This is a genomic window from Jannaschia pagri, assembly GCF_019655435.1.
Lineage (GTDB): Bacteria > Pseudomonadota > Alphaproteobacteria > Rhodobacterales > Rhodobacteraceae > Jannaschia > Jannaschia pagri.
On the sequence record NZ_BPFH01000006.1, the window covers coordinates 1 to 111,775 of the forward strand.

At 63.8% G+C, this 111,775-nt stretch carries 112 protein-coding genes and 1 tRNA gene (1 of these 113 cut by a window edge); 56 read left to right on the forward strand and 57 right to left on the reverse strand.

Features of this window, described 5'->3' with window-relative positions:
- Positions 1–352 precede the first annotated feature (352 nt).
- Positions 353–428 (reverse strand) — tRNA-Lys (locus tag K5R33_RS14945).
- Positions 429–512: 84 nt separating this feature from the next.
- Between K5R33_RS14945 and dapF the strand changes: the two genes are divergently transcribed.
- A complete protein-coding gene (gene dapF / locus K5R33_RS14950; protein WP_255576488.1) occupies positions 513–1,325 on the forward strand; it encodes a diaminopimelate epimerase in 813 nt (270 codons plus the stop codon).
- A gap of 26 nt (positions 1,326–1,351) precedes the next feature.
- Positions 1,352–2,596 carry a tRNA (N(6)-L-threonylcarbamoyladenosine(37)-C(2))-methylthiotransferase MtaB gene (gene mtaB, locus K5R33_RS14955; protein WP_220750092.1) on the forward strand — a complete coding sequence of 415 codons (1,245 nt, stop codon included), beginning with the start codon at positions 1,352–1,354 and terminating at the stop codon, positions 2,594–2,596.
- A 3-nt stretch (positions 2,597–2,599) separates the two neighbouring features.
- Here mtaB and K5R33_RS14960 read toward each other — a convergent pair whose 3' ends face one another.
- Positions 2,600–3,520, reverse strand: a complete 921-nt coding sequence (locus K5R33_RS14960) for a DMT family transporter (RefSeq protein WP_220749878.1) — start codon at positions 3,518–3,520, stop codon at positions 2,600–2,602.
- A gap of 138 nt (positions 3,521–3,658) precedes the next feature.
- Between K5R33_RS14960 and K5R33_RS14965 the strand changes: the two genes are divergently transcribed.
- From K5R33_RS14965 to K5R33_RS14995, 7 genes are all read left to right on the forward strand, one after another.
- Positions 3,659–4,264, forward strand: coding sequence for an FMN-binding negative transcriptional regulator (locus tag K5R33_RS14965; protein ID WP_220750093.1), 606 nt, complete (start codon positions 3,659–3,661; stop codon positions 4,262–4,264).
- A 124-nt stretch (positions 4,265–4,388) separates the two neighbouring features.
- The gene (locus tag K5R33_RS14970) at positions 4,389–4,988 is read left to right on the forward strand and encodes a glutathione S-transferase family protein (RefSeq protein ID WP_220749879.1); all 600 of its coding nucleotides are present in this window, start codon (positions 4,389–4,391) and stop codon (positions 4,986–4,988) included.
- Positions 4,989–4,991: 3 nt separating this feature from the next.
- On the forward strand, positions 4,992–5,438 hold the full coding sequence (locus K5R33_RS14975) for a GNAT family N-acetyltransferase (protein WP_220749880.1): 447 nt from the start codon (positions 4,992–4,994) through the stop codon (positions 5,436–5,438).
- A gap of 299 nt (positions 5,439–5,737) precedes the next feature.
- Positions 5,738–6,298, forward strand: a complete 561-nt coding sequence (gene petA / locus K5R33_RS14980) for a ubiquinol-cytochrome c reductase iron-sulfur subunit (protein ID WP_220749881.1) — start codon at positions 5,738–5,740, stop codon at positions 6,296–6,298.
- Positions 6,299–6,311: 13 nt separating this feature from the next.
- Positions 6,312–7,670, forward strand: coding sequence for a cytochrome b (locus tag K5R33_RS14985; protein WP_220749882.1), 1,359 nt, complete (start codon positions 6,312–6,314; stop codon positions 7,668–7,670).
- A gap of 14 nt (positions 7,671–7,684) precedes the next feature.
- Positions 7,685–8,491, forward strand: coding sequence for a cytochrome c1 (locus K5R33_RS14990; RefSeq protein WP_220749883.1), 807 nt, complete (start codon positions 7,685–7,687; stop codon positions 8,489–8,491).
- 111 nt (positions 8,492–8,602) lie between these two features.
- Complete coding sequence (locus K5R33_RS14995; RefSeq protein WP_220749884.1) at positions 8,603–9,133, forward strand: hypothetical protein; 531 nt, start codon at positions 8,603–8,605, stop codon at positions 9,131–9,133.
- Between the two features lie 78 nt (positions 9,134–9,211).
- On the opposite strand, the gene infB is transcribed toward K5R33_RS14995, so the two are convergent.
- From infB to K5R33_RS15020, 5 genes are all read right to left on the reverse strand, one after another.
- The gene (infB, locus tag K5R33_RS15000) at positions 9,212–11,674 is read right to left on the reverse strand and encodes a translation initiation factor IF-2 (RefSeq protein WP_220749885.1); all 2,463 of its coding nucleotides are present in this window, start codon (positions 11,672–11,674) and stop codon (positions 9,212–9,214) included.
- Positions 11,671–12,300, reverse strand: a complete 630-nt coding sequence (locus K5R33_RS15005; protein ID WP_220750094.1) for an RNA-binding protein — start codon at positions 12,298–12,300, stop codon at positions 11,671–11,673. Before K5R33_RS15005 ends, infB begins: the two co-directional genes overlap by 4 nt.
- Before the next feature lie 18 nt (positions 12,301–12,318).
- Positions 12,319–13,944 carry a transcription termination factor NusA gene (gene nusA, locus K5R33_RS15010; protein ID WP_220749886.1) on the reverse strand — a complete coding sequence of 542 codons (1,626 nt, stop codon included), beginning with the start codon at positions 13,942–13,944 and terminating at the stop codon, positions 12,319–12,321.
- Entirely contained in the window at positions 13,944–14,528 is a 585-nt protein-coding gene (rimP, locus tag K5R33_RS15015) for a ribosome maturation factor RimP (protein WP_220749887.1), read from the reverse strand. Before rimP ends, nusA begins: the two co-directional genes overlap by 1 nt.
- Positions 14,529–14,813: 285 nt before the next feature.
- Positions 14,814–15,071: an I78 family peptidase inhibitor gene (locus K5R33_RS15020; protein ID WP_220749888.1), complete on the reverse strand. Its 258-nt coding sequence runs from the start codon at positions 15,069–15,071 to the stop codon at positions 14,814–14,816.
- 78 nt (positions 15,072–15,149) lie between these two features.
- On the opposite strand from K5R33_RS15020, the gene K5R33_RS15025 reads away from it, so the two are divergent.
- The 4 genes from K5R33_RS15025 (at position 15,150) to K5R33_RS15040 (ending at position 21,335) form a co-directional block, all read left to right on the forward strand.
- On the forward strand, positions 15,150–16,262 hold the full coding sequence (locus tag K5R33_RS15025; RefSeq protein WP_220749889.1) for an S-(hydroxymethyl)glutathione dehydrogenase/class III alcohol dehydrogenase: 1,113 nt from the start codon (positions 15,150–15,152) through the stop codon (positions 16,260–16,262).
- Positions 16,263–16,334: 72 nt separating this feature from the next.
- Entirely contained in the window at positions 16,335–18,323 is a 1,989-nt protein-coding gene (locus K5R33_RS19175) for a calcium-binding protein (protein WP_220749890.1), read from the forward strand.
- 662 nt (positions 18,324–18,985) lie between these two features.
- Positions 18,986–20,593, forward strand: a complete 1,608-nt coding sequence (locus K5R33_RS15035) for a calcium-binding protein (RefSeq protein ID WP_305067755.1) — start codon at positions 18,986–18,988, stop codon at positions 20,591–20,593.
- A gap of 37 nt (positions 20,594–20,630) precedes the next feature.
- On the forward strand, positions 20,631–21,335 hold the full coding sequence (locus K5R33_RS15040; protein WP_220749892.1) for an NYN domain-containing protein: 705 nt from the start codon (positions 20,631–20,633) through the stop codon (positions 21,333–21,335).
- 55 nt (positions 21,336–21,390) lie between these two features.
- Here K5R33_RS15040 and K5R33_RS15045 read toward each other — a convergent pair whose 3' ends face one another.
- The 4 genes from K5R33_RS15045 to K5R33_RS15060 are packed head-to-tail and all read right to left on the reverse strand — an operon-like array spanning position 21,391 to position 23,725.
- Positions 21,391–21,858 (reverse strand): MarR family winged helix-turn-helix transcriptional regulator, encoded by a 468-nt coding sequence (locus K5R33_RS15045; RefSeq protein WP_220749893.1) that lies wholly within the window; start codon positions 21,856–21,858, stop codon positions 21,391–21,393.
- Complete coding sequence (locus K5R33_RS15050; RefSeq protein WP_220749894.1) at positions 21,855–22,685, reverse strand: carbon-nitrogen hydrolase family protein; 831 nt, start codon at positions 22,683–22,685, stop codon at positions 21,855–21,857. Before K5R33_RS15050 ends, K5R33_RS15045 begins: the two co-directional genes overlap by 4 nt.
- Positions 22,685–22,942 (reverse strand): glutaredoxin 3, encoded by a 258-nt coding sequence (gene grxC / locus K5R33_RS15055; RefSeq protein WP_220749895.1) that lies wholly within the window; start codon positions 22,940–22,942, stop codon positions 22,685–22,687. The genes K5R33_RS15050 and grxC overlap by 1 nt, the downstream gene beginning before the upstream one ends.
- 39 nt (positions 22,943–22,981) lie before the next feature.
- The gene (locus tag K5R33_RS15060; RefSeq protein ID WP_220749896.1) at positions 22,982–23,725 is read right to left on the reverse strand and encodes a ComF family protein; all 744 of its coding nucleotides are present in this window, start codon (positions 23,723–23,725) and stop codon (positions 22,982–22,984) included.
- Positions 23,726–23,904: 179 nt separating this feature from the next.
- Here K5R33_RS15060 and K5R33_RS15065 point away from each other — a divergent pair, with 179 nt between their 5' ends.
- Together K5R33_RS15065 and hemH are read left to right on the forward strand one after the other, a co-directional pair.
- Positions 23,905–24,561: a methyltransferase domain-containing protein gene (locus K5R33_RS15065; protein WP_308443246.1), complete on the forward strand. Its 657-nt coding sequence runs from the start codon at positions 23,905–23,907 to the stop codon at positions 24,559–24,561.
- A 4-nt stretch (positions 24,562–24,565) separates the two neighbouring features.
- Positions 24,566–25,657, forward strand: a complete 1,092-nt coding sequence (hemH, locus tag K5R33_RS15070) for a ferrochelatase (RefSeq protein ID WP_220749898.1) — start codon at positions 24,566–24,568, stop codon at positions 25,655–25,657.
- Between the two features lie 415 nt (positions 25,658–26,072).
- Here hemH and K5R33_RS19120 read toward each other — a convergent pair whose 3' ends face one another.
- From K5R33_RS19120 to K5R33_RS15085, 4 genes are all read right to left on the reverse strand, one after another.
- Positions 26,073–26,198: a hypothetical protein gene (locus K5R33_RS19120; protein WP_255576487.1), complete on the reverse strand. Its 126-nt coding sequence runs from the start codon at positions 26,196–26,198 to the stop codon at positions 26,073–26,075.
- A gap of 109 nt (positions 26,199–26,307) precedes the next feature.
- Positions 26,308–26,712, reverse strand: a complete 405-nt coding sequence (mutT, locus tag K5R33_RS15075) for an 8-oxo-dGTP diphosphatase MutT (RefSeq protein WP_255588501.1) — start codon at positions 26,710–26,712, stop codon at positions 26,308–26,310.
- Positions 26,713–26,728: 16 nt separating this feature from the next.
- On the reverse strand, positions 26,729–28,069 hold the full coding sequence (gene argJ / locus K5R33_RS15080) for a bifunctional glutamate N-acetyltransferase/amino-acid acetyltransferase ArgJ (protein ID WP_220750095.1): 1,341 nt from the start codon (positions 28,067–28,069) through the stop codon (positions 26,729–26,731).
- Positions 28,070–28,162: 93 nt separating this feature from the next.
- The gene (locus K5R33_RS15085; RefSeq protein WP_220749900.1) at positions 28,163–28,993 is read right to left on the reverse strand and encodes a peptidylprolyl isomerase; all 831 of its coding nucleotides are present in this window, start codon (positions 28,991–28,993) and stop codon (positions 28,163–28,165) included.
- A gap of 195 nt (positions 28,994–29,188) precedes the next feature.
- Here K5R33_RS15085 and secA point away from each other — a divergent pair, with 195 nt between their 5' ends.
- The 3 genes from secA (at position 29,189) to K5R33_RS15100 (ending at position 33,809) form a co-directional block, all read left to right on the forward strand.
- Positions 29,189–31,906, forward strand: coding sequence for a preprotein translocase subunit SecA (gene secA, locus K5R33_RS15090; protein ID WP_220749901.1), 2,718 nt, complete (start codon positions 29,189–29,191; stop codon positions 31,904–31,906).
- A gap of 144 nt (positions 31,907–32,050) precedes the next feature.
- On the forward strand, positions 32,051–33,187 hold the full coding sequence (locus K5R33_RS15095; RefSeq protein WP_220749902.1) for a hypothetical protein: 1,137 nt from the start codon (positions 32,051–32,053) through the stop codon (positions 33,185–33,187).
- An 85-nt stretch (positions 33,188–33,272) separates the two neighbouring features.
- The gene (locus K5R33_RS15100) at positions 33,273–33,809 is read left to right on the forward strand and encodes an NUDIX domain-containing protein (RefSeq protein WP_220749903.1); all 537 of its coding nucleotides are present in this window, start codon (positions 33,273–33,275) and stop codon (positions 33,807–33,809) included.
- 98 nt (positions 33,810–33,907) lie between these two features.
- Here the strand turns inward: K5R33_RS15100 and leuC are convergent, their stop codons facing one another.
- Positions 33,908–35,314 carry a 3-isopropylmalate dehydratase large subunit gene (gene leuC, locus K5R33_RS15105; protein WP_220749904.1) on the reverse strand — a complete coding sequence of 469 codons (1,407 nt, stop codon included), beginning with the start codon at positions 35,312–35,314 and terminating at the stop codon, positions 33,908–33,910.
- Between the two features lie 264 nt (positions 35,315–35,578).
- Between leuC and K5R33_RS15110 the strand changes: the two genes are divergently transcribed.
- Complete coding sequence (locus K5R33_RS15110; protein ID WP_220749905.1) at positions 35,579–36,331, forward strand: methyl-accepting chemotaxis protein; 753 nt, start codon at positions 35,579–35,581, stop codon at positions 36,329–36,331.
- A 22-nt stretch (positions 36,332–36,353) separates the two neighbouring features.
- On the opposite strand, the gene K5R33_RS15115 is transcribed toward K5R33_RS15110, so the two are convergent.
- Together K5R33_RS15115 and K5R33_RS15120 are read right to left on the reverse strand one after the other, a co-directional pair.
- A complete protein-coding gene (locus K5R33_RS15115; protein ID WP_220749906.1) occupies positions 36,354–36,587 on the reverse strand; it encodes a helix-turn-helix domain-containing protein in 234 nt (77 codons plus the stop codon).
- Positions 36,587–37,120, reverse strand: a complete 534-nt coding sequence (locus K5R33_RS15120; RefSeq protein ID WP_220749907.1) for a DUF2975 domain-containing protein — start codon at positions 37,118–37,120, stop codon at positions 36,587–36,589. The genes K5R33_RS15115 and K5R33_RS15120 overlap by 1 nt, the downstream gene beginning before the upstream one ends.
- Before the next feature lie 54 nt (positions 37,121–37,174).
- Between K5R33_RS15120 and K5R33_RS15125 the strand changes: the two genes are divergently transcribed.
- The 8 genes from K5R33_RS15125 to K5R33_RS15160 all read left to right on the forward strand — a co-directional run bounded on the left by K5R33_RS15125 (position 37,175) and on the right by K5R33_RS15160 (position 43,704).
- On the forward strand, positions 37,175–37,690 hold the full coding sequence (locus K5R33_RS15125; RefSeq protein WP_220749908.1) for a hypothetical protein: 516 nt from the start codon (positions 37,175–37,177) through the stop codon (positions 37,688–37,690).
- A 69-nt stretch (positions 37,691–37,759) separates the two neighbouring features.
- Complete coding sequence (gene rsfS / locus K5R33_RS15130) at positions 37,760–38,206, forward strand: ribosome silencing factor (RefSeq protein WP_373314182.1); 447 nt, start codon at positions 37,760–37,762, stop codon at positions 38,204–38,206.
- Between the two features lies 1 nt (position 38,207).
- Complete coding sequence (gene rlmH, locus K5R33_RS15135) at positions 38,208–38,666, forward strand: 23S rRNA (pseudouridine(1915)-N(3))-methyltransferase RlmH (protein ID WP_220749909.1); 459 nt, start codon at positions 38,208–38,210, stop codon at positions 38,664–38,666.
- Between the two features lie 40 nt (positions 38,667–38,706).
- Positions 38,707–40,215, forward strand: a complete 1,509-nt coding sequence (gene gpmI, locus K5R33_RS15140; protein WP_220749910.1) for a 2,3-bisphosphoglycerate-independent phosphoglycerate mutase — start codon at positions 38,707–38,709, stop codon at positions 40,213–40,215.
- On the forward strand, positions 40,212–41,312 hold the full coding sequence (locus K5R33_RS15145) for a murein hydrolase activator EnvC family protein (protein WP_220749911.1): 1,101 nt from the start codon (positions 40,212–40,214) through the stop codon (positions 41,310–41,312). Before gpmI ends, K5R33_RS15145 begins: the two co-directional genes overlap by 4 nt.
- An 8-nt stretch (positions 41,313–41,320) precedes the next feature.
- A complete protein-coding gene (locus tag K5R33_RS15150; protein WP_220749912.1) occupies positions 41,321–42,652 on the forward strand; it encodes a S41 family peptidase in 1,332 nt (443 codons plus the stop codon).
- Positions 42,649–43,116 carry an RNA pyrophosphohydrolase gene (locus K5R33_RS15155; protein ID WP_220749913.1) on the forward strand — a complete coding sequence of 156 codons (468 nt, stop codon included), beginning with the start codon at positions 42,649–42,651 and terminating at the stop codon, positions 43,114–43,116. The genes K5R33_RS15150 and K5R33_RS15155 overlap by 4 nt, the downstream gene beginning before the upstream one ends.
- Positions 43,117–43,230: 114 nt before the next feature.
- Positions 43,231–43,704 (forward strand): hypothetical protein, encoded by a 474-nt coding sequence (locus tag K5R33_RS15160; protein ID WP_220749914.1) that lies wholly within the window; start codon positions 43,231–43,233, stop codon positions 43,702–43,704.
- A gap of 89 nt (positions 43,705–43,793) precedes the next feature.
- Here the strand turns inward: K5R33_RS15160 and ggt are convergent, their stop codons facing one another.
- Positions 43,794–45,527 (reverse strand): gamma-glutamyltransferase, encoded by a 1,734-nt coding sequence (ggt, locus tag K5R33_RS15165; protein WP_220749915.1) that lies wholly within the window; start codon positions 45,525–45,527, stop codon positions 43,794–43,796.
- A gap of 41 nt (positions 45,528–45,568) precedes the next feature.
- On the reverse strand, positions 45,569–46,822 hold the full coding sequence (locus K5R33_RS15170) for an MFS transporter (protein ID WP_220749916.1): 1,254 nt from the start codon (positions 46,820–46,822) through the stop codon (positions 45,569–45,571).
- A gap of 128 nt (positions 46,823–46,950) precedes the next feature.
- Here K5R33_RS15170 and zapE point away from each other — a divergent pair, with 128 nt between their 5' ends.
- A complete protein-coding gene (zapE, locus tag K5R33_RS15175; protein WP_220749917.1) occupies positions 46,951–47,991 on the forward strand; it encodes a cell division protein ZapE in 1,041 nt (346 codons plus the stop codon).
- A 24-nt stretch (positions 47,992–48,015) separates the two neighbouring features.
- On the opposite strand, the gene K5R33_RS15180 is transcribed toward zapE, so the two are convergent.
- From K5R33_RS15180 to K5R33_RS15195, 4 genes are all read right to left on the reverse strand, one after another.
- Entirely contained in the window at positions 48,016–48,534 is a 519-nt protein-coding gene (locus K5R33_RS15180) for a hypothetical protein (RefSeq protein WP_220749918.1), read from the reverse strand.
- A gap of 960 nt (positions 48,535–49,494) precedes the next feature.
- Positions 49,495–50,724, reverse strand: a complete 1,230-nt coding sequence (locus K5R33_RS15185) for a bifunctional folylpolyglutamate synthase/dihydrofolate synthase (protein WP_255576486.1) — start codon at positions 50,722–50,724, stop codon at positions 49,495–49,497.
- Positions 50,725–50,844: 120 nt separating this feature from the next.
- Complete coding sequence (gene accD, locus K5R33_RS15190) at positions 50,845–51,807, reverse strand: acetyl-CoA carboxylase, carboxyltransferase subunit beta (RefSeq protein ID WP_220749920.1); 963 nt, start codon at positions 51,805–51,807, stop codon at positions 50,845–50,847.
- Between the two features lie 90 nt (positions 51,808–51,897).
- Complete coding sequence (locus K5R33_RS15195) at positions 51,898–52,797, reverse strand: CPBP family intramembrane glutamic endopeptidase (RefSeq protein ID WP_220749921.1); 900 nt, start codon at positions 52,795–52,797, stop codon at positions 51,898–51,900.
- Positions 52,798–52,930: 133 nt separating this feature from the next.
- Here K5R33_RS15195 and ilvD point away from each other — a divergent pair, with 133 nt between their 5' ends.
- The 7 genes from ilvD to K5R33_RS15230 all read left to right on the forward strand — a co-directional run bounded on the left by ilvD (position 52,931) and on the right by K5R33_RS15230 (position 60,193).
- Positions 52,931–54,694 (forward strand): dihydroxy-acid dehydratase, encoded by a 1,764-nt coding sequence (gene ilvD, locus K5R33_RS15200; RefSeq protein WP_220749922.1) that lies wholly within the window; start codon positions 52,931–52,933, stop codon positions 54,692–54,694.
- Positions 54,695–54,703: 9 nt separating this feature from the next.
- Entirely contained in the window at positions 54,704–55,480 is a 777-nt protein-coding gene (locus K5R33_RS15205; protein WP_220749923.1) for a DUF6478 family protein, read from the forward strand.
- 10 nt (positions 55,481–55,490) lie between these two features.
- Positions 55,491–55,853, forward strand: coding sequence for a hypothetical protein (locus K5R33_RS15210; RefSeq protein ID WP_220749924.1), 363 nt, complete (start codon positions 55,491–55,493; stop codon positions 55,851–55,853).
- Positions 55,854–55,869: 16 nt separating this feature from the next.
- Positions 55,870–56,457 (forward strand): histidine phosphatase family protein, encoded by a 588-nt coding sequence (locus tag K5R33_RS15215; protein ID WP_220749925.1) that lies wholly within the window; start codon positions 55,870–55,872, stop codon positions 56,455–56,457.
- Positions 56,458–56,548: 91 nt separating this feature from the next.
- The gene (locus K5R33_RS15220) at positions 56,549–58,579 is read left to right on the forward strand and encodes an oxidoreductase (RefSeq protein WP_220749926.1); all 2,031 of its coding nucleotides are present in this window, start codon (positions 56,549–56,551) and stop codon (positions 58,577–58,579) included.
- Between the two features lie 168 nt (positions 58,580–58,747).
- Positions 58,748–59,653, forward strand: coding sequence for a LysR family transcriptional regulator (locus tag K5R33_RS15225; RefSeq protein WP_220749927.1), 906 nt, complete (start codon positions 58,748–58,750; stop codon positions 59,651–59,653).
- Between the two features lie 150 nt (positions 59,654–59,803).
- Positions 59,804–60,193: a DUF4149 domain-containing protein gene (locus K5R33_RS15230; RefSeq protein ID WP_220749928.1), complete on the forward strand. Its 390-nt coding sequence runs from the start codon at positions 59,804–59,806 to the stop codon at positions 60,191–60,193.
- Positions 60,194–60,203: 10 nt separating this feature from the next.
- Here the strand turns inward: K5R33_RS15230 and K5R33_RS15235 are convergent, their stop codons facing one another.
- Genes K5R33_RS15235 through K5R33_RS15250 form a run of 4 tightly spaced genes read right to left on the reverse strand, consistent with a single transcriptional unit; the run spans position 60,204 to position 63,116 of the window.
- Positions 60,204–61,121, reverse strand: coding sequence for an OmpA family protein (locus K5R33_RS15235; RefSeq protein WP_220749929.1), 918 nt, complete (start codon positions 61,119–61,121; stop codon positions 60,204–60,206).
- Complete coding sequence (locus K5R33_RS15240; RefSeq protein WP_220749930.1) at positions 61,118–61,684, reverse strand: peroxidase-related enzyme; 567 nt, start codon at positions 61,682–61,684, stop codon at positions 61,118–61,120. The genes K5R33_RS15235 and K5R33_RS15240 overlap by 4 nt, the downstream gene beginning before the upstream one ends.
- Positions 61,681–62,400: a GNAT family N-acetyltransferase gene (locus K5R33_RS15245; protein WP_220749931.1), complete on the reverse strand. Its 720-nt coding sequence runs from the start codon at positions 62,398–62,400 to the stop codon at positions 61,681–61,683. The genes K5R33_RS15240 and K5R33_RS15245 overlap by 4 nt, the downstream gene beginning before the upstream one ends.
- A complete protein-coding gene (locus tag K5R33_RS15250) occupies positions 62,397–63,116 on the reverse strand; it encodes a competence/damage-inducible protein A (protein ID WP_220749932.1) in 720 nt (239 codons plus the stop codon). The genes K5R33_RS15245 and K5R33_RS15250 overlap by 4 nt, the downstream gene beginning before the upstream one ends.
- 36 nt (positions 63,117–63,152) lie before the next feature.
- On the opposite strand from K5R33_RS15250, the gene sfsA reads away from it, so the two are divergent.
- From sfsA to radC, 3 genes are all read left to right on the forward strand, one after another.
- A complete protein-coding gene (sfsA, locus tag K5R33_RS15255; RefSeq protein ID WP_220749933.1) occupies positions 63,153–63,860 on the forward strand; it encodes a DNA/RNA nuclease SfsA in 708 nt (235 codons plus the stop codon).
- 49 nt (positions 63,861–63,909) lie between these two features.
- Positions 63,910–64,719 (forward strand): type I methionyl aminopeptidase, encoded by an 810-nt coding sequence (map, locus tag K5R33_RS15260; RefSeq protein WP_255576485.1) that lies wholly within the window; start codon positions 63,910–63,912, stop codon positions 64,717–64,719.
- 67 nt (positions 64,720–64,786) lie between these two features.
- Positions 64,787–65,596 (forward strand): RadC family protein, encoded by an 810-nt coding sequence (gene radC / locus K5R33_RS15265; protein WP_255576484.1) that lies wholly within the window; start codon positions 64,787–64,789, stop codon positions 65,594–65,596.
- 65 nt (positions 65,597–65,661) lie between these two features.
- Here the strand turns inward: radC and K5R33_RS15270 are convergent, their stop codons facing one another.
- From K5R33_RS15270 to K5R33_RS15285, 4 genes are read right to left on the reverse strand one after another with little or no spacing between them, the layout of a single operon-like run.
- Positions 65,662–66,567, reverse strand: a complete 906-nt coding sequence (locus tag K5R33_RS15270; protein WP_220749935.1) for an ornithine cyclodeaminase family protein — start codon at positions 66,565–66,567, stop codon at positions 65,662–65,664.
- Positions 66,564–67,184 (reverse strand): HAD-IA family hydrolase, encoded by a 621-nt coding sequence (locus tag K5R33_RS15275; protein ID WP_220749936.1) that lies wholly within the window; start codon positions 67,182–67,184, stop codon positions 66,564–66,566. Before K5R33_RS15275 ends, K5R33_RS15270 begins: the two co-directional genes overlap by 4 nt.
- Positions 67,181–67,990: an S-formylglutathione hydrolase gene (gene fghA, locus K5R33_RS15280; protein WP_220749937.1), complete on the reverse strand. Its 810-nt coding sequence runs from the start codon at positions 67,988–67,990 to the stop codon at positions 67,181–67,183. The genes K5R33_RS15275 and fghA overlap by 4 nt, the downstream gene beginning before the upstream one ends.
- Positions 67,991–68,926 (reverse strand): AEC family transporter, encoded by a 936-nt coding sequence (locus K5R33_RS15285; protein WP_220749938.1) that lies wholly within the window; start codon positions 68,924–68,926, stop codon positions 67,991–67,993.
- Between the two features lie 193 nt (positions 68,927–69,119).
- Between K5R33_RS15285 and K5R33_RS15290 the strand changes: the two genes are divergently transcribed.
- Both K5R33_RS15290 and K5R33_RS15295 read left to right on the forward strand, forming a co-directional pair.
- Positions 69,120–69,422 carry a hypothetical protein gene (locus tag K5R33_RS15290; RefSeq protein ID WP_220749939.1) on the forward strand — a complete coding sequence of 101 codons (303 nt, stop codon included), beginning with the start codon at positions 69,120–69,122 and terminating at the stop codon, positions 69,420–69,422.
- A 142-nt stretch (positions 69,423–69,564) separates the two neighbouring features.
- The gene (locus K5R33_RS15295) at positions 69,565–70,191 is read left to right on the forward strand and encodes a TetR/AcrR family transcriptional regulator (RefSeq protein WP_220749940.1); all 627 of its coding nucleotides are present in this window, start codon (positions 69,565–69,567) and stop codon (positions 70,189–70,191) included.
- 3 nt (positions 70,192–70,194) lie between these two features.
- Here the strand turns inward: K5R33_RS15295 and ubiG are convergent, their stop codons facing one another.
- Entirely contained in the window at positions 70,195–70,935 is a 741-nt protein-coding gene (gene ubiG, locus K5R33_RS15300; protein ID WP_220749941.1) for a bifunctional 2-polyprenyl-6-hydroxyphenol methylase/3-demethylubiquinol 3-O-methyltransferase UbiG, read from the reverse strand.
- Positions 70,936–71,001: 66 nt separating this feature from the next.
- On the opposite strand from ubiG, the gene pip reads away from it, so the two are divergent.
- On the forward strand, positions 71,002–71,994 hold the full coding sequence (gene pip / locus K5R33_RS15305; protein WP_220749942.1) for a prolyl aminopeptidase: 993 nt from the start codon (positions 71,002–71,004) through the stop codon (positions 71,992–71,994).
- A gap of 24 nt (positions 71,995–72,018) precedes the next feature.
- Here pip and K5R33_RS15310 read toward each other — a convergent pair whose 3' ends face one another.
- Positions 72,019–73,125, reverse strand: a complete 1,107-nt coding sequence (locus tag K5R33_RS15310; RefSeq protein WP_220749943.1) for a polysaccharide biosynthesis/export family protein — start codon at positions 73,123–73,125, stop codon at positions 72,019–72,021.
- A gap of 379 nt (positions 73,126–73,504) precedes the next feature.
- Between K5R33_RS15310 and K5R33_RS15315 the strand changes: the two genes are divergently transcribed.
- The 7 genes from K5R33_RS15315 to K5R33_RS15345 all read left to right on the forward strand — a co-directional run bounded on the left by K5R33_RS15315 (position 73,505) and on the right by K5R33_RS15345 (position 80,877).
- A complete protein-coding gene (locus K5R33_RS15315) occupies positions 73,505–75,454 on the forward strand; it encodes a nucleoside-diphosphate sugar epimerase/dehydratase (protein WP_220749944.1) in 1,950 nt (649 codons plus the stop codon).
- Positions 75,455–75,527: 73 nt separating this feature from the next.
- Positions 75,528–76,226: a fumarylacetoacetate hydrolase family protein gene (locus K5R33_RS15320; RefSeq protein WP_220749945.1), complete on the forward strand. Its 699-nt coding sequence runs from the start codon at positions 75,528–75,530 to the stop codon at positions 76,224–76,226.
- 112 nt (positions 76,227–76,338) lie between these two features.
- The gene (locus K5R33_RS15325) at positions 76,339–77,580 is read left to right on the forward strand and encodes a glycosyltransferase family 4 protein (RefSeq protein WP_220749946.1); all 1,242 of its coding nucleotides are present in this window, start codon (positions 76,339–76,341) and stop codon (positions 77,578–77,580) included.
- 52 nt (positions 77,581–77,632) lie between these two features.
- Complete coding sequence (locus K5R33_RS15330; protein WP_220749947.1) at positions 77,633–78,574, forward strand: KpsF/GutQ family sugar-phosphate isomerase; 942 nt, start codon at positions 77,633–77,635, stop codon at positions 78,572–78,574.
- Positions 78,571–79,353, forward strand: a complete 783-nt coding sequence (locus K5R33_RS15335) for a 3-deoxy-manno-octulosonate cytidylyltransferase (protein WP_220749948.1) — start codon at positions 78,571–78,573, stop codon at positions 79,351–79,353. Before K5R33_RS15330 ends, K5R33_RS15335 begins: the two co-directional genes overlap by 4 nt.
- Before the next feature lie 8 nt (positions 79,354–79,361).
- A complete protein-coding gene (gene kdsA / locus K5R33_RS15340; protein WP_220750098.1) occupies positions 79,362–80,195 on the forward strand; it encodes a 3-deoxy-8-phosphooctulonate synthase in 834 nt (277 codons plus the stop codon).
- Between the two features lie 82 nt (positions 80,196–80,277).
- Entirely contained in the window at positions 80,278–80,877 is a 600-nt protein-coding gene (locus K5R33_RS15345; RefSeq protein WP_220749949.1) for a DedA family protein, read from the forward strand.
- On the opposite strand, the gene K5R33_RS15350 is transcribed toward K5R33_RS15345, so the two are convergent.
- Both K5R33_RS15350 and mutY read right to left on the reverse strand, forming a co-directional pair.
- The gene (locus K5R33_RS15350) at positions 80,866–82,011 is read right to left on the reverse strand and encodes an alkane 1-monooxygenase (protein ID WP_220749950.1); all 1,146 of its coding nucleotides are present in this window, start codon (positions 82,009–82,011) and stop codon (positions 80,866–80,868) included. The genes K5R33_RS15345 and K5R33_RS15350 overlap by 12 nt on opposite strands.
- Before the next feature lie 57 nt (positions 82,012–82,068).
- Positions 82,069–83,106, reverse strand: a complete 1,038-nt coding sequence (gene mutY / locus K5R33_RS15355; protein ID WP_220749951.1) for an A/G-specific adenine glycosylase — start codon at positions 83,104–83,106, stop codon at positions 82,069–82,071.
- Positions 83,107–83,179: 73 nt separating this feature from the next.
- On the opposite strand from mutY, the gene K5R33_RS15360 reads away from it, so the two are divergent.
- Positions 83,180–83,677: a DUF721 domain-containing protein gene (locus K5R33_RS15360; RefSeq protein WP_255576483.1), complete on the forward strand. Its 498-nt coding sequence runs from the start codon at positions 83,180–83,182 to the stop codon at positions 83,675–83,677.
- A 17-nt stretch (positions 83,678–83,694) separates the two neighbouring features.
- The gene (locus tag K5R33_RS15365; protein WP_255588503.1) at positions 83,695–84,315 is read left to right on the forward strand and encodes a DsbA family protein; all 621 of its coding nucleotides are present in this window, start codon (positions 83,695–83,697) and stop codon (positions 84,313–84,315) included.
- Positions 84,316–84,382: 67 nt separating this feature from the next.
- Here K5R33_RS15365 and lpxK read toward each other — a convergent pair whose 3' ends face one another.
- The 6 genes from lpxK to K5R33_RS15395 form a co-directional block, all read right to left on the reverse strand.
- Complete coding sequence (gene lpxK / locus K5R33_RS15370) at positions 84,383–85,351, reverse strand: tetraacyldisaccharide 4'-kinase (RefSeq protein WP_220749953.1); 969 nt, start codon at positions 85,349–85,351, stop codon at positions 84,383–84,385.
- Positions 85,351–86,637, reverse strand: coding sequence for a 3-deoxy-D-manno-octulosonic acid transferase (locus K5R33_RS15375; RefSeq protein WP_220749954.1), 1,287 nt, complete (start codon positions 86,635–86,637; stop codon positions 85,351–85,353). Before K5R33_RS15375 ends, lpxK begins: the two co-directional genes overlap by 1 nt.
- Positions 86,638–86,642: 5 nt before the next feature.
- Positions 86,643–86,885: a DUF4170 domain-containing protein gene (locus K5R33_RS15380; protein ID WP_220749955.1), complete on the reverse strand. Its 243-nt coding sequence runs from the start codon at positions 86,883–86,885 to the stop codon at positions 86,643–86,645.
- Between the two features lie 67 nt (positions 86,886–86,952).
- Positions 86,953–87,747, reverse strand: coding sequence for an inositol monophosphatase family protein (locus tag K5R33_RS15385; protein ID WP_220749956.1), 795 nt, complete (start codon positions 87,745–87,747; stop codon positions 86,953–86,955).
- Positions 87,734–89,089: a TldD/PmbA family protein gene (locus K5R33_RS15390; RefSeq protein WP_220749957.1), complete on the reverse strand. Its 1,356-nt coding sequence runs from the start codon at positions 89,087–89,089 to the stop codon at positions 87,734–87,736. The genes K5R33_RS15385 and K5R33_RS15390 overlap by 14 nt, the downstream gene beginning before the upstream one ends.
- A gap of 138 nt (positions 89,090–89,227) precedes the next feature.
- A complete protein-coding gene (locus K5R33_RS15395; RefSeq protein WP_220749958.1) occupies positions 89,228–90,697 on the reverse strand; it encodes a DUF2125 domain-containing protein in 1,470 nt (489 codons plus the stop codon).
- A 74-nt stretch (positions 90,698–90,771) separates the two neighbouring features.
- Here K5R33_RS15395 and K5R33_RS15400 point away from each other — a divergent pair, with 74 nt between their 5' ends.
- Together K5R33_RS15400 and K5R33_RS15405 are read left to right on the forward strand one after the other, a co-directional pair.
- The gene (locus K5R33_RS15400) at positions 90,772–91,524 is read left to right on the forward strand and encodes an SDR family oxidoreductase (RefSeq protein WP_220749959.1); all 753 of its coding nucleotides are present in this window, start codon (positions 90,772–90,774) and stop codon (positions 91,522–91,524) included.
- Complete coding sequence (locus K5R33_RS15405) at positions 91,521–92,117, forward strand: enoyl-CoA hydratase/isomerase family protein (RefSeq protein WP_220749960.1); 597 nt, start codon at positions 91,521–91,523, stop codon at positions 92,115–92,117. Before K5R33_RS15400 ends, K5R33_RS15405 begins: the two co-directional genes overlap by 4 nt.
- A 3-nt stretch (positions 92,118–92,120) precedes the next feature.
- Here K5R33_RS15405 and K5R33_RS15410 read toward each other — a convergent pair whose 3' ends face one another.
- The 5 genes from K5R33_RS15410 to K5R33_RS15430 form a co-directional block, all read right to left on the reverse strand.
- Positions 92,121–92,717 carry a LolA family protein gene (locus K5R33_RS15410; protein ID WP_220749961.1) on the reverse strand — a complete coding sequence of 199 codons (597 nt, stop codon included), beginning with the start codon at positions 92,715–92,717 and terminating at the stop codon, positions 92,121–92,123.
- 129 nt (positions 92,718–92,846) lie between these two features.
- On the reverse strand, positions 92,847–93,725 hold the full coding sequence (gene ppk2, locus K5R33_RS15415; RefSeq protein WP_220749962.1) for a polyphosphate kinase 2: 879 nt from the start codon (positions 93,723–93,725) through the stop codon (positions 92,847–92,849).
- Positions 93,726–93,870: 145 nt separating this feature from the next.
- Positions 93,871–96,789, reverse strand: a complete 2,919-nt coding sequence (locus K5R33_RS15420) for a DNA translocase FtsK (protein WP_220749963.1) — start codon at positions 96,787–96,789, stop codon at positions 93,871–93,873.
- A 15-nt stretch (positions 96,790–96,804) separates the two neighbouring features.
- Positions 96,805–97,989 (reverse strand): aminotransferase class I/II-fold pyridoxal phosphate-dependent enzyme, encoded by a 1,185-nt coding sequence (locus tag K5R33_RS15425; protein ID WP_220749964.1) that lies wholly within the window; start codon positions 97,987–97,989, stop codon positions 96,805–96,807.
- Positions 97,990–98,163: 174 nt separating this feature from the next.
- Positions 98,164–99,489, reverse strand: coding sequence for an amidase (locus K5R33_RS15430; RefSeq protein WP_220749965.1), 1,326 nt, complete (start codon positions 99,487–99,489; stop codon positions 98,164–98,166).
- Between the two features lie 80 nt (positions 99,490–99,569).
- Between K5R33_RS15430 and K5R33_RS15435 the strand changes: the two genes are divergently transcribed.
- Complete coding sequence (locus K5R33_RS15435; protein WP_220749966.1) at positions 99,570–100,790, forward strand: FAD-dependent monooxygenase; 1,221 nt, start codon at positions 99,570–99,572, stop codon at positions 100,788–100,790.
- A 49-nt stretch (positions 100,791–100,839) separates the two neighbouring features.
- Here the strand turns inward: K5R33_RS15435 and K5R33_RS15440 are convergent, their stop codons facing one another.
- From K5R33_RS15440 to K5R33_RS15465, 6 genes are all read right to left on the reverse strand, one after another.
- Complete coding sequence (locus tag K5R33_RS15440) at positions 100,840–101,016, reverse strand: Trm112 family protein (RefSeq protein WP_220749967.1); 177 nt, start codon at positions 101,014–101,016, stop codon at positions 100,840–100,842.
- The gene (locus K5R33_RS15445; protein ID WP_220749968.1) at positions 101,013–101,657 is read right to left on the reverse strand and encodes an LON peptidase substrate-binding domain-containing protein; all 645 of its coding nucleotides are present in this window, start codon (positions 101,655–101,657) and stop codon (positions 101,013–101,015) included. Before K5R33_RS15445 ends, K5R33_RS15440 begins: the two co-directional genes overlap by 4 nt.
- A gap of 27 nt (positions 101,658–101,684) precedes the next feature.
- Complete coding sequence (gene trxA / locus K5R33_RS15450; protein WP_220749969.1) at positions 101,685–102,599, reverse strand: thioredoxin; 915 nt, start codon at positions 102,597–102,599, stop codon at positions 101,685–101,687.
- Between the two features lie 141 nt (positions 102,600–102,740).
- Entirely contained in the window at positions 102,741–103,529 is a 789-nt protein-coding gene (locus K5R33_RS15455; RefSeq protein ID WP_220749970.1) for an exodeoxyribonuclease III, read from the reverse strand.
- 107 nt (positions 103,530–103,636) lie between these two features.
- Positions 103,637–104,827, reverse strand: a complete 1,191-nt coding sequence (locus K5R33_RS15460) for an MFS transporter (protein ID WP_220749971.1) — start codon at positions 104,825–104,827, stop codon at positions 103,637–103,639.
- Positions 104,824–105,483: a DUF2461 domain-containing protein gene (locus tag K5R33_RS15465; RefSeq protein ID WP_220749972.1), complete on the reverse strand. Its 660-nt coding sequence runs from the start codon at positions 105,481–105,483 to the stop codon at positions 104,824–104,826. Before K5R33_RS15465 ends, K5R33_RS15460 begins: the two co-directional genes overlap by 4 nt.
- Before the next feature lie 122 nt (positions 105,484–105,605).
- Between K5R33_RS15465 and K5R33_RS15470 the strand changes: the two genes are divergently transcribed.
- Positions 105,606–106,856, forward strand: coding sequence for an MFS transporter (locus tag K5R33_RS15470; protein WP_220749973.1), 1,251 nt, complete (start codon positions 105,606–105,608; stop codon positions 106,854–106,856).
- A gap of 230 nt (positions 106,857–107,086) precedes the next feature.
- Here the strand turns inward: K5R33_RS15470 and K5R33_RS15475 are convergent, their stop codons facing one another.
- Together K5R33_RS15475 and K5R33_RS15480 are read right to left on the reverse strand one after the other, a co-directional pair.
- Positions 107,087–108,226: an ATP-grasp fold amidoligase family protein gene (locus K5R33_RS15475; protein WP_220749974.1), complete on the reverse strand. Its 1,140-nt coding sequence runs from the start codon at positions 108,224–108,226 to the stop codon at positions 107,087–107,089.
- A gap of 141 nt (positions 108,227–108,367) precedes the next feature.
- The gene (locus tag K5R33_RS15480; RefSeq protein ID WP_220749975.1) at positions 108,368–109,054 is read right to left on the reverse strand and encodes a response regulator transcription factor; all 687 of its coding nucleotides are present in this window, start codon (positions 109,052–109,054) and stop codon (positions 108,368–108,370) included.
- A gap of 171 nt (positions 109,055–109,225) precedes the next feature.
- Between K5R33_RS15480 and ribA the strand changes: the two genes are divergently transcribed.
- On the forward strand, positions 109,226–110,272 hold the full coding sequence (gene ribA / locus K5R33_RS15485; RefSeq protein ID WP_220749976.1) for a GTP cyclohydrolase II: 1,047 nt from the start codon (positions 109,226–109,228) through the stop codon (positions 110,270–110,272).
- Positions 110,269–110,772 (forward strand): L,D-transpeptidase family protein, encoded by a 504-nt coding sequence (locus K5R33_RS15490; RefSeq protein WP_220749977.1) that lies wholly within the window; start codon positions 110,269–110,271, stop codon positions 110,770–110,772. Before ribA ends, K5R33_RS15490 begins: the two co-directional genes overlap by 4 nt.
- Before the next feature lie 7 nt (positions 110,773–110,779).
- Here the strand turns inward: K5R33_RS15490 and K5R33_RS15495 are convergent, their stop codons facing one another.
- Positions 110,780–111,433 (reverse strand): YggS family pyridoxal phosphate-dependent enzyme, encoded by a 654-nt coding sequence (locus K5R33_RS15495; protein WP_220749978.1) that lies wholly within the window; start codon positions 111,431–111,433, stop codon positions 110,780–110,782.
- 88 nt (positions 111,434–111,521) lie between these two features.
- Positions 111,522–111,775: the end of a porin gene (locus K5R33_RS15500; RefSeq protein WP_220749979.1), read on the reverse strand. The gene runs 715 nt beyond the window's last position; 254 of the gene's 969 nt are visible here — the last part of the coding sequence; its start codon lies beyond the right edge, outside the window — the gene reads right to left on this strand; it ends in the stop codon at positions 111,522–111,524.

Consider the following 111,775-nt stretch of genomic DNA (forward strand, 5'->3'; position numbering starts at 1 on the left):
CCAAACCCTGAACAGCGCTAACCTATAAGCGCGGACTCTAAGGGGAGCAGGTCAGATTTATTCAACTGTTTTGAAACGTTACAAATAGTCGCGACATTGCCGCTTGGGTAAGGGCCATCTAAGTGAGGGATTTGTTCCTGCCCGTGGACTTCACACCGGGTGCATGCACTTCGGACGCCGCATGCAAAACCCGACCAGCTGTCAAAGCGCGTGTGCACAAAAAATCTGTTCAGATCTGACTTTCAGAGCAAGGGTGCGATAGTCAATGAATGACCAGGATTGGTGATCATAATGACCACAAACATGATCAAAATGGTCAACTATCATGGGTCGTCACATCTGAAGGGGTAAATGGTGAGCCGACAGGGGCTCGAACCCTGGACCTACTGATTAAAAGTCAGTTGCTCTACCAACTGAGCTATCGGCTCTCCGGGGGCGCTCCTACCGCTGCCTGAGAGTGCCGTCAAGCGGGGGGTCTTCCAAAAATTTTCTGTCGGGCGTATCTGCGCGCCATGGCTCTTGAAACATCAGATGGTCTGCCGTTCATGAAGATGCACGGTCTTGGCAACGATTTCGTCGTGGTGGACGAACGCAGCACCGCTCGCCGCGTTGATGCGGCCTTGGCACGCAGGGTCGGTGACCGCCATCGCGGCGTGGGGTTTGACCAACTTGCCGTGATCCGCGACGGCGCGGATGCTGACCTGGAGTTGCTGTTTTGGAACGCCGATGGCTCCACCGCCGGGGCTTGTGGCAATGCGACGCGCTGCATCGCGGCCTGGGAAATGGCGCGCCGTGGCCAGGGCACGCTGACCCTTCGGACCGAAAGGGGGCTTTTGCTCGCCCAGGACGCGGGCGATGGCCTCACCTCGGTCAACATGGGCGCGCCGCTTCTGGCTTGGGCCGATGTCCCCCTCGCGCGGGAGGTGCCGACCCTGCACCTGCCCATCGACGGCGATCCGGTCGCGACCGGTATGGGCAACCCCCATTGCACATTCTTTGTAGACGACGCCGAGGCTGTGGACCTGCCGACTTTTGGGGCTACCCACGAACATCACCCGCTGTTTCCCGAACGCACGAACGTCCAGGTCGCCCATGTGGTCGCGCCAGACCACCTGCGCATGCGTGTCTGGGAACGCGGGGCGGGCATCACCTTGGCCAGCGGCTCCAGCAGCTGCGCCACCGCCGTGGCCGCCGCGCGGCGGGGCATCACCGGGCGCAAGGTCCGCATCGATTTGGACGGCGGGACGATCCAGGTCGATTGGCGCGAAGATGGCGTCTGGATGACCGGCCCTACGGCCCATGTGTTTGACGGTGTGCTATTGTGACCGACGCCAAGCCGTCCGCCCCTCAGCTGACGGGGCCGCTCCTGTCGAACCATGGCTGTCGCCTGAACGCCTATGAGGCCGAGGCCATGCGAGAGCTGGCCTCAGGCGCGGGCCTCAAGGATGCGGTCATCGTCAACACCTGCGCCGTCACCGCCGAGGCCGTGCGCAAGGCCCGGCAAGACATCCGCAAGCTGCGCCGCGCCCACCCGGAGGCGCGCCTGATCGTGACCGGCTGCGCCGCGCAGACCGATCCCGACAGCTTTGCCGCCATGGCCGAGGTCGACCACGTCATCGGCAACACCGAAAAGATGCAGCCCGCCACCTGGGCGGGGCTGTCCACGGGCGGGACGGAGCCTGTGCAAGTCGATGACATCATGTCTGTGACCGAGACGGCGGGGCATTTGATCGACGGCTTCGGCACGCGCTCCCGCGCTTACGTGCAGGTCCAGAACGGCTGCGATCACCGCTGCACGTTTTGCATTATTCCCTACGGACGCGGAAACTCCCGCTCGGTGCCCGCCGGCGTCGTGGTGGATCAGATCAATCGTCTGGTGGCGCGTGGGTTCCATGAGGTGGTGCTGACCGGCGTCGATATGACCTCTTGGGGGGCGGATCTGCCGGGGCAGCCACCGCTGGGGGATCTGGTGGCCCGCATCCTGCGCTTGACCGACGTGCCGCGCCTGCGCATCAGCAGCATCGATTCGATCGAAGTGGACGAGGCCCTGATGCGCTGCATCGCTGAGGAGCCGCGCCTGATGCCTCACTTGCACCTCAGCCTGCAGCACGGGGCGGATCTCATCCTTAAGCGCATGAAGCGCCGCCACCTGCGCGGCGATGCCATCCGTTTCGTCGAACAGGCCCGTGCCTTGCGTCCCGAGATCACCTTTGGTGCCGACATCATCGCGGGCTTCCCGACTGAGACGGAGGCCCATTTCGAAGATTCGCTGCGCCTGGTGGAGGAGTGCGATCTGACCTGGCTCCATGTCTTTCCCTATTCGCCCCGCGCGGGCACGCCTGCGGCCAAGATGCCACCCGTTGACGGGCGCGCCATCCGCGACCGGGCCGCGCGGCTCCGTGCCGCCGGGGAGAAGGCCGTAACGCGCCACCTGGAGGCGCAGGTGGGCCAGATGCACGACGTTCTGATGGAAAGCCCCCGCATGGGCCGCACCGCCCAATTCGCGCCGGTGCATTTCGACAGGGACCAGGTCGAAGGGGCCATCGTCTCCGCCCGGATCATGGCCAGGGACGGGACCGCCCTGCGCGCGGGATAGCGCCTATTTGAGGCGCAGGAATGCGCCCTCGGCGCGGGGCTTGCGCACCATGATGAGCCCGGCCACCGCAATCAACACAATGCCCAGCCATCCCCAAGGTCCGGGCAGATGGGCGAACAGCAGAAAATCGAGCAGGACGGCAAAGATCAGCCCCGTGTAATCGAAGGGCGCCAGCACGGTCACCGGCGCCCGGGCCGAAGCTTCGGTCGCCGCGATGTGCGTGGCAGCCCCGAACAGCCCCGCCCCGCCGAGCCAGGCCCAAAGCTCCGCCGTCATAGGTGTCCAACCGGTCACCAAGACCGCGCCCGCGCCCATGACGCTGGTGATGACCGCAAAGGATAGCGCGATGGAGATCGTGGGCTCGGTCGCGGTCATGGCGCGGATCTGGACCCGCAATAGCGCCATGACGGCGGCGGCTGTGATCCCCGCGATCATGCCCGACAATTCGGCCCAGCCCCAGCCCGGCGTCGCCACCGAGGTATAGAGCATCGCCCACATGCCAGCGAACCCAACGGCCACCGCCACCACAGCTTGGCGCGTCAATCGTTCGCCCAGCAGCAGAACCGCCGCCGGCACGCTCAGCACCGGCGCTAGATAGCCCAGGGTCTGGGCATGGGCGACAGGCAGTTGGCCCAGGGCATAGAAGTTGAGCGTCATGACCACCCCGCCCAGCAGCCCTCGCCGCAGATGGGCCGCCCGGTCGCGGGGGAGCCAGTCGGCGACGGGCGCGGTCAGCGCCGCATAGGCCAGCAACCACGGCAACGACAGGGCAGCCCGCATCAACACGACCTGACCCGTCGGCGCCGTCTTGGCCGCGCCGTGTACGCAGATCCCGATCCCCGTGGCGAGCGCAGCCGCCGCCAAGCGCAGGCCAATGGCACTGCGCAAGCGATCCGGTCTGTCAGGGGCGGCGAAGAGGGCCATGCCCCTTCCTTGCGCCCATTGGACCCGCGCGGCAAGACCGGTGTGCTTGCGGCGCCTCCCAAGCGTTGGGCCGACCCACACCGTAGCGATACATTGTTTCCCTTGCATCGGGCGGGCCCCGTGGAAAACCTATGGCCCATGCACCCAAACCCGTCTTTCCGCCAAGCGCCCGAGGCGCACACGCTCGATCTGATCCGGGACCGGTCCTTCGGCACGCTCGCCGTGAACGCCGAGGGCGGGCCGCTCCTGTCGCACATCCCGTTCCTGCTGTCCTCGGATGCGCAAACGGCGGACCTTCACCTGGTGCGCTCCAACCCAATCCTGCGGCTGGGGGAGACGGAGGCCGTCATTGCCGTCCAGGGACCCGACGGATACGTCTCGCCCGATTGGTACAAGGTGCCGGATCAGGTGCCCACGTGGAACTACGTTGCCGCGCATATTCGGGGACGCCTGATGCAGCTTCCACAGGAGGTGATGCGCGACATGCTCGACCGCCAAAGCGCGTCCTTCGAAGATCGCCTAACGGGTAAGGCGCCGTGGACAACGGCCAAAATGACACCTGAGGTGCTGGACCGAATGATGCGGCAGATCGTGCCGTGTCGCCTCCATGTGACGGCCATCGAGGCCACGTGGAAGCTTAACCAAAATAAGCCCGACGCTGTCCGACTGCGGGCCGCAGAGGCCATCGGGGCAGGGCACGGCGTAGAGCTTGCGACCCTGGCGCAAATGATGCGCGAGGGTTGAGCGCGGGCGCGGCGGTGCACCGCCGCGATATCGCCGGTCACCGGCGATGGTCCAGGCGCAACCGGCTTTACCCCTGCCCAGCCGAGCCGCTAGCGTGCCCCAACCACCACGTCGGAGAACGTCCATGTACTTGCTCAGCTCCCCCGCTTCGCCTTTCGCACGCGTGTGCCGCGTCACCCTGCTGGACTTGGGCCTATCGGAGGTCGAAGTGCGCGACGTGACGGCCAACCCCATGGGCGGCGACGCGGCCCTGAACGCGGCCAACCCATCCGGCAAGATCCCGGCCCTGGTTCGCGAGGAGGGGCCCGCCATTTACGACAGTCGTGTGATCACCCAGTTTCTCAATGCCCACGCGGGCGGTGCGCTTTATCCCGAGGTCTCGAAATGGAATGTCCTCTCCCTCGAAGCGAACGCCAACGCGATCATGGAGGCGGCCGTGGGCATCGTCTACGAGAAGCGCCTGCGCCCCGAGGCGTTGCAATACCAGCCTTGGCTGGAGGCCCAATGGGTGAAGGTCACGCGCTCGCTCGATGCGCTTGAGGCGCGGTCCATGCCGCTGTTGCAAGGACCTGTGACAGCCGCCCAGATCGCCATAGGCTGTGCGCTCGGCTATTTGGATTTCCGGCATTCCGACAAAGACTGGCGTCCATCGCGACCGGCCTTGACCGCTTGGGCCGAAACCTTTGCGGCCCGGCCAGCGATGGTCGCCACGGTCCCGGGGTAAGGAATGCAGATCTCCATCGAACGGTCCGACGCGTTGACCGATGAGGTCCTCGCCATTCGCCGCGCCGTCTTCATCGACGAGCAGGGCATCCCCGAAGCCGATGAGTTGGACGGCACGGATGGCGGGTGCACCCATTGGATCCTGCGGGAGGGGGGCGTGGCCGTGGCCACCATCCGCACCAAATCCGATGGCCGGACGCTCAAAATCGGTCGGGTGGCCACGCTGTCCCAGGCCAGGGGGCGCGGTTACGCGGCGCGTCTGATGGCGGACGCGTTGGAGACGGCCCGATCCCAAGGGGTTGCACGGCTGTATCTAAGCGCCCAGCAAGATGTTGTCCCGTGGTACGCGCGCTTTGGGTTTGCCGCCTATGGCGCACCTTACGACGATGGTGGCATCCCGCATTTCGATATGGAGCTTTTGTTGGACCCGCAGGCGCAGGCGGCGGACTAGGAGAGGGCCGCCACGATTCGGGGGCGCGGGCGGGGCGTGAGCCTGGGGCTCCGGGCCGTGTCCTAAGCGCGCCTTAGCAGGTCACCGGCCCACGAAGGGCCCTGCGGTCCTCAAACGTCTTGGATTTTAGGCGCTAACACCGTCCCGATGCGACCAAAGGCGCCACCTGCGCCGCATTGTCCGCTGGATATCCTGCCTATCTTCGTCGTAAGAGGCCCCGAATGCGGGCGGCCCCTCTGGGTGGCCCCATCGCTTTTTGACGATGGGCGACGGCCCAAACGATACGGGAGAGACCTTCAGTGTCACACGCAGACGATCATTCCGGCACCCGCCGCGACTTTCTGTACTACGCCACCGCTGGTGCGGGCGTCGTGGTCACAGGTGCCGCTGTCTGGCCGCTGGTCAACCAAATGAACCCCTCCGCCGATGTGCAGGCCCTGGCCTCCATCGATGTTGACGTCTCCGGCGTTGAGGTGGGGACGCAGATCACCGCGCTCTGGCTGGGTAAGCCAGTGTTCATTCGCCGTCGGACCGCCGAAGAGATCGAGGCCGCGCGCAACACGGACCTGTCTGCCCTGCCGGACCCGGTCGCGCAGAACGAGAACATCGACGCCGGCGCCGATGCCTCCGATGCCAACCGGGCCCTGTCCGAAGATGGCGAATGGCTCGTGATGATGGGCGTCTGCACGCACCTGGGCTGTGTGCCCCTGGGCGACGGCGCCGGTGACTTTGGCGGCTGGTTCTGCCCGTGCCACGGGTCTCACTACGATACTGCGGGACGTATTCGTCAGGGTCCGGCCCCGACGAACCTGCCCGTTCCCCCCGCCGTCCTGGACGGCACAACGATCACGCTCGGCTGAGGAGGCATAGCGAATGTCTGGTATTCCCCACGACCACTACGAGCCCGGATCAAAGGGCGAGAAATGGGTCGAAAGCCGCATCCCAATCATCGGGCTGCTCTATAACACCCTCATGATTCCCACCCCCAAGAACCTCAACTGGATGTGGATCTGGGGCATCGTTCTGACCTTCACGCTGGTGCTGCAGATTGTCACCGGCATTGTGCTGGTCATGCACTACACACCGCATGTGGACCTGGCCTTTGGCTCGGTCGAGCACATCATGCGCAACGTGAACGGCGGTTGGGCCCTGCGCTACATCCACGCCAATGGCGCGTCGCTGTTCTTCATCGCGGTTTACGCCCATATTTTCCGCAACCTCTACTACGGCTCCTACAAGGCCCCGCGGGAAATCACGTGGATCCTGGGAATCATCATCTACCTGCTGATGATGGGCACCGCCTTTATGGGTTACGTGCTGCCATGGGGTCAGATGTCCTTCTGGGGTGCGACCGTGATCACCGGCCTGTTCGGCGCCATCCCCTTCGTGGGTGAGCCGCTCCAGGCATGGCTGCTGGGCGGGCCTGCGGTTGGCAACGCCACGCTGAACCGCTTCTTCTCGTTGCACTACCTGATGCCCTTCCTGATCCTGGGCCTCTCCATCGTGAAGATCTGGTCCTTCCACTCCACCGGCAACAACAACCCCACGGGTGTTGAAGTCCGCCGCACCTCGAAGGCCGAAGCCAAAGCCGACACGCTGCCGTTCTGGCCGTACTTCGTCATCAAAGACCTGTACGCCCTGGCCGTCATCATGCTGGTGTTCTTCGCCATCGTCGGCTTCATGCCGAACTATCTGGGCCACCCCGATAACTATATCGAGGCGAACCCGCTGGCGACGCCCGCACACATCGTGCCCGAATGGTACTTCCTGCCCTTCTACGCCATCCTGCGTGCCTTCACGGCGGATGTCTGGGTCGTGATCGCGGCAGAGTTCCTGACCGGCGGCATCATCGACGCGAAGTTCTTCGGCGTGCTCGCCATGTTCGGCGCCATCGCCATCATGGCCTTCGCCCCCTGGCTCGACACCTCGTCCGTCCGCTCGGGTAAGTACCGTCCGATGTTCAAGTGGTGGTTCTGGCTGCTGGTCGTGGACTTCTTCGTCCTGATGTGGCTCGGGTCCATGCCCGCAGAGGAGCCCTGGGCCTCCCTCTCGTTGGTCGCTTCGGCCTACTGGTTTGCCTACTTCCTGGTGATCCTGCCGCTGCTGGGCGTTTTCGAAAAGCCGCTGCCGCGTCCGGCTACGATCGAAGAAGACTTCAACTCGCACTACGGCGGCGGGGACGGAGGGTCCGGGTCGGCCATTGGCGACCGCGCGGCCACCCCGGCCGAATAAGGAGAGACGCCACTATGCGTTCTATCATCACCAAAACGGCCGCTGCTTTGGCCATCTCCACCTCCGCGGTTTTCGCCGCGGGGGGCGCCGGAGAGGTCACCAACTACCCGTTCTCGTTCGAGGGGCTGACCGGCACCTACGACCAGAACCAGCTGCAGCGCGGCCTGAAGGTCTACACCGAGATCTGCGCGGCCTGCCACGGTCTGAAGTACGTCCCGTTCCGCACCCTCGCGGACGAAGGCGGCGTGGGCTTCACCGAAGACCAGATGAAGGCTTACACCGCGACCTACGAAGTGTTTGACCGGTCCATGAACGGTGGCGAAGGCGATTTCCGTACGGCTGCGCCCACCGATCACTTCCCGGAAAACAACTCCGTTGGCGCGCCTGATCTGTCGCTGATGGCCAAGGCACGCGCCGGTTTCCACGGCCCCGCCAACCTCGGCATCAACCAGTTCCTCAACGGAACGGGCGGGCCGGAGTACATCGCGTCCCTGCTGACCGGCTACACCGGAGAGGAAAAGGAAGAGGCAGGCACCGTTCTCTACGAGAACAAAGCCTTCCCCGGCGGCTGGATCTCCATGGCACCGGTTCTCTACGGCGATGACGTCGAATTCGACGACGGTGCGCCCACGGACATCGACTCCATTGCCACCGACGTGTCGGCCTTCTTGATGTGGACGGCAGAACCCAAGCTTGCCGCCCGCAAGCAGATGGGCCTGACGGCGATCATCATGCTGACCGTGCTGTCGGTGCTGCTCTACCTGACCAACAAGCGCATCTGGGCGCCTGTGAAAGGCAAGGGCACGCGGGAAACCGCCTAAGTCGGCAGCAATCATCGGCAAAGATTGGGCCAGTCCTTCGGGACTGGCCCTTTTCGTTTGGGGATCGGCGTGACACCGCGCACCCTTGGTCAAAAACCAAGAGGTGAGCCCATGACCCGATACCCCCTTTCCATAGCCGTTGCCCCGCTGGCATCGCTGCTGGCTTTGGCGCTTGGCGTCCTCTGCATCGCAGGTGGAGGTACTTTGGCTGGTCTGGCCGTGCTGTCCGTCCAGACCGACACCCCTCCGTGGCTGTCCCCCCAACTGCTCTTTGGTCTGGTTTTGACAGCCCTTGGCGCGAGCCTCGCCCTGCGCGCCCTTCACCTACGAGTCACGCTTGCCCTGGCGGCGAAGGATAGTTCAACGGGCGATAAGGCCCCGCGTTCGACCCAGGCCCCCGCAAAATCGAACTCCCAATGGACACCAACGCGCGTGTCCCCAAATGATGCGCCGCAACCGGCCGAGGCTTTGCTCGCCAAACCGCGACGACAGGCGCCGGACACGCCCGTATTGCGTCGCGTGATGCCATTCGCGTCAGGTGAAGAGGGTGGGAACCCGGCGCCGCACAAGACGACAACCCCGGTGGCGAAGGGCGACGGGTTTCAACCCCACCCGATCTTCATGGCGCGCCCGCCACGGTAAGGGGCGGCCCAGACGGACCCTAGATATGAAAAGGGGGGCGCTGAGGCCCCCCAAGTCCGTCTTTACGTTGCCGTTGGGTCAGGCCAAGGTGCGCTCGACCTCTTCGCGCTCGAAGATCTCGATCACGTCGCCCTTGCGGATGTCGTCGTAGTTCTCGAACGCCATGCCGCATTCCTGACCCGACTGCACTTCTTTGACCTCGTCCTTGAAACGCTTGAGCGTCTTCAGCGTGCCCTCGTGGATCACGGTGTTGTCTCGCAGCAGGCGAACACCGGCGGAGCGGCGCGCAACGCCCTCGGTAACCAGACAGCCCGCGACGTTGCCAACGCCCGTCACACGGAAGGTTTCGCGGATCTCGGCGTAGCCGATGAAGTTCTCGCGGACCTCTGCCGAGAGCAGGCCCGACGCCGCCTGTTTCACGTCATCCACCAGGTCGTAGATCACCGAATAGTAGCGGATCTCCACGCCCTTTTGGTTGGCAGCGGCCCGCGCGGGCGCGTTGGCTCGGACATTAAAGCCGATGACCGGCGCCCCAGAGGCTTCGGCCAGCGTGATGTCCGACTCCGTGATGGCGCCCACGCCCGAGTGCAGCACGCGCACGCGCACCTCTTCGTTGCCGACCTTTTCCATGGCCTGCACGATCGCTTCGGCGGACCCCTGCACGTCGGCTTTCACCAAGATCGGCAGTTCGCTGACGTTCTCGTTCGCCTTGGCGTTTGCAAGAAGCTGATCCAGCGTTGTGGCGGCCCCGGCAGCGGCGCGCTTGTCCTTGGCCGCCTGTTCCCGATACTCGGCGATTTCGCGGGCCTGGGCTTCGGTCTCGACCACGTTGAGCACGTCGCCCGCTTCGGGCGTGCCGTTCAGGCCAAGCACCTCGACCGGAACAGACGGCCCCGCTTCGTTCACGCGCTTGCCCTGGTCATCGACCAGCGCCCGCACCTTACCCCACTGCTCGCCGACGACGAAGATATCGCCACGCTTCAACGTACCGTTCTGCACGAGGACGGTGGCCACAGGGCCGCGCCCCACGTCTAGCTGGGCTTCGATCACGGCGCCCTGGGCGGCGCGGTTCGGGTTGGCCTTCAGCTCCAGGATCTCGGACTGCAGGGCAATCGCCTCCAGAAGCTCGGGCAGGCCCTTGCCGGTCTGCGCCGAGACCTCAACGTCCTGAACCTCACCGGACATGGCCTCCACGATCACCTCGTGCTGTAGCAGTTCGGTGCGCACGCGGTTCGAATCCGCGGCGGGCAGGTCGATCTTGTTGATCGCCACGATCATCGGAACACCCGCCGCCTTGGCGTGGGCAATGGCTTCGATGGTCTGGGGCATGACCGCGTCGTCGGCAGCCACCACCAGAACAACGATATCCGTCACCTGGGCACCACGGGCGCGCATGGACGTAAAGGCCGCGTGGCCGGGCGTGTCGAGGAACGACAGAACCGTGCCACCGGTTTCCACCTGATAGGCGCCGATGTGCTGGGTGATGCCACCGGCCTCACCGGACACCACCTTGGTCTTGCGGATCGCGTCGAGCAGCGAGGTCTTACCGTGGTCGACGTGGCCCATGATCGTGATGACCGGCGCGCGGTCTTTCAAATCCTCGGGCTTGTCTTCGACCTGGTCGATGACCTGCTCCACGTCCGATTCCGAGACGCGCTGAACCTTGTGGCCAAATTCTTCGATGATCAGTTCGGCGGTATCGGCGTCCAGAACCTGGTTCTGGGTGACCATCATGCCGTTTTGCATCAGCGCTTTGACGACTGCGGCGACCCGCTCGGTCATCCGGTTGGCCAGTTCCGAGACAACAATCGTCTCGGGCAGCTGCACGGTGCGCACGACCTTCTCTTGGTTCTGCGACCCGCCACCTTGGCCACGGCGCTGACGTTCCTGCTTGCGGCGCATGGAGGCGAGCGAACGCTGACGTCCGCCTTCGCCACCGGCCAAGGCTTGGTTCACGGTCAGCTTGCCACCACGACGTTCACCGCCCCGGGGTTTGCCCGAGTCGTCATCGCGACGCCGACGCTGGTCGTTGTTGCCACCGGGCTTCGCATCCGGGCCCAAGTTGCGCTGACGCTCTGGCTGGGGTGCAGCGGCGGGTGCCGCCTTGGCGGGCTTGGACCGCTCTTCCTCGGCCTCGCGCTTGCGGCGGGCATCTTCCTCGGCCTTGGCCTTCAGAAGTTCCTCGCGCTCACGCTCTTCGCGTTCCTTGGCCTCGGCCTCGGCACGGCGACGGGCGCGGGCCTCTTCGGCTTCACGCTCTTCGCGGGCCCGACGCTCAGCGTCTTCGGCCTCACGGGCCTTTGCGGCTTGCAGCGCGCGCAGGCGGCGCTCCATCTCCGCATCGGTGGTTCCGGCGGATTTGCCACCCTGGGCGTTGACCGCAGCCGCAGACTGGGCGCCAGGCTTTGGCGCCATCACGCGTTTGCGCTTGGTTTCCACAACGACACTTTTGGTGCGACCGCGGGCAAAGCTTTGCTTTACCTGACCGCTGCGGGCGCCGCCCGAAAGTCCGAGGGGTTTTTTTCCGTCCTGATCGCTCATGCGTTCCCAGTATCCTTCTCGGCGGCCGGTTTGCCGCCGTCATCTCTGATGCCTTGAAGCCTTGCGGCTTCCTCTACAATACGTTTTGCCAAGGTTCCAGCGGCGACCGCCGCATGGATCACCCGGTCCCGACCGAAGGCTTGGCCCAATTCATCGGCGGTCAGGAACCCGATCCATTTGCCGCCGTAGGGCGTCGAGAGTTTGCCCTTGCCTCGCTCCGACCCATCCGTCGCCTGGAGAAGCACTTGCGCCTCTTCCCGGTCGAGCATGGTCTTGACCTTCTCGTAGCCCGCAACGGCCCGGCCTGCCTTGCGCGCGATGGCGATGGCGTCCTGCACCCGCTTGAGCAGCCCGGCCTCGGTCAACTGGATCAGATCACCCGGCACGCCCACCTGACGTTTCGCGCCACGGCTGAACATCCGTTTGGCCACAGCCTGTTCCAGGACCGCCCGGTCCGCCGACACGTAAATCCCGCGCCCCGGCAGCTTGCCGGTAACGTCGGGATAGACCATTTCGTCCGGTCCCACAACGAAACGGATCAACCCGGCCTTTGGCCCGGTCTCTCCGGTTACGATGCAGCGACGGTCAGGCTCGTCGCGATGTTTGTCTCTGCCGCCGCGCGTCAGGGGAGATCTCCGGGGCGATCACGCCCCGGCCTCCTCGGTGCCGTCGGCGGCCTCGCCGTCTTCGTCGTCGGCGGTGCCCAGCGCATCTTCGGGCGTGACCCAACCCAACATCACGCGGGCCGTCATGATCATGTCCTGGGCTTCGTCCAGCGCGACGCCGAAGGGCTCCAACAGACCATCGTCCTTGGACCGCTCGCCATCGACGATTGTCCAACCGCCTGCCAATTCCCAGTCGGCACAGGTGGCGAATTCCTCAAGCGAGGTCACGCCGTCGGCGGTCAGCGCCTCTAGCATCTGGGGCGTCAGACCCTCGAACCCGGCCAGATCGTCTTGCAGGCCAGCGGCCCGGGCCGCCTCCATGGCCTTGGCGTTTTGGGCCTCGATGTAGTCGCGGGCGCGGGCCTGCAGTTCTTCCGCGGTGCCTTCGTCGACACCGTCAATCACCAGCAGTTCGTCCACCTCGACGTAGGCCACCTCTTCGAGGTTGGTGAACCCTTCGGAGACCAGCAGCTGGGCAAAGAATTCATCCAGGTCCAGCGTGTCCATGAACAGCTTGGTGCGGACCTCGAACTCGGCCTGACGACGCTTGGATTCCTCTTCCTCGGTGAGGATGTCGATATCCAGGCCGGTCAATTGGCTGGCCAGACGAACGTTCTGACCGCGCCGCCCGATGGCGAGGCTCAGTTGCTCCTCCGGGACAACCACTTCGATGCGCTCGGCCTCGTCGTCCAGAACAACCTTCGACACCTCAGCGGGTTGAAGCGCGTTCACCAGGAAGGTCGGCGCATCCTCGTTCCAGGGAATGATGTCGATCTTTTCGCCCTGAAGCTCATTCACAACGGCTTGCACACGGCTGCCGCGCATACCCACACAGGCACCGACAGGGTCGATGGAGTTGTCGTAGGAAATCACGGCGATCTTGGCGCGCGACCCCGGATCACGGGCGCAGGCCTTGATCTCGATGACGCCATCATAGATCTCGGGCACTTCCATCTTGAACAGCTCTTCCATGAACTCGGGCGCGGTGCGCGACAGGAAGATCTGGGGCCCACGCACTTCGCGACGGACGTCCTTGATGTAGACGCGGATACGGTCGCCGGGGCGATAGCTTTCGCGGCCGATCTTTTCGTTGCGGCGCAACACGGCCTCACCGGCGCCGATGTCGACGATGATGTTCCCGTATTCCTCGCGCTTGACCAGACCATTGATGATCTGACCCGCGCGGTCCTTGAATTCCTCGTACTGACGGTCCCGCTCGGCTTCGCGGACCTTCTGCAAGATGACCTGCTTGGCCGATTGCGCGGCGATCCGGCCCATGTCGACGGGCGGAACCTCGTCGACGATGGTGTCGCCCACCTTGGGGTCCGCCAGATACTGGCGCGCCAGTTTGACGGTCAGTTCGGCTTTTTCGTTCTCAAGCTCTTCGTCCTCGACCACGGTGCGCACGCGGGTAAACGTCGCCTGACCGGTGCGGCGGTCGATGGACACGCGGATGTCCATTTCCGAGCCGTAGCGGGACTTGGCGGCGCGGGCGAGGCTCTCTTCCATGGCCTCGATCACCAGGCCCGGGTCGATCATCTTTTCCCGCGCGACGGCGTCGGCGATCTGGAGAAGCTCCAGCTGGTTTGCGGATGTGATGGCCATCAGTCTTCCTCACCGTCCATAAGTGTCTCTACTTCGTCGAATTGGGTCTCGTCGATCTGACCCTTGTCCTTGCGTGCCTTCAGCACGTCGCGAATCAACTCATCCGTCAGGATCAGCTTGGCATCGCTCAGCCACTCGAACCGGAGCCCGATCGTCGGCGTCTCCTTGCCCTGCTCGATCTCGATCAGAACCTCGTCGCCCTCAACGCCCTGCACGATGCCCTTGAAGCGCCGCTGCCCGTCGATCAGCTCGGTCGTCTCGATCCGGGCTTCATAGCCTTCCCAGGTCTCAAAGTCCTTGAGCCGTGTCAGGGGGCGGTCGATGCCGGGGCTGGAGACCTCCAGTGTGTATTCATCGGTGATCGGATCCTCGACATCCAGCGTCGCCGACAGCGCCGTGGAAATCTCGGCCAAGGCATCGACTTCGATGCCGCCATTCGGCAGGTCGGCCATGACCTGCAAGGTGGGTGTTTTGCCAGACATCAGGCGCAGGCGCACCAGTTCGGCCCCCATGTCTTCGATGACGGGGGTCACGATCTCGGCCAGGCGCTTGTCCAGCGCGGTTTTGGCGATCAAATCGGACATACTGCTTCCAAGCACAAAAAAACGGGCCCGCGGCCCGTCGATGTTTCCCGGTGGAGACCCGCAGGCCGCCGCTGTTGGAGCGTACATAGGTGAGGGCGCCGCAAGATGCAAGCGCCCCCGATCCGGGCGGGGGAGGGCTGGCTGACGCGCGCCGACCTCACTGTCGATGGCCATGCAGGACGGCCCGGATCCGAGGGGACAGCGCCCATCTTGCAGGTCAGGGGGTGTACAAGGGGTGTACGCAGGGTGCCCAGATCTTCACCTCAGAAATTCTTGACTGAGCTGCTACCCACAATCCAACGCCAAGATCACGCCCTGCGCATCGGTGCGGATGTTCAGCCGCGTTGGGACGTAATCCTGCGTCACGATGGTATCCGGCCCGATCACACGATCATTCACCTCGGCGGGTAGGCTGACTGCCGCGATATTGGCCCCCACCAGGGACGCGTATTCCGATGCGCCGCAGGCGTCGGGCGCGTCGCCCTCATCTGTCACGTTGCAGGCGGTCAAACCCATGGCGGCCAAAACCCATAAGTAACGCATTGCTGATCCTCTCGATGGTCGTTGCATTCACCGAACGGTTCCCCCAACCCTTGCATAGCACGGATATCGGAGGACCCCATGCGCACCAAAGCCGCCGTCGCCATTCAGGCGGGAAAGCCCCTAGACGTGATGGAGGTCAACCTCGACGGCCCGCGTGCCGGTGAGGTCCTGGTCGAGATGAAGGCGACGGGTATCTGTCACACCGATGAATTCACCCTGTCGGGCGCTGACCCAGAGGGGATGTTCCCTGCAATCCTGGGCCACGAAGGCGCCGGCGTGGTCGTAGAAGTGGGTCCCGGTGTGACCTCGCTCAAGCCCGGTGATCACGTGATCCCCCTCTACACGCCCGAGTGTCGGGAGTGTGAATACTGCCTCAATCCCAAGACCAACCTGTGCCAGTCGATCCGGTCGACCCAGGGCCAAGGGCTGATGCCGGACGGCACCTCTCGGTTCTCGACGCTCGATGGCGATCCGATCCTGCATTACATGGGCTGTTCGACCTTTGCGCAGCATACGGTCCTGCCCGAGATTGCCCTGGCCAAGGTCCGCAAAGACGCCCCGTTCGACAAGATTTGCTACATCGGCTGCGGCGTGACCACGGGCATCGGTGCCGTCATCAACACCGCTAAGGTGGAAATCGGATCCCGCGCCATCGTTTTCGGTTTGGGTGGTATCGGGCTCAACGTTATCCAGGGGCTGCGGCTTGCCGGGGCGGACCAAATTGTCGGCGTCGACTTGAACCCAGACAAGAAATCCATGGCCGAACGCTTTGGCATGACCGATTTCGTCAATCCATCCGAGGTCGAGGGCGACCTGGTCCCCTATCTGATCGACCTGACCAAGGGCGGTGCGGATTATACCTTCGATGCCACGGGCAACGTCGGCGTCATGCGCCAAGCCCTTGAATCGGCTCATAAAGGCTGGGGGGAAAGCGTGATTATCGGCGTGGCCCCCGCCGGTGCGGAGATCTCGACGCGGCCGTTCCAACTGGTCACGGGGCGGGTCTGGCGCGGCACGGCCTTTGGCGGCGCGCGCGGGCGCACGGACGTCCCCAAGATTGTCGATTGGTACATGGACGGCAAGATCGAGATCGACCCGATGATCACCCACACCATGGGTCTCGATGATATCAACAAGGGGTTCGACCTTATGCACGCGGGCGAAAGCATTCGGAGCGTCGTGGTCTATTGATCGCGGCCTTCACAGGTTAGGCGCCTCTGTCGTATCCTCCTTCCTGTCGTTTTGTGACTTTGGGAGGGGGCCATGATTTCCATTGGTGGGGAGTTCATTACCGAGAAGTTCTTTTGGGAGGGTGACGCGACAACGGCGACCATCGGCAGCTCCGATGTCTTTGCCCTCTCGAACGGGAACCTGGCGGTTGTTACCACGGGCAAGTTGCGGCTGTATGATCGCGACGCCCAGCCGATTACCGATGGCGTGGATTACTTCGGTGCCAACCCAGCGAACCGCGGCACGGGTCTGGAATTTGCCGAACTTTCCAACGGAAACATCGTCATTGCCTGGACGGTCCAACGGGACCGACCCGATGGGCTGGGCGGCAGCCAGGGCGACATCCTATATCGTATCTTCGATGCGGAGGGCGTGCCCAGGTCTGGTGTCCTGCCGCTCAACGCCACCTCGAACCGGAATGACTATTTCCACAAGATATCAGCCGCTGGTGATGGCTTTGTCGCCGTTTGGCGCGGCTTTTCCGAGGAAGGCCCGGGCCTTGGCGAATTCGATGCGGAGATCTTTTTCCGTCGCTTCGATGACACGGGCCTCGCTGTTCCCTCCCCCCAATTCATCAACACGACGCGGATCGGCGCGCAGGACGACCCGGAGATCACAACCCTGACCACGGGCGAGATCGTCGTCGTCTATCGCAGCTTTCCCGCAGATGACGAAGATGGGATCGAGTATGCGATCTTGGCGCAGGTCCTGAACCCCGACGGCTCGGTCCTGATCGAGGAGTTTGAGGTCAATCCCGTCTCGGAGGGCTTCCACTTTAACTACAAGGTCGCCGCTTTGGCCGATGGCCGCTTTGTCATCCAACACGCCTCGCGGGATGTGCCGGGCACCGAACCCAATGGGACGGACCTTTTCGCTCAGATCTACGGCCTGGATCGAACGAGTGCCGAAGTCCGACTTGTCAAAGAAACACCGGTGGTGCCAATCGCTGTTACCGGCGATGTCCGTGAACGCAGTCCACAAGTTGTTGATATCGCGGGGGGTGGTTTCTTTTCCGCGTGGATGGAAGAGGTCGAGGACTCAGACAACCCGCGCCGCGAATACAAGGTCATCGGCCAGTTCTTCGACGCCCTGGGCGAGTCGTTGGGGGAGCCGTTCGAGGTCATGCGCGGCGCCGCCTTTCCTCGAGAGTTCGAAATGCATGAAAACAAGGCGGGCGGAATTATCGTCAATTGGACGGAGCAATTTGTCCTGTCCAACGGAGCCATAATCTCGAACGGGACGGCCCGGCTTGTTGAGGCGCCCAGCACCGCCGGTGAATTGGATCAGGTGATCCGGGGCGACGAGCGGCCCAACACGCTGGACGGGGCTGAGGGGAACGACACCATCTCTGGGCGTGAGGGCAACGACTTACTGCGCGGCGAAGACGGGAATGACCTCCTGCAGGGGGAGAGTGGCAATGACACCCTAGAGGGCGGCGCGGGGAACGATACCCTGGATGGAGGCTCGGGCCAGGACCGGATGGAAGGCGGGCTCGGGGATGATACCTACCGGATCGACAATCGACGCGATGTTGTTGTCGAAGCGGAAGGCGGCGGCACGGATGCCATCCTCGCCAGTACAGCTGTCACCTTGGGCCAAGCAGAGGTCGAAGCCGTCACCCTGACGGGAAACGGAAACGCGCGTGTGATCGCAAACGGTTACGCGACAGAAATCACTGGGAATGCCGGGTCCAACATTTTGGCGGGCGGCGGCGGCGATGATACGATCACGGGCGGCGGCGGCGTGGATTATTTCGTTTTGCAGGATGGGGACGCGCCCGGCGTGATGTCCATCACCGACTTCGGATCAAGCGATATCATTGCCTTGGATGACCAGATCTTTGATCTGGGGGATGGCACCGTGGACGTCCGTCAGGTCGACCCAGGCGTCGCGGCCCAGGCCCTGGCCCGGGGCAACGTCGCCTACGATCAATCAACGGGGGAATTGCGGATCGGCGGCGACCTCGTAGCCGATCTGGGCGCGGGAACCCGATTAACGGTCGATGATGTGCTTTTGTTTTAGGGCATAATCGACAAAGCCGAGTTGCGAATACGGGGATCGGTGTTAGACCAACACGGAATTGAAGTTCCGTAGCCTGCAAAGCAGGCGCTAACCTGCAAAGGCCTGATGGTCCCGTGTCCGATACACCTCAGTTTTCGCCCGTTCGATTTGGCGGCCCAAGTGCTGCCCTAGATGTCCAATTCGATCTGGCGCGCGCGCCAAATGGCGACTATGTCGTCGTGTGGCGAAGCTTCCAGCCCATTGGGAGCGGTCCCACGCAGGCTGCCCTCATAACGCAACGCTTTGATTCTCAAGGGGCGTTTTATGGTTCAGCGACAACACTTACACCGCCAGAAGATCAACGATGGCAAAACCCCTCTGTCGCGCCGTGGTCAACGGGCGATGACGTCGCAATTGTTTGGACCGCCGCTGTCACCGATGGGGAGGGGTCTACGCTAATTTATGACGACCACGAACTCTTTATCGCGTTCCTTGGTCAGGGGGAAAATGATGCCCCTAGCTACCGTCAATTTTCGGCAGCAGATGATGATGCGTTCTCACTCCGTGCTGCTATTGCACCGACTGCAGATGGAGATATTGTTTCAATCCAATCGGACTACGTGACAGAAAGGTTCGTCAACTTTTTTAATCCGTTCAGACCGCTTGAGGTCGACCAAGTGACGATGACGCTTGGACGGATCGAGACTAAGGCCGGAACACCGTCTTTTGGAACGCTCGATGCCATCGATGACGATCGTGTGGCGCACGGCAACCTGACGTATGATGTGACGGGTCTGAAGGGCGGCGGCACCGCCTATGTCTGGGAACGTCAGTCTGGTGCCGAAAGCGGAAGTTTGTTCCTCACAGTCGAGAACGCAGTTGGCGAAGCGGTCGTCGAAACCTTGAAGATCGACGGCGCGACCGACCGCAATCGTGGTCACATACCGCAAGTAACTTGGCTTGCCGACGGTGGGTTCGTGGTCGCCTATGGATCGCGCGACAGGGACAGGGACACAATTACCTTGGTCTGGTTTGACGCTGAGGGGACGCAGCAGGCCAGCTTTACGCCAACATCCGGTAGCAAGCCGTTTCCCGGCAAATTTGCGATCGTGCCGACGCAGGACGGCGTCGCCCTCGCGCACTGGGACACGCCGACTGGGTATTTGGGAGAGGCACGCCTGATTCTCCGCTACTACGAGGTGAATGACGGTGCCATCACGCCGGCCGGACCTGCGCAGCTTGTGACAACACTTGCGCCGTCCATTTCGGATACCACGCAGCTTGAGGCTGACTACACGCCGGACGGCATTGCCTTGGCGTGGTCCGTCCGGGTGCGAGAGGAAGGCCGGTTTGACCAGGACATCGAAACCGTCGTGGTTCCTTTCGACGGCGTGATACAGTCCGGTGGCCCGGGGGACCCCCAGGAGGGAAGAACGTTTTTGCGTCGCGGGACCGACGGTGACGACACCTTGTCCGGCGACAGGGGCGAAAATGATATGCGCGGTTTCGCCGGGGACGACTTGCTGCTTGGCCGGTTCGGAGATGACAGCCTTTACGGCGACCTCGGGGATGACACGCTGTCAGGCAGCGACGGAGACGATGATCTGTTCGGTGGGAGTGGCGCCGATAAACTCGACGGCGGGCAGGGGGATGATCTGTTGGACGGCGGCGCCGGACAGGACACGCTTCATGGCGGTGAGGGTGACGACAGGCTGGACGGCGGCGCAGGAAATGACGTGATGGTCGGCGGAGCCGGGGATGACGTCTACTACGTCGACCTGGCCCAAGATCGCGTCGTGGAAGCACGGGATGAGGGGTTCGATGAGATCTTCGCGATGTCTTCGGTTCATCTGCGGAGCAGTTTTGTCGAACGTGTTACGCTGGATGGGACAGCCAACACGCGGGTTACCGATGGGGTCAGCGCAACCGAAATCATCGGCAACAGTGGCAACAATGTCCTGATTGGTGGGGGTGGCGCGGACACGTTGACCGGCGGGTTGGGCGACGACTACTTCGTGCTCCTCGCAAACACCGGTGCCGAGACTTCGGCAGTAGAGATCACGGATTTTAGGCCCGGTGATAAGCTTCTGATCGACGACAGATTTCTCAGCTTTGGTGACGCGAGTATCAACCTTCGACCGATCACGCCTGAAGGTGCGGCCGCGGCCTTAGAAAGCAATCGCTTTTTCTATGAGGAGGCCACCTCGACGCTGTTTCTTCCGGGCTCAACGTCTGTTCATTTTGACCAAGTGGGCTACTCTATCTCATCCGTGGATGTCCTCCTCTTTTAGGCGAGAGCGGGCACATCCGTTTCGAGAAGGGGGCACCATGCCACAACGGGATCGTCCTTTGCTCGCGGTGTTGATCGATGCCGACAACATTCCGGCGAAATATGCTGAGGCTATCCTCAAGGAAATCACGGGGCTTGGGGAGCCTGCGCTGCGCCGAGTCTATGGCGACTGGTCGGGAGGTCACCTGAAGGGCTGGTCGGACAAGGTGTTGGAACTCGGCCTGGTGGCCCATCAAGAGACGGCCAATACGAAAGGCAAGAATGCCTCTGACATTGGTCTGGTGATCGACGCGATGGATATACTCCATGCCGGGCGGTTCGATGGCTTTGTCTTGGTGTCATCGGACAGTGACTTCACGCGCCTGGCCAGCCGCATTCGCGAGGAGGGGCTGGAGGTGATCGGCATCGGCGAAGCGAAGGCGCCCGAGAGCCTGCGCAAGGTCGTCAACCGGTTCATTCAAATCGAGAACCTGGTGGACGAACCCGTCCCGCACACCCAAGGCAAGAGCGGTAAGCAAAAGCCGCAGGATGCCCTGCCGCTTATCCTGCGCGCCATGGACCGCATGGATCAGGACGATGATTGGTACGCCTTGGGCGCACTGGGCAGTCAGATCACGGCGGAAGTAACGGACTTCGATACGCGCACCTACGGCAAACGCAAGTTGAGTGACCTGGTGGCGGAGATCAAACGTCTGGAAATGCGCAAGCAAGGCACGCAGATGATGGTGCGCCGTTTGGATTAACTGGCATGGCCATGGCGCGGATGGTTCGGACCTGGCCGCGAAGGCCGCCGTTTTGCTAACCCGCCGCAGGCTTTGACGGGCTGTCCGAAGCCGCAAAACGCAACCGCAGTTCCCGCAAAACAGGGATCGCGGCCCGAATGCGGTCGCTCCCCAAATCACCCACCGCGTCGCGGAGGATCGGACGGATGGCGCTGAGCGCATCGTCCCGGGACCGCGCCCCGGATCCCGAAATCGCCACGCGCTTGCGTCTGGCATCGTCCCAGTCGGGACGGATGTGGATGTGGCCCGCCCATTCCAGTTTTGTCAGCGTATTGGTCATCGCGCCGCGTGTGACGTGAAAGATGCGGGCCAGTTCGGCGGGCGTCCGTTCCTCGCGATGTTCGGCGAGGTAGTTGAGGACGACAAAGTGCGACAGCTCCATCCCCTTGGGCAGGGCGCGGCTGAGGCGTCCTCGGATCAGTTGATCCGCCGTCAGCAGTTCACTGAACAGCGCTGTGGCCAGTTGGTCGGTTGCCTCGCTCACGGGCCGTCCCATCCGGGTTCAGCCGTGACCGACGGAATGCGCGCGCGGGTCCGGGCCACTTCGGTCGGGTCGATGTCGACGCAATAGGCGCCCGGCTCGGTTCCCGCATCGAGCAAAACCTCCCCCCAGGGGGCAACCACCATGGAGTGACCATGGGTCCTCAGAACCTGCTCCTCGGTCACTTGATGCTGACCGGTTTGGCCGGGGGCGATGACGAAACTGCCGGTCTCAATGGCACGGGCGCGCAGCAGCACTTCCCAATGGGCGGCGCCCGTCGTCGCGGTGAAGGCCGCTGGAACGGTCAGAAAGGACGCGCCGGCCTGGGCCAGCCGCCGGTAAAGTGTTGGAAACCGCAGGTCATAGCAAATCGACATGCCGACCTTGCCCCAAGCCGTCTCGGCCAGGGTAGCGCGGGTGCCGGGGCGGTACCCTGCCGATTCGCGGAAAGTTTCGGTCTCGCTGACGGTAACGTCGAACATGTGGATCTTGTCATAGCGCGCGGTGATCCGCCCCGCAGGATCGATCAAGAAGGACCGGTTGGCCAAGCGCCCCTCTGGATCAGCCGTGCGCAAGGCCAGCGACCCGATCAGCAGCCAGATTCCATGCTCGGCCGCTTTGGCGGTCAGCGCGGCAAGCGTGGGGTCCCGTGCTTCGGGGCGGAGGACGGTTTTCTGGTGGGCGCGGTTGAACGACAGGCAATTCGACACCTCTGGCGTCAAGACGAACTCGGCCCCTTGCGTCACGGCGACGTCCAGGTGGCGTATTATGTGCGACAGGTTGGCCTCAGGGTCGTCCGTCGCCGTCAGTTGGAGCAGACCGAGGCGCATCAGTCTGCCAACAACGCGTCGAGTTTGCCCGCATCCTCCAACGCGTAGAGATCATCGCAGCCGCCCACATGGGTGTCCCCGATGAAGATTTGCGGCGTGGTCCGACGCCCATTGGCCCGCTGCAGCATCTCGGCCCGCGCGCCGGGCTGACGAGCGGTGTCGATTTCGCGGACCTGCGCACCCTTCGAGGCCAAAAGGCGCAACGCGGCGGTGCAGAAACCACACAGGGGTTGCGTATAGACATCGACGGCTTTCATGGGACAACTCCTTCGCGGCTTTGCCCTTCTTACATGCGCTTAGCCGTCCTTCGCAACGCGGGCCAACATCAGCGCGGTAATCCGTCTCGCCCCCGCAGCATTCAGCGCCTCAGCGCAGGCCGCGAGGGTTGCGCCCGAGGTCATGACATCATCCACCAGAGCCACGTGGCAGTCGGTCACCGGGTCACCGCCGGCTGTAATCGCGCCTGAGACGTTCTCAAACCGGTCGCGCGTGCCCTTGTGGTCTTGGCTGGGCGTCGGGCGGGTGCGGGCCAAAGCCTGCGGTGCGAACCGCCCGTCGGTGAGGCGGGCTAAGCTGCGCGCGATCAAGGCAGATTGGTTGTAGCGCCGTTTGAGCAGGCGCCAGCGGTGAATGGGGACAGGGACGAACACGGTGTGCTGATCCACGAGGTCGCGGGATCGGCGCAGCATCCAACGGGCCGCTGTTTCGGCCAGTTCCGTGCGGTCACCGTGTTTCAGCGCCAGAACCATTCGCCGCCCGGCTCCTCCGTAGGACAGCACCGCGCGGCCTTCGTCCCAGGGGCGCGCGAACGTCAAGCAGTCGTCGCATCGGTTCGGTGCGCCATCCCCTGCGCCAGGCAGAGAGGTGCCGCAGAGATCACAGGCCGCCCCACTGATAAACGGGGTTTCCGCCCAGCAAGACGGGCAGAGGGCATAAGCTTCCTCCACCCGCGCATCGCAGAGCGCGCAGGTCTGCGGGTAGAGAATATCGCGTAACCCGGTCGCACCCCGCACCGCCAACCTTTGCAATGCGGGTCCCATCGCCTAACTCCGTTCATATGCAGCAAGAGACTTTGACAGACCGCGCGGCCCTGCTGCGACATCGGGCCCGTGCTTTTGCCGCCCCGGATACCGGGGCATGGTTCCTGCACGACGCGGCGCGGGATGAGATCCAAGAAAGACTGCGAGACGTTAACAGAACGTTTACGAAGCCGGTGATTGTGACCGGACACCCGCATGTCTGGGACGGTCTGATCCCCGATGCCCGTATCGTGCCCGATACACCCGTTCTGGATTTGGAGCCGGGGCAGCATGACCTGGTGATACACGGGATGTCTCTGCATTGGGCCGACGACCCGGTGGGGCAAATCATCCAGTGCCGTCGTGCGCTCCGTCCCGACGGTTTGTTCCTCTCGGCGGCCCTTGGCGGCGAAACCCTGGCAGAGTTGCGGATCGCCCTGGCCGAAGCCGAAACCATGGTGACTGGAGGGCTTAGCCCCCGCGTGGCCCCCATGGCCGAGGTGCGCGACATGGGGGCGCTGCTGCAACGGGCGGGGCTCGCGCTGCCAGTGGCGGATCGCTTGCCGCTTCGGACGCGCTATGGGTCGATCTGGCGGCTGATGCGGGACCTGCGGGCCATGGGTGAAACAAATGCCTTGGCCGCCCGTCACAGAAAGACGCCGAAACGTGAACTGTTTGCGACTGCGGACCGTATATACCAAAACACCTTCGCGGACGGGGATGGCCTGCGCGCGACTTTCGAAATGATCTTCCTGACGGGGTGGGCCCCGTCCGACGATCAGCCCAAACCCTTGCGGCCCGGTTCGGCCCAAGCACGGCTGGCCGACGCCCTGGGGGTCAAGGAACAGGGGACCTGAGACAATGAACATGATGCCCGCCACAAATCTGCCCCATGCGCCCGCCGATCACCCAAAGGTCCGCATGGGCAAAATCGGTGTTCTCTTGGCAAACCTCGGCACGCCAGACGGATACGATTATTGGTCGATGCGGCGGTATCTGAATGAGTTTTTGTCGGACCGGCGGGTGATCGACTACTCACCCTGGCTGTGGCAGCCGCTGCTCCAGGGGATCATCCTGACGAAGCGTCCGTTTTCGTCCGGGGCGGCTTACAAGTCGATCTGGAACGAGGCCCAGGGCGAATCGCCGCTGGCAACGATCACCAAAGCGCAGACCGCCAAGATGGCCGAGCGGATGCAGGAGGCGTTTGGCGAAGATGTCGTCGTCGATTACTGCATGCGCTATGGCAACCCGTCGACCAAATCCAAGGTCGAGCAGATGCAGGCGGCGGGCTGCACGAAGATCGTGTTTTTCCCGCTGTATCCCCAGTACGCCGGGGCGACGACGGCGACCGCAAACGATCAATTTTTCCGGTCGTTGATGTCCCTGAAATGGCAACCACCCGTTCGGACCGTGCCAGCATATTCGGACGATCCGCGGTACATCGAGGCCCTGGCGCAATCAGTCGAGCGTGCCTACGCCGCAGCCGACACCAAGCCCGAGATTCTGGTCTGTTCCTACCATGGTGTGCCGAAGCGCTACCTGATGGAGGGAGACCCCTACCACTGTCAGTGCCAAAAGGCGACGCGTCTGCTGCGGGAACGGCTCGGCTGGGACAAGAGCGAGATCATCACGACCTTCCAGTCAAAGTTCGGTCCCGAGGAATGGCTCAAGCCCTATACGGTCGAAGAGGTGGCGCGCTTGGCGGAAGAGGACGGCAAGAAAAACATCGCTGTGATTGCGCCTGCTTTCTCAGCCGATTGCATCGAGACCTTGGAAGAGATCAATGAAGAGATCAAAGAGAGCTTCGAGGAAGCGGGCGGCGAGCACTTCACCTATATCCCGTGTCTGAACGATGATGACGCGCATATGGATGCGCTGGCCCAAATCGTCATTGAAAACCTGTCTGGGTGGATTGAGCCTCGTCACGCGCAGCAGGCTGCCGCGGCGGAGTAAGCGACGCAGATCCGGCCTCGAGCGGTCGCTGGCCTGTGCGCGCTCGTTGGGTGTGGCCTGCTTCGGGCCTGCGCCCAGACGGATGGCGCTCCGGGCAGGCTGACGACGTGTTCCCTCGTGCATGGCGTGTATGAGAGGTCGTTACTGCGGTTTGAGAGAGGATCGTTGCGGGCGCAGGGAAAGTCGAAAGCTGACCGCAGGTGCTCAAATGCTGATGTCGCTCTTTGAGAACCCCAATGCGAAATTGCAGAAGGTCTCTTTTACCTTGCGAGACGTTCAAGCTCCGTCCGGCAGGTCGAATAAAATCTCAATCGTGTGAGATATACGACCAATTGACGATGGTCTTAAAATAAAAACTGGCGGGTCGGCCGTGTGAGTGAACCGGACCCGCCAGAGGTATGTGCACATTTTCTACTTAGCTGACGGGGCGACCGGCAAAAGTGCGGGTGCCAACGCGGACTTCCATGAGCCCGTTCTTCAGCATCTGAACGAACACACCCTGAATAGACAGGTGGTTCCCGATGGTAATAGTCCTAAGCATCCAGCTTCCTCCGACTGGCTGTGAGTGATTCATAAATATGTCATACAACGCCCACGTCACCCCCTAAAATGCGACAATCCTGTGCAAACTGCGAAGAGTGTTTAGAAAGTTACAACCAGTCGCGCAAAATTGACACCAATGGAATGTCTGCGGCCGGCATTGCGTATTTTTTGAGCTCCGCCGGGCGGACCCAAGCCAATGCCTGCCCCTCTCGGGATTGGACCTGACCGGTCCATTTGCGGCACACAAACAGTGGCATTAGCAGGTGAAAGCTATCGTACGAGTGTGAAGCAAAGGTTAACGGCGCCAGGCAGGATGCCCAGGTGTCGATGCCTAGCTCCTCTTGGAGTTCACGGATCAGCGCCGCTTCCGGGGTTTCGCCCGCCTCAACCTTGCCCCCCGGAAATTCCCAGAGACCTGCCATGGATTTGCCCTCTGGGCGTTGGGCCAACAGGACACGCCCGTCGCGGTCTACAAGCGCCACGGCGGATACAAGAACGATAGGGTCGGTCACGGATGTCTCCTGCGGATCAAGATCTGTAGTCCGCATTAATCTCGACGTAACGGTAGGTGAGGTCGCAGGTCCACATGGTGTCCGATGCAGATCCCATACCAAGATCTACGGCGAGCAAGATGTGATCGCGCGCCATGTAGGCGGCGCCGGCCTCTTCGGCGTAGCTGTCCGCGCGCTGCCCGCCTTCGGCCACTACGATGTCGCCGAAGCAAATGCGCAGCTTGTCCCGGTCCGCACGGGCGCCGGACTTGCCGACGGCCATGACGACACGGCCCCAATTGGGGTCTTCGCCAGCGATTGCTGTCTTAACCAAGGGGCTGTTGGCGATCGCGCTGGCGACGCGACGGGCGTCCAAGGCGTTGGCCGCGCTGGTGACCGACACCTCGACCAGCTTGGTGGCCCCTTCGCCGTCCTTGACGATTTGCAGGGCAAGATCCTTAAACACCTCGCCCAACGCGTCCTTAAACGCACGACCGGCACGCGTCCGGGCGGTCTTGATTTCCGCGTGATCGGCCTGACCGGTGGCGGCGACGATCAGCGTGTCGGACGTGGAGGTGTCGCCATCGACCGTGATCGCGTTGAAGGTCGACTTCGTGAGATCCGACACCATCGTTTGCAGCGCGCGTGCCCCGACCTTGGCATCGGTAAAGACGTAAGCGAGCATCGTCGCCATATCCGGCGCGATCATGCCGGAGCCTTTGGCAAAGCCGGAGATCGTGACCGGTGTTCCATCAAGATCAACGGTTCTCGTGGCGCCTTTCGGGAACGTGTCCGTGGTCATGATGGCCCGCGCAGCATCGCCCATGCCGTCGCTGGTGAGCCCCTTGGCTAAGGTGTCGAGCGCGCCAGTGATGCGGTCAGAAGGCAACGGCTCCCCGATCACGCCGGTGGACGCGGTCAACACCCGCGCGGGGGGCAGACCGATGGCTTGGCCGGTGGCGTGGCAGATGGCCGTGACAGCCCCGGCCCCCGCCGTGCCCGTAAAGGCGTTCGCATTGCCGGAGTTTACCAAGAGCGCCCAACCGCCCGATCCGTCCTGGGTGGCCTTGAGTTTGGCCTGACAGTCGAGGACCGCAGCCGACCGCGTGGCGGAGCGAGTAAAGACCCCGGCGACCGAGGTGCCGGGAGCAAGATCGGCCAACATCACATCGGTGCGCCCCTGATACTTCACTCCCACCTGAGCGGTCGAAAAGCGGACGCCAGGAATGGCGGGCAAGTCCGGAAAATCGGGGGCCAGGGGCGAAACCAAAGGCCCCTTCGGCGCGGCAAGCCGTGCTTCCAGGGCGGCGATTTGGGCCAACAGATCCTTTTTCTTCGGTTCTGCTTTGGTCTTCGTGGCTTTCTTCGCCCGCTTCATCGCCTTGGCCGACAGTTTCTCGGACTTTGGCGATGCCTTGGTTTTCTTGATCTTGGTTTTCTTTCCCGATTTTCCCGACGCTTTGCCCATGGGTTACTCCGTCAAAAGGTCCGTGTCGCGGATCAATGCGGCATCGGGTGTGATGTCACGCCGGACGATTTCCGCCTCTGCGGTGAGCCGTTCCACTTCAGCGTCGACGGCGGCCGAGCGCAGGGTTTGCTCCAACTCCCCCCGGACCTGGGTCAGCGGTGGGGCGTCTTTGCTGCGCGCATCGTTGAGCTTGACCACGTGCCAGCCGAACTGCGTCTGAACCGGGGGGCTGATCTGTCCGGGTTCCAGCTCCAAGACGGCGGCCTCGAACGGGGGGACCATCATGCCCGTGCCGAACCAGCCCAACTGCCCGCCGTTGGGTCCCGACGGTCCGGTGGACCGCTCCCGCGCCAGTTCCGCGAAATCAGCGCCGCCTTCCAATTCGACCACCAGTGCTTGGGCTTCTTCCTCGGTTTCCACGAGGATGTGGCTGGCGTTGAACTCCGTCTCCGGCTCCGTGCTGCCGTAGCTTTCGTCATAGGCCGCCTGCAGCGCTTCGTCCGAGATGGTTTGCCCAGCGGCCCGGTCAATCACGCGGCCCGCCAAAAAGGCGCGTGCCTCGTTTTCCAGCCCGATCTCATCGGCAGAGGACAGGTCGGTGCGCGCCGCATCGGCTAGGACCTGCTGCTGGATCAATTGCTCCAACATCCCGTTATAAAGAACGTCGTCGGGCAGTTGCTGGTATTGCTCCGGCAGTCGGCTGCGCATGGCAATCATATGGCCCAGCGTGATGTCGGTGCCATTGACGGTTGCCAAGACGGTTGAGGCATCCTGGGCCTGAACGGGGGCGGCCAGGGCAAGGGCCAGCGCGGCCCCAGTCAGTAGTCGTTGCATCGGGGATTGTCCTTTCCGGCACGGTGGCCGTTCATTTCCTGCGTCCCAGGGGCGTTCGTTGACACCCATTGGCGCGCCACTTAAGTGCGCAAGAGGCAATTTTCACCGCGCCCACAAGGGCACTGACACCGTCTTTCCCAAAGTGATATGGGGCCATCGGGCGGTCGGCAAGGGCGCGAAGGGCAAGGTTTAGACATGCTGGGACTTGGTGGTATCGCGAAAAAGGTCTTCGGAACGCCGAACGACCGTAAGGTAAAGGCAACGCGCAAGATCGTGGCGCAGATCAACGCCTTGGAGGCGGAGTTCGAGGCGCTCTCGGATGAGGACATCAAGGCGCGGACCGCTGGGTTGGTTGAGCGTGCGAAGGGCGGAGAAAGCCTCGACGCGCTGCTGCCAGAAGCCTTCGCAAACTGCCGGGAGGCCGCGAAGCGAGCCCTTGGTCTGCGCGCCTTCGACACCCAATTGCTGGGCGGGATCTTCCTGCACCAAGGCAACATTTCCGAGATGAAGACGGGTGAGGGCAAAACCCTCGTGGCCACCTTCCCCGCCTACCTGAACGCCCTGGCGGGCAAGGGTGTGCATATTGTGACGGTCAACGACTATCTCGTGCGCCGTGACGCGGAATGGATGGGCAAGGTGTTCGCCGCCTTGGGGCTGACCACCGGTGTCGTCGTCCCCCAGCAGACCGATGACGAAAAGCGGGCCGGGTATGCGGCCGACGTCACCTATGCCACGAACAATGAGCTTGGGTTCGACTACCTGCGCGACAACATGCGCTCCAACACCTCCGAGATGATGCAGCGCGGGCATAACTTCGCCATCGTGGACGAGGTGGACAGCATCCTGATCGACGAGGCCCGCACGCCGCTCATTATCTCTGGCCCCTCGCAGGACCGCTCTGACCTCTATGTGACCATCGACCGGATCATCCCCGAGATCCAGGACGACCATTATACCTTGGACGAGAAGCAACGCTCCGTGACCTTCACCGACGAAGGCAATGAGTTCCTGGAGGAGCGGTTGCACATGGCCGGGATCCTGCCCGAGGATCAGTCGCTCTATGACCCCGAATCCACAACAGTCGTCCACCACGTGAACCAGGGTCTCCGTGCCCATAAGCTGTTCGCCAAGGATCAGAACTACATCGTGCGCGACGATGAGGTCGTGCTGATCGACGAATTCTCTGGCCGCATGATGCCCGGGCGCCGCCTGTCTGATGGGCTGCACCAGGCCATCGAGGCCAAGGAGGGCGTGTCGATCAAGCCCGAGAACGTGACCCTCGCCTCGGTCACCTTCCAGAACTACTTCCGCCTGTATAACAAGCTGTCCGGCATGACCGGCACGGCGGCGACCGAGGCGGAGGAGTTCGGCTCGATCTATGGTCTCGGCGTGGTTGAGGTGCCAACCAACAAGCCTGTGGCCCGTGCCGACGAACACGACCAAGTCTACCGGACCGCCCGGGAGAAATATGACGCCATCGTAGAGGAAATCCGCGAAGCCCATGGCAAGGGCCAGCCGGTCCTGGTCGGGACGACCTCGATCGAAAAGTCTGAGATGCTGTCCCAGATGCTGACAGCCAAGGGGCTGGAGCACAACGTTCTGAACGCACGCCTGCATGAGCAAGAGGCGCAGATCGTCGCCGATGCGGGCAAGCCCGGTGCAGTCACCATCGCCACGAACATGGCGGGCCGCGGCACCGATATCCAACTGGGCGGCAATGTGGAAATGCGCGTGTTGCAGGCCCTGGCCGAGACACCGGAAACCGACCCCGAAGAGGTGCGCCAGCGCATCGAGAAAGAGGTCGCCGCCGACAAGCAAAAGGTCCTCGACGCGGGGGGGCTATTTGTGCTGGCCACCGAACGCCACGAAAGCCGCCGGATCGACAACCAGTTGCGGGGCCGCTCCGGTCGTCAGGGGGACCCTGGGCGGTCCACGTTCTTCCTGTCTTTGGAAGACGACCTGATGCGGATCTTCGGGTCCGAACGTCTGGAAAAGGTGCTCAACACCCTGGGCATGAAACAGGGTGAGGCCATCGTTCACCCTTGGGTGAACAAGTCTCTGGAACGGGCCCAGGCTAAGGTCGAGGGGCGGAACTTCGACATCCGCAAGCAGCTTCTCAAGTTCGACGATGTGATGAACGACCAGCGGAAGGCCGTATTCGAGCAGCGCCTGGAGATCATGGAGGCCGAAGAAATCGGCGAAACCGCCGAGGACATGCGCCACCAGGTGATTGACGATTTGGTGGACGAATACCTGCCGCCCAAGACCTACGCCGATCAATGGAATGCCACCGGGCTTTACGCGGCCTGCATTGACGTCCTGGGCCTGGATGAGCCGATCATTGCCTGGGCGGACGAAGACGGCGTTGACCAGGACGTGGTGCGGGAGCGTTTGTATGAAGCGTCCGACAAGCTGATGGCCGAGAAGGCCGAGGCCTTCGGCGCCGATCAGATGCGCAACATCGAAAAGCAGGTCTTGTTGCAGACAATTGACGGAAAGTGGCGCGAACACTTGCTGACTCTGGAGCATCTGCGGTCGGTCGTTGGCTTCCGTGGCTACGCCCAGCGGGATCCGCTCAACGAATACAAGACCGAGAGCTTTCAGCTCTTTGAGGGCATGTTGGACAGCCTGCGGACGGATGTGACCAAGAAACTGTCGCAGATCCGGCCCATGACCGAGGACGAGCGGAAGGCGATGCTGGAACAGCTTGTCGCCCAGCAGCGGGCCGCTGCGGGTGTGGCCGCGCCCCAGCCGTCGCCTCAGCCGGTCCCGGCGGGTGCTCAGGCCCCTTCCGGTCAGGCGCGCCCGGGCTTTGTGGAAGACGACCCGAGCACGTGGGGAAACCCGGGTCGCAATGACCCCTGTCCGTGTGGATCCGGCAAAAAATTCAAGCACTGCCACGGGGCCTACTAAGCCCCGCGACGGCCACCTTTTGGGACGGCGGTCTAAACGCTTTCTACATGAAATGATCCGTATCTTGGCGCAGCCGTTCCCTAGAATCGCCTGAATCCATTGGCATCTGTTTTGGGAAACGATCTGTTCTCAAGGACGGAAGCCATGACCGACGATGACCTGAACGATGTCCCTGAACCGCTGGTGAAGGCCCCTGGACCTGCTGCGCGCCGCCGTGCGGAACGGGCCGCTGCAAAGGCCGCGCCCGCATCGGTGTCAGGGCGACTCCTGGCGCGGTTCAAACGGCGGGATGTGCGGCGGCGGACCGCTGCGATTCTGCTCCTGACGGCCTCTGCCGCCGTGGGGTGGAGCGTGCTTGGCTCGAACGAGTCTCAGGATGTGGCCCAGGGGCTGACAAATGTCCTGGACGCCAAAGTTCTTGACGATGCGATGCCAGGCGCGGCCATGCCGACCCTTCTGACAGCCGCCGCCCCCAATCTGCCCCAGGCCGAAGATCTGCCCGAGGACGAACCGCAAAGCGCGGATGCCTCTGCGCCGGCTACGTCCACGGTTGCGGATGGATTGCCCGCCTTGACGGACTTGCGGGAAACCCAGGCCGTTCTGGGGGAGGGTGACTGCGCGATCACGGTCGATGCCATGTCCTTGGCCGCCGCAACCATTGCCATGGATATCAGCGCGCCTTGTGATGCGGGCTCCCGCGTGGATGTTGTGCAATCTGACCTCCAGTTCGCCATCGTCCTGGACGAAGCCGGTACCGCGACGCTGCAGATGCCGGCCCTGTCGGATGAACCTGCGGTTGCCATTCTCGTGGCGGACCGGGACCCCCTCTCGTTCCAGACCGAAGCGGTCGATGTGCGTGGCTATCATCGCGCGATCCTGTACTGGCAAGGGTCTGCCGGGCTTGAGCTGCACGCCTTTGAAGGCGAGGCTAGCTATGGTGATGACGGTCATGTCGGCCCCGAGGCACCGCGCACGATTGCCCATGCCTTGTCCGGAAATGGTGGGTTTCTGACGCCCTTGGGCGATCCCGGGATCGAGGATGCCCGCCTTGCTTTGGTCTACACCCTGCCTGCGGGCCTGGATGCCACCTTGAGCATTGAGGCGCCAGTGACCGAGGCCAATTGCGCGCAGGACATCTACGGCGGCACGATCCAAGTCGGGCCAGGTATCCCCGTCGTCACGCAGGACATCACCATGACCATGCCGACTTGTGAGGCGGTGGGGGACTACGTCATGCTGGGAAATCTGATGCAGCCGATTGCGGTGGCATCGACCGAATAGGCGCTGACATTCCCTCTGGAGCATTCGGGCGGCCTATCTGGCTGCCCGCTTGCGAGTGGTTGCACTAGCGATGTAAGCGCCCGCCATGGCTCTGCGGTCAGACATTCGCGATGTGATCGCCGCCATCCCTCCCGGGGACGCGCGCGAGGCTCAGGACCGGGCACAGGGCCTGGCCTGGATCGACAGCGGCGCGCCGCTCTTCCGTGTGCAAAAGCCCGCGACCCCGCCCAGGCACCTGGTCAGTTACTTCGTGCTGATAGATGGGGACCATGTCCTGCTGGTTGATCATCTGAACGCGGGTCTTTGGCTGCCGACGGGGGGGCACGTGAACCCGGATGAGCACCCCGCTGATACCGTTCGTCGCGAGGCGGCAGAGGAGCTGGGCCTGTACGATTTCATAGTGCCGCCGAGCCCGACGTTTCTCACGATCACCGAAACGGTCGGGCGCACGCGCGGTCATACGGACGTCTCGCTTTGGTACCCCCTATGCGTGCCCCGCCAGACCGCGTTGACGTATGACACGTCGGAATTCTCGTCTGTGGCCTGGGTCACCCGCCAGACCTTGCCTTGGGATCGCTGCGACCCCAACCTGGGGCGGTTTCTCGACAAGATGGGGCTGTAACAACGCTGGCGCCACTGGGCGGGCGATCCTGCCATCGACCGAGCCACAAACGAAAAACCCCGCCGAGGCGGGGTCTTTGAGAGCATCGAGCGCCGGCGTTACAGCAGCTCGCGCACGTCTGTCAGCTTGCCGGTCACCGCAGCCGCAGCGGCCATGGCCGGGGACATCAGGTGGGTGCGGCCCCCACGGCCCTGGCGGCCCTCGAAGTTGCGGTTCGAGGTCGCCGCACACCGCTCGCCCGGCTGCAGCTGATCCGGGTTCATGGCCAGGCACATGGAACAACCCGCCAGGCGCCACTCGAACCCGGCCTCCTTGAAGATGTCGGCCAGACCCTCTTCCTCGGCCTGCGCGCGCACAAGGCCTGAGCCGGGGACGACCATGGCCCGCATGCCGTCCTTGACGCGCTTGCCCTTAAGGATCGCGGCGGCAGCGCGCAGGTCCTCGATCCGACCATTGGTGCAGGAGCCGATGAAGACCGTGTCGATGGCAACATCCGACAGGGGCGTCCCCGGCGTCAGGCCCATGTAGTCCAGCGAGCGGGCGGCGGCGTCGACCTTGCCGCCTTCGAAGTCGGTCGGGGCAGGAACCGCAGCAGTGATTGGCAGCACGTCCTCGGGCGAGGTGCCCCAGGTCACGACGGGCGCGATATCTTCGCCTGCGATGGTCACCACCATATCCCAATGGGCGTCGTCATCGGAATAAAGGGTCTTCCACCAGTCCATGGCGGCTTCCCACTGGGCGCCTTTCGGCGCATGGGGTCGGCCCTGGCAATATTCGAACGTCTTCTCGTCTGGCGCGATCAAACCGGCGCGGGCGCCGCCCTCGATGGCCATGTTGCAGACGGTCATCCGGCCTTCCATGGACAGGTCGCGGATGGCTTCACCACAGTATTCAATGACGTAGCCGGTGCCGCCCGCAGTGCCGGTTTTGCCGATCACGGACAGGGTGATGTCCTTGGCCGTGACACCGGGGCGCAGCTTGCCCGTGATCTCGACCTTCATGTTTTTGGATTTCTTCTGGATCAAGGTCTGGGTGGCCAGCACATGCTCCACCTCTGACGTCCCGATCCCGTGGGCCAAGGCGCCGAACGCCCCGTGGGTGGCTGTGTGGCTGTCGCCGCAGACGACGGTCATGCCAGGCAGGGTCCAGCCCTGTTCAGGGCCAACGATGTGAACGATGCCCTGACGCACGTCGGACACAGGATAGTAGTGGATGCCGAAATCCTTGGCGTTCTTGTCCAGGGCGGCCACCTGGATGGCGCTGTCCTCGGTCATGTTCTTCGGGTCTTCGCGGCCGGCGGTCGTCGGCACGTTGTGGTCGGGCACGGCGATGGTCTGATCCGGGCGGCGCACGGTCCGGCCCGTCATCCGCAAGCCTTCGAAGGCCTGGGGGCTGGTCACTTCGTGAACCAGGTGGCGGTCGATATACAGCAGGCAGGTGCCATCTTCGGCCTCATGGGCGACGTGGGCATCCCAGATCTTGTCGTAGAGTGTCTTACCGGTCATTTTGCGGGTCCTTGCGGAGGATCAGAGTGTCAGGCGATAGGCGGCGAGATCGGCATCAGCCGCGCGCCGTTACCCCGTGGGCACGTCCGAAGAACCGCCAAGGCAGAAAGGCATGATCGCTGAGGTCGTGCACCCGTGTCATAGCGCGGGTCGATAGCGGTCTTGGGTCGGGGCTGCAAGCGGCGCTGAGGTCGCGGCAGCGTTGCTGGTATCGCTTCGCACGCGTTAAGCCTTCTTTTAGCGGTCCAGTCCTATTCCAAGGTCATGAGCGCCTATGACCCAAGTTTCGAAACAGCTTTGCCCGCCCAACTCGACAGGTCAGCGGCGCCCGCCGACGCCGTTCGCGCGGCGCTCCAACTGCCCATGAGCCTGCGCTTTCAGGGTGCGCGATGTGCCTTGTTCGTGGCGGCGGTTTTGCTGAGCCGGGATCCTGAGATGCGCGTATCGGCCCGTGATGGCCTAAACCGCGCGACGGAAGGGTATGACGCCTTGCGGGATCTCTTGGCCGACTGGAGAAACCGGCAAACGCTTCATCCCGCCCTGCATCCCCTGTTCGAAGAGACGGATGCCCATACGACGGGCAGTCTTGGGGCAATCGACGCTTATCGCGCCGTGTTGGAGGAGGTGATTGCCGCGCTCGATGCTGGAGGTGATCTGGAGCCCGCGATTTTCGACCGTGTGATGGGGACGGCCTATAAGGTGTTCCATCCTGCAATGGTCTCCCTCAGCGGTAAGATGGCGGAAACCGGAAATGCGTTGCGAGACCATGGTCAACGGACCGCGACCGAGGCAAGGCTGCGCGCACTGGATGCCCGCGACCGGATCGACACCATTGCCCGAACGGTGCGGCTGATTTCGCTCAACGCGCGGGTGGAGGCGGCCCATGCGGGTGATGCGGGGCGCGCGTTCGGTGTCATCGCCGAAGAAATCAAAACCCTGTCTGAGCAGACGGAGACTGTGAGTGCAGAGATGGGGGAAAGCGTGGACGACATCATGTCAGCCCTCAATATCCTGTAGTCCCATCGTAACAAACGACGCGTCAGTTTGTGCCGCTATCGTTGGGCGTTGGAACAGGGACCGCTTCCAACAGATCTCCGGGTTGGCAGTCTAGGGCAGCACACAGGCGCCCCAGGGTTTCGAACCGAATCCCTTTGACGCGCCCGGACTTGAGCAGGCTCAGGTTCTGCTCGCTAATTCCAATTTCCTGAGCCAGATCGCGCCCCTTACGTTTGCGCATGGCCATCATGACATCGAGCCGCACGACGATGTCCATCAGACGAAGCCCCGGTTTTCTTCGGCCACATGGGCCGCTTCGACCATGGCCCAGCCGACAACCAGCAAGAGGCCGCCGCACAACAGGAATCCAAGATCCGCATCGGACAGGGTGATCGACAGTTGGCGCTGCCCCGGGGCATTCCCGGCGCTCAGCAGGACGGTCTGCACGCTGTGGGCCAAGACGCCAGTCGCCGCCAGCGTCAGGAGCCCGCGACCGGACCGAAGCAGGCGCCGCGCGCTGTCGACGGTCAGCACCTCGCCCTGGGCATAGCCGCCAAAGAGCGCGCGCATTTGCCAGAGGACATAGAGAGCAACCACCGCCAGAAGCGCTTCGATCACGATGTAAGTGATGACAGCCCACAGCCCCGGCGGCGTGTCGATCCGCAGGTCCGGGTGCGCGTCCGTGATCGCATGGGCCGTGAACTCACCGCTTAAGACGGCACAGCTGAACAGCAGCGGGATCGCCAACATGTTGATCGTGCACGCCAGGCGAAGCCACCTAGAGACGCGCATTACCCTCTTGACCGTCATTCGATGTTCCTCAATGAAAGTTTAATGTAAAACAGTAAAAATATGAGATTCGATATGAAGTCAATCCTTCTTGCTACGACGGTCCTGGCACTGACCGGGTGCGCATCTGTGGTGCCGGGCACGGCCTTGCTCGCCTCTCGGATGGATCCATTGACGGCAGATCCTGCAGATATTGCGGCCTTTCCCATTTTGCCCGAGGGGATCGGTCTGCTTGCGGACGAAAGCGTCCTGGTCCTGTCGGGCGTGCGGCAGTCTGACGGGATCAGTCACGCGGAGACGTTCATTTTGTCCCCGTGGCAGGGGGGCTACCGCATCGATCCTGAGGACTACGAGCGGTTCCGGGACCAGCAGGTCCGTCTGATCAACTGGTCGGAAGAGGTCGGGTTGGACGGCTCGCTTGGGATCACGCTGGCGCCGTGCCTGATCGGCAGGGGTCCCGACGCGGATGCGCGTTACTCCGTCGACGTGATTCTGCGCCAAGGTGGGGCCCGCTTGCCGTTGCTCAAGGACGCGCCGTTGAAGGACATTATTGAGGCCTTCGGCGAGATGTCGCAGTGCCCAGGTGGTTGAAACGGACCGTCGCTAGGGTCAGGTGACGCCCCAGTTGCCCGACCCTGCTCTGGGTGGTATCCTTTTGCCGTGCTGTCAGACTGGTCGGCACGTAAATCCTCGGAGGAACAGACACTGTCTGCTGACACCATTGCGGCCACCGAAGATGCCGCCACCGCGCCCTCGGCCTCTCCCATGACGGATGAGATCCTGGCCCTCGTTCTCAAATCTCTCGACGATGACAAAGCCGAAGACATCGTGCAGGTGGACCTGCGCGGCAAGTCCGCCGTGGCAGACTACATGGTCGTCTGCTCGGGCCGGTCGACCCGTCAGGTCAGCGCCATCGCTGAGAAACTGTCGGATCGGTTGAAGTCGACCCTGGGCCGCTCTGCGCGGACCGAGGGCAAGGGGCAGGGCGATTGGGTCTTGCTGGATGCGGGCGACGTCATCGTCCACATTTTCCGCCCTGAGGTGCGCGAGTTCTACCAGTTGGAAAAGATGTGGCAGGACCCCGAGGCGGCCCCCCGCCCGAACTGAGGTGCGGATTACCCTCGTTGCCGTCGGGCGCCTGCGGAAGGGGCCCGAGAAGGCTCTGGTCGATGAGTATCTGGATCGGTTTGCCAAGACCGGGCGCGGCCTGGGGTTGCCCAGTGTTTCCCTTGTGGAGGTCGAGGCGAAGGGCGGCCTGACCGAGGCAGAGGCCATCACCCGCGCGCTTCCAGCCGGGGCCGCCGTGGCCATCTTGGACGAACGGGGGGCGGGGCTGACGTCTCCGCAACTCGCCGAAAGGATCGCCGCCTGGCGGGATCAAGCGCGCGATGTCGCCTTTGTCATTGGCGGTGCCGACGGGTTGGACCCATCCCTGCGCGCAGCTCCTGACCTCGCCATCAGTTTCGGGTCGGTTGTCTGGCCCCATATGTTGGTACGTGTGATGCTCGCGGAACAGCTTTACCGCGCGGCCTCGATCCTGGCTGGCAGCCCCTACCATCGCGCGTGACGCCGTCCTACAAGGCGGCAAACGACCTTCGGAGGCTGCGATGCAGAAGAAACCCACCGTCCTGTGTATCCTTGATGGGTGGGGGATTTCTGACCGCCCCGAGCAATCGGCCCCGGATCAGGCGAAGACGCCGCATTTTGATCGCCTGATGGCGACATGTCCCAACGCGACCTTGACGACCTTTGGGCCCGACGTCGGTCTGCCCGAGGGGCAGATGGGCAATTCTGAAGTCGGCCATATGAACATCGGGGCCGGTCGTGTGGTCCGTATGGACCTGGGATTGATCGACCACGCAATCGAGACGGACAGCTTCCGCGATGAGCCTGCGCTGACCGATTGGATCGCCACGCTGAAAGACAGCGGTGGCACGGCCCACCTGATTGGCGTGGTGTCTGACGGGGGGGTGCATGGCCACATCGACCATGTGCTCCATGCCTGTCAGGTTGTTGCCGAAGCGGGCGTTCCGGTCGTTCTGCATGCCATCACCGACGGGCGCGACGTGGCGCCCCGGTCCGCCGAAGGCTTCATTGCGCGGCTGTCCGACCTGCCAGAGGGCGTCACGGTGGGGACCCTCACGGGCCGCTACTACGCCATGGATCGCGACACCCGGTGGGAGCGGGTGGAGACGGCTTGGGCCGCCATGGTCTGGGGCGAGGGCGAGGCCCATGGCGACGCCGCTGCGGCGCTGTCTGCCGCGCGGGCGCGGGACGAGAGTGACGAGTTCATCCAAGCGAACGTCTTAGGCGACTACGAAGGCATGGGCGACGGCGACGGCGTCTTCTGCCTCAACTTCCGCGCTGACCGCGCGCGCGAGATCCTTGCCGCGCTGGGCGATCCGGAGTTTGACGGGTTCGAAACCCGCAACCGGCCCAAGTTGCATATGCTGGGGATGGTCGATTACTCGGTGCGTCACAACAGCTACATGACGGCGGTGTTCCCAAAGAAAGCCGTAGAGAACACGCTGGGCGCTTGGGTCGCGCAACAGGGGCTCACCCAGTTCCACTTGGCCGAGACGGAGAAATACCCCCATGTCACGTTCTTCCTGAACGGCGGCAAGGAGGAGCCGGAGGCGGGCGAAGATCGGCACATGCCAAAATCGCCCAAGGTCGCGACCTATGACCTGCAACCTGAGATGTCGGCGCCGGAGGTGACCGAGCATTTCGTGGCAGCCATCGAAAGGGGCTATGATCTGATCGTCGTGAATTATGCTAACCCGGACATGGTGGGTCACACCGGAGATCTGGCGGCGGCCGCTGCTGCCTGTGAGGCTGTGGACGCTGGGCTTGGCGCAGCTCTGGCGGCGTTGGAAAAGGTTGGTGGCGCCATGGTCGTCTGTGCCGATCACGGGAACTGCGAGACGATGGTCGACCCCGAGACCGGCAAAGCCCATACCGCCCATACGTTGAACCCCGTGCCCGTGATCTTGGTGGGAGGCCCTGACGGGGCGAGGATGCGGGACGGGCGGCTGGCCGATTTGGCTCCGACGGTCCTGCACCTTATGGGCGTTACCCCGCCGTCCGAGATGACGGGGCAGAGCCTGATCGCATGATGCTGCGCGCGGCCCTTTTGTCGGTGGTCTTGACTGGGTCCGCCATGGCCCAGGGTGCTGGTGAGACGGCGCAGCGTGCCGCGACGCTGCTGACCGAGGCCGCGCAGCAATTGGACCGGGCCGAGGGGGCTCGGGACCGGGTCGTCGCGTTGACAGCCGTCGTGCGTGCCTACGAGGAAGGGTTGGCCGCCCTGCGCCAAGGGTTGCGGCAGGTCACAATCCAGGAGCGTGCCCTGTCCGCGGATTTGGACGCCCGCGAGGCCGAGATCGCGCGCCTGTTAGGGGTTCTGTCCACCATGGAGCGGGCACCCACGCCGCTGCTCTTGTTGCACCCCTCCGGGGCGCTGGGCACCGCGCGGTCGTCCATGATGTTGAGCGAGGTGGCACCGGCTCTCCAGGCCGAGGCGGATGCCCTGCGCGGCGATTTGACGGCGCTGGAGGATCTTCGCCTGTTGGAAGAGGCGGCGGTCCGGTCGTTGCAGGAAGGTGTGGAGGGCATCCAGCGCGCGCGCGTCGCCCTGTCCACGGCCATCTCCGACCGCACGCCACTCCCCGCTCGTCTGGCCGAAGATACCGCGCAGATCGCGGCACTATTAGGCCGGGTGGATACCTTAGAGGCCTTCGCCCAAGGGTTGGGGCAACTGCCCGAGGTGCCGGGACAGGCGATCCTGGACCGGCCTCTGCCGCTGCCCGTGACGGGGCGCGTGCTGCGTGGGTTCCGGCAACCCGATGCGGCGGGGGTGTCCCGTCCCGGGCTGGTGGTGGCAACGGCGGCGGGTGCCTTGGTGACTGCGCCCACCTCTGGAACGGTGCGATATGCGGGTCCATTGCTCGATTACGGAAACGTGATCATTCAAGAACCGAAGCCCGGTGTGATGTTTGTTCTTGCAGGGCTGTCAGAGACATATACCCATGTTGGCCAAGTGGTTGTGGCCGGTGCGCCCTTGGGCCTCATGGGCGGGACACAGCCGTCGGGGCAGGATTTCAGCCGCGATGCCGCTGCTGGAGGTGGCACATCGCGGACGGAAACGCTTTATGTGGAAGTGAGAGAGGGCGGCAGCCCCGTGAACCCGTCCGAGTGGTTCGCTGAGGAGTAGGAAACGAGATGAAGAAATTCGCCATGGCCGCTGCGGGCGGCGTCGTCGCCGGGATCCTGGCCACCACACAAGTCGCGGGCCCCTTGCTCGCCCAGGAAGCCGAAGAGGCGAACGTCTATGAACAGCTCGATCTGTTCGGCATCGTGTTCGAGCGCATCCGCAATCAATACGTCGAGGATGTGGACGAGGGAGAGCTGATCGAGGCCGCGATCAACGGAATGTTGACATCGCTCGATCCCCATTCGTCCTTCCTGCCGCCGCGGGACTTCGAGGACATGCAGGTCGACACCCGCGGAGAGTTCGGCGGCCTCGGCATCGAGGTCACCCAGGAAGAGGGTTACGTGAAGGTCATCACGCCCATGGACGGCACCCCAGCCTATGAGGCGGGTGTCGAAGCGGGCGACTTCATCACAGCCGTCGATGGCGAGAGCCTTCTTGGCCTGACGCTGGAAGAATCGGTTGAACTGATGCGCGGCCCCATTGGGTCAGAGATCATCGTGACCATCGTGCGCGAAGGTCTTGAAGAGCCGCTGGATGTTTCGATCACCCGCGACACCATCCAACTGACCGCCGCCCGCGTGCGCACGGAAGGCGATAGCATCGTGATCCGGGTGGCGACCTTCAACGATCAGACCATGCCCCAGGTCGAAGCGGGCCTGGCGGATCAATTGGGCGACGACGGACTTAACGGGGTGAACGGCGTGGTCCTTGACCTGCGCAACAATCCCGGCGGATTGCTGAATGCTGGCGTCGATCTGGCGGACTTCTTCCTGGAACAGGGCGAGATCGTCTCCACCCGTGGTCGCGAGGCGGGCAATGGCGACCGGTTTAGTGCGCGTCCAGGCGATGAGATCGACGGGTTGCCCATGGTGGTTCTGATTAATGGCGGGTCGGCCTCGGCCTCGGAGATCGTGGCAGGCGCCCTGCAAGACCATCGCCGTGCGGTGGTGGTTGGGACCAAGTCCTTTGGTAAGGGGTCCGTGCAGACGATCATGCCCGTCCAGGGCGATGGTGCGATCCGGTTGACAACGTCACGGTATTACACGCCCTCGGGTCGGTCGATCCAAGCGCTCGGCATCTCGCCCGACATTGTCGTCGTGCAGCCACCGCGCCAGCCGGAGGCCGAGGAAGACGAGGCTGACGCGCGGCCCCGGCGCTCTGAGTCGTCGCTGCGCGGGTCGCTGTCGAACGACAGCCTGACCGAAGACCAGCAGGAGCAGATCCGCCTGGAGCAGGAAGCCGCCGAGGAGGCCGCCGAACTGCGCAATGAGGACTATCAGATGGCCTATGCCATCGACATCCTGAAGGGCCTGTCGGCCATCGACGTGGCCACCGAGTGAGCGTTGAGACGGCGCTCTACCGGCCCTGCGCAGGTGTCTGTCTGACCAACCCCGCAGGGTTGGTCTGGGCTGGGGAGCGTCTGGACTTCCCCGGCGCCTGGCAGATGCCCCAAGGCGGCATCGACCCGGGAGAGGCGCCCCGCGAGGCGGCTCTGCGAGAGTTGACCGAGGAGACGGGGCTGCCCGCCTCCGAGGTCACGGTCTTGCGGGATCTGCCGCAGCCCTTGTCCTATGATCTGCCCCCGGATCTGGCGGCGAAAATGTGGAAGGGCCGGTACAAAGGCCAAATCCAACACTGGTATCTCATGCGCTACGCTGGCCCGGACAGCGCGGTCGACTTGGACCACCATGTGCGAGAGTTCAGCCAATGGGCCTGGATGCCAGCCGATCAAGTACTGAGCAGCATCGTGCCCTTCAAGCGCGATATCTACCGCGCGGTTCTGGCGGAGTTTGGTCTGCTATAGGCCTCTCTCTGACCGTGGATTGATCCGGGCATGATGGACTGTGGTTGCCTGCCGCTATCGCATAACTGCGGGGTTCAGGGCAGGAGGCTTGGGTGTCTTGAAATGGGGGCCGCCATGATCCGTGTGATTGCCGTTTTGATCGCGTGTTGGATCGCGGGGCAGGCACAAGCGCTGTCTTGTATGCGCCCGACGGTTCAGGGGACTTACCTTGACGCGGATGGGCGGGCTGAGACTTACGTGCTCGCCCTGGGCCGATTGACACCTGTGCCAGGGCAGACCCGCCCGGCGGAGCCAGCCAATCCAAACGACCGCGTGCCCTACAGTCTGATGACCCGCTTCGACGGTGCCTTGGCCACGTCCGATGGGTTCACCCGCACAGCGCGGTTCGATGTGCGGGTGGATGTGGGATGCGCTGGGCCGTGGTGCGGGGGCGTGCCGACGAGCAAGCACCTCTTTTTCCTCAAGCGCGATGGCGCGACCCATAGCTTCGAATCCGGGCCGTGCCCCTGGTTTGCCTTTGAGCCGACGGTGGAGAACCGCGCCGATGCCCTCGCCTGTTTGAACGGCGGGATGTGCCGTCGTCCCTGACCGTTTGCCCAAACGAGGGACGCGCCTGGAGCCTACGGGCCGCAGCCGACAGCGATGGCCTTGGTGTTCCGTAGGGCGAGGGCAAAGGCTCACTCCCCGATGGCCACCCCTTCCCGTCGGGGATCGGCCCCGCCAGACAGACCATCGGGTCCAATGGCAATCACGTGCAACCCGCTGGTCAGACCTCGGACGTTCGTCTCATAGCCCATGGCGGTCAGGGCCTCGGACAGGGTTTCCGCGCTGGTCCCTTCCTCCAGGTCATAGGTGCCGAACCGGTTCACCAGGTGCGGCATGGCGACCGCCTGCTGCACGTCCATGCCCCAATCCATATGGGAAATGATGGTCTTGGCCACGTAGCCGATGATCCGCGACCCGCCCGGGGAGCCGACGACAAGCACGGGCGCCCCGTCCTCCATCACAATGGTCGGCGACATGGACGACCGGGGGCGCTTGCCAGGCTCGACCCGATTGGCGATGGGGACGCCGTCGGAATGGGTGCGGAAGCTGAAGTCGGTCAGTTCGTTGTTCAGCAGGAACCCACCCGGCGCCATCAGGCGAGAGCCGAAGCCGTTCTCGATGGTCGTGGTCATGGAGAGCGCATTGCCGTCCGCGTCCACGATGGAGATATGCGAGGTCGAGGGCAGCTCCAGGCTTTGGTCATCGGCGAGCAGCATGGCGTGATCCCAGGGCGGGGTACCGGGCGCGACCTCCTCCAGGGCCATATCCCCCTCCAAGAGTTGCGCGCGCTCCGCGAGGTAGGCCGGGTCCACGAGGCCTTTGGTTGGCATGGGCACGAAATCGCTGTCGGCCATGTAGCGGCCCCGGTCCGCGAAGGCGAGGCGCGAGGCATCGCCGATCAGGCGCCAGGCCTCGGGCGCGTCCGGGCCGAGCGCGGCCAGGTCATACGGCTGCAACAGCCCCAGGATTTGCCCCACGGTCAGGGCACCGGACGAGGGCGGTCCCATGCCGCAGACCTCCGCCCCGCGATAGGGCGCGCAGACGGCGGGGCGTTCGATGACCTCGTAGTTGGCGAGGTCGCGCATCTCCAAGCGCCCAGGCTGGGCCGCGCCGCGCACGGTGGCCACGATGCCCTCGGCGATCTCGCCGGTGTAGAAGGCTTGCGCGCCCTCGGAGGCCAGGGCCCGCAACGTCGCGCCATAGGCTGCGTTCACCAAGGTCGCGCCTTCGGCGATGGCCTCTCCGTTAGGGTAAAAGTAGGCGGCGGTGGTAGGTGCGACGGTCAGCCGGTCCATATCGCCCGCAACCAGCATGGCCAGGCGGGGCGAGACGGCAAAGCCCCCTTCGGCCAGGGATATGGCCTCATCGAACAGGCCGCCCCAATTGGCCGTGCCCCAGCGGCGGTGGGCGGTCTCCATCAGGGCGGGCGTGCCGGGCGTGCCGACCGAGAGGCCGCCCACCACGGCGTCCCAAAAGCCCATCGGCTCCCCATCTTTCTGGAACAGCGTCGGCGTGACCGACAGGGGCGCGGTTTCGCGACCGTCCAGGGTGGTCACCTCGCCCGACGCGGCGTCGTAGTAGACGAGGAACGCACCACCCCCCAGGCCCGACGACTGTGGTTCAACTAAGCCCAACACGGCTTGGACCGCGACCATGGCATCTGCGGCAGACCCGCCCTCACGTAACACCCGCGCACCAGCTTCCACCGCCAAGGGGTTTGCGGCGGCGACCATCCAGTTCTCGGACGTGACAGGGGCCGAAACCTCTGGCGCCAGTCCCGAGGCAGCCTCGGGCGCCACGGCGTCGGCGGTCTGTTGGGCTGCGGCGGGCGCAGCCGCAAGGGTCAGGGCGAGTATCAGACGCATGGGATCCTCCTGTCCGGTGATCCCCTGAGGGTGGCCCGTCTTTACGTCGGGGCAAGCCCTTTGTCGGTGCGCTGGTGCAGGGGGCGTTCGTTGATTGGCAGATGGACAATCGCCGACAGCAACCCGACGCCCACGCCGACCCACCAGACGGCCACATAACTGCCCGTCGAATCGTAGAGCGTGCCGCCCAGCCATACGCCCAGGAAGCTGCCCAACTGGTGGCTGAAAAACACCAGACCATAGAGCGTTCCCATATAGCGCAGCCCATAGATATGGGCGACCAACCCGCTGGTTAGCGGCACGGTCGCCAGCCAAAGTGATCCCATGGCGATGGAAAACAGGACGACCGAGACCGGCGTGATCGGCATCGCGATGAAGAGGGCGGCGGTGATCGTCCGACCCAGGTAGATGCCCGCCAGCAGGTACTTCCGGCTATAGCGCTTGCCGAGCCAGCCCGCATAGATCGTGCCAGCGATGTTTGCCAATCCGATCAGCGAGATCGAGACCGCGCCTAGGGCTGAGGTCGTTGTGATCCCCATGGAATGCAGCATCGTCCCAGGCTCGATCGGCCCGCACATTTCGGTGACCAGGGCGGGGAAATGCGCTGTGACGAAGGCCAGTTGATAGCCGCAGGAAAAGAACCCCACAAAGATCATCGCATAGGAAGGATCGCGAAAGGCTTTGCCTAGGATGGAGCCCATGCTCTCTTCCAACTCGGCCTTCGTGGCCGCAGGCGCCCGCAAGGCCGGTAGGGCAAACAGCGCGAGTCCAACGACACCGGCGAAGATCAGGAACACCTCCTGCCAGGAGTAAAAGACCAGTAGCGCTTCGGCCGCTGGGGCGCCAAAGACCTGTCCCAAGGACCCAGCCGCCGTGGCAATGCCCAGTGCCATGGACCGATTCTCGTCCGAGGTGGCGCGCCCAACAATGGCCAGGATGACCCCGAACCCCATGCCCGCGATGCCGAACCCGACCAGCACCGACAACACCTGATGACCGAACGGCGTGACCGCCCCCGCCGTCAGGATCAGACCGGCGGCATAACAAATAACGCCCGCGACGATGGCCTTGCGATCCCCAAAGCGGTCAGCAATCGCCCCGAAGATCGGCTGACCGATCCCCCAGAACAGGTTCTGAATGGCGATGGCCAAGCTGAACTCGGCCCTGGGCCATCCGAACTCCGCCGCAATCGGCAACTGAAACACGCCGTAACTGGCGCGGATGGCGAAGCCGATCATCAGGACAAGGCAACCGGCAATCAGGACCGGCGTCACGAGGCGCGTATCTTTGGTCATGGCATTTCGTGCCCGCTTCGGCAGGCCGTAGTCAAATCAGTGTTTCTGATGTGACCCTGCGGATTTCTTATGCGACCGACCCGCCGCCCCTTGGCGCGCCCCCGGCCCGTGCCTTAGGAGGGCGGTCGATGACCCTTCATGACCTCTATGCCGCCCGTGTCGCCGATGGCACGCTAACCGCTGATCCCGCGCAGCAGGCCGCCCTCGCGCCTTTGGAGGTTGTGCGCGCGGCCCTCACCCAACCCGAGAAGCGTGGCTTCTTCGGACGGCGCAAAGCCCCCGAAGGTCCGATGGGGGCCTACCTCTGGGGCGGGGTCGGGCGTGGCAAGTCCATGCTGATGGATCTGTTCCATGAAGCCTCGCCGGTGCCGTCCCGCCGCATCCACTTCCATGCGTTCATGCAGCAAGTTCATGAGGCGATGCACCAGGCCCGGGCCGCCGGAACCGTCGACGCCCTCGGCCCTTTTGCCGATAGCGTGATCGCCGATGTTCGGGTGCTGTGCTTCGACGAAATGCAGATCACGGACATCACCGACGCCATGATCGTGGGCCGTCTGTTCGAAAAGCTGTTCGAGGCGGGTGTGCGCGTGGTCACGACCTCCAACCGAGTGCCCGATGATTTGTATAAGGACGGGCTGAACCGTGCGCTGTTCCTGCCGTTCATCGAGATGGTGAAGGACCGCATGCTGGTGCACGAATTGGTCAGCCCGCGCGACTACCGCCAGGACCGTTTGGCCGGAGAGCCGGTCTATTTTCTGGGCGGTGGTCCCCTGGACGATGTCTGGGCGCGTCTGTCTGGCGGACGCTCCGAGGGGCTGACCCTGCGGGTGAAGGGCCGCGAGATCCAGTTGGATGACTTTGCGTCCGGCGTGGCCCGCGCCTCGTTCAAACAGCTTTGCGGCCAACCCTTGGGCGCTGGCGATTACCTGGCCCTCGCCCGCGCCGTGCGTGTGCTGATCCTGACCGATGTGCCCCAGTTGGACGGCGCCCATGGCAATGAGGCACGGCGCTTCATCACGCTCATCGATGCCCTCTATGAGGCCAAAGTGCGCGTCATCGTCAGCGCAGCCGCCGAGCCAGAGGACTTGTCATCTGGCGCGGTTTTCGAGTTCGACCGCACGGCCAGCCGTTTGCGAGAGATGCAGGGAGATGGCTGGGGCCTGACCTGAGCGCGTGGCGGGGTACGTCTCGCCCTACGACGCCGTGTTGCGCGGTGGCCGCCCCGACATCATCAGTGGGCCGCACGGGTTCGCGGGATCCGCGGAGATCGCCAAGGGCGTGTCCGGCGGAATACCGCTTTCGTCGATAAAAACACCGTCCACGCACACATCCTGAGCCCGGTTTCCGCCGTTAAAGCCAAAGCCGGGCGTTCCGCAATCATTCGCCAAGCCGCCTGCGTTCCAGGCCTGATACGTCCCGTCTTCGCGATGCCCGCCCATGGGAAAGCTCAAGGTGCGGGTGTCAAAGCGCAGCGTCCAGGACGTCTCTGGCGTGAGGTCTTTCATGGACCATTGTCCCAAGTACCGATCCCCTTGCCACCCGGTGATGCCGAACCCGGTGATCGTATTCTCGGTCACGACCCACCCTTCGGCGGTGTCTGGATAGGAGATAAAGCCTTCGATCCGATAACCCTCGGCACCGCGCCAACAGAACCCGTGGGTGACCGCCGTTGCGGGTGTCGCCAGGAGGATGCACGCAGCGAGAACAGCCATCGTGGGACCGCGCCGTATGACTGGATTTCGCGGGCCTGGAGCTGTCCCAACCATGTCATGGCCTCCTTGGGTCTACGATAGGGATCGGTCTGCACCGCGCCCCGCCGGATGGCAACATTGACGCGCGCGATCCCCGAGGGGTGGGCGTTATCCCTGGGGCAAGGCTCGCTGCAATGCGTTCATGGGGTCCATCTGGCAATCAACCTCCGCCGACTGCATGTGTTGCGACAACTCAGAGCCAGACTGTTCTGGGTTCCGTGTTCCAGACCACGCCGTAATCGTTCGCCGTTTGACCGGTTTCCCGCGAGGGCCTGCGTTCTAGCGCTGTTGTGGACCTGCTGCTTACAGGGGCGCGAGACCGCGCCACACTTTGGTTTTGTTGAGTGTAACTGCCCCGTCGCACAGGGTTTGTGCCGCGTTCGTCTTGGGTAACAGTACGGCTGCACCGGATCTCATCCATTGTGCGTTCGCGGTTTTGCGATCCGTTTTCAATCAGACAACAGGCGTCTTGCCTGTTACTCCAAGCGCGTTGGCCCACTTTGTGCCGCTAGCTCGAAGCAGACCTGCGGACTGTTCATGAAGATCGGTGACGCTGTATCTCACCACCAATCGTTGTTTTGCAGTTTCGCGGACGATGGGGGTGCAAATCCTCCGCGCCATCTCAAGCCACTGCGATAGACGGGAGAGCCCCAATCCAGTCGCACAGAACGACTACGGCCAGATCGCGAAGCGACGCCTGCTCGGACAAGTGTGGACAGTATACGGCTGTTTCAGCCTCAGAGCACTCCCCGATCCTCGATTCCTTTGCCAGACTGCCAGGTCCAAATTCGATGTCAGGGCCACCTCTGACGACAGCCGCTATCCCGCAGATAAGGCCAGAACGCCGCGACCTTGGTTGAGACGGTTCGTCATGACGCCAGTCCGCGGCCCCCAGGACGGAGAAGCCTCTTCCGCTCGCTCTTAACCGTTCTCCTGCAAAACACGCCCCGCAAGGTAGAGCGAGCCGCAGATCAGAATCCGCGCATCTGGCGTCTCGGCGGAGATGCTTGAGATCGCTTCCTCAACGGAACTCGCCTCAGTCGCGGACAACCCTGCCGATATGGCCGCCGCACAGGTCTCTGCCGCAGAAAGGGTCGCGGCCTCCCCTGGAATGGAGACCCCGTATAGGTGGGCCACGCGCCCGGCCAATGGCCGCATGTAGCCGGTGGCGTCCTTGGTGTTGAGCATGCCGCAGACCAGATAGGTTGGTCGCTCTGGCAGGCGGCCCAGCGCCTCGGCCAGCGCCGCCCCCGCTGCCGGGTTGTGGCCCCCATCCAGCCAAAGCTCCGATGATCCAGCGGCCTCAACCAGCGGCCCATGGGTCAGCCGTTGCATCCGGGCGGGCCAGACTGCCTGACGCATGGCTGCCTCAGCCCCGTTGGCGCGGTCCAACGCGCGCAGGGCGGCGATGACCATCCCGGCATTTTGAACTTGGTGGGCGCCAATGAGGCGTGGCGGCGGCAGATCCATGAGGCCCGTCTCATCCTGGAAGATCAGGCGCCCTGCCTCTTCGCTGACGTGCCAATGCTGTCCATGTATCAATAGGGGGGCGTTCAGTCGCGCGGCCCTGTATTCGATCACTTCGAGCGCGGCCTCTTCCTGGGGGCCGACGACACAGGGCACGCCAGGTTTTAAGATCCCCGCTTTCTCGGCGGCGATCTTTTCGACCGTATCCCCAAGGAAGCCTTCATGGTCCATGGAGACTGGCGTGATGATCGTCAATGCGGGGTTCACGACATTGGTGGCGTCGAGACGGCCGCCAAGCCCCACCTCCAACAAAGTCCAATCGGCACGCGCGCGCGCGAAAGCCAACAAGGCGGCGACCGTGGTGATCTCGAAGTAGGTGATGGGTGCGCCGCCGTTGGCCGTCTCGCATTCCTCCAATAGGTCAGAGAGGGCGCTTTCATCTATCAGCTCCCCGGCCAGTCGAATGCGTTCGTGGAACCGTGCGAGATGCGGTGAAGTATAGGCGTGACAGGTGTCGCCTGCGCCTTCCAAGCCCGCGCGCAGCATGGCCAAGGTGGAGCCTTTCCCGTTCGTCCCGGCGATGTGGATCACAGGCGGCAGTTTGGTTTCGGGATGGTCCAGCGCGGCCAACAACCGGTGAACGCGGTCCAGGACAAGGTCGATGACCTTGGGGTGCAGCGCCATCAGGCGCTCCAGTATGACGTCAGAGCTTTGCATCGCGGGGCCTGGCTGGGGGTGGGTGGGGGCGGCGGCGGTCAACCGCCGCCTGATCGCCGGTAACCGGCGATCCGCGCCCGTCCGGGGTTAAGCGGAATCGCCTGAGGGAAGACTGTCGATTGCCGGTGCTTCGGTGTGCGGTTGCACTGCCTCCGCCGGGGCGGGCGCCGACGGGCGCGGCAGGTCACCGTGTACCACAGGGCTGAGGCCCATCAGCATGCGGAGGATCGTAGCGAGCTCTTCGCGGTGCTGGCTGCGCGGCGTCACGCGGTCCAACATACCGTGGTCGAGCAGATACTCCGCCCGCTGAAAGCCTTCGGGTAGGGTCTCGCGGATGGTCTGCTCGATCACACGGGGGCCCGCAAAACAAATCAGCGCGTTCGGCTCCGCGATATGGACATCGCCTAGCATGGCGTAGCTCGCTGTGACGCCGCCTGTCGTTGGATGTGTCAGCACCACCACGTAAGGTAGCCCCGCCTCCTTCAGCATCTCAACGGCGACGGTCGTCCGGGGCATTTGCATCAGGCTGAGGATCCCCTCCTGCATGCGCGCGCCACCGGCGGCGGAAAACAGAACCAAGGGGCGCCCCATGGCGACGGCGCGTTCGGCGGCGGCGATGATCGCATTGCCCACGTACATCCCCATGGACCCGGCCATGAAGCTGAAATCCTGCGCCGCAGCGACGACCGGCGTCTTGAGGATCTCGCCCTCGGCCACCAACATCGCTTCGGCCTCGCCCGTGCCCTTCTGGGCCGCTTTCAGTCGGTCGGGATAGCGTTTTTGGTCGCGGAACTTGAGCGGGTCATCGATTGGCGCTGGTACGACGACCTCGGTGAAGATCCCGCCATCGAAGAGCGCCGTGAAGCGGTCGCGTGGCGAAATCTGCATGTGATGGTCGCAATTCGTGCAGACCTGCAGGTTATCGGCCAATTCCCTGTGGAACAGCATGGTTCCGCAGTTATCGCATTTAGTCCAGAGGTTCTCGGGCACCTCGCGGCGGGAAAACAGCGAGTTAATTTTGGGCCGGACGTAGTTCGAAATCCAGTTCATCGCGCCTCTCCGCTGCCTTGACGGTGCGGAGATATGCCGCGCGCCTGGTGATTGCAATTCGTGGCGTCACCCCAGCGGCGGCTGTTTGGTTCAGCTCTCGGGGGCTGTTCCCCGCCGCGCAAGCCACAGCCGGATCGCTGCCCAGATGATGATCGTGGTCAGCATGTCTTGCAGAACGAGGGGCCGCAGAATGTCGGTGTTCTCCGCCGTGAACGGCGTTGTCCAAAGCGATGCGCCCGAAATCGAGCCATTGAGCGACACCACAAGGATCGCAATCGTGTTGTTCACGAAATGGACGCCCCACGCCGCCCCGATGGACCCCGTCACGCGCGTCAGATCCGCCGCCACCAGCCCGAACAGCGTGGCTGCCGCCACCAACCACGGGGCGTTTGAGCCCGCCGTTCCGGGATCGTAGTGCAACAGGCCAAAGGCAATCGACGGCAGCACCATCCAAACCAGCCAATGGTTGAACCGCGCGGCGAGTTGCTGTTGCAGATAGCCACGAAACAGCACCTCTTCGGCGCCGGTCTGTAGCAGGATGCCCAGCAGTGTGGCGGGCAGGAACGTCAGGAAAAGGTCCAGGGGCGTGTTGGGCTGCACGGTGTAGGGCAGCGGCAGGATCACGGTCAGAGCGCCAAACACGGCGACGGCGATCCCGCTGGCCACGACAAAGTCACGCACCAAGCCCGCGCCGAACAGCGACACACCGGGGCGGCTATGCATCACCCGGGCGGCGGCCAGGCTGCCCAGGAACATGCCGCCAAACGTGCCCAATAACAGGACGACGGCGGTCGGCGTCTCGGCAAGGGCGATGCGCTGCATCCATCCGTCCAACCCGGCGTTTCCGACGGTTGCCCAGACCGAGGCGAGGATGCCGATGATCGTGACGATATAGATGGCCATGACGACCACGACGCCAACCAACAGGCGCCAAAGCTGGGGGCGTGCCCGCGCGGGGGCAACGAAACGGTCGAAGGCTGGGGTCCACATGGGATATCTGCTCTGATTGTTTTGACGCAGAAGGTAGCGCTGCTGGTGCCATGCGGCAATCATGCGGTTGCGGAACCGCTTGTCTGCCTTGCGCCCCTTCTCTATCGACGGGACCGACGGACAGGAGGATACGATGCTCAAAGGCCCCACGGACAAATCCAAGCTGCCAAGCCGCCACGTGACCGAGGGCCCCGCGCGCGCCCCGCACCGCAGCTACTTCTATGCCATGGGGTTGGGCGAGGAAGAGATTCACCAGCCCTGGGTCGGCGTCGCCACCTGCTGGAACGAAGCCGCGCCCTGTAACATCGCCCTGAACCGTCAGGCCCAGGCCGTGAAGCTGGGCGTCAAGCAGGGTAACGGTACCCCGAGGGAATTCACCACCATCACCGTCACCGACGGCATCGCCATGGGGCACGAGGGGATGCGGTCCTCGCTCGCCTCGCGCGAGGCGATTGCCGATACCGTCGAATTGACCATGCGCGGCCACTGCTATGACGCGCTGGTGGGTCTGGCCGGGTGCGACAAATCCCTGCCAGGGATGATGATGGCCATGGTCCGGTTGAACACGCCGTCGGTGTTCATCTACGGCGGCTCCATCCTGCCGGGCAAAGCCCCCGCCGGCGCCGATGTGCCCGAGGAATACCGCGACCGCGACCTGACTGTTCAGGACATGTTCGAAGCTGTGGGCAACCACCAGGCCGGGAACCTGTCGGACGCCGCGCTGGATGTACTGGAACGGGTGGCCTGCCCCTCGGCTGGGGCCTGTGGGGGTCAATTCACCGCCAACACCATGGCCTGCGTGTCCGAGGCGATTGGTCTGGCGCTCTTCAACTCCTCCGGTGCGCCTGCGCCCTATGAAAGTCGGGATCAGTACTCCATTGCCTCCGGTCAGGCGGTGATGAATCTGATCGAGAAGAACATCCGCGCCCGTGACGTTGTCACCCGCAAGTCGCTGGAAAACGCGGCCCGCATCGTGGCCTGCACCGGCGGGTCGACCAATGCCGGTCTGCACCTGCCTGCCATCGCCCATGAGGCGGGGATCGAGTTCACGTTGGAGGATGTCTGCGACATCTTCCGCGACACGCCCTATTTCGTCGACCTGAAGCCGGGCGGCCAGTATGTGGCCAAGGACCTCTATGAGGCCGGCGGCGTGCCGGTCGTGATGAAGGAGCTACGCAAGGCGGGTCTGATCCACGAAGACTGCGTCACTGCCTCTGGCCGCTCCATCGGTGAGGAGTTGGACAGCGTCAAAGGCGACGCGGACGGCAAGGTTATCTATCCCATCGAGACGCCCATCACCAAGACGGGCGGTGTCGTGGGCCTGAAGGGCAATCTCGCCCCCGAAGGCGCCATCGTGAAGGTCGCGGGCATGGAGGCGCAGCATCAGCTGTTCACCGGCCCGGCCCGCGTGTTCGAATGCGAAGAGGACGCCTTCGAGGCCGTGAAGGCGCGCGAGTACGAAGAAGGCGAGGTCATCGTCATCCGCAACGAAGGCCCCGCCGGTGGGCCCGGTATGCGCGAGATGCTGGCGACCACCGCCGCCCTGTCCGGCCAGGGCATGGGCAAGAAGGTCGCGCTAATCACCGACGGGCGCTTTTCAGGCGCGACGCGCGGTTTCTGCGTGGGCCATGTCGGCCCCGAAGCGGCGCACGGCGGGCCAATCGCCTTGGTCCAGAACGGCGACGTCATCACGCTGAACGCCATCGAAGGGACCATCTCGGTAAACCTGACCGAGGATGAACTGGCCGCACGCAAGGCGGACTGGACCGGCGCCCGCAAGACGATCTACGCCTCGGGCGCCCTGTGGAAGTACGCTCAATTGGTCGGATCGGCCAAGTACGGCGCCTGCACCCATCCGGGCGCCAAGGGCGAAAAGCACATCTACATGGATCTCTGAGCCACCCCGATGCGCAACCCGCTGCCCGATCTGTTGCAAGCCCTGCGGTCCCGCCGGGCCGTGCGGCGCTGGCAGCGGGCGGCAGGGGCCGGGCGCGCCATGACCCATGGTCAACTGGCCCGGATTGCCCCCCAGGCGAGGGCCGTGGGGGCCGCCGCCAACAGCCTGACGGAGGCGGCGGACCGACGTCTTTTGGGGCCCGGGATCGGTCAAGACGGTATTGAGCGGCCGCCCCAATGCGATTGGGCCTGGCGGGCTGGGCCTTGGGCCGCGCGCATGTCCCCCGCGACACTTGTGGGTGTCCAAGGCGGCACGCCTGTGGGGGCGGGCGCGCGCCTGTTCCATGATTGCCCCCTGGCCGAGATCACCGTGCGACAGACCTCTGTCACGACTGCGGGCGTCCCGGCGCCCTTCGTGCTGTCGCTTGATGCGCTCGCCTTTGAGGGCAGTTTTCTGTCCCTGGCGATTGACCTGCCGACCGAGGCTGTCGCCTCGCTGACCCGCAGCCATATCGTCTGCGTGACGACGCGTATGCATATGGAACGCCGTGCCGAAGTCTTTGTCCGCCTGAACCTCAGCCACGGCCCCAATACCGACCAGATGGTGAGCGAAGTCACGCCGGGGTCGGACGGGCCCGTTGTGTCAGAGTTCGACTTGGGGTTTGAGACGTTCAACCCCGCCCGGCTCAAGGCTGCGTGGATTGATCTGATCTTTGATACGCCCGCCATGAACAGGGTCGTGCTAGAGGACGTGACGGTGACCCGCCGCCCCCGCGCGGCCCTTTAGAGGACATCCGATGGCCTGGACGCTCAGCCGCATCTCTCTGATCGGGGGCAGCTACCGGGGTCTTTTGTCCGGCGAGGGTGAGGCACCCGCATTGGAAATGTGGCTCGACGGGGATGTGATCGGCCACATGACCCTTGTGCCCCTGGGGGAGGGGAGCGGCGAGTGGCAGGTGGACGGAGAAATCAGCGCAGCCGTTTTGACCGCCGGAACCTGGACCGTCTCGATCCGGGCCGAGGGCGATATCCTCGACACGATCACCTTTATCGCTGGCCTGGACGCCCCCGAAGATCTGCGGGCGGAGGTGGATGCCCTGCGCGCCGAGGTAACTTTGTTGAAGGCGGCCTTTCGCCGCCACATCACCCAGCAAGACTGACCCGAGGGATAAAGACATGGCTGAGATCTGGATGATCACCCATGGCCAGGTAACGCGCGATCCAGCGGTGCCGGTGCCCCAATGGCCCCTGACGCCGGAGGGGCGGACGCGACATGGGCGCCTGAACGCCCGATTGGTTGCCGAAGGCTTTGGCTCGCTCTGGTCCTCACCCGAACAAAAGGCCCGGGACGCCGCCGAGATACACGGAACAGCGCTTGGCCTCGTCCCAGGCGTCCGCGAGGGGCTGTCGGAAAACGACCGTTCCTCCACCGGGTTCCTTCCACCCCATCAGTTCGAAGCGGCCGCTGACGCTTTCTTCGGGGCGCCTGACGTGTCTTGGAATGGGTGGGAAACTGCGGCGGCGGCCCAGGCCCGGATCCTGCGAACTGTTCGGGCGATCGATGCCGAAGCCGTACCCGGAAATGTCCTGATCTGCGGGCACGGAGCCGTCACGGCCCTGACCCTCTGTCACGCCATGGGTGTCCCCATATCGCGCCAATGGGACCAGCCCGGCGGCGGTGGCGGCAACGTGATCCGTCTGCGGCGTGGTGATCTGGGGCTGCTTGCCGGTTGGACGTCTATCGAGGATCTGGCGGTCGCTTGACGTAACCCAGGCAAACGTCACCTTGTGACGCTGCGTTCCCCCGTGACAGCGCTGGCTGGGCTGGGCAGGGATAGCGCCAGGAGGAGACGCCATGACCCATTATCCGCACCTGCTGGCCCCGCTGAACCTGGGCTTCACCACGCTCAAGAACCGGGTGCTCATGGGGTCCATGCACACGGGGCTGGAAGAGACGAAGGATTGGAACCGGGTCGCGACCTTCTACGCCGAACGGGCCGCGGGCGATGTGGCCCTGATGGTCACCGGTGGCATGGCCCCCAACCGAGAGGGCGGCGTGTTTCCTGGGGCGGCGGGCCTGTTCTCGGACGAGGATATCCAGAACCATAGGATCGTCACCGACCGGGTGCATGACAACGATGGCAAGATCGCCATGCAGATCCTGCATGCAGGTCGCTACGCCTATGGGCCGGAGTGCGTGGCGCCCAGCCCAATCAAATCCCCGATCTCGCCCTTTCCTCCGAAGGAGCTAGACGAGGACGGCATCGAAAAGCAGATCGCCGATATCGTGACCGCAGCGGTACGGGCGCAACAGGCGGGCTATGACGGCGTCGAGGTGATGGGGTCCGAAGGGTATTTCATCAATCAATTCCTGGTGGAGCATACCAACCGGCGAACGGATCGCTGGGGCGGATCGGTGGAGAACCGGCAACGGTTGCCGGTGGAGATTGTCCGCCGTGTGCGTCAGGCCGTGGGGACCGACTTCATCGTCATCTACCGTCTGTCGATGATCGACTTGGTGCCCAAGGGACAGACCTGGGAGGAGGTCGTTGCCCTGGCCCGTAAGATCGAAGCAGCAGGCGCGACGATCCTGAACACCGGCATCGGTTGGCACGAGGCGCGTATTCCGACCATTGCCACAAGCGTGCCGCGCGCGGCCTTCACCTGGGTAACCCGCAAGCTGATGGGTGAGGTCTCGATCCCGGTGATCACCTCCAACCGGATCAACACGCCAGAGGTGGCCGAGGGTGTCCTGGCCGAGGGCGCGGCGGACATGGTCTCCATGGCGCGGCCCTTCTTGGCCGACAGTCAGTTCGTGAAGAAGGCCGCCGAGGGACGCGCCGCCGATATCGCCCCCTGCATTGCCTGCAATCAGGCGTGCTTGGACCATACCTTTAGCGGCAAGATCAGTTCTTGCCTGGTCAATCCGCGGGCCTGTCACGAGACGGAGTTGACCTACGACCCTGCCGAGACGTCGCGGCATGTCGCGGTCGTGGGGGCCGGTGCAGCGGGGGCGACCGTGGCCATGATCGCGGCCCAGCGGGGGCATCGCGTGACGCTCTGGGACAAGGCCGAAGCCGTGGGCGGGCAGCTCAACATGGCCAAGGTGATCCCCGGCAAGGAGGAATTTGTCGGTCTGGTGGAGTGGATCGCCCGCATGGTGGACCATCCCGCGATTGACCTGCGGCTGGGCCAAGCCCCCGGGGTGGACGACCTGCGCCATGCCGATGAGGTGGTGATCGCGACGGGTGTTGTGCCCCGTGATCCCGGTATTCCCGGCCAGGACGGGGACAACGTCGTCGATTACATCGACGTGCTGCGCGGCGGGGCAGAGGTGGGCGCGCGCGTGGCCATCGTCGGGGCAGGGGGCATCGGGTTCGACACGGCCGATTACCTTACCCATGGCGACGGGCCGTCCACGACCGAAGACTTGGCCGCCTGGCTGGCCGAATGGGGCGTGGCCGACCCCGAGTCCCATCGCGGCGGCCTGTCCCCAGAGGGGCCGAAGCCCGAAGGGTCCGCCAGACAGATCACACTGTTGCAACGCAAGGCGGAGAAACTGGGCAAGCGCCTGGGTAAGACCACCGGCTGGATCCATCGCGCCGGACTTCAGATGAAGGGCGTCAAGATGGTGCCAGGCGTGAACTATGAGCGGATCACGCCAGAGGGCCTGCACGTCAGTTTTGGCGAGGCGCGGGACAAACCGACCTTGATCGAGGCGGATACCGTGGTGCTCTGTGCGGGCCAACTGCCCGAGCGGTCATTGGCCGATGCCTTGGCAGTAGAAGGCATCACCGCACATGTCATCGGAGGGGCCGATGTGGCAGCAGAATTGGACGCGAAGCGGGCCATAGATCAGGGCGCGCGGCTGGCTGCTACGCTGTAGGGGAGATTTTAGCTGAATTGTAACAGTATGTTACGGAACTGTTTCCTTGTTTCATGCCTCGCTTTAATCCCGAAACGATCCAGAGATTGGCCCGCCCCCGGCACGGTCTCGCCGCAATCCAGGGGCATCAAATCCGGCAACCGTATAACTGTGTAAGGGTCTGCCAAAATGGATCGTCTGTCAGAGATGGAAGCCTTCGCCACCGTGGTGGACCAGGGCGGCTTTACCGACGCTGCCAAGAAACTCGGCATCTCGAAATCGGCAGTGTCCAAGCATGTGTCTTCCCTTGAGACACGGCTGGGCGCGCGCCTTCTGAACCGCACCACGCGCCGCGTCAGCCCGACTGAAATCGGTCTGGCCTACTATGACCGCGCCCGCCGGGTGCTTAATGACGCCGGAGAAGCGGACGCGCTGGTCACTGCCATGCAAAGCGCCCCGTCTGGCGTGTTGCGCGTTTCGGTCGCCACCGATTTCGGCGTGAACCACCTGTCCCCGATCTTGGGGTCCTTCCTGCACGAATATCCCGACATCACCGTCAACATGGTGCTCAACAACCGCTACGTGGAGCTGATCTCCGAAGGGTTCGACCTGGCGGTGCGCATCGGTGAGTTGGAAGACAGCAGCCTGCGCGCGCGCAAGCTGGCCGAAACCCACAAGCAAATGATCGCTTCGCCGGAGTACCTGGAGGAATACGGTCGCCCCGCGCGGATCGACGATCTCAACGACCACAAGCTTCTGCACTATTCCAACCAAGCCAATGGCTCGGTCTGGAAGCTGACGGCCCCCTCGGGTGAAAAGCGTCAGGTCCGGTCCGCAGGATGGCTGACGGTGAACGACGGACAAAGCCTGCTGACGGCGGCCTGTAATGGTCTTGGCATCGCGTTCTTGCCTGACTTTTTGTACGCCGAAGCGATGAAAGAGGGGAAGTTGATGCCAGCCATCGACGGACTGTCGCCCGAGACCCAGGGTATCTATGCCGTCTACCCGCCCGGCCGCTACACCCAGCCCAAAGTCCGCGCTTTCATCGATTTCCTCGTGGAAAGCTTCCGCGACAGCGGCCCTGGAAAGTGGTGATCTAAGCAGTCTGTGCCGCTCCCAAGGGGTGGCGCAGTCTGACGTGGGTTCGCGGCGCCATGGAGGCACTGCGGTGCCCACTCGGACGCCTTGCCGCAGGGACAAGACGTGCGGCTACCCTAGTTCCCGGCCTACCGGTGGGAGCATATCATGACGACCTTGGCCCTTCTCAGCATCGCCATTCTCTTCGGGGGAATGGTGTTTTTCAGTTTCGGCTTTGCCCCCGTCTTGTTCGCGCAATTGCCGTCTGAGCGGGTGCGCCCGCTGCTTCGGGGAACGTTTCCCTATTATTACCTCGTGGTCATTGCGGTCTCAACCATCTGCGCGGCCGTCGCGATGATCGTGCAGCCCCTCGCGGCGGCGCTGTTGCTCGGCGTTTGCCTGAGCACGGTTTACGCGCGCCAGGATCTTATGGGGCGGATCAACGCGGCGACGGACCGGGGCGATAAACGGATGTTCGGTATTCTCCATGGCCTGTCCGTGGTCATCCAACTGATCCAGATTGGCATCGTCGGCTGGGCGCTTATCCTCGTCGTTTGAGGCGATGAGGTCACGGTGTTGAGGTGATCACGACCTCAACCCGCCGGTTGGTCTGGCGGCCCACTTCGGTGTCGTTGCGCGCCATCGGTGCGAAAAAGCCCACGCCGTGGGTCCCGATCCGCGCGCCGGAGATCCCGTAGGTTTGCATCAGGACAGCCCGCGCGCTTTCGGCCCGCGCGCGGGAGATCGCCATATTGCCCTCGGCGCTGCCCTCGGCGTCCGTATGCCCCACCAGGGCGACGGTCACCTGGGGGTTATCGCGTAGAAAATCGGCTAGGGCGGTGAGCGACGGATACCGTTCCTCCGGCAAATCGGTCGATCCAGTGGGGAAGGTGAGGTCCCCGAGGACGGCCCGCCCCTTGAGTTGCAGCGTCTGCGCCACGTCGCTGTCGGCGATCAAGGCGGGCGGTGAGGCCGGGTTCGACGTGCTGAGCGTCACCGGCGCCACATCGCCCACCGGTCCGACCGTCGTCTGCTGCACGTAGCCCACACCTGCCGAGGTGCTGACCACAAGATCGGTCCAGGTCGTGTCTTTGCGAGCCGCAAGATAGCGATAGGCGGCCAGGTCGACGAACATCTCTGGCGCGGGGCGTACATCGATGTCGAAGCGGAAGTCGAAGCCTCCGCAGGCCCGGGTCTCACAGGCAAAGACCACGTCAAACCCAGCTTGATCCAACTGTGCGCGCAGCGGTGCCAGAATTTGGAGCGGCGTCGCCTCCGGCGCGGTCAGTTTCCAGACCTGCCGTGTGACGCTGCCCTCAATCGTCTCGAAGGGGGTGGTCTGGTCCCAGGGGCCGATGGCAACCCGGTGGGACGATAGCGGCAGGGCTTCCGCATAGGTGACCTCGGCGGGGAGGGGCATGGCAAGGTCCATGGCCTGGGTCGGCTGCGCCAGGATCGCCAGGACCAGGGCGCCCCGCAAGCTCACCGCGCCTGGCCGTGATAGTCCGCGTTCGGGGCCATGGCGATGGCCGAGGCGACGCGGTTCGACATGTTGAAGAACCCTGCGACCGACGCGAGGTCAAAGACATCCCGCTCGGACAGACCGTGGTCGCGTAGCGTTTGGCGGTCGGTCTCTTCGATGGTGGCGGAGGCCTTGGTCATCAGCACGGCAAAATCCAACATCGCCTTCTGCCGCGGGGTCAGCGGGGCCACGCGGTAGTTCATGGCGATCATCTCACCCAAGGCCGGGTCGCCCGACAATGCGCGGACCGCCGCCCCATGGGCCACCAAACAATAGAAGCACCGGTTCTCGGCGCTGACGGCGACGGCGATCATTTCCCGTTCCAGCTTGCTGAGGCCCGAGGGCGCCAGCATCAGATCGTTGTACATGGCCGTAAAGGCGTTCAGCTTGTCCACATCGAAAGCGTAGGCCCGCAGGACGTTGGGCACGAAGCCCAGCTTTTCGACGCAGATGTCGAAGTAGCGCTGGGTCTCAGGTGGCAGCGGGTCCAGGGCGGGCAGGTCGAGAGCGGTCGGCTGGTCAGTCATGCCTTCGACCAATAGCGGTAACCGCCCCGCCGGACGAGTCCCCCCTTGGCGTAAAGGGCGAGGGCAGCGGTATTGTCGGCCTCCACCGGCAGAACCAGTTGATCGGCCCCGTTGGCCGCGGCCCAGTTGGCCGCATGGCGCAGGGCCAGCAGGCCTACCCCCTTGCCGCGCATTCTGGGCAGGGTCACCACCAGGTGCAACACCGCCAGCCGATCCTGGACGCCCACATAAAGCGCGCCCGCCGCCCGGTCTTCGGCCCGCATCAGGATGACCGTCCGGGGCGCGGCGGCGCGGTACATGGGCGCGCGCCGGGTGGCGTCATTGCCATGGGCGTCCCAAAGCGTGCCGCAGATCTCCAACGGCGGCCAATGGGCAAAGCCCGAGACGCGGGGCAAATCCCCCAACAGGGGCGCGACGGGACCGGCCATGAGGTCCGAGATACCGCCCGCCCGGTAGCCTTGGTTTGCCAAGACCTCGGCGGCAGCATCTTCGACGCCGTCGATGGTTCCGAAGATCGTGCCCGGTCGCGCCTGTTCCACGGCCTGGATGTCGGCCGCCGCGACCGTGGCCTCCGCCCGCAGGCGTGCCGATGTTGCCCGCCGGGTGCCCTGCGTTTCTGCGGGCAAATCAAAGGGGCCGAGTTGGGTCAAGGCAGACGGCGGCCAACTGCCCCGGATTGCGGCCATGATTTGCTTGGCATCGGGCGCGTTGGTCACGCGAAGAGCGCCTCCAACCGGGCCGTGGCGGCGGCGACCTGGTCGGCGTCCTGCCCCCGGATCACGATGTTTGCGCCGAATTTGCCGTCTTTCTGGAATGGATAGGAGCCGAGCGACAGGTCCGGGAAAGCTTCGGCCAGATCGCCCAGGGGTCCTGCGATGTCGCCCTCGCCCCGGTCGATGCGCGTGGAGGTGGAGGTCAGCGGTGTGCCCCCCGTCAGGGTCGGCAACACGCTGGCCACCATGGCTTGAAAGACCGAGGGCACGCCCGCCATGACGTGGACGTTGCCAAGCGTGAAGCCCGGCGCCACCGACACGGGGTTGTCGATCAGCGTGGCACCATCGGGGATCCGGGCCATGCGCAGGCGCGCTTCGTTCAACTCCGACCCGGTGCGGGCGTAATGGGCGGCCAACAGATCGCGGGCATCGGCGCGCACATCGACCGAGGCGCCGAAGGCCGCGCCAATGGCATCCGCCGTGATGTCATCATGGGTCGGGCCGATCCCACCGCTCGTGAAGACCGTGTCCCACGCCTCCGACAGGGCGCGCACGGCGGCCACGATGGCCTCATGGTCGTCGCTGACGATACGCACCTCGGACAGGGTGATCCCGGCCTCAGTCAACTGCCCAGCCAAGTGGTGCATATTGGCGTCACGGGTGCGGCCAGACAGGATCTCGTCCCCGATGACGAGCATGGCGGCGGTAGGGTTCGGCATGGAGGTCTCCTTTGCCTGACGGTATAGGGCTGGGCCATGCGCTTCGCCACTCCGCTGATCCCCGCCACGCTTGTCCGTCGCTACAAACGGTTCCTGGCCGATATCGTTCTGGATGATGGGCGCGAGGTGACGGCCCATTGCCCGAACTCCGGCGCGATGTTGGGCCTTAAGGCACCCGGCAGTCGCATCTGGGTCGAGCCGAACGACGACCCCAAGAAGAAGCTGAAATACGGCTGGCGCTTGGTGGAGTTGGAGGGCGATCATATGGCCGGGATCGACACCTCCGTCCCCAACCGCGTTGTGGGCGAAGCGCTGCGGGCGCGGTCGGTCGCGGAACTGGCCGGCTATGGCGGTGTCCGGGCCGAAGTGAAGTACGGCGAAAACAGCCGCGTCGATTTCCTACTGACGGAGGAGGGCCTGCCCGACGCCTATGTCGAGGTGAAGAACGTGCACCTGCGGCGCGAGGGGGATCTGGCCGAATTCCCCGATTGCGTGACCACCCGCGGGGCCAAACATCTGCGAGAACTGACCGAGATGGTCGCCCAGGGCCACCGCGCCGTGATGCTATACCTGGTGCAACGGACGGATTGCGCCCGCCTCGCCATGGCCGCCGATCTGGACCCGGCTTATGCCGAGGGGTTGCTGGCGGCGCGGGCCGCGGGGGTCGAGGTCCTCTGCCTCTCTACCCGGATCACCACCGAAGGCGTCTGGGCCGACGCGCCCCTTCCGCTGGCGTCTGGATAACCGGCGCGCAACGTCTTATGTACGGCGCAAACCCCCGGAGGTACGCGTTTTGGACGAACATCGTGGACGATTGACCCGTGATGGTATCCGCATCCATGAGGAGGCGGATTTCGCCGGGATGCATAAGGCTGGCGCCCTAGCCTCCGCGATTCTGGACCGGATCGCGGATCACGTGGTGCCGGGGGCCACGACGGGCGCGCTCGACAAGCTGATCACCGAGTGGGTCGAAGAGGCCGGGGCGACGTCCGCCACCATCGGCTACAAGGGCTATCAACACGCCAGTTGTATCAGCGTGAACCACGTGGTCTGCCACGGTATTCCTGGCGACAAGGTGTTGAAGGATGGCGATATCCTCAACATCGACGTGACGGTGATCGTGGACGGCTGGTTCGGGGATACCTCCCGGATGTATGTGGCCGGCGCGCTCAGCCGCAAGGCCGAGCGGTTGATCCAGGTGACCCATGATGCCCTCATGAAGGGGATTGAGACGGTCAAACCGGGCAAGACCTTTGGCGATATCGGCCACGCCATCCAGGCCTACGTGGAAGGCCACCGCATGTCGGTTGTTCGCGACTTCTGTGGCCACGGCTTGGGTCGCGTGTTCCATGCACCGCCGAATGTTCTGCACTACGGGCGGCCGGGAACGGCGGCTGTGCTCGAAGAGGGCATGTTCTTTACCATCGAGCCGATGGTGAACCTGGGCCGCCCTGAGACGAAGGTGCTGGCAGATGATTGGACCGCTGTGACGCGGGACAAGAGCCTCTCCGCCCAGTTTGAGCACTCGGTGGGTGTCACCGCAACGGGCGTCGAAATCTTCACCCTGTCGGACGCCGGTCGGTTCCATCCAACCTACGGTTAGGGGCCGCTGCCAACGCGGCAACTCGGCTTTAAGGGTTTGTTAACCGCTGCGGTCGAAGACTGCGGTCATGACGCAGCCATCTGACGAGTCACGTTTTTCCGAAGCCCCGGCCATCGATCTGTTCACACGGGCGCCGATGGACGTGCCCCACGTTGTGCCCCCCCTTTCCGAATGCCGGTCGGGCATAGCACAGGATTCGCAGGAGCCCGATCACCGTCTCAACCATCGCGCCCGTTTGCGGCATAGGTTTATGGAAGGTGGTGCTGCGGCCATGCCCGATTACGAGCTGTTGGAGCTTATCTTGTTCCGGGCTTTGCCTCGGGGCGACACCAAGCCCCTGGCAAAGCGCCTGCTGCGGACCTTTGGCGATCTCAACCGCGTGATGGCTGCGCCCGCGTCTCGGTTGGCGCAGGTCAAAGGGGCAGGGCCGTCTGTGGTTGAGCAACTCAAGATCATGGAGGCACTGGGCCACCGCATGGCACGCGCGAAGGTGATTAACCGGCCCGTGCTATCGTCCTGGGATGCGCTGTTGGAATATCTGCAAACCGCGATGTCCCACCAGGAGGTTGAGCAGTTCCGGACACTCTATCTGGATCGGAAGAATGTCCTGATCGCCGATGAGCAATTGTCGGAAGGGACAGTCGACCATGTCCCCGTCTACCCGAGGGAAGTGATGAAGCGGGCGCTGGAGCTGAACGCTTCGGCCCTGATCCTTGTGCACAACCACCCGTCCGGGGATCCGACACCCTCGGAGGCAGATATCTCCATGACTTACGCGATCCGGGATGCGGCGCAGGTTCTGGGCATTGTACTGCATGACCATCTGATCGTTGGAAAGGCGCGAGAGCTGTCTTTCCGGTCAGAAGGCATCATCTGAGGGGCGCCAGAGTTTTCGTTGAAAACTCTGGAAAAAGTCTTCGCTGAAGACTTTTGGCGCCTAGCTCAGTCGGAGATCGCCTGCAGGATGTAGCGCGCGGTCATCAGGTCGAGATGCCCGCCGCCGCCGTTCTTGAAGAGGGTGATCTCTGTCTCGCTATTGCGGACCATCCGGTCGGGCTGGGAGTGATCTGCGATGATATCGTCTCGTGTGATTACGCCTGCGGCCAGCGGCATTTTCAACTCGCCGATATGGTCCAGTGTCGTGGCGCGGCTGTCGACAAAAATGCGGGCACGGCCCAAAGCCTCGTCATCGACCTCTCTCATATCGGGCCTGTAAGCCCCAATCAGATCGATGTGCTGGCCGGGGCGCAGCCAGTTACCCCGGATCACCGGGTCCGTGGCCATGGTGGCGCAAGCGATAATATCCGCCTCCGTCATGGCCTGTTCCAAATCGGGCGCCAGGTCGGCCTCTAACTCCGAGCAGAACGCCCGCGCGTTGGCCTCCGTGCGGGACCAAACGGAAAATCGGGCGTCTGGAAAAGCGGCTGCATAGGCTTGGCGGAGCGAGCGCGCGACCGTCCCGGCGCCGACCAAAAGGATCCGGCGGCTGTTCGGTCTGGCCAAACGCCGGGCGCCCAGCAGGCTATCGCCAGCCGTTTTCCATTTGGTGACCATGTGGAAGTCGAGCATCGCTTCCAAACGACCATCCGTGTCCGAAAAAAGGGAGACGGCGCCGCCCACGGCGGGGAGGCCCCGGGCGCCGTTCCCAGGAAACACCATCGCCGTCTTTACTAGGGCCCCCAGCCCATCGATCCAGGCGGCGCGGGACAGCATCGTATCGGCCCCGCGATAGAGAAAGGTATCGTCGAGTTCCGCAGGGGGTCGCCTATGCCCGGCGGCAATCGCCTCGGTCAGGGCGATCCAGTCCAGGGCCGCCTCGGCCTCGGGGCCGATAAACGGCACGGTCATGCGGCCGCGGCCTCCGTCAGAAGCCCGTCGGCGACGAGCCGGTTGGCCCAGCCCTCTGGCCCATCGAACAAATGTGTCTGCCAGCCCCGCGCCGACGCTGCCGCGATGTTGTCCGCCCGGTCGTCTGTGAACAGCAGAGCGTCGCCCGTCAGGCCGGTTGCCTCCTCCACCATTTCGTAGATGCGCGCAGCGGGTTTGATGACACCCATATGCCCAGACACGAAGGCCGTGTCGAAGTCGTTGAGAAAGCCGAAATGCTGTTTGGCCAGATCAAAGCTTTGGATGCCAAAGTTTGTCAGCGCGTGGACCGGCAGGCCACCGGCCCTTAACGCGTGCATCAGGCGAACGGAGCGATCAATGGTCGGGGTCGCCAGTTCAAGCCACCGGTCGTGCCACATGCGGATCTCCGCACGAAATTCGGGGTGTGCCTCGGCCGTTTCGTAGATCACGTCACGGAACCCTTCGCCCAGGTCCACGCGGTCGTTCATCGCGTGAAGATCCACAGCCGAGAAGAGGGCACGCCGCCGCGCTTCCCCGATTTCTGCGTCATAGAAGCGCTCTGGCTGCCACTCGATCAGCACGTTGCCGATGTCGAAGATGACGGCTTTGATGGTCATGTGAAATGCTCCTGGTGAAAGGCCATATGGTCGGCGCCGAAACTGGCGACGAAAAAGTAGCTGTGGTCATAGCCCGCTTGAAGGCGCAGGGTAGCCGCGCTGCGTGTACGCGCCAAAGCTGCGGCCCAGGCGTCGGTCCCCAATTTGTCGAAGAACTGATCGCTCGTCCCCGTATCAATCAGGCAGGGCGGCAGGATCGCGCCATCGATCAGCAAGCGCGTGGCGTCATGGGCGCCCGGGTCCCCGGTATAGGCGGTCAACTGGGGCGTACCCCAATCGCTGGCGGCGGGGGCGCAGATCGGCGCGAAAGCGGACACCGAGCGGTAGCGCCCTGGGTATTTTAACGCTAGCGTCAGCGCCCCGTGTCCGCCCATGGAATGGCCTGTGATGGCCTGGCGGGTGGCGTCCAGGTCAAACGCGGCAAAGACCGTCTCTGGCAGGTCTGCCGTGATGTAGTGTTCCATCTGGAAATGCTGGGCCCATGAGCCTTGGGTCGCATCCACGTAGAAGCCTGCACCTTGGCCCATGTCATAGGCATCATCGTCAGGGACTTCGGCCCCCCTGGGGGAGGTGTCTGGGAAGACGATTGCGGTTCCTGACTGCGCCGCCCAAGCTTGCAGGCCTGCTTTGGTCATGGCGTTCTCATGGGTGCAGGTCAGCCCAGAGAGGTACCAGAGCACAGGCGCCCCCGACGGCTTTGGCGGCAAGAACGCCCCGAAGGTCATGTCGGTGCCCGTCGCATCGGAGGCATGGGTATAGACGCCTTGGATGCCGCCGAAGCAACGGTTCTCGGATAGGGTCTTCATTCAGGTCTCTCCGGTAAGCAGGGCAATAACGGCCGAGAGGGTGACGATCGAAATGGCCGTGGACACAAGGATCGCGGCGCTGACGCGCTGGGGGGCGACACCGTAGTGTTGTGCCAGCATGTAGACGTTTCCCGCGACCGGCATGGCGGCTGCGGCGACCATCACCGTCACGGCAAAGGGATCGGCCACCGGGAACAGGACAATCGCCGATAAGGCCACGGCAGCGGGATGCAGGACTAGCTTGCAAAACGTCAGCCACCCGGCGACCGAGACCCGCTCCGCTGTCTTCCCGGCGAGAGAGGCCCCAATGGCAAAGAGGGCGCCCGGGGTGGCGGCTGCCCCGAGGATTGTCAGAAACTCGTTGACCGGTGTCCAAAGCTGCCAGCCCGTGGCGGACCATGCGATCCCAAGCGAAATCGAGACGATCATCGGGTTCTTTATCAGCCCGAGGGCGACCGTGTTCAACGTGCTGAGTGCGATGCGCCCGTCGCGCGACCCGGTGATGAGGATCACGATCAGCGACGAAAAGACGATCAAATCGGCTGCGAGAACCATCAACATGGGGCCAGCCGACTCGGGGCCCAAGAGGACGACAAACATGGGGATGCCAAGAAACCCGACGTTGCCGATCACGGCGCATTGCGCCTCGACCGCCGATTCCGGCACGGATAGGCCGCGCATGAACCCAACGGCGGTGGCGATCAGGTAGACGATCCCGCAGCCCCAGAGGTAGGCGGTGAGAAACCGCGCATCGAAGACTTCGTCCAAGGTGAGGTTGGCGGCGAAGTTGAACAGCATCGCCGAGAGGGCGAAGTAAAACACAAACTTCGTCAGATAGGCCGTGGCCTCCGCCGTGAAGAACCGCGTCCGACCGGCTGCGTACCCAAGGGCGATGAGCGCAAAGAAGGGAACGGTTTTCAGGAAGATCGCAACCATAGTGGATCGCTAGCCCCCGGGGGCGGGGCTGTCCAGAGACGGACGTTTCGGCGGAACCGTGCGCAATGTCGGCGGCAATCTGCAAAAATGAACAGAACGGTTTAGTTTTGGCCTTGTGCCCGGCGGTGGGTGACCCTACGTCTCATCGTATGAACTGAACGGTTCGGTTCAAAACGCAAAGAGAGAGACCGCTATGACCAAGACCTTTATTGCCGCACTCATCGCTTCTGCCGTCGCTCTGCCTGTCGTTGCGCAGACCGTAAAGATTGAAGACGATGGGTGGTCCCTCGTCGAGGTGAAACCGGCCCCCACAACGACCGTCGATATCGACGACGATGGGTGGACTCGCGTGTCGCTCCCAACGATCCGATCCGACCGTGGTGCCATGGGGGCCCCAGGCACGTGCACCCAATTGGAATCGTCCGTGGGTCTGTCGGGGGATGAATGCGGTGTGATGTCCTTGTCCGAGGTCGCCAAGATGGTTGGCGACGACTGATCTCGCCCAACCCCCGGGCGGGCGCGCGGATCGGTCCTCTCCCCCAGGTTGGATCGGTCCGCGCAACAATCGGACAGAACGGCTGACTGCCGCTTGTGCGCGTCCCGCTCCGGCCTATATCCTTGCGCCACAAGGGGACGGGATGAACGACGCGACACCGATTAAGCGAGGGCGAAAATACGATCAGGTCTTGGAAGGGGCCAGATCCGTTTTTCTCGCCGACGGATACGAGGGCGCCAGCGTTGACGCCATCGCGCGCGCTGCTGGCGTGTCGAAAGCCACCCTCTACAGCTATTTCGCGGACAAACGCCTGTTGTTCATGGAGGTCGCCAAGGCCGAGTGCAGCCTCCAGATCGAAGAGGCTGACGCCATTCTCACGGATGAGGCAAACCCCCGTGAGGTGCTGTGTACGGCGGCGGATCGGATGCTCAGCTTTTTCCTGTCGTCCTTCGGTCAGTCCATTTTTCGGATTTGCGTGGCTGAGTCGGATCGCTTTCCCGAGCTCGGTCAGGAGTTTTACGACACCGGCCCCAAACGGTTTCGCGACAAGATGGTCGAGTACCTCCAGTGCGCCGCCGCCGAAGGTGATCTGGTAATCCAAGATTTTGAGCTTGCGGCGGATCAGTTCGCCGAACTCTGCAAAGCCAGCCTGTTCCCAGAATTGGTGTTCGGCATCCGCAAGACCGTCTCAGAGGCCGAGAAGAAGCGCGTCATCAACGGCGCCGTCGAGACATTCCTGGCCCGCTATGGCGCGACGGGCGCGTCCTGAACGTCACTCTGGCTTCACGCTTGCTGTGACGTAGTTCACGGACAGGTCCCGGTCTGACAGGCTCCAGGTCCAGGTGAGCGGACTAAAAACAAAGCCCATCCGATCTTCGGCGCGCAGCCCGGCGGCCTCGATCATTGCGACCAACTCATCCGGCGTGATGAACTTACGCCAGTCATGGGTGCCTTTGGGCAACCACCCCATGATGTGTTCGGCTCCGATAATCGCGACCGCATAGGACTTGGGGTTCCGATTGATGGTCGAGCAGATCATCAAACCGCCTGGACGCAGAAGTCTCTGGCACGCGGTCAGATAGGCCTGCGGATCGGCAACGTGTTCGACGACTTCCATGTTGAGGACGACGTCAAAGGCGGGCTCGTGGGTCTCTAGCAAGGACTCCGCCGAGGTGTGGCGGTAGTCGATGCTTAGGCCAGACTGCGCGGCATGGGCCTGGGCCACGGGGATGTTGCCGCCAGCCGCATCCACCCCGACCACAGTCGCGCCCAGGCGTGCCATGGGCTCCGACAACAGGCCACCACCGCACCCGATGTCCAGGATACGGAGGCCTGCAAAGGGCGCCTCGGCTGACAGGTTCAGCCCAAACTCTCCGGCGATTTGCGTCGTGATGTAGTCCAGCCGACAGGGATTGAGCATGTGCAGCGGCTTGAACTTTCCGTTTGGATCCCACCATTCGGCAGCCATTGCCTGAAATTTAGCGATTTCGGCGTCGTCAACGGTGGTTGTCATGCGCAGTGTCTCAGCTTTTGTCATGGCCCATGGTGCGAGCGTCTTCGCGGTCTATATAGGGAGGTGATGGACAGAACCACGCACCAAGCCGCGACAAACGCGCTGTATCCGCCGATTGATCCGTTCGACCAACGCATGGTCGATGTAGGCGGCGGCCATCGCTTGTACGTGGAGCAATGCGGGAACCCGAATGGTCTGCCGGTGATCGTCCTCCATGGTGGCCCAGGCGGCGGATGCAGCCCTATGATGCGACGGTTCTTTGACCCGGCCATTTGGCGCATCATCCTGTTCGATCAGAGGGGCTGCGGTCGGTCACGTCCCCATGCCAGCGTACGGGACAATACCACGTGGCATCTGGTGTCCGACATCGAGCACATCCGCGAGATGTTGGACATCGAACGGTGGGCCGTCTTTGGCGGCAGTTGGGGCGCGACCCTGTCCCTGATCTATGCCATCTCCCACCCGGACCGTGCCGCCCATTTGGTTCTGCGCGGCGTATTTCTCATGGAGAAGCGCGAGCTTGATTGGTTCTACGGTGGCGGCGCGGGTCAGTTTTGGCCCGACCAATGGCGTCGGTTCGTATCGCTTGTGCCCGAAGACGAGCAGGATGATCTGATCGCGGCCTATGCGCGACGGCTGTTTGACACGCCGCAGCACGAGCAAATCCGGTTCGCGCGCGCTTGGGCTGCTTGGGAGAACGCGCTGGCCTCCGTCCGCAATCAGGGCCAAGGCGGTGAGCCGAATGGGGAGTACGCCCGGGCCTTTGCACGGCTGGAGAATCACTATTTCGCGAACGCTGGCTTTCTGGAGCACGATGGCTGGATTCGGGCCAATCTGGACCGCATCGCGCATATCCCCGGTGTCATCGTCCAAGGGCGCTACGACATGATCTGCCCGCCGCTGTCCGCGCAATTGCTATCAGCAGGGTGGCCCGCCGCGACGCTGCACATGATCCCATTTGCCGGCCATGCCCTCTCGGAGCCTGGGATCGCAGAACAGCTTGTGCGCTCCATGGACCGTATTGGATACGCCCAAGGCGAGAGGCGGCGCTTCAGCTAGGGCGCCCATCCGGCGCTCCGCAGATCAGTTTGTCGCGATTGTCGCCAACCCGAAGGCGGAGCCGATGAGCGAGAAGACCGTTTGGGCCGACACCACAGGGCTTTCTGTGACGTAGACCACGTCTTTGGGCGAAATGCGGAAGTTGCGCGCTGCAAAGAGTCCATCGGCGCTCGTCAGGTCGATTGTGAAAACGACCTGCTGGTTGCGGGGGCCGCGCGTGCCGGCGCTCAGGGCGTTGCGCGGATATTCCCGCAGAATAAGAACGCCCTGGGGATTGCCGCGTGTGTCCAAAACGCCCCCAACGATCGAGACAGCGTCCATCGCCGTCACGATATCCTTTGTAAAGGGGTGGAGCGACTCGCTGCCCGCGGCGCCGACCGACAGGAAGTAGCGCTCGTCCTCTTCGACGATAATTTGGTCGCCGCCGCGCAGGAGTGTATCCAGCCCCGGCTCGTCATAGAGCCGGTCGATGGAGGTGCCGAACAACCGCGAGCCGCGCTTCAGGCGGATCTGGGGGTTCGCCAAGCTGGCCGAGACGCCGCCCCCAGCCGCAATAAGGCTGAGAACCGTGTAGTTCCGGTCGGGCATGGGATAGCTGCCCGGAGATGCCACGCCGCCAACCAAGTCGACGGAGTTTCCCCGTCCTTCGGTCAGGCTGAGCTGCACCTGGGCAGAAGGCGCGATGGGTTCGACGGCATTTTGCAGGCGCCCACGCGCGCGTTCCGGCGTCATGCCCGAAATCCGAACATCGCCCACGTAAGGCACGAAGATGGATCCGCCCGGAGAGACACGCAGGGCATCAAGTGTGACCTGCCGGGTTCCGGTTGGCGTCAAAAGAGAGTTCTCGTTGCTGTCCCAGATCACGACCGAGACCGTATCGCCCGGCCGGATTTGCTGGCTGTTGCTGCCGTGACTGGCGGAGATCCAGGACAAGTGTTCTTCGCCGACCAGGGGCCATTGCTGCACCGTCGGTAGAAGCGCCCGGGTGACGGGATAGACGGCGAAATCTGCGCTGGCATCGTCGCTGCCGGCCAAGACTTCCCGTTGCAGAGCGGCCCCGCGTGGCAGCGAACACGCCGAAAGCACCAGCACGAGCATGATGCCCGTGACAACCTTTACGAGGTTACCCATCCGACCAACTGCCCCTTCGTCTCATCTCTTCGTCTCGTAACGGCAGCGGGAGACCCGACCGCAACGGGCCACGGGTCGCATTCTGCGGCGGATCGGTCAACGCAAGCCTCGCCTGTCGCCTTTTGTTTGTTGCCGGGAGGCATCGTGCGATGGCGGGAATCTGCCTATTTCTGCGGCATTTGCTCAGTGTCATTGTTCTGCACCGCAGCATTCTTTAGGGTCCGGGGTCAGGTGTGGGGTCGAAAGATCTGGGGGTCGACTATGCCTTTGCCCGAACACCGCGCTTTCTGCCGAGCGAAGCAGTCTTGTCGTGCTCGCCGGTCGGGCGCGGCATCTTCTGGGTGCGGCCTCCGTGGGAAAGACGGGGACGGGTGTGTTTATGCTCAAAATAATTAAGGCGTTAAACCGCCAACAGAAGGCACGGATCTTCCTGATCATAGACCTGATGTTGATCGTCCTGGCCCTGCCTGTCGCTACATTGATGCATCCGTTGCCCGCCGATGTGATCGACTTGGGGACCCTGTTGGTTGTCGGCGTGCCCTATGTCGGCCTCCTCGGGGCGGGTTTTTTGACGATCCTCAACATCCCAAACATGCAGCTGTCGGATTTCGACGCCACAGCCCTGGGGCGCGTGGCGGCCATGGCGGTATTTCTGACGCTCAGTTCGGTGGTGTTGACGATCCTATTGGGCAACGTCGTGCCCATATCGTTCGTGCTCGTCTTTGGGATCATCGTCTTCGCCTCAATGACGATCTCGCGCGTTGTGCTACTGAACATCGTTTTGGCCGTGTACCGGCGCGGTGAAGAAGTCTGTAGGGTGCTCATTTATGGTGCCGGCACGACAGGTGTGCAGCTGGTTCATGCGTTCAAAGCGCACAAAGACATTGATCCGGTTGCCTTCGTTGATGACAACCGCGCGCTCCAGGGGATGACGATCGCGGGCCTACCCGTCATGACGCCCGTCCGGATCCAAGAGATTGTGGAGACCCGCAAGATCGACCGTGTGTTGCTGGCAATCCCATCGCTTAGCCCGCCAAAACAATCTCAGATTGCGCGCCGCTTGCAGAAGCTGGGGCTGGAGGTTCAGCTGATCCCGTCCTTCAGCCAGCTCATTGGCCACGAAGAGCTTATCGACAAGCTGCAAACTGTTAACCCAGAGATGTTCCTCAACAGGGCCCAGGTGGAAAACCCTTTGGGCGAAGGCACGGACAGCTATGCGGGTAAAACGGTTCTGGTCTCTGGCGCTGGAGGCTCCATCGGGTCGGAACTGTGCCGCCAGCTGATCGAATGCCGTCCGCGCAAGCTTGTGCTATTCGAGTTGAGCGAATTTGCGTTGTTCACCGTCGAAGGAACGCTGCGGACGCTGGCGCGCGATGCCGGTGTTGAACTGGTGCTTGTGCTGGGATCGGTGACGGACGGGCGCCAAGTGAAACACGTCTTGGCGGAGCATTCGGTCGAGGTCATCTTGCACGCTGCGGCGTACAAGCACGTGAGCTTGGTGCAGAAGAATCCGCTGCCCGGCATGGCCAATAACGTGTTGGGAACGCACACCCTGGCCACAGCGGCGGTGGCTGCGGGTGTCGAGCGGTTCACGTTGATCTCGTCGGATAAAGCCGTGCGTCCAAAGGGCGTCATGGGTGCTTCCAAGCGCTTTGCCGAGATGGTCATCCAAGATCTGGCCAGCCGTGTCCCCGAGGGCGAAGGCCCGATCTTTTCCATGGTGCGGTTCGGCAATGTGTTGGGGTCGTCGGGGTCGGTCGTGCCGATTTTCCACGATCAGATCCAAAAGGGTGGACCCGTCACCGTCACCCACCCACACGTCACCCGTTTCTTCATGACCATCCCCGAGGCCGCGCGCCTCGTGCTGAAGGCCGGTGCCATGGCCGAAGGCGGAGAGGTCTTCCTGCTCGACATGGGCAAACCCATGCGCATTTTCGATCTTGCCGTCCAAGCCATTGAAGCGACGGGTCACACGGTTCGGTCCGATGAAAACCCGGATGGCGATATCGAGATCACGTTCATCGGTCTCGGTGAGGGCGAGAAGCTTGAAGAAGAACTGTTCCTAGACGGATCTGAACGACCGACGGCCCACCGCAAGATTTTCCGCGTCCGTGAGGCGTGTCTATCGGAATGGGAAATGGCGCGGACACTCCGCGAATTGCGGAGCGCCTTGGCCGCTGGGGACAGCGATGGACTGCGCGACCTTGTGGCCAGCCGTATCGAGAGCTTTGAGCATAAGCCCAAGGCCGATGTCGTTGTTGCGAATGATCGTTCGGCCGTTGAGCCGCATCGCCTGGTGCCTGCCGATGTGGAGCCGAGTCCCGCCTAGGCACGCCTCAAAATCGACGTCCCGCAGACGCGCGGCTGCGCACGCTGGCGCGGCCCAATGACGAAAGACCCATATGACAGACCTGCTGTTTGACCTTCCGCCACCTCTCGTCCTGCCAGTCGTAGGGCAAATGCGGGGTTTTCCGGTCGGTCGGGTTTTCTGCGTGGGGCGAAACTATGCCGCCCATGCCGCTGAAATGGGATCAGAGGTGGACCGTGAGGCGCCTTTCTATTTCACGAAATCAGCGACGCATGCGGTCGCGTCCGGTCAGACGGTGCCCTATCCGCCGGGCACGGAGGACTATCACCACGAGATGGAATTGGTCGTCGCCCTTCGCGGGCCGCTGTTTCGGACCAAGGCGGCAGACCTCGGGGCCGCAATTCTTGGCTACGGCTGCGGGCTGGACATGACTCGCCGCGACCTCCAGGCTGTCTCAAAATCCAAGCGCCGCCCCTGGGACACGGGCAAGGATGTCGAAGGGGCGGCTGTGCTTGGTCCCCTCACGGCGGTTCCTTCGACCGAGCAGATCGGTGACCGCGCAATCACGCTGACCGTGAATGACACCCTGCGTCAGTCGGCGATCCTTTCCGATATGGTCCACAGCGTCCCCGAAATCTTGGCAGACCTGTCGCGCCTCTACCATCTGCGACCGGGGGATGTGGTCATGACGGGCACGCCAGCAGGTGTCGGCCCCGTGCAACCTGGCGACAGGCTGCATGGGCAGATTGACGGTTTGCAGGACGTAACGATGGTGGTCGGTCCGGCGCCGTAATCTTAGGCGCGTCCGGTGATTGCACCGGGCATCGCGGCCTTTGCGGAGTTTCAGACCGCTCTGCGATATGGCATGCACCGTTTTGCAAGTTCATGACCAAGGTGACCCACCGATGAAGATCCTTCTGGTGCATCAAAACATGCCCGGCCAATACCGGGAGCTTCTGGATTGGTTGATCCAGCAAGGCACCCATGAATTGGTGTTTCTGACGCAACGCCGCAACTACCCGGAGGTGCCGGGCGTCAACAAAGTGGTGTACCGGTCGCACCATACACCCGCCAAGGATGCCTACGGCCTGAGCCGCGTGTGGGAAGAGGCGGCGGGGATGGGCTATGGCGCCGCGCTTGCCGCCCAGGAATTGAAGGCGCGGGGCTTCGTGCCTGACGTGATCCTGGGCCACACCGGCTGGGGCGAACTTCTGTTCATGAAGCACGTCTATCCAGACAGTCCAATCCTCGGCTTCTTCGAATACTTTTACTTGGCCAAAGGGGGCCCCGTCGGCTTCGACCCCGAAGATCCGGCATCCAGCACCACCCCGTTCCTGATGCAGGCGCGCAATACGGTCCCGTTCACCAACTTGAACGTCGTCGATCAGGGGCTGGCCCCCACCAAATGGCAGCGCGATTGCTTCCCGGAGGCCTTTCGCGACAAGCTGTATGTCTGCCACGACGGGATCCGGACGGATAAGCTGAAGCCCAACCCCGACGTGACGCTGAACCTCGGCCGCGTTGGGCAAGTCAGCCGCAAGGATGAGATCTTCACCTACGTGGCGCGCAACATGGAGCGGACGCGGGGGTTCCATGTGTTTATGCGGGCGCTGCCGCATATCCTGAAGGCGCGCCCCAACGCACGGGTCTTGGTGGTCGGGGGCAACGATACGTCCTACGGCAAGAAGAGCGATCAACCCGGTGGATTCCGCGCCGAGATGGAGGCGGAGGTCGGACATCTGATCGACTGGGATCGGACCCATTTCCTGGGGCAGGTGCCCTATGGGGACTTCCAAAAGATCATCCAGATCAGCCGCTGCCACATCTATTTGACCATGCCCTTCGTCCTGTCCTGGTCTTTGCTGGAAAGCATGGCGATGGAGGCGACCGTCGTGGCCAGTGACGTGGCCCCCGTGCGCGAAGCGATCACGCACGGCGAGACAGGTCTGCTTGCAGATTTCTTCCAGCCGCAGGACCTGGCCGCCAAAGTGGTCTCTGTCCTCGAAGACCCAGCCAAGTTCGCCCACCTCGGGCGCGCGGCGCGGAAACACGTAATCGAAACCTACGATTTCCTGTCTGTCTGCCTGCCGCAACATATCGCGCAGATCAACGCGCTCGTCCCCGAAGACAAGCGGATTGCGATCTAGGTCCGACCCCGGCAGTTGCGCCATGGCGCGGCCCGGCTTATCTGCCGTCGGGATGACAAACGCGACCCATACCGGCCAGGAGGTGCTTCGCACAGAAGCGGCGGCCTTAATCGCCCTGGCTGACGCCATGCCCGCTGATTTCGATGCCGTTGTGGAACGGATCGCGGGTTTGCCAGGCCGGGTCATTGTCACCGGGATCGGCAAATCTGGCCACATCGCCCGTAAGATCGCGGCGACCCTGGCGTCCACAGGAACCCCGGCCCTGTTCGTGCATCCGGCCGAGGCCAGCCATGGCGATATGGGTATGATCGGCGCCCAAGACGCGGTGCTGATGATCTCGAATTCCGGCGAGGCGGCTGAACTTCGGGATATGATTGCCCATACCCGCCGCTTCTCCGTGCCATTGATCGGGCTGTCGTCGCGCCAGCAGTCGACGCTGATGCAGGCCGCTGATCTGCATCTGACCATTCCCGCCTTGCCCGAGGCCTGTGGGATCGGTGTTGTCCCGACCACGTCCACCACGATGACATTGGCCCTGGGCGATGCTTTGGCGGTCGCCCTCCTACGGCGCAGGGGCTTTCGAGCCGAAGATTTCGGGGTCTTCCACCCTGGCGGCAAACTGGGCGCGCAGATGGCCAAGGTGGCAAAGTTGATGCACGGAACCCTCCCTGTGGTGGCCCCTGACACGCCTATGTCCGAGGTCCTGCTGACGATGACATCGGTCGGTTTGGGCCTGGCGGTCGTCGTCTCTGAGGGTGACCTCGCGGGTGTGATCACTGACGGAGACCTGCGGCGCAACATGGCTGATTTGATGGGGCGAACGGCAGCCGATGTCGCAACCGCCGATCCCTTGACTGTGCCGCCGGATATGCTGGCGGCGCAGGCTTTGGCGATCCTCAATGAGCGCAAGCTGAACGTGACCATTGTCTGTGACGGGAGGCGCCCTGTGGGCATCTTGCATATCCATGATTTGCTGCGGGCGGGGGTCGCATGAAGACTGCCATCCTGATCCCCGCGCGCTATGCGTCCAGCCGGTATCCCGGTAAACCCCTGGCCAGTTTGCGCCAAGCGGATGGCACCGCGAAGACCTTGATCCAGATGACGTGGGAGGCGGCGCAGCGCGTACCCGGCACCCACGCCATTCACGTCTGCACGGATGATGAACGGATCCGAGCGGCGGCGGAGGACTTCGGCGCGTCGGTGCTCATGACGTCGTCCGAGGCGCGGAATGGGACAGAACGTTGCGCTGAGGCGCTGGACCAGATCGACGCCGATCTTGTGGTCAACTTGCAAGGGGATGCCCCGCTCACCCCGCCGTGGTTCATCGAAGCTCTGATCGAGCGCATGGCGCAGGATCCGGGCGCGCAGGTCGCGACGCCCGTCCTACGGTGCGACCGCCAGACCTACGAGATGTTCACCGAAGACCGTCGCAACGGGCGCGTGGGGGGCACGACGGCCGTGTTCGACCGCGACCTGCGTGGCCTCTACTTTTCTAAGGAAGTCATCCCCTACATCGATCCTGGTAAGCTGCCCGACCCCATTCCGGTGTTTCACCATGTGGGTGTCTATGCCTACCGGCCCGCAGCCCTGCGCAACTACATCACCTGGCCAGAGGGCGTGTTGGAGCAGCGCGAGGGGCTCGAACAACTCCGCTTTTTGGAGAATGGCGCCCCAGTGGCCTGCGTTGAGGTAGATGCCCGTGGCCGCGTGTTTTGGGAGCTTAACAACCCCGCCGACGTTGCCCGTATCGAAGCCGTGTTAGGAGCCGCCTAGTGGACGCCATTCACTCAAAGGTCGTTGAGATCGCGGGCATCCCTGTGGGCGCCCACCATCCCGTCGCCTTGATCACTGGCCCCTGCCAGTTGGAAAGCCTGGACCACGCCCGTATGATGGCCGAGCGGATCGCCGAGGCCTGCGCCCTGACGGGCACGCGCTTTGTCTTCAAGGCGAGTTACGACAAGGCCAACCGGTCGTCCCTTGATGCGACCCGGGGATTGGGGATGGAGGAGGGCCTGCGTGTTCTGGACCTGATCCGGTCCGAATTTGGTTGCCCGATCCTGACCGATGTCCACGACCCCAGCCAATGCGCCCCAGCGGGTGAGGTTTGCGATGTCCTGCAAATCCCGGCGTTCTTGTGTCGTCAGACGGATTTGCTGTTGGCCGCTGGTCGGACCGGACGGGTCATCAACATCAAAAAGGGACAGTTCTTAGCGCCTTGGGATATGAGCCATGTGGCCGCCAAAGTGGTGAGCACTGGGAACGAAAACATCCTGCTCTGTGAACGGGGGACCTCCTTCGGGTACAACACGCTGGTCAGTGACTTCCGTGGTTTGCCGACCATGGAGGCGATGGGCTACCCGGTGGTTTTCGATGCGACCCATTCGGTTCAGCAACCCGGAGGGCAGGGGGCGAGTTCAGGGGGGCAGCGACAGTTCGCGCCGGTTCTAGCTCGTGCTGCCTGCGCCGTCGGGGTGAGCGCTTTGTTCATAGAGACCCATCAGGACCCCGATAGCGCGCCCTCCGATGGGCCCAATATGATCCCCGTCGACCAGATGGCGGGTCTCATTTCGGAACTGCGGGCCTTCGATGACCTGCGCAAGAAGGCTTTTCGGTGAAAAGCCTTCCCGAAGTTTTCAGTGAAAACTTCCGAAAGATCCTTCCGCGAAGGATCTTGGCCCCAGCCCAAAGGAGGTACGGATGTTCGAGTGGATCACGGATCTGATCGCGCGTGGAGGATACCTGGCCTACGGGTGGTTGATGTTCGTCGAGACGGTGTTCCCGCCAATTCCCTCCGAAGTCCTGGTGCCCTTGGCGGGGTTCCTCGCCGCCGAAGGAACCTTTCGCTTGATCCCCGTCATCGCGGTCGGAACCTTCGGCTCTACGCTTGGGGCGGTCTTTTGGTATTGGGTGGGCCTCCGCGTGGGCGAACGACGCTTGCGGAAGCTCGCCGGTAAATATGGACGCTGGTTCACCGTGTCCCCCGAGGATGTGGACAAGACCGGCAAATGGTTTCGCAAGCGCGGGCTTTGGGCGGTGTTCCTGGCGCGCATGTTGCCGGGGCCCCGCTCCATGATCTCGGTTCCGGCGGGGGTGGCGCGGATGACCTTTCTGCCGTTCCTGGTGGCAACGACGGCGGGAACGGCGCTGTGGATCAGCTTCCTTGCGATCCTCGGCTATGTCTTGCAGGCCCAGTATGATCGGATCGCGGACTACCTCGACCCCATCCTCTACGCGATGGTGGCACTGGGCCTTGGGTACTACGTCTGGCGACTCATCCGGCAGATGTCAGCGCGGTAGCGGGTTGGTGCCCTGCTTGTACGGGGTCCAATCCTCGATGTCGGGATACCATGTCCGGCGCCAGGCCCTGACGCGTGGGTTCATCATCCGGCGCCATAGGGGCGGAATCATCGCCGCCGCCGTCATCACCGGATAGCCCGCAGGCAGCTGTGGTGCCTCATCCGCCGAATAGGTCTGCAACAGCGGGAACGGTCGGTCAGGTTTGTAGTGGTGATCGGAGTGCCGCTGCAGATTGATCAGCAGCCAGTTCGAGGCCTTTTGGGCCGAGTTCCAAGAATGGTGGGGGCGCACGGGTTCGTACTTTCCGTCGCCCAGGTGGCGCCGCGTCAGCCCATAGTGTTCCACGTAGTTGACCAGTTCCAATTGCCAGATCGCGACCCCGGCTTGCACCAGGAACAGAGCCAGCCCCAGGCCCCCGCCCAGGCCGAAGGCCAACGCCAGAAACACAAACTGCAATGCCCAATAGCGCCAGAAGGGGTTGGACCGGTGCCACCGGGACAGGCCTTTGCGCGCCAACATTGCGCCTTCTGCCGCCCAGGCGGAATGCCAGCATTGCCGCAAGACACGGGGATAGAAGCGGTGAAAGCCTTCATTGTATCGCGCCGTGACCGGGTCGCGGGGCGTTGCCACGTACCGGTGATGGACGAGAAGGTGTTCAGACCGGAAGTGAGAGTAGAGCACCATCGCCAGCAGGATATCGGCCAACCACCGGTCCAGGCGGGGTTTTTGGTGCATCAGTTCATGGGAATAGTTGATGCCAATCGTTCCGCAAATGACGCCCACGCCGAAGAACAGCCCAAGGGCTTCCCACCCGCCGAGGTGATCCGCGCGGGGGACGTACCAAATCAGAGAAAAGAGCGTCGCGGCTTGGATGGGCGCCCACATCAGCGTAATCGCCCGGTACCAGCCGAGCCCGGAGCGATCCATCAGAGGGTCGGCGTTCCCCTCCTCCAACCCAGCGGCAGCATCCAGGACCGCATAGGCCGCCCAAGCGTAGACGGGGACGGCCAGCACCCACCACCCGCCAAGAACCGCACTGGTCCAAATCACCGGGACCATGGTCAACGACGACCAGAACGGCAACGCCCGAAGCGGGTTGCGGATCTTTTGATCTGGAACAGCGTGGATCGACATGGGCGCGGCCTACTCGATGAGCGTTAACAGACGTCTAGCAAAGCCTGCCCGCCGCGCTCAATCTCGGCCAGTGCGACCTTGCGTCACCAGCTTGTGCGCCTTGCGGAACACGGTGGGCAGGGTCTTGGGGTCTAGCGGAGCGAAGGCCCCCCGTGACGGTGGACCCGGCGCATCGGCCTGCATCACCCGCAGTATCAGGTGAAAATGGGTGAATGTGTGGCGCACCTCACCCGCATCGCGCCAATCGGCCAGGGCAGGGGGGGCCGGGGTCGGTGCCTCGCCCCAGTCCGAGGTCGGAAAGGCCAACATGCCCCCAAGCAGACCCTTGTCCGGGCGCTGTTCCAGCAGCCAGTCGTCACCCCTTTGCGCCAAGTAGAGATAGCCGCGGCGCACGGGCTTGGCCTTTTTTGGGGCCTTGCGCGGCAAGGTCTCTGCGACGCCGGCCTCGCGCGCGGCGCAGGGGCTGCGCCAGGGGCATAACATGCAACTGGGGTTCCTCGGCGTGCAAATGGTGGCGCCCAGGTCCATCACAGCCTGGGCGTAATCCCCGGGGCGCTCAATCGGGGTCAAAGTCTCCGCCGCTTGGCGAATGGCGGGTTTCGCGTCCGGCAGAGGCGTTTCAATCAGCCGGAGCCGAGACATCACCCGTTCCACGTTTCCATCGACCACGGCGGCGGGGCGGTCAAAGGCGATGGCTGCGACGGCTGCTGCCGTATAGGGCCCGATTCCCGGCAGCTTCAAAAGCTCCGCCTCCGTGTCCGGGAAGCGACCGTCCAACTCCTCCGCCACGACGCGCGCGCATCTGAGCAGGTTCCGCGCCCGCGCGTAATACCCAAGGCCAGCCCAAGCGCCCATGACCTCGGCGTCTTCGGCAGCGGCCAGATCCTCCACCCGTGGCCACCGGTTCGTGAAACGCACGAAGTAATCGCGGACAGCGGCGACGGTGGTCTGCTGCAACATGATCTCTGACAGCCAGATTCGATAGGGGTCCGGTCGCTGGCCCCGGGCGCGATCAGCCGGTCCCACGCGCCATGGCATCACACGGGCATTGTCGTCATACCAATCCAACAGTACCTGTGCCAAACCTTCACGCATCCGTGACCCCCCGTGACGTTCCAAGTGAGCCTGCGTGATGTAGGCTTTGGCAGCCCCAGGAGAAAGCCCCGACGTGTCAGCCCCCCGCAAAGGTTCGCGCCGTGTATCGGCTCTGATCGACCGTGACATCAAACGGTTGAGCGAAAGCCGTGGGTTTTCCGAATCCCGTCTTTTGACCCATTGGGCCGAGATCGTCGGCACGGACACGGCTGCAATCTGTCGCCCGGTCAAGGTCGGCTATCCCAGGGGCGGTTTCGGCGCAGTTTTGACTGTTTTGACCACTGGCGCCCAGGCACAGATGCTACAGATGCAGGTGCCGCGCCTCTTGGAACGGGTGAACGCTTGCTATGGCTATAAGGCCATCAGCCGGATCACCATTACCCAGACCGCCCCAACCGGATTTGCCGAAGGGCAGGCGCAGTTCGCAGCCCGCCCAAAGGCCAAACATACCCCGCCCTCGCCCGAGGTTCTGGCCGAAGCACGCGCAACAACTGGCGCCGTGGGGGACGAGGGGTTGCGCCAGTCGCTTGAACGCCTGGCCGCAAACATCATATCGAAGCAACGCCCATGATCATTCGGGAGAATTCCATGCTGAGCCGCCGTCACCTCTTGTCTCTTCTTGCCGCAGGCACCGCCATGGGGGGCGCCGCTGGTCTGACGACGGGGGTCGCCCACGCCCAGGCTGCCATCCCGGACATTACGCTGGGGGATCCCTCCGCGCCGGTCACGGTGGTTGAGTACGCAAGCTACACCTGCCCCCACTGCGCCGAATTCCACTCGGACACGTTCAAGGACTTCAAGGCGGAGTATATCGATACCGGTAAGGTGCACTTCATCTATCGTGAGGTGTTCTTCGACCGCTACGGTCTCTGGGCGGCGATGATTGCGCGGTGCGCCGGGCCGGAAAACTACTTTGGGATTGCCGATCTGATCTATGCCGGTCAGGGCGATTGGGCGCGTCAGGGCGATCCCGCCGCCGTGGCCGACAGCCTCAAGCGGATTGGCTTGCAAGCCGGCCTGAGCCAGGGCCAGGTCGACGCGTGTCTGCAAGACGCCGCCATGGCCGAGGGTCTCTATGGTTGGTACCAAGAGAACGCGACCCGCGATGGCGTCCGCTCGACCCCATCTTTCCTGATCAATGGCGACATGCACTCGGGCAATATGAACCTGTCGCAGATTGGCCAGTTGGTGGACGAAGCCAGCAGCTAAGGCGGATGCGCGTCCTCCCTTCCCGCAGGGTGAGGGAGGCGCCGTTCGGGGCGCGCCCTCGTGCGCCCTACAGGCCGATGCGGTCCAGCGCGGCGTCCAGGGGCGCTAAGTCCTCAATCTCTAAGCGGACGGGCAGGGTCATGACCCTGCCTCGCAGCGCCGGGGGCAGGCGGACAGCATCTTTCTCCGTCGTCACCGGTTGGGCCGACAGCTTGGCGGCACGCTCCCCCAGACGTCGCAGAAGGGTGGGGGTCAGGGGTTGATGGTCCGCCAGAGACTCCGTCCCTCGCAGGTCCACCCCCAGGCCGCGCAGGGTTTCAAAGAACTTCTCCGGTCGTCCGATACCTGCGAAGGCAAAGACCGGCAGCCCTTCCCAAGGCATGCCGGTGGCCAGCGGCAGTAGTTTGCCACGGAGTCGCGTGGGCGGGGTGGGCAGGTGCAAGCCTTCCTGATCCTCGTCTGGTCCGATGGACAGGGTCAGATTCGCCCGTGCCAAACCCGTCTCCACCGGCTCCCGCAGGGGACCCGCCGGGATGACCCGACCGTTTCCAAACCCGACGCCCGCATCCACGACCACAATCGATAGATCCTTGGTCAGCGCCGGGTTTTGGAAGCCATCATCCAATAGGATCGCCTGCGCCCCCGCCGACACAGCGGCCCGAGCGCCCGCCAATCGGTCCTTGGACACCCAAGTCGGGGCAAAGGCAGCGAGCAACAGCGGCTCATCACCCACGTCTGTGGCGGTGTGGGTCAGCGCATCCACGCGCACCGGACCCGTAGCCGCCCCGCCATATCCGCGTGACACCACATGGGCGGCCACGCCCCTCTCCGCCAGCCGCTGGGCCAGGGCGATCACCGTCGGGGTCTTGCCGGTCCCCCCAGCCGTCAGGTTGCCGACGCAAATCACAGGCACGCCGACCGAGGCCCCGGGCCTTGCAACACGCCGCGCCGTTCCGGCCGCGTAGAGGCGCGACAGGGGCCAGAGCAGCGTCGAGATAAGGCCAGGCGGTCTGGTCCAAAAGTCGGGCGCTCGCATCACTCGACGCCATCGAGCAGGGCGAACAGCAGGTCCATCGCCCGTTCCGTCACATCCGCACCGGAGGAACAGACCTCCCAAGCGGCATGGGCCATCTTGGCCGCCTCATCAGGCTCAAGGACATGGGCCAGTGTGGTGCCCAGATCGGCCCAATCCTGCACTTGGCGCGCGGCTGCCGCCTCGGTCAAACGCGCATAGATGTCGGCGAAATTCTTAACGTGAGGGCCATGCAGGATCGCACTGCCCAAGGCGGCGGGCTCAAAGGGGTTGTGCCCGCCCACGGGCACAAGCGACCCGCCCATGAAGCTGACGGGACATAGGCGATACCAAAGGCCCATCTCTCCAATGGTGTCGGCCACATAGATCTGGGTGTCGAGGGCGATGGGATCGTCCTTCGACCGCTGCGCCACCCGCCAGCCATCCAGCCGCAGGCCGCTGACGATTTCATCCGCCCGGTCCGGGTGCCGGGGCGCGATGATCAGCAGGAGCTTTTGCCAGGACCGCTGCGCATGGGCGTGGGCCTCTGCGGCGCCGACTTCCTCGCCCTCATGGGTGGAAGCTGCCAGCCAGCAGGGCCGCCCGGCCAGAGCATTTGCCAGATCGACCCGCTCCGGTTCGTTATGCGGCAGCGCCTTGGAGCCTTCCTTCAGCGTGCCCGTCACCTCCAAGCGATCCGCTGGCAACCCCAGGCTCAGCAGGCGTTGGGCCGTGGTGTCGTCCTGGGCCTGCACGCGATCAATCTTGGCCAAGACCTGTCGCGCGGCCCCGCGCGCCCAGCGGGACCATTGCCCATGGGCCTCGCTGGTCATGCGGGCGTTGATCAGGGCCACGGGCAGGTCGCGCACCTTGGCCTCGTACAGGAGGGCGGGCCATATCTCCCCCTCGGCGAGGACCAGCACATTGGGCCGCCAATGGTCTAGGAAACGCCGGATCCAAGGGCGCACGTCCAGCGGGACGTATTGATGAATGGCGCGCGGTGGCAGCCGATTGGCCAGGACTTCGGCGCTGGTCACCGTGCCGGAGGTAATCAGGAACGACAGATCGGGCCGTTCGTCCCCCATGCGCCGGATCATCTCCAGCACCGAGACGCTTTCTCCAACGCTGGCCGCGTGCAGCCAAATAAGCGGACCGTTCGGCCGCGGCGCCGAGGCTATGCCCCGGCGTTCGTCCAGGCGCGCCGGATCCTCTTTTCCCGCAGCCAGACGCTCCGCCAACTTGCGGTCGGCGTAGCCCATGGCCCTGTTCGAGAACAGCAGATAGGCCCCCAGGAGGAGCGAGCGCGCCACCGATGTCAGCCCAGCTCTTCGGTTGGCGAGGCGGGGCTTTCTTCGTCCCGCAGGCGGTGAATATGGGCAATGAAATAACGCATATGCGCGTCGTCCACGGTCCGTTGGGCCGCGCCTTTCCAGGCGCTGTAGGCGCTGTCGTAGTCGGGATACATGCCGACGATATCGATCTTTTCGACATCCGCGAACTTGGTCGAACTGGGGTTCACAAGCTCGCCGCCAAAGACGAGGTGCAGGCGCTGGACCATGGAAATCTCCTGGAAGGGATGGGGTGGTTGAGTCGCGGCCCCCGTCTAGCGTCGGTTCGTCCGGCTGTCACGCAAGCCGCGCGATCAAGGCGCCTTGGACAGCCCGGGTGCCCGCGACGACGCCGTCAACCTGCGGATGCACATTATTAAAGCGCAGCGCGGCGCCTCGGCGGGTTTGGGCCAAACCGCCCGCCTCCTGCACCAGGAGCGCCCCTGCCGCGATATCCCATTCCCAGGCATTGCGCAGGGTGATCATCGCATCGAACCGCCCTTCGGCGGCCAGCGCCAGGCGAAAGGCCAGGGACGACACAAACCGTTGGGTCACCGGCGGGCGCCCACCTGTCCAATGTTGGTCCTGAAAGTTTGGCTTGGTGCCCAACACCTCCGCCCCGTCCAGGATGGTCCGGCCAGAGGGCGTGATGGGGGCGCCGTCGCGGGTGGCGCCCTGGCCCAGTGCCGCCGCATAGAGACGGTCCTTGATGGGAAGATAGACGGCTCCGGCAACGGGCCTGCCGTTTTCGACAATGGCCAGGGAATGGCTGAAGGTGTCCTCGCCTTTGATGAAGGCACGGGTCCCGTCGATGGGGTCCACGACAAACACCCGCTCCCGCGTCAGGCGATCCGGCGCATCCGGTGTTTCCTCGGACAGCCAACCGTACCCTGGGCGCGCGTCGCCAAGGCGTTGCCGCAGCATCCGGTCGATTTCCAGATCTGCGGCGGTCACGGGCCCCTGGTTGTCGGCCTTGTCCCAAACCTGCGGATCCCGCTTGAAATGATGGCGCGCAATCTCGCCTGCTGCGCGCGCCGCTTCCGTCAGAAGGCTCAGATCGTCGGTGTAGGAGACGCTATCAGCTGCCCGCAATCGTCAGGCCCTCGACCAGCAAAGACGGGACTTGGCGACCTACGTGGGTGCGCGCGTCATTGGCCGGGATCAGCGAGCGGAGCATCTCCCGCAGGTTCCCTGCAACGGTGCATTCGTTCACGGCCCCTGTGATCTCGCCGTTCTCGACCCAAAAGCCAGAGGCCCCCCTGGAATAGTCGCCCGTGGTCGCATTGATGGACGAGCCGATCATGGAGGTGACGACCAGCCCTGTGCCCATTTGCGCGATAAGGTCGTCCCGGCTGGCAGCGCCTTGGGTCAGGACAACATTGCCCGCGCCTGGGCTGGGCGGGGAAGAGGTGCCGCGCATGGCGTTGCCCGTGCTGTCCAGGCCCAGCTTGCGTCCCGTGGCCAGATCCAGAACCCAGCCTTGCAGCACACCGTCCCGCACCAGATCGCGCCGCGCCACGGGCAGGCCTTCGCCGTCAAAGGGGCGACTGCCGGAGATGCGGGCCATGGTGGGGTCTTCGGTCAAGGTCAGCGCGTCGGGCAGGACGGCTTCGCCCAGGCAGTCCCTCAGGAAGCTGGCCCCGCGCGCGACTGATCCGCCGTTGATCGCACCCAATAAGTGACCGATCAAAGTGCTCGCCACCCGCTCATCATAGAGGACCGGATAGGCGCCCGTGGGTGGCTTCGTCGCGCCACGGCGGGCAAGGGTCCGTTCGGCGGCGATGCGGCCCACGTCTTCGGGGCTGTCCAGGTCGGCCCGGTGCAGGCGGCTGTCGCCGTAGTAGTCTCGTTCCATCCCGGTGCCTTCGCCCGTGATCGCCACGCAACTGAGCGAGGTGCCCGTCCGCCGATAGCCGCCGCGAAACCCATTGGTGGCGGCCAGGTGCAGACGGCGATCACCGTAGCCCGCCCCAGCGGAGCCCACCTGGCTGATCCCTTCGACGGCGAGGGCTGCCGCTTCGGCGCGGGCGGCCATGTCCTGCAATTCGGCAGGCGTCAACGGCGGGGCATCGTCCACAAGGTCAAGCCGCGCCACATCCCAATCTTGGGCCAGTTGGTCGGCGTCGGGCAGGCCTATGTGGGGATCCTCTGGCGCTTCGCGGGCCATGGCGACCGCCCGCTCCGCCATTTGGGTCAGGGTGTCTGGCTTGGTATCACTGGCAGAGACACAGGCCTGTCGCTTGCCGATCAGCACCCGCAGGCCGATGTCGATGCCCTCGGACCGTTCGGCCTGTTCCAGCTTCCCGCCGAGAACGTCCACCGAAACCGAGGTCCCATCCACCGCGATGGCATCCGCCGCATCCGCCCCGGCGCGCGTGGCAGCCGCCAACAGAGCATCGGTCAGGGTGGACAGGTCACGGGGGGCATCGGTCATGGGGCAAGCTCCGGGAGGGCGGCAAAACGCCGGATCGTACGGAGGTAGCGCTGCAAGGGCCCGGTCACAAGGGGGCCGCAGATTGGCAAAGGGCCCGCGGGGATGCGCGGGCCCTTCGGGTGTTGTGCGCGGCGGCGCTTACTGCAGCGGCAGGCCGTTGGCCGTGATGCCACCGCCCTCGGTGAACTCGATCTCAGACACCAGCTCGTCTTCGCCCACGGGCTTGGCCACGACGCCGGACATGCCCTTGATGAACGCGGCTTGTTCCTGCGGGACGAACCCCAGGGCCACCAGCTTGTCCAACAGGCCCAGGCCGCCCGTAAGACCCAGGTTCACCTTGCCCACGGGCATGGGAAGCGGCCCGGGTGACGGAAAGGTAACGGCCCCGTCGCCGGTCAATTCCGCACCAGCCAGGGCCAGGCGCAGTTGGGTCAGATCCAGGGTTTTCACCTCGCCCGGTGCCCCCTGCAGACCGGCCAGGGCCTCCGGGTCGCCGCCAAAGAGATCGATGTTCATGACCGCCGTGCCAGAGAGGTCCAGCAGCAGGGTCGCCGGGTCGCGCGGCAATTGTCCGGTGGGATCAAACAGGCCCCACAGCGCATCATCCAACGCCAGATCGCGATAGGCCAAGGACAGCGCGAAGGGCTTCGGGGTTTCGGAGACGCCCATCGGCATCGCGATGGCCGTCGTCAGTTCGGACATGGACAGGTTCACGGGCAGCGGGAAAGCCGAGACTTGGACTGCCATCTCGGCGCCCTTTGACGAAATCTCGTATCCGAGCGTATCTGCATTGAGGTCAAAACCAATGCGCCCGGAGGTTGACGTGCCGTTGAGCGTAAAGGGCCCATCCTCGGACATGGCGGTCAGGGCCAGGGTGCTGCCGCTGTGCTGGATATCTCCGCTGAAGACTGCGCCCAGGTCCGAGAGGGACGATGTCGTGGATATGTTGGCCAAATCGACCGTCCCGGTGCCTTCTGAGGTGATTGCCCCCAGGTCATAGGACAAATCGAAGCTGTCCGGCCCGTCGGCTGCCATAGTCAGAACCATGCCGTCCGCCGTCACGGTCTGGTCCGTCGTCAACGTGTCGCCAGAGGTCGTGTTGACGTAGCGCGACACCAGGTTTGTCAGCGTGGCGCGTCCACCGACGGTCGCGTCCCCTTGGTCTGGGACGAGGTCATCGAAGATATAGGCAAGCGAGTCGGCGGTGAAGTCGTAGATCCGCGTCTCGCCATCTTGGGTGATGACCCCCGTCCAGCCCTCTTGATCGAACTGGATGGATTGTTCCAGGGTCTCGCCTTCGATGGTGGTCACGGTCGTCATGGTCATGCTGGCGGGCAGATTGATGCGCACGGTGCCGTCCGCCTGCTCCGTCAGCGACAGAGACCCGTAGCTGGTGGAACTTGCCACGCCGCCAAGGTCCGTCGTCATCGTGACCGCATCCAGGGTCAGGGTGCCATCCGCGTAGGAGGCATCGGCAGTCAGAGGCAGTCCCATGGCACCATAAACCTGCTGCCAGTCGGTCCAGACGTCCTGTGCGGATAAGTCGGCCAGAACCGGCGTCGCCGACAGCAGCAGGGCTGCGCTTGTGGCAATCGCATGTTTCGACATGATGAACCTTTCTATATCCAATTGTTGAAAACACCATTTCCGACCCCCGCAGTGGGGTCAACCGGAGGGAAACCATGCCTGACCTCACCTCTAAGACAGTGCTGATCACAGGCGCCTCGCGTGGAATTGGCGCAGCCGCCGCGCGGGCCTTCGCGGCGCAAGGTGCCAATGTGGTCTTGATGGCGCGGGGTGTGGACGACATCGCCGATCTTGCTGGCGAAATCGGGGAACGGGCCTTGGCCGTGCCGTGCGACGTGTCTCGGTGGTCCGAAGTGGCCCGGGGCGTGCAGGCCGCCGTGGACACCTTCGGGTCCCTGGATGTCTTGGTGGGCAACGCAGGCGTAATTTCGCCGATCGGCCCCCTGGCAGAGACGGACCCGGATGCCTGGACCCATCTGATCGATGTGAACCTGAAGGGCGTCTATTACGGCATGCGCGCGGTGTTGCCGATCATGGCGGCCCAGGGAGCGGGGACAGTGATCACGATTTCCTCCGGCGCGGCGCACCGGGCGTTGCCGGGGTGGTCGGCCTATTGCACCTCCAAGGCGGGGGCCAAGATGCTGACCGAGGCGGCCCATGCCGAATACGGAGAGACCCTGCGCATCATGGGGTTATCGCCTGGGACCGTTGCGACGCAAATGCAGCGGGACATCAAGGCCAGCGGTGTCGGCCCCGTGGCCCAATTGGATTGGGAAGACCACATCCCCGCCGAGTGGCCCGCCAAGGCGCTGGTCTGGATGTGTTCGCCCGAGGCCGATGATCTGAAGGGCACGGAGTTGAGCCTGCGCGACGAGGGCCTGCGTGCCCGCATGGGGTTGGCCCTGTGATCCGGGCGGAGCAGGACGGGTCGATCCTGACGCTGACCATCGACCGGGCCGATAAGGCCAACTCCCTGACCGAGGCGATGTTGACCGAGCTGGCCGACCATGTGCTGGGCTTGGGCTCGGATGTGGGTCTGCTGATCCTGACCGGTGCGGGGGACAAGGTGTTCAGCGCGGGCGCCGATCTGGAGGCGGCGAAGGCAGGTCTTGCCATCTCGCCCGCTTGGGAACGGCTCTCGGGGGCGATTGCCGCCGCGCCGTGCCTCTCGGTCGCGGCCCTCAATGGCACGCTCGCCGGAGGGGCCTTCGGCATGGCCCTGGCCTGCGATATGCGGTTGGCGGTGGCCCATGCCAATTTCTTCTACCCTGTGGCCAAGCTTGGGTTCCTGCCGCAGCCGTCCGATCCCGTGCGCATGGCCCGGTTGATCGGACCCGCGCGGGCCAAGCTGATCTTGGCAGCGGGCGCCAGGCTAACGGCGGAGGAGGCCCTGGCCTTCGGTCTTATTGACCGGATCGACTCGGACCCCCTCGCGGCCGCTCGGGCCCTGGCCGTCGGTGCGCCAGACCATGTGGCCGCGATCAAGGCGATGGTGCCCTGACGCCTATTCCGTCAGACCACGTCGCCGGAGTTCCTGCGGGATATTGAACAGCCCGGCCCCTAGGGAGACGTCGGTCTTCATGTCACCCAAGATCACGGTGGTCTGGGACCCGGCATCGTCTGTGATGACCCATTGGCGCAGCGTGACCGGGTTCGGCGTGAACACCAGTTGAATGTTGCCGTATTGGGGGTTTTCCGGGTCCTGCAGCGTGATCGCCGTTTGGGTGGAATCCCCGCCGTGGCGGACGACCATGCCGGAGCGGCCCAGATTGACCTGTTCCGCCAAGATCAGCGACAGGGGCGTCTGGCTCAGGGGGTACTGCTCGGGACGGGTGTTGGTGACCGCGTCAAAGATGGCGACCTGACCGCCGCCCGCGATCACCAGGGATTTGTTCGGCTCATCATAGTCGAACCGCGCCCGCCCGGGGCGGCGCAAGGTCAGATCTCCGGTGGAGATCGTCCCGTCGGCATTCACCTGGGTGAAGGCGGCCCCGGCTGTGCGGAAGCTGTTCAGGTAACGGCTGATATCCGACACGGAGATTTCGGCCCGCGCCGGAAGGGCGAGGGCGATCAACGTGGCGGCAAGAGTAAGGATGCGCATGGCGGCTCCGGTCTTCGGGGGGCGTCGTGTGACAGCGATATAGTCACCGTCCTGCCCAAAGTCCCGCCGCTATGCGATGACAGCCCCGTGACAGCGGCTGTCCGCGCGCGGGGTGCTCGCAAGACCGGCCTAGACGGCGCGCGCCTCGGGGTGAAGTGACGTGGCCAGGATATGGTCCGACCGATGGATCACATGGCCCGCTTGCAGCACGATCTTGGGGTCCGGCGCCTGGGCCACGTCCGTGTTCTTGCCTGGGTAATCCAGGGTCGACAGGAAGTGCCGCATACAGTTCAGCCGCGCGCGCTTCTTGTCGTCGGATCGGATCACGGTCCAGGGGGCATCGGCCGTGTCTGTGTAGAAGAACATCGCTTCCTTCGCCTCGGTATAGTCGTCCCATTTGTCGAGGCTGGCCTTGTCGATGGGCGACAGCTTCCACTGTTTCAGTGGATCCGTTTGACGAGAGGCGAAGCGTTTGCGCTGCTCCCCTTGGGTGACCGAGAACCAGTATTTATAGAGCTTGATCCCCGACCGGGTGAGCATCCGCTCAAACTCGGGCGTTTGGCGCATGAACTCCAGATACTCGGTCGGTTCGCAAAAGCGCATCACCCGTTCCACGCCCGCCCGATTGTACCAGGAGCGATCGTAGAGGACGATTTCGCCCGCCGTGGGCAGATGTTTGACGTAGCGTTGAAAGAACCACTGCCCCTTTTCTTCCTCGGTCGGCTTGTTCAACGCCACCACCCGCGCGGCGCGGGGGTTTAGGTGTTCCATAAACCGCTTGATCGTCCCGCCCTTGCCCGCGGCATCCCGCCCTTCGAACAGCATCACCGTCCGTTGGCCGGTCTCCTGGAACCAGCGCTGGACCTTGAGCAACTCAACCTGGAGCGCGGCCTTCTCCGCCTCGTAGGTGGCGCGGGCCATGCGGCGACCATAGGGGTACTTTGCCGCTTCAAAACGCGCACGCGCAGGGGTGGGCTGGCCGGCGCTGGTTGGTGCTTGCTGGTTCATGCGGGGCCCTCCGGGTCTTTCGTGACACTCGAAGGGTGGCTCTATCGCGCGATAGACAGACTAACCTTGATCTGGCGCAAGGGCCTTGAGGGAACCGCTCGGGACGGTTCCCCCCAAATCCGACAGATGGCTGGGGCTTCGGCCCTCAGGAGGCCTCTGGAATGAGGATCTCGCGCTTACCGACTTGGTTCGAGGGGCCGACCACGCTGTTGTCCTCCATCTGCTCCACCAGGCGCGCGGCCTTGTTATAACCGATGCCCAGCTTGCGCTGAATGTAGGAGGTGGAGCATTTGCGGTCCCGCGCGACGATGGCCACCGCCTGATCGTACAAAGCGTCCTCGCCACCCGTATTGCCACCCGTCAGGCCCAGCACGGCATCGATATCGCCCGCGGCCTCGCCATCCGGGCCGTCCAGCACGCTGGCGGCGTAGTCGGGCGGGCCGAAGGATTTGAGGTGGTTGACGATTTCCTCGACCTCTTCGTCGGAGCAGAAGGGGCCATGGACGCGGGTGATCTTGGAGCCGCCGGCCATGTAGAGCATGTCGCCCATGCCCAGCAGTTGTTCCGCGCCCATTTCACCCAGGATCGTCCGGCTGTCGATTTTGGAGGTCACATGGAAGGAGATCCGCGTCGGGAAGTTCGCCTTAACCGTCCCGGTGATGACGTCGACCGAGGGACGCTGCGTGGCCATGACCAGGTGAATGCCCGAGGCACGGGCCATCTGCGCCAGGCGCTGGATGCAGGCCTCGATCTCCTTGCCCGCGACCATCATCAGGTCGGCCATCTCGTCCACGACGACGACGATGTAGGGCATCTTTTCCGGCATCGTCTCCTCGGTCTCGAACACGGGTTCGCCGGTTTCATCGTCGAAGCCTGTCTGCACCGTCCGGCTGAACAACTCGCCCTTGTCCAGCGCGTCCTTCACCCGACCGTTGTAGCCGTCAATGTTGCGGACGCCCATCTTGGACATCTTGCGATAGCGTTCCTCCATCTCGCCCACGACCCATTTGAGCGCGACGACGGCTTTCTTGGGGTCGGTGACCACGGGCGACAGCAGGTGCGGGATGCCGTCATAGACGCTGAGTTCCAGCATCTTCGGGTCGATCATGATCAGGCGGCAGTCTTCGGGCGTCAGTTTATAAAGCAGCGACAGGATCATCGTGTTGATGGCCACCGACTTACCGGACCCGGTTGTCCCCGCGATCAGCAGGTGGGGCATCTTGGCGAGGTTCGCCACGATGGGTGCGCCGCCAATGTCTTTGCCCAGGGCCAGAGGCAGGGCCTGGGTTGTGTCGCCAAAGTCCTTGGCGGCTAAGATCTCCCGCAGGACGACCTTTTCGCGCTGGGCGTTTGGCAATTCGATACCGATCACGCTGCGCCCGGGAACCGTGGACACGCGGGCCGATAGGGCGGACATGGAGCGGGCGATGTCATCGGCCAGGCCGATCACCCGGCTGGCCTTGAGGCCCGGGGCGGGCTCAAGTTCGTACATCGTCACGACGGGGCCGGGGCGGACGCTGACGATTTCGCCCTTCACGCCATAGTCGTCCAACACCGTCTCAAGCAGGCGCGCGTTTTCTTCCAGCGCTTCGTCGGACAGGACATGACGCTCCACGGTCGAAGGGTCCGCCAGCAGCGACAGCGGTGGGACCTCGTAGGTTGTGGAGGGGTCTTCGAATTGCAGGGTGGGCTGGGCCTCGGCTTTGGCCTGACGCGAGGGCGCGGCGGGTTTGGCGGCGGGCTGGACGACCTTGCGATTGAGGGCCTTGCCCGTGGGCTGCGGCGCCGGGCTCCGCATCGGGGCGGGCGCAGGCGCGGGCGCGGATAAGGGGGCGGGTTCTGGTGTGATGGGGGCGGTCACCGGAGCGGCAGGCTCCAGCAGCGGGTCGTCCTCCACGGCTTCGGGCAGCGGCGGCAGCGTGACCTGAGGCTCCAGCGGGGCGGGCGCCTTCGGCACGAAAGATGCGGTCAAGGGCGGTTCGTTCCGCGCGGCTGCGGGAGCGGCCACTTGCGCCCCAAGCGTGGGCTCCACGCGACCGTTCGCCAAAGGGGCGTCTGTCGCGGGGGCAGGGGTGGGCGTGACAGGCGCCGCGGGCGGGGTTTGCAACGCTTGGGCGATATTTGCTCGGCGCACACGAGTCCGCACGGCGCTGGCGATCCGGGCCTGGACACGGTCGTCACCGTCCAGGGGGATGTCGTCTTCGGCGGGTCCCTCCTTTTCAATGTCCGGCGCGACGTCCGGCCCGGCAGCCCGTCGCCCAAGCCCTGGCAAGGGGAGCCGCGACAAGAGGGGCGCGCGTGCTGCGGGGGCGGGGTCGGTCCCGACCGCCGGGTCCTCTGTCGGCTGTTGGGCGCGCTCCGCCCGGCGGTCCCGCAGGGAGGAGGCGGTGCGGCGCGTTTGACTGGCGGCGCCCTGAACGGCTTGCCCCGTCAGCAGGCGCACCAGATACCAGGCCGCGCCGAAGCCATTCAGCAGGAACACGACCGCTCGCGCCAGGTCCTCGCGTTGAAACCCTAGGACCCAGGCGCCCGTGACCACCGAGGCGGCCAACAAGACCAGCGACAACAGTTTCAAACCCGCCGCAGCCGTGATCGGCAGCACCTGAAGGATCGCACCCATCAGAGTGTCACCGAACAGCCCGCCCATCCCGAAATCATGGCCCCAGCCGGGGCCAGGCACCATGGAGGTGCAGAACAGCGACAATACGATGACCCAACCGGCAACGAACAGCGCGCGTGGCAAGGCCAGCTCCGACCCCTGGTGGGTCGCAAACCGGCCCCCCCAAACGATCAAGCCCACAGCCAAGCCAAAGCTGCCGAGGCCGAGCACCCAGTAAAGGGGGGCTGCCACCGTGGCGCCGAACATCCCGAGCCAGTTGCTCGGGTCCGCATCCGTGACCGCCAGCCAACTCGGATCGTCGGGGCTGTAGGTGCCCAGGATCAGGGCAAGCATCAGACCGCAAAGCACCATCACGACGCCCAGCCCCTCCCGGCCCCGGCGCGCGAGCGAAATCTGGATCGAACTGTCTAGGAGGGGATCGCGCTGTCTGACCTGATACGCCATGTTGTCATGGTCTCCTTACGAATAGATGCAGTTGCGCAGGCGGGTCAGCCCGGCAATTGTGTCGTCTAATGGGGCCACCAGGGCCACGCGGACAAAGCCTTGCCCGGGGTTTCCGGCGTCGGTGTCGCGGGCCAGATAGGCCCCCGGCAGGACTTTGACCCCGGCCTCCGTCCACAGCTTGATCGTGGCCGCTTCGCCATCCTCGACCGGCAGCCACAGGAAAAAGCCCGCGTCGGGGATCGTGACGCCGGGGATATGGCCCAAGATCTCCTGGGCGGCTTGGAACTTCGCGGCATAGAGCGCGCGGTTCTCCTCCACATGGGTCTCATCCGCCCAGGTCGCCGCCGCCGCCATTTGAAGGGGGAGGGGCAAGGGCGCGCCCGCGTAAGCGCGCAACTGTTTCATCCGGGCGATGTTCCCGGGGCCGGAGACGGCAAAACCCGACCGCAGCCCGGCGAGGTTCGACCGTTTGCTGAGCGAATGGAAGGCGACCACACGATCCGGGTCCGCGCCCGTGGCGCGCACGGCCTCCAACACGCCGACGGGTGGCGTATCGCGGTAGACCTCGGCGTAGCATTCATCTGCGAAGATCTTGAAATCATGGGTCTCGGCCAGGGCCAGAAGGTCCGACCAATAGGCCAAGGAAGCCGTGGCGCCCTGCGGATTGGCGGGCGAGCAGATGTAGACGATGGCCGTGCGATCCAAAAGTTCCGGGTCTAGGGCACGAAAATTGGGCAGGTGACCGGTGGCCTCGGTGGCGTTGATATAGACCGGATCGGCCCCGACGCTCAGCGAGGCCACGGCATAGACTTGGTAGAACGGATTGGGCGTCAGAATTGCTGGGCGCTGACCATTCTTGTCCTCGGGACACAGCGCCATGGAGGCATTGTACAACCCTTCGCGGGTCCCATTCAGCACCAGAATATCCGTGCCCGGATCGGCGGCGTATCCGTACCGCGTCCCCAGCCAATCCGCACAGGCGCGCAGCAACTCGGGCGCGCCTTCGTTTGGCGGGTAGCCACGGAAACCGGCGGAATGCTCTGCGATGACATCCGCCACAAAGGCCGGCGGATCATGGCGCGGATCCCCGATCGTCATCTCGACGGGGGCATTGTTGCCAGGTGTCAACGAGCCCAGAAGGGTCCGCAGACGCGGAAATGCGTATTCAGGCAGTTCTGCGAACCGCTTGGGAGAATTCATGCGCGTGCCTCGATGCGGGTGCTCTTACGGCCCCGTTTTCAGCAGATTAGCCCAAGGGGGCCTCACCGGTCCATGGCAAAGGCACGGGGCGACGACGGGGTGTGGCATTCCCGCCCCGCTGCTGGCGGCCACCTGGGGTATGGGACCAATTTTCTTGAAAATTGGGTCCGCCGGCTAGCGAAGCGCAGCCTCCATCGCGGCGCCGAGCCTAAGGAGCCGCTCCTCCGCCATGGGGGGTGCAAGGGCCATGACCCCGCAAGAGGGGACGCTCGTCGGCAGGGTCAGGCCGCAGAGCCCCAGCACATTTCCGACCCGCGTGTTGCGCAGGGCGAGCAGGTTTTCCGTCACGTAGTAATCCCTGTCGGTGGACAGTCGCTCTGCGTCTGGTGGCTCGATGGCAGACGTTGGCAGCAGGATCGCGTCATACCCGGCAACCTCGGACAAGAAAGCCTGTTGGGCGTCGGCCCTCGTGCGATGGGCCGCCAAGACATCCGCTGCCTCGACCCCGCGTCCATTGCGGAACCGTTCCAAGATTTGATCGAACATCTTGTGCGGCGCGGCCTCGATGACGTCCCGCCAGGTGGCGTAGGCCTCGGGGGCGAAAAGTAGGGGTGTTAGCGCCATGGCGGTGTCGACGGTCGCCACGCTGCGGCGGTCCACTGCGGCGCCCGCATCCCGGAACCGCTCAACGGCCTGGGCCACGGCGGCCTGGGGGGCATCGCGGCTGCTGTCCGTGTAATCGGCCAAGACCAGCAGGCGCGTGCCGCGAAGGGTAGCGCCAGACAGGTCGGCGGGTTTGCCACCTTCCAACAGGGCAAGCGCCAGGGCCGTGTCCTCGACGGTACGGCAGAGGGGGCCAAGTGTGTCCATGCTGGTCACCAATGGGACCGTGCCTGCGACCGACACCCGCCCAATGGTCGTCTTTAGACCCACAAGATCGTTCCAAGCCGCGGGCGTGCGGACGGAGCCACCGGTATCGGAGCCCATTGCTATGGGCGCCAAGCCGAAGGCGACCGAGGCCGCCGCCCCAGAGGACGATCCACCAGGCGCGGCCTTTGGGTTGTTCACGTTTGGCGGTGTTGCGGTCGTGGGATTGATGCCCAGGCCCGAAAAGGCCAGCTCGGTCATATGGGTTTTCCCAAGGCAGACGGACCCGCCCAGGGTCGCCGTCGCTAAAGTCTCTGCGTCCTGCGTCGGGACGCGATCTTTCAAAAGGCCGCTGCCAGCCTCGGTCGCTGTGCCCGCGCTGTCGAAGAGGTCTTTCCAGCTGATCGGCACGCCATCCAGCGGCCCCCAACGCAGCCCCAGACGCGCCCGCTCAGCGGCTGCCGCCGCCTCGGCGCGCGCGCGGTCCGGCGTCGTGCGGGCATAGATGCGGGGTCCGTGGGGGCTTTGGGCGATGGCGGCCAAAAACGCCTCGCACAAGGCCTCCGGGTCGATGTCCCCCGATGCAATCCCACGGCCCAGGTCGCCGCCGCTCATGCCCAACCACTTGTCCATTGCGCCATGCCCCCGTCATAAGGTCGCGCCCCAGGCTACGGTGACGTCAGGCGTTGGACAATGGCCCATGGGCGGCGCATATGCCCCCTATGGATGCTGATACTCTGATCGTCGGCGGGGGGCTCAATGGCCCTTTGGCCGCCCTTGCCTTGGCCAAGACGGGTCTGCGGTCGATCGTGCTGGATGCGCGGCCCCGCCAGACTTTGGACGCCGCCGACTTCGATGGTCGCAGCTATGCGGTCGCGCTTGGGTCCGTACGGATGTTGCAGGCGCTTGACCTCTGGTCTGACCTGGACGCAACCGCGCAGCCGATCACCGGGATCCGGGCGAGCGACGGGCGCGCGGGGGAGGGCGCCTCGCCACTGCACTTGGCCTTCGATGCGGCAGAGATCGGCGAAAGCTTCATGGGGCAGATGGTCGAGGACCGGCATCTGCGTCCTCATCTTCTGTCGGCTTGCGACCGCGCGCCAGAGATCGACGTTCGGTTTGGGTGTACTGTGACCGACCAGACCGTCGAAGGGGGGTTAGCCGTTGTGACGCTGGACGATGGCACGTCCCTGCGCGCGCCGCTTCTGCTTGGCTGCGATGGCCGGGCGAGCGGTGTGGGTCGGCGCGCCGGGATCGGACGGGTAGGGACGGATTATCGCCAGACCGCGCTGGTCTGTGCCGTGGAGCATGACCAGCCCCACGGCGGGGTGGCCCATCAGTTCTTTATGCCGCCGGGCCCCCTGGCGATTCTGCCTTTGCGAGGCAATCGGTCGAGTATCGTTTGGACCGAAGACGCCGCAACCGCGCGGGAGTTGAACGCGCTCTCCGATGCCGCCTATCTGGATGTGCTCCGCCCCAGGTTCGGCAGCTTCCTGGGCGATTTTCGCCTCGTCGGGGCACGGTATACCTATCCGCTCAGTTTGACCCTGGCGCAGACGTTCATTGGGGACCGTATGGCCTTGGTAGGCGATGCGGCCCACGGCATTCATCCCATTGCGGGACAGGGCCTCAATTTGGGCTTCAAGGATATCGCGGCGCTGTCCCATGTTGTGGCGGAAGGCAAGCGGCGCGGGGAAGACTTCGGCGCGGCGGATGTTTTGGCGCGGTATCAACGCTGGCGGCGTTTCGATACCACGGCCATGGGGCTGGCGACGGATGCGGTGAACCGGTTGTTTTCCAACGACAACCCAATCCTCCGCTTGGGGCGTGACTTGGGAATGGGGGCCATCTCGGCGATGCCTGGTGCCAGACGGGCGTTCATTCGCGAAGCCGCTGGCGTTACCGGAGACCTGCCCGATCTAATGCGCGCCTAAGACATTTCGTTGAAATGTCTTTGAAAAAGTCTTCGGGGAAGACTTTTGCTTAGTCCAGGCTTCGGGCTTCGTCGCGTAGCATGATGGGGATGCCGCCTCGGATCGGATAGGCGACCTTGGCGGCCTTCGAGATGAGCTCCTGCGCCTCGGCGTCATAAGTGAGTGGTGCGCGGGTTTCCGGGCACACCAGGGCTTCGAGCATTTTGCGATCATGGTCGGAGATCATTGCAGAACCTCATCGTCGGCGCCGCCACGCAGGGCGATTTCCATCAGGGTAACGACGGTCTCGCGGCGGGTGGCCAGGCTCGGCGCCTCCAATAGCGCCTGTTTCTCTTCTTGCTCGAACGGACAGAGCATGGACAGGGAGTTCAGGAGCAGCTCTTCGTCGGCGTCCTTGAGGCTGTCCCAATCGGTCGACAGCTCTTGGCTTTCAAAATAGCGGCGCAGCAGATCCAGAAAAGCAGGACGGTCGAAGCCGTGATCTTTTTCGGGCTTTCCCAGGTCGCGGTCGAAGCCATCCCAGGACACATCCGCCTTGATGTAGGGCGTGAACCCCGTCACCTCGCGCGTGATCCGGTACCGGCAGACGCCCGCCAAGGTGATCATATATCGGCGGTCCTCGGTCTCGGACAATTGGGTCAGCCGCCCCGCGCATCCAATCGTCTGCAACGCTCGCCCGTCGCGACCGGTCTGGGCGCGGGGCTGTACCATGCCGATCAGCCGATGCTCGGTCTTCAAGCAATCGTCCACCATTTGCAGATAGCGCGGCTCAAAGATGTGCAGCGGCAGCCGTGCGCGTGGCAGCAGCAAAGCCCCTGGCAGTGGAAACACGGGGATGGTCGAAGGGAGGTCGGTCGCTCTCATCATGATAGGGGACGTAGGTCGCGCGATACCTCAGGCAAAGATCATCGACGACAGTTTGCGACGCCCCGCCAAAACAGCGGGGTCTTTTGGCCCGGCCGCGTCGAAGATCGTGAACAATTGGGTGCGCGCGGCGCCGTCGCTCCACTCGCGATCCCTGCGGAAAAGCTCCAACAGTTGCGCAATCGCATCCTCGGTTTCGCCAGCGGCTTGCAACGCCCCGGCCAGGTCAAAGCGGGCCTGGTGGTCCTCTGGGTTTGCCTCCACAGCGGCGGTCAACTCTGCAATGGGACCGGCATCGGCGGCTTGATGGGCCAAAGCCAATTGCGCGCGGGCGGCGTCCACTTCGGCGCTTTGGGCGATCTCGGTCGGGGCATTGGTCAGAAGGGCCTCGGCTTGGTCCAGTTCGTCCAGGGCGATATGGGCGCGGACCAGGCCACCGTAGGCCGCCGCGTTCTCTGGCGCCTCGCCCAGGATGGCGGCGAAGGTTTGTGCGGCATCCACGGCGGCGCCCGCCTCCAACATCTCTTCGGCGGCCGACACGGCTTCGGCGAGGCCCTCCGCTTCGGAGGTATTCAGCGCGGCAACGCGGTCCACGAAGGCTTGGACCTCCGCCTGACTGACGGCACCCTGAAATCCGTCGACCGGTTGCCCCTGGTAGAAGGCATACACCGTCGGGATCGACTGGATGCGCAGTTGGGCCGCGATTTGCTGGTTCTGATCCACATCGACCTTGGCCATGCGCACCTTGCCGCCCGCGGCGGTCACGGCGGCCTCTAGCTGGGGGCCGAGGGTCTTGCAGGGGCCACACCACGGCGCCCAGAAGTCCACGATGACGGGTGTGGTTTGGCTGACCTCGACCACCTCGGTCATGAAGTCCATCTCCGACACGTCGCGGATCAGGTCGGTCGCGGCGGGGGCGTCTGGGGTCTGTCCGAACAGGGTCATGGCTACGGCTCCGGGGGCATGGGTGTTGTCGCGAGATCTAGGAGGCTGCGCGCCCCGTCGCAAGCGGTGCGTGTGGCCTTCTGTCCTTTGCCGGGGCGACGGGGGCAGCCCGCCATCGACCCGGCAGCATGTTCCGGGGCGTCACAGATCGAAAGTCGCCAGAACGGGCGCGTGGTCCGACGGCTGTTCCCACCCTCGAACATGGCGCAGCACGCGGCTGGAATGGGCGGCACCTGCGATGTCGGAGGTGGCCCAGACGTGATCCAAGCGGCGCCCTTTGTCGGCGGCGTCCCAATCGGGCGACCGATAGGACCACCAGCTATAGAGCTTGCCATCGGGAATATCCGCGCGTGTTACGTCGACCCAGCCCCCTGCATCCTGGGTCTGGGCCAAATGTTCGACCTCGATGGGGGTGTGGCTGACAACCTTCAGGAGCTTTTTGTGGTCCCACACGTCGTCCTCTCGGGGGGCGATGTTCAGGTCACCCACAAGGATGGACCGCTCCGGCCGATCCGCGTGGAAGGCGTCACGCATGTCGGTCAGATAATCGAGCTTTTGTCCAAACTTCTCGTTGATCGTGCGGTCGGGTTTATCGCCGCCTGCGGGCACGTAGAAATTTTGGATCACGACGCCGTTGTCCAACCGGCCCGCGATATGGCGCGCATGGCCCAGGTTGGCATAATTTGCCGCGCCCGCCTCTTCCATGGGGCGCTTGGACAGGATCGCCACGCCGTTGTAGCCCTTTTGCCCCCGCGCAACCATGTGGGTGTATCCCAGGGCTTCGAATGCGTCGCGCGGGATCTTATCGACCGGGCTTTTGCATTCCTGCAGGCAGAGCACGTCCGGTGCCTCTTCGCTGAGGAAGCGCGCGACCAGAGCCTCCCGCAGGCGGACAGAGTTGATGTTCCACGTGGCAAGGGTGAAGGGCATTGGGCATTCCTCTGGCACAGACATCCCTGTGTCGCAGGCCCGGCGCGGCGCGACCAGCCCTAGAATGGCGCGGCGGGGACCCGCGTCGGGCCCTGCGCCGGGGCGCGTCAGTCCTTAGGCAAGCGCCAGGCAAAGACCGTCAACCCAATCAACAGGACGACACCGCCCATGGCATAGGCGGCCAGGATCATCCGTAGGTCCCCATCGGGCATTTGGCCGACATCCGTGGTCGAGGTGGCCGCAATCCAAAGCGTTGCGGCGAACAGAACCCGACCCAGAAGGCTTTGAAGGGAGAGGAACGTCGCACGGCTTTCGTCGCGCAGCAGGGCTTGCAGGCGGGCGACAAGGAAAGGTTGGGCTAAGGCGTCCGGGATCATGCGGCCGAGCAACAGCAGGATGGCGACCGGTCCTGTGGCGATGGCCAGGGCGCCCGGCAGCGCGATTTGAAACGCGAAGGCACAAAGCAGCAGCGCGACCAATCCGACCGAGGTGCGCAGGCCCGGTGCAAAGATCGAGACCACCAACGACAGGCTCATCATACTGGCGGTGACGATGCCGCTGACCAGGGGCGTTTCCCGGGCAAGCGCGGTGCCGGCCAAGGCGCTCTCGATCACCGGTTGACCAAAGACGAAGGACACATGGCTGAACCCGTACATCAACACGCCGATCAGCAGCAGCCAGACCGCCATTGGCAGGCGAAACGTCTCGCCCAGACTGCGCAATGTCCCGACCCGGTGTTGTTGCGTGCGGTCGCGCGGTGGTTCTTGGAAGGCCAGTGTGACCAGCAGCAGCGCACCATAGGCAAGTGTTGTCGCGATGTAGGGCCAGGTCAGATCCCATCGGGCCAAAGCCCCGCCCACGACGGCCGACAGCGCGAGGCCCGCAAACCCCGCGCGCCAGCCGATCATCTCCTGATGATCCATGTCATCCGCCCGCCCGTCGGCAGCGAGCGACTGGTAGAGCAGTGAGCTATCCGTCCCCGACGCGAAGGCGGCGTGCACCCCAAGCAGGATTTGCGCGGCGGCAAACCAAAGGAACGGCCCGCCTGTCGCCTGCATCGCCGCCGTTGCCAGGGCCGCCGCGGCGGACACGATCAGCGTCGGCCGTCGCCCCCACCGGTCGGACAGCCAGCCGGAGGGGACCTCCAGCAGGGTCGTCGCCACATCGTAGATCGCATAGATCGCAATCGCCTCAGCTGCCGAAAGCTCCGCCTGGAGGTAGAGGAACCAAACCGCCTGCCAAAAGATCAGGGAGCGGAGGAACCGGAACCACGGATAGAGCTGAATGTTGCGTGTCACAGGCGGTCAGCGAGAAACGTGCGAAACGGCAGGAGCACCTCAATGCGGTCGGTAACTGCCGCGACTAGCCCCTCGCCCGTCTCTCGCCAACCGGGGGCCAGATCCATGCCCAGGGCCAGGGATTTGCGCTTCAGGAGGTCTGCGTGGGGATGGTCGGCGTCATAGGGTTTCGGCACGCGCTTCAAGGGCTCCGGCCCGATGGCCGCCAAATGCCCCCCGCTGTCGTCCATAATCTCTGCCAAACGGTCGCCCCAGCGGTCCACCATCGCGCGGTAGCGGGTCAGGGCCTCCTTATCGAAGCCAGGGGTCCCGCACCCGATGAAGCATCGGTCCGGCTCGATCCCAAAATAGAAACTCGGCGCCAGATCGTCCGCATCGCCCGAGGACCAGAGCATCGCCAGATGGTCCTTGTAGGGTGACTTATCCTTTGAGAACCGCACGTCCCTGTGGATGCGAAACAGCTTCGGCGTGTGGGGCGCAGTGGTCAGGCGGCTGATCTCCTCGGCCATGATCTCTGCGAACAGCTTTGCGGGGGCCTCGATGTCGGCCTTCCAATCGGCCTTCCGGGGTTCGAACCAGTCCTTGGTGTTATTGGCGCGCAGCTGTCCATAGAACCGCTGCGCCCGGTCGAGCATTTCCGTGAAACCGTCTGACATGGTGCCTCCTGGCGATGGCTGGGCGGCGTTCCGTTTGACGATGCCCGTCAAGGCAGGGGGGCGCAACCGGGCTTGCGCCGGTCGCCCCTCCCGACGCAGGCTTCGCCGCAGGAGGCCCAGCCATGTCCCTTGCTCTGATCCGAGACAACCGCAATTACCGCTGGCTGGTCTCAGCCTCTGGGATCTCAAACCTTGGGGATGGGGTGTCGGCCCTGGCGTTTCCCTGGCTGGCGTCCTTGATTACCCGCGACCCGCTGCTGATCTCTCTGACGGCTGTGGCGACTCGCCTGCCGTGGCTTTTGCTGACGCTGCCTGCGGGGGTTTGGACGGATCGGGTTGACCGGCGGCGTCTGATGGTGCGCGCAGATCTGTTTCGCGCGGTGCTGACCTTGGGGATCGTCGCGATGGTCTTGGCGGCACCACCGCCAACGGACCAACCGGTGGTTATGATTGCGGGCCTATGTGCGGTGGCCTTCCTGCTGGGCGCGGCAGAGGTCCTGCGGGACAATGCGGCACAGACCGTTCTGCCCGCGGTCGTGGATCACCGCGACCTGGAGCGTGCCAACGGTCAGCTTTGGTCGATTGAGCGGATCGCAGGGCACTTCATCGGCCCCCCTTTGGCTGGGGTGCTGATTGCTTTGGCCTTACCGGTGCCCTTCGCTTTCGATGCTGTGACCTTTGCGGGCGCGGCGGCCCTGGTCTGGCTGATGGTTATCCCCGCGCGCGTCGCGCCAGCGCGGCGTCCTTTCCTGGTGGAACTGTCCGAGGGGCTTCGCTGGATCTGGGGGCACGTGATGATTTGGCGGCTGGCCATCCTGTTGGGGATCATCAACGCCTGTGCGATGGCGTCACTCACGATGCTCGTTCTCTTTAGCCAAGAGATCTTGGGCCTTGGCGCCGTGGGTCATGGCCTGTTGTTAACGTCCGGCGCCGTGGGGGGCGTTCTGGGCGGGCTCGTCGCCCCTCGGGTGGCCCGTTTGCTTGGTCCGACGGTCAGCCTGCGTCTGGCCATGGTAATCTTTGCCGCGTGCTACGCCGCCATCGGCGTGGCATCTCACCCATTTGTTGTTGCCTTGGCGCTGTTCGGCGAGGCGTTTGGGGGGCTGCTGTGGAATGTGGTCACGGTAAGCTATCGCCAGCGCACGATCCCCGATGATCTGCTCGGACGGGTCAACAGCGTGTATCGGTTCTTCGGCTGGGGCATGATGCCCCTCGGCGCGGTCATTGGCGGTGCCGTGGTGGCTTGGAGCGAGCCGTCCCTTGGGCGCGATCTGGCTTTGCGGATGCCCTACCTCGGTGGTGCAACGGTTCTGGTAGGGGTTGGTCTTATCGCGGTCGTGTCTGTGCGATTGCCCTCTACGGGCCGGGGCTAAGGACCAAAAAAAATGGTCGGACAAATGTCCGACCCAGTCCAACAGGGAGGTTGTGTCCAGAAACTCTGGACACACTCATCCCTTAACGGACGCTGCTCCGACTCAGCAAGAGAGAACCTTGACGCAACGACACTTTGGTCTAGTGCGATGTACGCAATCCACATCAAACGGCATGAAATGCGCCGTCTTATACCATTTCGCGGCCAATCTCGTTTCGACGGATCGTTGTCTTAGGGGGTTCTGGCGGGCTCGATCTCGTGTTTGGCGATCATCCGTTCCCGGTATTGCTGGATTCCCGTCAGCCGCTTCCGCAACAGGTTCTCCGTCTCTCGCCAAGACTTCGCCAGGTTCAAGCGTTGCGTCCCATCGTACCCGTCTTGGACCGCTTGACGGTGCAACGCCCGTGCGCTGTCGACCGAACTGTCGAGCACACCAGAGGCCAGCAAACCGTAGAGTGTCGGCTCACAACAGGGTCCATGCTTTGGCCCGGGCGAAAACGTCCCGACGGTCGACGGATCGGACTTCAGCAGGGTCTTCGCCTCCAAGAACGCCTCTTCCATCCGATCGTGATAGGCATCGCTGTATTCCTGGGATCGTCCGGCGACGTTGCCAGGGGAAAAGGTGAACTCGCCAAAATAGACGCCCTCTGGACTGTCATAAAGATCGACGCTCACAAAGGGCGCATCCGTATAGCGGGATAGCCGCTTTGCCGTGTCCAAAAGATCCTCGGCATGAAGGGGCACAATTGGCACGCCAGGGCGAGATCCCTTATCGCAGTCCAAATAGTCAATGCCCGGCTTAAGGGGAACAAATTCGCCGTTGAACAGCGCCTTGCGAATGGGCTGCGTGTTCCGGTCAATTTGCAGAATGACTTCCACGCGCCCCTGAAAACAAAAGAACTTGTAATCCATTGGGACGGGCCGTCCGGGGATCGTGGACTGCACGAATTGTTCCGTGATCCAGCGCGGCGTCCGCTTGGCATTGCGGAACCCTTTGACGGCCTTGATCTGCTGGGCCTGGATCTCCGCTCGCGACATGATGCGCAGGGACATCAAGTCTAAAAACCGATCGCCCGTCAGTTTTCGCAACAACATCACGCCCCGGCCCGACCAGCCGAAGGCATATTTCAAAACGAAAAACTCCGGCAGAGAATCAAGGTCAAAGGCGTCCAGGTCTTCGACCTCCTGGTAGACCTCCGGTATGAATATGCCAGACCCCTCTAGCAGGTTCTTCACAACAAGCTTGTTAGAGAGGTTCTTTCGAAATTCCGTGCCCCGGCCCATGTAAAACTCGCGGGCAACGAACGCCAAAAACTCGGATTTCTGATTGTTACGACCGAACTTCGGTCGGGTGGTACCAGTGGCGGTCACGACAAAGCGGCCTTTTCAAAGAAGTGGCACAAGTCGATAGCGGCATTGGTGAGCCGACGTCAAGTTGTGCCTTGGCCGACCGGCCTTGGGAAAGGCGCCTTGACGCCTCCCCCACGGCCGGATTGACATCGCAACCGGACGTTAAGCCATGAGGCGATAGCCGCCGCTTTCCGTCACCAAAAGCCGTGCATTCGAGGGATCGGGCTCGATCTTCTGACGCAAGCGATAGATATGCGTCTCCAGCGTATGGGTGGTCACCCCGGCGTTATAGCCCCACACCTCATGCAGCAGCACGTCGCGTGCCACCGTCCCGTCATTGGCGCGGTAGAGGAACTTAAGGATGTTGGTCTCCTTCTCGGTCAACCGCACCTTTTTGTCGTCTTCCGTGACCAGCAACTTCATGGCCGGCTTGAAGGTATAGGGCCCAAGCTGGAACACCGCGTCCTCCGATTGCTCATGCTGGCGAAGCTGGGCGCGGATGCGGGCCAGCAAAACCGGGAACTTGAACGGCTTGGGAATGTAATCGTTCGCACCTGCGTCGAGACCCAGAATGGTATCGGCATCGGTGTCATGGCCGGTCAGCATCACGATGGGGCATTTGACGCCGGATTTCCGCATCAGGCGGCAAAGCTCCCGACCGTCGGTATCTGGTAAGCCTACGTCCAGGACAACCAGATCGTAGATCTGCTCTTTGGTGCGGGCCATGCCGGTCGCACCGCTGTCGGCTTCGAACACGTCAAAGTCTTCGGTCATGACAAGTTGTTCGGCGAGGGCGTCGCGCAGGTCGTCGTCATCGTCAACCAGCAGGATTTTCTTTAGGTTTGCCATTGTGTCTCTCCGTGTCTCGTTGCCCCATTGGTGCCGGAAGGCGTTTGGTTCGCCAAGGCATTCGCGCCCATTCTCACGGGTTGCTCACGGCCACGTGTCGCCAAGCCGGGATTTGTTACATATGACGGGATGCGGCGGGCCTGACCCGCTCAGATTGTTTCAGAGGCTGACATGCTCGCCCCAACTTTGATCGAACTCGCCGCGCGCGCGCGCGCTGATTTGCGTCTCGGCGTGCCGATTTGCGTGGGCGGCGTGACCCTTGCAGCGGCCGAAACCCTGTCGGCGGAGCGCTTGGAGGCTTTGGGGCGGCTCGGCCCGCTGACGATTGCCTTGACCGATCGACGCGCGCAAACGTTGAAAGCGCGGGTCTACGATGGCGATATCTCGCGGATCTCTGTTCCCCAGGGGGCCGATCTCGCCTGGCTGCGGGCGCTGGCCGATCCGGCGGATGACCTGCGCAAGCCGATGAAAGGCCCCTTACTCGCGCAGAGAGATGGGGACGCCGTGCCCTGGCGGACGGCCATTGCCCTGGCCAAGGCGGCCCAGGTGCTGCCCGCCGTGGTGGGGGTGGAGGTTCTCTGCCCGGATGGGCTGACCCAGCTGCCTGCGCATTTGCCGCCAGGGGCCGCGGGCTTGCCGCGCGACGTGGCGGCGGCGCGCTTGCCCATGGCCGCGGCCCGGGCCGGGCGGTTGCATGTGTTTCGAGAGGATGCGGGTGGCGAAGAACACTACGCCGTTGAAATCGGTGCCCCGGATCGGGCGGCGCCGGTCTTGGTCCGGTTGCACTCGGCCTGTTTCACCGGCGACGTGCTGGGGTCTCTGAAGTGCGACTGCGGGCCACAGCTCCATGCCGCGCTTGATGCCATGGGGCAGGGGGGATCGGGGATCTTGCTCTATCTCAACCAAGAGGGGCGTGGCATCGGGCTTGCCAATAAGATGCGCGCCTATGACCTCCAGGACCAGGGGTTCGATACCGTCCAGGCCAACCACCGCCTGGGGTTCGAAGACGATGAGCGGGATTTCCGGCTTGGGGCGTCGTTGTTGAAGCGACTTGGCATTTCGCGCATTCGCCTAATGACCAACAATCCGCGCAAGATCGATATGATGCAGGCCCAGGGCATCGAGGTCGCAGAACGCGTGCCCCTCAATGTGGGGCGCGGCCCTGACAACGCGGCTTATCTGGACGTAAAGCGGGACAAGAGCGGGCACCTGCGATGACCCGGGCCACAGTGCAGGATTTGGTTGTTACGCCCATGGGTCTGCGCTTCGCTGGTCGTCTACTGCCCTGCACCCTTGGCCGGGGCGGTGTCGTGTCGGACAAGCGCGAGGGCGATGGCGGAACACCGCGGGGCACCCATCGCCTTGTGGGCATGCTGTACCGTCCGGATCGCTTGGCGCGCCCCACCGATTGGGCGGTTCCGATCCGGCCTGGCGATCTCTGGTGCGATGATCCGAAACACGAAGACTACAACCTTATGGTGCGCGCGCCGTTCGAGCCGTCCCATGAGCGATTGCGCCGGGCTGACCCGCTCTATGATCTTGTGATCGTGACCGACTGGAACTGGCCCCGGGCGGAGCGTGGGCGGGGTAGCGCGATATTCATCCATCGGTGGCGGAACCCTGGTGTTCCAACCGAAGGCTGCATCGGGCTTGCGCCGCGTGACCTCCGCTGGATGGCCCGCCGTATCACATATGAAAGCCGTCTGATCGTGCCGTAGGGCGGGGTCACCCGGTGGTGCGAGCCCCGAAGATGGCAGAGCCCACACGGATATGGGTCGCGCCCAGGGCGATGGCGGTCTCGAAATCCGCGCTCATGCCCATACTCAGATCAGGCAGCCCATTGCGCGCCGCCAGATCAGCGAGAGTCTTGAAGTGGGGTGCTGGGTCTTGATCCACGGGTGGGATGCACATCAGGCCCCTGACCGTCAGATCCAAGGCGCGGAGATCACGGACCAGGTCGTCGACACCCTGCACCGCCACACCCGCCTTTTGGTCCTCGTCGCCTGTGTTGACCTGCACGAAGAGCGCGGGCGCCCGGCCAACCTCGCTCGCGATATCAGCGATCCGGCGTCCAAGCTTCAAACGATCCACGGAGTGTATGACGTCGAAGAGGTCTAACGCTGGACGGACCTTGTTGGATTGAAGTGGCCCCAACAGATGCAACTCAGTCCCAGTGAAGCGGTCCTTCCAAGCTGGCCACTTCCCCTGAGCCTCTTGCACCCGGTTCTCGCCGAAGGCGCGATGCCCAGCCTCAAGCACAGCCTCTACGCGGTCCTGGGGTTGGACCTTGGAGACCGCGATCAGTGACACCTCGGAGCGGTCCCGACCGGCATCGCTACAGGCCTGAACCACACGGCGTTCGATCTCGTTCAATGACATTAGGGCCCTCCGTCTCCTGCGGTGATCTGCCCAAAAGAAAAGAGCGGGCACAAGGCCCGCTCTCTCTTAAGCGTAATCCAGTGAAGGATTAGAAGCTCATCGCAACACCCAGCGAGAAGGTGTCGAGGTCACCAGCGGTGCCCGGAGCGTCGGTGCTGCCGTAACCGAACTGGATGGAGGCGCCGCCACCCAGGTCGTAACCGGCGGTCAGACCGAAGCCGTCCGTCTCGGAGCCGTTGTCGAAGTCGAACTTACCGTAGTTGGCGTGCAGCGAGATCGCGCCGGTGGTGTAACCCACACCGATACCAACGTGGTCGTAGCTGGCAGCCGCGTTGCCGCTGA

Excerpts from the sequence above, each read along its gene's own strand:
- dapF (WP_255576488.1), top strand. The coding sequence starts at position 513 with ATGGCTCTTGAAACATCAGATGGTCTGCCGTTCATGAAGATGCACGGT.
- K5R33_RS14960 (WP_220749878.1), bottom strand. The coding sequence starts at position 3,520 with ATGGCCCTCTTCGCCGCCCCTGACAGACCGGATCGCTTGCGCAGTGCC.
- K5R33_RS14965 (WP_220750093.1), top strand. The coding sequence starts at position 3,659 with ATGCACCCAAACCCGTCTTTCCGCCAAGCGCCCGAGGCGCACACGCTC.
- K5R33_RS14970 (WP_220749879.1), top strand. The coding sequence starts at position 4,389 with ATGTACTTGCTCAGCTCCCCCGCTTCGCCTTTCGCACGCGTGTGCCGC.
- K5R33_RS14975 (WP_220749880.1), top strand. The coding sequence starts at position 4,992 with ATGCAGATCTCCATCGAACGGTCCGACGCGTTGACCGATGAGGTCCTC.
- K5R33_RS14985 (WP_220749882.1), top strand. The coding sequence starts at position 6,312 with ATGTCTGGTATTCCCCACGACCACTACGAGCCCGGATCAAAGGGCGAG.
- K5R33_RS14990 (WP_220749883.1), top strand. The coding sequence starts at position 7,685 with ATGCGTTCTATCATCACCAAAACGGCCGCTGCTTTGGCCATCTCCACC.
- K5R33_RS14995 (WP_220749884.1), top strand. The coding sequence starts at position 8,603 with ATGACCCGATACCCCCTTTCCATAGCCGTTGCCCCGCTGGCATCGCTG.
- infB (WP_220749885.1), bottom strand. The coding sequence starts at position 11,674 with ATGAGCGATCAGGACGGAAAAAAACCCCTCGGACTTTCGGGCGGCGCC.
- nusA (WP_220749886.1), bottom strand. The coding sequence starts at position 13,944 with ATGGCCATCACATCCGCAAACCAGCTGGAGCTTCTCCAGATCGCCGAC.
- rimP (WP_220749887.1), bottom strand. The coding sequence starts at position 14,528 with ATGTCCGATTTGATCGCCAAAACCGCGCTGGACAAGCGCCTGGCCGAG.
- K5R33_RS15020 (WP_220749888.1), bottom strand. The coding sequence starts at position 15,071 with ATGCGTTACTTATGGGTTTTGGCCGCCATGGGTTTGACCGCCTGCAAC.
- K5R33_RS15025 (WP_220749889.1), top strand. The coding sequence starts at position 15,150 with ATGCGCACCAAAGCCGCCGTCGCCATTCAGGCGGGAAAGCCCCTAGAC.
- K5R33_RS19175 (WP_220749890.1), top strand. The coding sequence starts at position 16,335 with ATGATTTCCATTGGTGGGGAGTTCATTACCGAGAAGTTCTTTTGGGAG.
- K5R33_RS15035 (WP_305067755.1), top strand. The coding sequence starts at position 18,986 with ATGACGCTTGGACGGATCGAGACTAAGGCCGGAACACCGTCTTTTGGA.
- K5R33_RS15040 (WP_220749892.1), top strand. The coding sequence starts at position 20,631 with ATGCCACAACGGGATCGTCCTTTGCTCGCGGTGTTGATCGATGCCGAC.
- K5R33_RS15050 (WP_220749894.1), bottom strand. The coding sequence starts at position 22,685 with ATGCGCCTCGGTCTGCTCCAACTGACGGCGACGGACGACCCTGAGGCC.
- grxC (WP_220749895.1), bottom strand. The coding sequence starts at position 22,942 with ATGAAAGCCGTCGATGTCTATACGCAACCCCTGTGTGGTTTCTGCACC.
- K5R33_RS15060 (WP_220749896.1), bottom strand. The coding sequence starts at position 23,725 with ATGGGACCCGCATTGCAAAGGTTGGCGGTGCGGGGTGCGACCGGGTTA.
- hemH (WP_220749898.1), top strand. The coding sequence starts at position 24,566 with ATGAACATGATGCCCGCCACAAATCTGCCCCATGCGCCCGCCGATCAC.
- K5R33_RS19120 (WP_255576487.1), bottom strand. The coding sequence starts at position 26,198 with ATGCTTAGGACTATTACCATCGGGAACCACCTGTCTATTCAGGGTGTG.
- argJ (WP_220750095.1), bottom strand. The coding sequence starts at position 28,069 with ATGAAGCGGGCGAAGAAAGCCACGAAGACCAAAGCAGAACCGAAGAAA.
- K5R33_RS15085 (WP_220749900.1), bottom strand. The coding sequence starts at position 28,993 with ATGCAACGACTACTGACTGGGGCCGCGCTGGCCCTTGCCCTGGCCGCC.
- secA (WP_220749901.1), top strand. The coding sequence starts at position 29,189 with ATGCTGGGACTTGGTGGTATCGCGAAAAAGGTCTTCGGAACGCCGAAC.
- K5R33_RS15095 (WP_220749902.1), top strand. The coding sequence starts at position 32,051 with ATGACCGACGATGACCTGAACGATGTCCCTGAACCGCTGGTGAAGGCC.
- K5R33_RS15100 (WP_220749903.1), top strand. The coding sequence starts at position 33,273 with ATGGCTCTGCGGTCAGACATTCGCGATGTGATCGCCGCCATCCCTCCC.
- leuC (WP_220749904.1), bottom strand. The coding sequence starts at position 35,314 with ATGACCGGTAAGACACTCTACGACAAGATCTGGGATGCCCACGTCGCC.
- K5R33_RS15110 (WP_220749905.1), top strand. The coding sequence starts at position 35,579 with ATGAGCGCCTATGACCCAAGTTTCGAAACAGCTTTGCCCGCCCAACTC.
- K5R33_RS15115 (WP_220749906.1), bottom strand. The coding sequence starts at position 36,587 with ATGGACATCGTCGTGCGGCTCGATGTCATGATGGCCATGCGCAAACGT.
- K5R33_RS15120 (WP_220749907.1), bottom strand. The coding sequence starts at position 37,120 with ATGACGGTCAAGAGGGTAATGCGCGTCTCTAGGTGGCTTCGCCTGGCG.
- K5R33_RS15125 (WP_220749908.1), top strand. The coding sequence starts at position 37,175 with ATGAAGTCAATCCTTCTTGCTACGACGGTCCTGGCACTGACCGGGTGC.
- gpmI (WP_220749910.1), top strand. The coding sequence starts at position 38,707 with ATGCAGAAGAAACCCACCGTCCTGTGTATCCTTGATGGGTGGGGGATT.
- K5R33_RS15145 (WP_220749911.1), top strand. The coding sequence starts at position 40,212 with ATGATGCTGCGCGCGGCCCTTTTGTCGGTGGTCTTGACTGGGTCCGCC.
- K5R33_RS15150 (WP_220749912.1), top strand. The coding sequence starts at position 41,321 with ATGAAGAAATTCGCCATGGCCGCTGCGGGCGGCGTCGTCGCCGGGATC.
- K5R33_RS15160 (WP_220749914.1), top strand. The coding sequence starts at position 43,231 with ATGATCCGTGTGATTGCCGTTTTGATCGCGTGTTGGATCGCGGGGCAG.
- ggt (WP_220749915.1), bottom strand. The coding sequence starts at position 45,527 with ATGCGTCTGATACTCGCCCTGACCCTTGCGGCTGCGCCCGCCGCAGCC.
- K5R33_RS15170 (WP_220749916.1), bottom strand. The coding sequence starts at position 46,822 with ATGACCAAAGATACGCGCCTCGTGACGCCGGTCCTGATTGCCGGTTGC.
- zapE (WP_220749917.1), top strand. The coding sequence starts at position 46,951 with ATGACCCTTCATGACCTCTATGCCGCCCGTGTCGCCGATGGCACGCTA.
- K5R33_RS15180 (WP_220749918.1), bottom strand. The coding sequence starts at position 48,534 with ATGGCTGTTCTCGCTGCGTGCATCCTCCTGGCGACACCCGCAACGGCG.
- K5R33_RS15185 (WP_255576486.1), bottom strand. The coding sequence starts at position 50,724 with ATGGCGCTGCACCCCAAGGTCATCGACCTTGTCCTGGACCGCGTTCAC.
- accD (WP_220749920.1), bottom strand. The coding sequence starts at position 51,807 with ATGAACTGGATTTCGAACTACGTCCGGCCCAAAATTAACTCGCTGTTT.
- K5R33_RS15195 (WP_220749921.1), bottom strand. The coding sequence starts at position 52,797 with ATGTGGACCCCAGCCTTCGACCGTTTCGTTGCCCCCGCGCGGGCACGC.
- ilvD (WP_220749922.1), top strand. The coding sequence starts at position 52,931 with ATGCTCAAAGGCCCCACGGACAAATCCAAGCTGCCAAGCCGCCACGTG.
- K5R33_RS15205 (WP_220749923.1), top strand. The coding sequence starts at position 54,704 with ATGCGCAACCCGCTGCCCGATCTGTTGCAAGCCCTGCGGTCCCGCCGG.
- K5R33_RS15210 (WP_220749924.1), top strand. The coding sequence starts at position 55,491 with ATGGCCTGGACGCTCAGCCGCATCTCTCTGATCGGGGGCAGCTACCGG.
- K5R33_RS15215 (WP_220749925.1), top strand. The coding sequence starts at position 55,870 with ATGGCTGAGATCTGGATGATCACCCATGGCCAGGTAACGCGCGATCCA.
- K5R33_RS15220 (WP_220749926.1), top strand. The coding sequence starts at position 56,549 with ATGACCCATTATCCGCACCTGCTGGCCCCGCTGAACCTGGGCTTCACC.
- K5R33_RS15225 (WP_220749927.1), top strand. The coding sequence starts at position 58,748 with ATGGATCGTCTGTCAGAGATGGAAGCCTTCGCCACCGTGGTGGACCAG.
- K5R33_RS15230 (WP_220749928.1), top strand. The coding sequence starts at position 59,804 with ATGACGACCTTGGCCCTTCTCAGCATCGCCATTCTCTTCGGGGGAATG.
- K5R33_RS15240 (WP_220749930.1), bottom strand. The coding sequence starts at position 61,684 with ATGACTGACCAGCCGACCGCTCTCGACCTGCCCGCCCTGGACCCGCTG.
- K5R33_RS15250 (WP_220749932.1), bottom strand. The coding sequence starts at position 63,116 with ATGCCGAACCCTACCGCCGCCATGCTCGTCATCGGGGACGAGATCCTG.
- sfsA (WP_220749933.1), top strand. The coding sequence starts at position 63,153 with ATGCGCTTCGCCACTCCGCTGATCCCCGCCACGCTTGTCCGTCGCTAC.
- radC (WP_255576484.1), top strand. The coding sequence starts at position 64,787 with ATGACGCAGCCATCTGACGAGTCACGTTTTTCCGAAGCCCCGGCCATC.
- K5R33_RS15270 (WP_220749935.1), bottom strand. The coding sequence starts at position 66,567 with ATGACCGTGCCGTTTATCGGCCCCGAGGCCGAGGCGGCCCTGGACTGG.
- K5R33_RS15275 (WP_220749936.1), bottom strand. The coding sequence starts at position 67,184 with ATGACCATCAAAGCCGTCATCTTCGACATCGGCAACGTGCTGATCGAG.
- fghA (WP_220749937.1), bottom strand. The coding sequence starts at position 67,990 with ATGAAGACCCTATCCGAGAACCGTTGCTTCGGCGGCATCCAAGGCGTC.
- K5R33_RS15285 (WP_220749938.1), bottom strand. The coding sequence starts at position 68,926 with ATGGTTGCGATCTTCCTGAAAACCGTTCCCTTCTTTGCGCTCATCGCC.
- K5R33_RS15290 (WP_220749939.1), top strand. The coding sequence starts at position 69,120 with ATGACCAAGACCTTTATTGCCGCACTCATCGCTTCTGCCGTCGCTCTG.
- K5R33_RS15295 (WP_220749940.1), top strand. The coding sequence starts at position 69,565 with ATGAACGACGCGACACCGATTAAGCGAGGGCGAAAATACGATCAGGTC.
- ubiG (WP_220749941.1), bottom strand. The coding sequence starts at position 70,935 with ATGACAACCACCGTTGACGACGCCGAAATCGCTAAATTTCAGGCAATG.
- pip (WP_220749942.1), top strand. The coding sequence starts at position 71,002 with ATGGACAGAACCACGCACCAAGCCGCGACAAACGCGCTGTATCCGCCG.
- K5R33_RS15310 (WP_220749943.1), bottom strand. The coding sequence starts at position 73,125 with ATGGGTAACCTCGTAAAGGTTGTCACGGGCATCATGCTCGTGCTGGTG.
- K5R33_RS15315 (WP_220749944.1), top strand. The coding sequence starts at position 73,505 with ATGCTCAAAATAATTAAGGCGTTAAACCGCCAACAGAAGGCACGGATC.
- K5R33_RS15320 (WP_220749945.1), top strand. The coding sequence starts at position 75,528 with ATGACAGACCTGCTGTTTGACCTTCCGCCACCTCTCGTCCTGCCAGTC.
- K5R33_RS15325 (WP_220749946.1), top strand. The coding sequence starts at position 76,339 with ATGAAGATCCTTCTGGTGCATCAAAACATGCCCGGCCAATACCGGGAG.
- K5R33_RS15330 (WP_220749947.1), top strand. The coding sequence starts at position 77,633 with ATGACAAACGCGACCCATACCGGCCAGGAGGTGCTTCGCACAGAAGCG.
- K5R33_RS15335 (WP_220749948.1), top strand. The coding sequence starts at position 78,571 with ATGAAGACTGCCATCCTGATCCCCGCGCGCTATGCGTCCAGCCGGTAT.
- K5R33_RS15345 (WP_220749949.1), top strand. The coding sequence starts at position 80,278 with ATGTTCGAGTGGATCACGGATCTGATCGCGCGTGGAGGATACCTGGCC.
- K5R33_RS15350 (WP_220749950.1), bottom strand. The coding sequence starts at position 82,011 with ATGTCGATCCACGCTGTTCCAGATCAAAAGATCCGCAACCCGCTTCGG.
- mutY (WP_220749951.1), bottom strand. The coding sequence starts at position 83,106 with ATGCGTGAAGGTTTGGCACAGGTACTGTTGGATTGGTATGACGACAAT.
- K5R33_RS15365 (WP_255588503.1), top strand. The coding sequence starts at position 83,695 with ATGCTGAGCCGCCGTCACCTCTTGTCTCTTCTTGCCGCAGGCACCGCC.
- lpxK (WP_220749953.1), bottom strand. The coding sequence starts at position 85,351 with ATGCGAGCGCCCGACTTTTGGACCAGACCGCCTGGCCTTATCTCGACG.
- K5R33_RS15380 (WP_220749955.1), bottom strand. The coding sequence starts at position 86,885 with ATGGTCCAGCGCCTGCACCTCGTCTTTGGCGGCGAGCTTGTGAACCCC.
- K5R33_RS15390 (WP_220749957.1), bottom strand. The coding sequence starts at position 89,089 with ATGACCGATGCCCCCCGTGACCTGTCCACCCTGACCGATGCTCTGTTG.
- K5R33_RS15395 (WP_220749958.1), bottom strand. The coding sequence starts at position 90,697 with ATGTCGAAACATGCGATTGCCACAAGCGCAGCCCTGCTGCTGTCGGCG.
- K5R33_RS15400 (WP_220749959.1), top strand. The coding sequence starts at position 90,772 with ATGCCTGACCTCACCTCTAAGACAGTGCTGATCACAGGCGCCTCGCGT.
- K5R33_RS15410 (WP_220749961.1), bottom strand. The coding sequence starts at position 92,717 with ATGCGCATCCTTACTCTTGCCGCCACGTTGATCGCCCTCGCCCTTCCG.
- ppk2 (WP_220749962.1), bottom strand. The coding sequence starts at position 93,725 with ATGAACCAGCAAGCACCAACCAGCGCCGGCCAGCCCACCCCTGCGCGT.
- K5R33_RS15420 (WP_220749963.1), bottom strand. The coding sequence starts at position 96,789 with ATGGCGTATCAGGTCAGACAGCGCGATCCCCTCCTAGACAGTTCGATC.
- K5R33_RS15425 (WP_220749964.1), bottom strand. The coding sequence starts at position 97,989 with ATGAATTCTCCCAAGCGGTTCGCAGAACTGCCTGAATACGCATTTCCG.
- K5R33_RS15430 (WP_220749965.1), bottom strand. The coding sequence starts at position 99,489 with ATGGACAAGTGGTTGGGCATGAGCGGCGGCGACCTGGGCCGTGGGATT.
- K5R33_RS15435 (WP_220749966.1), top strand. The coding sequence starts at position 99,570 with ATGCCCCCTATGGATGCTGATACTCTGATCGTCGGCGGGGGGCTCAAT.
- K5R33_RS15440 (WP_220749967.1), bottom strand. The coding sequence starts at position 101,016 with ATGATCTCCGACCATGATCGCAAAATGCTCGAAGCCCTGGTGTGCCCG.
- K5R33_RS15445 (WP_220749968.1), bottom strand. The coding sequence starts at position 101,657 with ATGATGAGAGCGACCGACCTCCCTTCGACCATCCCCGTGTTTCCACTG.
- trxA (WP_220749969.1), bottom strand. The coding sequence starts at position 102,599 with ATGACCCTGTTCGGACAGACCCCAGACGCCCCCGCCGCGACCGACCTG.
- K5R33_RS15455 (WP_220749970.1), bottom strand. The coding sequence starts at position 103,529 with ATGCCCTTCACCCTTGCCACGTGGAACATCAACTCTGTCCGCCTGCGG.
- K5R33_RS15465 (WP_220749972.1), bottom strand. The coding sequence starts at position 105,483 with ATGTCAGACGGTTTCACGGAAATGCTCGACCGGGCGCAGCGGTTCTAT.
- K5R33_RS15470 (WP_220749973.1), top strand. The coding sequence starts at position 105,606 with ATGTCCCTTGCTCTGATCCGAGACAACCGCAATTACCGCTGGCTGGTC.
- K5R33_RS15480 (WP_220749975.1), bottom strand. The coding sequence starts at position 109,054 with ATGGCAAACCTAAAGAAAATCCTGCTGGTTGACGATGACGACGACCTG.
- ribA (WP_220749976.1), top strand. The coding sequence starts at position 109,226 with ATGCTCGCCCCAACTTTGATCGAACTCGCCGCGCGCGCGCGCGCTGAT.
- K5R33_RS15490 (WP_220749977.1), top strand. The coding sequence starts at position 110,269 with ATGACCCGGGCCACAGTGCAGGATTTGGTTGTTACGCCCATGGGTCTG.
- K5R33_RS15495 (WP_220749978.1), bottom strand. The coding sequence starts at position 111,433 with ATGTCATTGAACGAGATCGAACGCCGTGTGGTTCAGGCCTGTAGCGAT.